Genomic DNA, 115,343 nt, shown 5'->3' with positions numbered 1-115,343 from the left:
CGCCCAGGACCCCACCGCCCTAGGCCGGACCGCCGCCAAGGTGCTGTTCGACCGGCTGCTCGGCGACGCCGCCCCGGCCCGCCGGATCGAGATCCCCACCCGCCTGATCGTCCGGGGATCCGCAGAGAGCGCCCCGCCACCCGTACGGTGACCAGGGAGGGGCCGCCGCACGCGCCCGGGGGCGTTCGGCGAGTTCAAAGCCCCAGGACCTGTCAGGATGTTCACTTGCGCACGCCGACCTGCCCAGTCCGACGGAGGGGAACACCATGCAGCACCGGGTGACGATCCGGGACGTCGCCGCCCGCGCCGGGGTCTCGGCGGGGGCCGTGTCGCTGGCCCTCAACGGCCGGCCCGGCGTCTCGGAGGCGACCCGTCGCCGGATCGCCGAGGCCGCCCGCGATCTCGGCTGGTCGCCGAACCTCGCGGCCCGTTCGCTGGCCCGTAGCCCGGGCGTGCACACGATCGGCATGGCGATCAGCCGCGAAGCCGTGGCCGAGGGCCTGGACGCCCTGCACATGGCCCTGATCGGCGGTATCGAGAGCGTGCTGTCGGAGCGGCCCTGCTCGCTGCTGCTGCGCCTCACCGCCGGCCTGGAGTCGGAGATCGCCCTCTACAAGCAGTGGTGGCAGTCCGGCCGGGTCAACGGCGCGGTGCTGACCGGCGTGGTCGCCGAAGATCCCCGCATCCAGCCCGTCCACCGCCTCGGCATGCCCGTGGTCGTCGTCGCCCACCCTGACCACAGCGGCCCGTTCCCCGCGGTGTGGAGCGACGACGCGGCGGCGACCGCCGAGGCGGTGCGCTACCTCGCCGTACTCGGCCACCGCCGGATCGCCCACGTCGCGGGCCCGGCGAGGCTCGGCAGCTCACTGGTGCGTTCGCGGGCCTTCGAAGAGGTCGCAGTCGAGCTGTCGCTCGACGACCACCGCAGTGTGCCGACCGACCTGTCCGCGCACGAGGGGGCGAGGGTGACCCGTGCGCTGCTCGTCGGCGCGGACCGGCCCACCGCGATCCTCTACGACAACGACATCATGGCGGTGGCCGGCCTCGCCGTCGCCGCCGAGCTCGGCCTGCGCGTGCCCGAGGACGTGTCCCTGGTCGCCTGGGACGACTCCGACCTGTGCCGGATAACCAGGCCCGCGCTGTCCGCCCTCAGCCACGACCCGTTCGCGTTCGGCTCCGAGGTCGCCCACTGCCTGCTGGAGCTCCTGGACACGGGGAAGGCCGAGTCCCGCATCTCCGGCACCCCCGTGCTGGTCCCGCGCGGCACCACGGGACTGCCGCCGCGGCGTCCGTGAGCCGTTCCTGATCCGTCCCGTCCGTACGGCCACGCCTGCGGTACGGCCGTCAGGACGGCGGCGGCGCCGTGCTGCCGCGGGGCGTCAGCTGCGGCGCCGAGTCCTGGTAGCCGTCCACCTGCTGACCGGAGATCAGAGACAGCAGGGTACGGGCGGCGTTCGCCCCGTAGGCGTGGATGTCCCGGGTCAGCGCGGTGAGCGGCGGCCGCACCACCTGGACCAGCGGGGAGTCGTCCCAGGCCACGATCGACAGGTCCCTCGGTACCTGGAGACCCATCTCCTGGGCGACCGACAGCCCGGCGACCGCCGTCATGTCGTTGTCGTAGAGGATCGCGGTGGGCCGGCCGGGGGAGAGCAGCAGGCGCCGGGTCGCCCGCGCCCCCTCCTCGCCGGTGTAGTCGGTGTGGACGACGGGCGCCGCCTCCAGACCCAGGTCGCCGCACACGTCGGTGAAGGCCCGGTCGCGCAGTGAGGTGTGGACGAGCCCGACGAGTCCGGCGATCCGGCCTACCCGGCGGTGGCCGAGTGCGGCGAGGTACTCCAGGGCCTCGCGGATCGCCGCGGTGTCGTCGGACCACACCGGTGTCAGCCGGCCCGACCCGGACGGGTGGCCGATGACGACCGTCGGCAACGCCATCTCCTCCAGAGCCGGCACCCGGGCGTCGTCCTCGCGCAGGTCGACCAGGATCGCGCCGTCGATCTGCCGCTCGCCCCACCAGCGCCGGTAGGCCTCCAGACCGCGTTCGTGGTCGGAGACCACCTGGAGCGCCAGCGAGTAGGAGGCGTCGGACAGGACGTTCTCGATGCCCCCGATGAGCTCCATGAAGAACGGCTCGGTCCCCAGCATCCGTGCCGGGCGGGCGAGGGCCAGGCCCACCGCCGAGGACTTCGCCCCGCTCAGCGCCCGGGCGGCGCTGTTACGGACGAACCCGACCTCCTCCGCGACGGCCATGATCCTGGCCCGGGTCGCCTCCGACACCCCGGGCTGGCCGTTGAGCGCGTTGGACACCGACACCTTGGACACCCCGACGATCTTGGCGATGTCCGCGATCGTGGGCCGCCGTGCGGCAGGACTCTTCTGCTGGGACACCTGATCCACGAGGACCCTTCTGAACCGACGAGGCACACCTTCCCACCCAAGCTACTACGGGCCGAACCACCGACGGCACCGAGCCCGACAGGCTGGACAGTAACCGGTTAACAATGTATTGACAGGCGAGGAGAGCCGCCAATAGCGTACTGCTGAATTAATCGGTTAATGCCAGAGTGGTCGAGCTGGCGGCGGGGGTGACCCTGCTGGCGTCCACGGCCCCGGTGCGCCCACCCTCGCGCGGCCGGTCGAGAACCCGCACATCGGCAGTGCCCGGGACGACCCCGTGCGGCGCTGCGCAGTTCCGCCGTCGCCCATACTGCTCGATCCGGCCCGACCGCACCATGTCCCGGGCGGATGCACCCCCCGGTTTCCTTCCATGCCGCAGTCCCCACTTCGGCCCCGGCGTCGCCACGCCGACCGGCGCTCCCGCGCGGCGACGGTTCCCGAATCCGGCACCCGGCCTTCGGGCCCACGCTCACGGAGCGTGGGCCCGGCCCCCGGTGCCGCAACCCGGTACCCCACAAGCGCCAGCCCGGCTCCACAGGGTGCGCTTTTTCGGCGCTCCCGAACGATCAGTGCGAAGGATGAGCGAACATGCGCAGAGGATGGGTGGCCACGGCGGCCGCGACCACGATGCTGCTCACGGCGTGCAGCAGCGAGGACGGCGGAGGCACACCCGCCCCGGGCGGCGACAGCCGCATCGCGGGCGAGATCACGGTGCTGACGAACCGTACCGACCAGATCGCCGACGGCACGCTGAAGAAGTACGCCGCCAAGTTCAGGAAGCTCCACCCGGACGTCAAGGTGAACTTCGAGGGGCTCACCGACTACGAGGGCGAGACCAGGGTCCGGATGCACACCGACACCTACGGTGACGTCCTGCTGATCCCGAACGACCTGGCGGTCAATCAGTACCCGACGTACTTCGCGCCGCTGGGCACCGCCGACGACCTGCAGCCGAGGTTCGACTTCACCGAGTACGCCACCGTCGCCAACCAGGTCTACGGCCTCGCGAACGTCGGCATCGGCACCGGCTTCGTGTACAACAAGGTGGTCTGGGAGCAGGCCGGCGTCACCGAGTGGCCGACCACGCCCCAGCAGTTCATCGACGACCTGAAGGCCATCAGGGCGAAGACGCAGGCCACCCCGTACTACACCAACTACCGCGACGGCTGGCCACTGCGGCAGTGGACCGACCACATCGGCGGCCCGAACTGCGAGAACTCGGCCAAGGACGCACTGGCCACCACGTCCGACCCGTGGGCCGCCGGCAGGGACCTCAACACCATCGACGGGCTGCTCTACAGCGTCGTCCACGAGAAGCTGACCGAGGCCGACCCGACCACCACGGACTGGGAGAGTTCCAAGACCCTGCTGGGCAGCGGGAAGATCGGCGCGATGTTCCTCGGCTCCTGGGCCGTCCCGCAGATCGAGAGGGCCGCCGAGGCCGCCGGACACAACCCCGACGACATCGGGTACATGCCCTTCCCCGCCCTGCACAACGGTCACCTCTGCACCGTTGTCCAGCCCGACTACAAGTACGCCGTCAACACGCACTCCAGGAACAAGGCGGCGGCCCGCGCCTGGATCGACTGGTACCTCACCAAATCCGGCAGCGCCCAGGCCGAGCAGGCCATCTCCACACTCAAGGGCACCCCGCTGCCGCCCGCTCTGAAGACCTTCGACGAGCGGGGCGTGCGGATCATGGTCGAGACCCAGGACAAGGCGGCAGTCGTCAGCCGGATCGACAAGGGCGCACAGATCGGCCTCGACACGCCTGACTACCGCCGGAAGCTGGTCGACATCGCCCGCGGCGCCGCCCCCGGCGACCGGGACGGCTACTTCGCCGAACTCAACACGAAGTGGTCCGTGTCCCGGAAGAGGATCGGCGGATGACGCTGCCGGCCGGTTCGCCGCCGACGGCAGCGGTGAACCGGCCGGCATTCAGCTGGCTGCGGCGGCGTGCAGATCCTGGTGGACGCCTCCGTTGCCGAGGAGTTCGTCGTGACCGATCCCGGCCAGCCGGCCGACCTGGAGCACGGCGATGCGGTCGGCCGCGCGGATGCTGGAGAGCCGGTGCGCCACCACGAAGACCGTGCGGCCCCGGACCAGACCGGCCATGGCCTGCTGGACGAGGTCCTCCGAGCGGGGGTCGAGGGCGGAGGTGCGAGGGCGTTCGCGTCGCGCAGCGCGGCCCGCGGGGTCTCCAGAGGTACTTCGCGCATCCCGTAGGCGACGTTCTCGCGGGTACTGCCCTCGAAGAGGACGGGCTCCTGCGGGACGACCGACAGGAAGCGCCGGTAACTGCGCAGGTCGAGGGACAGGACACGCGCCGGAACCCGATCCGGCCCCGGACCCCGGCGACCTCGGCCTTGCCGGCGTTCTCGTCCAGGCTGCCCTCCGGGACTATGCCCGAGAGGGAGCGAACCGGTAAAGCCAAAATCGACTCGTCGGGTCTCGATTGACCTTGGCAGGCGGGTCGGAAGGGCCGATATACACCATCTTGAGGCGAATCTGACGTCCCAGATGGAGGTCGGCTGGGGTCACATAACCGGTTTATGGACAGGTGCGCCCCTGCGGGTTACGGTTGCTCGCGCCCACCCCACCACCGGCCAGCGACAGGAGCCGCACCATGAAGGACGCCACCCCACTCGACGAGGGCTGGAACCTGCACCACGAGGGATCGCTGCTGCCCGCCCAGGTCCCGGGCTGCGTCCACGTCGACCTGCTGAACGCCGCACTGATCCCCGACCCGTACATCGGCGCCAACGAGCACGCGGTGGCCTGGATCGGCCGCCGGGACTGGACCTACACCACACAGGTCGACGCGACCGGCTCCCACGAGCGCACCGACCTCGTCTTCGACGGCCTCGACACCGCGGCCCGGATCACCCTGGCCGGCACCGAGTTGGGCCGCACCCGCAACATGCACCGCAGCTACCGGTTCGACGTCACCGGCCTCGCGGGCGAGCTGAGCGTCCACTTCACCAGCGCCTACCAGGAGGCCGCCGAGGTCCGGGCGATCACCGGCGAGCGCCCGAACGTCTACCCGGAGCCGTTCCAGTACATCCGCAAGATGGCCAGCAGCTTCGGCTGGGACTGGGGCCCCACCCTGCCCACCGCCGGCATCTGGCGCCCCGCCCGCCTGGAGCACTGGTCCACCGCCCGGCTCGCCCAGGTCCGCCCGCTGGTCACCGTCGAGAACGGCACCGGCCGCGTCGAACTGCGGGTGACCGCCGAGCGCACCGCCGCCGGCGACGGCCGGCCGCTGATCGTCCGCGCGACCGTGGCCGGGGTCACCGCCGAGACCGCCTTCGACGGCGACGCGGCGGTCCTGGTCGTCGAGGTGCCCGACGCGGACCTCTGGTGGCCCCGCGGCTACGGCGACCAGCCGCTGTACGACCTCGACGTCACCCTCGCGCACGAAGGCGCCCCGCTCGACACCTGGCACCGGCGGATCGGCTTCCGCACCGTCGAGCTCGACCGGTCCGCGGACGAGCACGGCACCGGCTTCACCCTGGTCGTCAACGGCGAACGCCTCTTCGTCCGCGGCGTCAACTGGATCCCCGACGACACCCTGGTCTCCCGGGTCACCCCCGAGCGCTACCGCACCCGTCTCACCCAGGCCACCGAGGCCAACATCGACCTGATCCGGATCTGGGGCGGCGGCATCTACGAGGACGAGGCCTTCTACGACACCTGCGACGAACTCGGCCTGCTGGTCTGGCAGGACTTCCTGTTCGCCTGCTCCGCCTACCCCGAGGAGCAGCCGCTGCGCGGCGAGGTCGAGGCCGAGGCCCGCGAGAACGTCGTCCGCCTGATGCCGCACCCCAGCCTGGTGCTCTGGAACGGCAACAACGAGAACCTCTGGGGCTTCCGCGACTGGGGCTGGGAGCCCGAACTCGCCGGCGAATCCTGGGGCGAGGGCTACTACCTCGGCCTCCTGCCGCGCATCGTCGCCGAACTCGACCCCACCCGCGCCTACTCGGCCGGCAGCCCCTGGTCCGGCTCCTGGGACCACCACCCCAACGACCCCGACCACGGCACCCACCACTCCTGGGAGGTCTGGAACCGCCAGGACTACACCGAGTACCGCGCGAACGTCCCCCGCTTCGTCTCCGAGTTCGGCTGGCAGGCACCACCCGCCCACGCCACCCTGCTGCGCGCCCTGCCCGGCGAGGACCTCGCCCCCGACTCGCCCGGCATGCTGCACCACCAGAAGGCCGAGGACGGCAACGGCAAGCTGAACCGCGGCATCGAGCGCCACTTCGCCCCGCCCCACGACTTCGACCGCTGGCACTACCTCACCCAGGTCGTCCAGGCCCGCGCGATCGCCACCGGCATCGAGCACTGGCGCTCCAACTGGCCGCGCTGCGCCGGCACCGTGGTCTGGCAGCTCAACGACTGCTGGCCGGTCTCCTCCTGGGCCGCCATCGACGGCGACGGCCGCCTCAAGCCCCTCCACCACGAGCTGCGCCGCCTCTACGCCGACCGCCTGCTCACCCTCCAGCCACCTGGCGTGACCGGAGCGCCCGAGGCCGCCCTGGTCAACCAGGCCGCGGAGCCCTGGCAGACCGTCCTCACGCTGCGCAGGGTGTCCGCGGACGGCGCCGTCACGGCCGAGTCCGAGGTGCCGGTCACGGTCGGGGCCCGGTCGGTGGTGCGGCTGGCCGTGCCGCAGGCCCTGCGGCCGGTCGAGGGCTCCGCCAAGGAGTTCCTGGTGGCCGACGCCGACGGGCTGCGCGCGGTGCACTTCCCGGTGCCCGACAAGGCCTTCGACCACCAGCAGCCCGAGTTCGACGTGACCGTCGAGCCGGTCGCCGACAGCCAGGGCGCCGACGGCCGGGGGGCCGTCGACGTCGTGGTCACCGCGCACACGCTCCTCCGCGACCTGCTGCTGCAGGCCGACCGCATCGCCCCCGACGCCGCCGCCGACCGCGGCCTGGTGACCCTGCTGGCGGGCGAGCAGACCCGGATCCGGGTCACCGGGGCCGGCACCGCCGACGCCGACGCCGTCCGCGCCGCCCTCTACTGCGTGGAACCCGCGTAGCGGCGATCGGGCGGGACGGCTGACACACAGCCGCCCGGCCCTTGCACCCCGTACGGCCCTGACGGCATCACGCTGTCAGGGCCGTACGGTCCGTGAGGCCCGGCCGATGTGTGCCGACGAGCTCGATTCCACGCGCCTGGGGTGGCAGGCCCCTCCGCGTTCTTCGCGAACGCCGCCTGTGGCGCCGCGGGACGTGGTCGCCCAGCGCCACGTCGCGGAGATCGGCGAGCGCCGCCGACCGGCTGCGCTCCATCCCCTGATCCTGTGCAGCGGGCGGGTACCTGACGTTACGGCAGCCGTGTCCGTTCGGGGTTCGACCGCGCCGCTGCGGTCCCGGACGGCCGGGGCCGGCGACGGGGTTTCGCCTTCTTCGCCGCCGGCCGGCTGCCGGCTTTCGCGGCTCCGAGGCAGGCTCAGCGGTGGTGCAGGCGGAAGAACTGCCACATCAGATCGTTGGCGTCGATCTCGCGGTTGGTGGTGCCGTTGCCCGCGGACTCGTACGGGGAGCCGGGCCAGGTGTGGCCGCCGTCGGCGACGGTGCAGAGCGCGGTGTCGGCTCCGTGGCGGCAGCCGCGGTAGGCGGTCAGGGTGACGTGTTCGGTGACCGGGGTGGTGGCCGGGACGGGGCGGCATCCGTTGAGTTCGGCCCAGCGAGCGAGTGCGGCCGGTACGGGGTAGCGCCAGGCGGCGGCGCCGCCGCCGTCGTACGGGTTGGTGTGGTCCTGCTGCCCGTGGAAGGCGAGGACGGGCACCGGTTTCGCGGGGCGGCAGGAGGTCGGGTCGGGTGTGCGGTCGTCGGCGGGGTCGGGCCGGCCGGCGCGCAGGCCGGCGACCGGGGCGACGGCGGCGAGCCGGTCGGGGATCGCGCAGGCGAGGGCCGAGGCCATCCGGCCGCCCCCGGAGTACCCGGTGGCGTAGACGCGGGCCGGGTCGGCGCACAGGGTGCCGGTCAGGGTGTCGATGACCTGGCTCAGGTAGGCGACGTCGTCGCGGGTGCCGGTGGGGGTGACCTGGGGGACGTTCCAGATGTAGCCGCTGCCGCTCGCCACGGCGCCCTGGGGGGCGGCGACGATGAAGCCGTTGGCGTCCGCGGTGCGGGTGACGCCGGTGTAGTCGAGCTGTCCCTGGCCGGTGTTCTGGCTGCCGTGCAACGTCAGCACGAGGGGGAGCCGGCCGGTGGCCCGCGTGCGGAAGGGGATGTGGACGCGCACGGCGTAGGAGGTGCCGTCGAACGGCACCTGCACGGTGGTGTCGCGCGCCGCGGCCGGGGCGCATGAGGAGCGCGGCGCCGCGGCGGCAGGGGCGGAGGAGACAGTCGCGGCGGTGGCCGGTGCGGCGGAGGCGAGCGCGGTGGTGGCGAGGGTGCTGCGGAGGACGGCGGTCGTCCGGGCACGCCTGGACTCGGCCCGCTGATTACTCATGGTGATGTCTCCAGGTGATGTGTCCGGTGGAGTGGCCACCGCGTATAGGGCTCGTCGGGGCTCGCGTCGGGTCGAGTGTGGACCGGGGAAGACAACGATGTCCAGGCTTTGGTCATCACGCATGCGAAACGATCAGCCGAAGAGTTTCGGTTAAGTAAAGTTTTAGTTTGTCAGCGCATCGCTGTTATCAAAGCGAATGAAAGACTTGCTTGACCGCTCTATGGACATGGCGCTGCTGTGACGTCTACGTTAAGCGTCCACCGGCCTCTTGGCCCCAGCCGCCAGTGCGGCTCACCCCCTTTGCGATCACTGCACGATCACCGTGCGATCGACCACCCACAGCACCAAGGAGTGACCAGGTATGCGAAGAGGATGGCTGGCTGTCGCCGCCGCGACGATGACCGCCCTCACTGCCTGTAGCAGCAGCGGCGGCAGTGCAACCTCGGCCGACGCGCCGGGCGACCCGGCGAAGGTCTCCGGTGACATCACCGTCCTGACCAACCGGACCGACCTCGTCCAGGACGGCACGCTCAAGAAGTACGCGGCCGAGTTCAACAAGCTCTACCCCGGCGTCAAGGTGAACTTCGAGGGGCTCACCGACTACGAGGGTGAGACCAAGATCCGCATGAACACCGAGAACTACGGTGACGTCCTGCTGATCCCGAACTCCCTCTCCGTCGGCCAGTACCCGACGTTCTTCGCCCCCCTCGGAGACACCTCGCTGGCCAAGACGTTCGACTACACCGACCACGCCACCGTCAAGGACAAGGTCTACGGCCTCGCCAACATCGGCGTCGCCAACGGCTTCGTCTACAACAAGGCCGTCTGGGCGCAGGCCGGCATCACCGAATGGCCGACCACCCCCGAGCAGTTCATCGACGACCTCAAGGCGGTCAAGGCCAGGACCGGCGCCATCCCGTACTACACCAACTACAAGGACGGCTGGCCGCTCACCAACTGGACCAACGCCCTGGGCTCGCCCAGCTGCGACGAGGGTGCCCGCGACACGCTCGCCACCACCGCCGACCCGTGGACGGCCGGCAAGGACCTCCACACCGCCGACAAGCTGCTCTTCGACATCGTCCACGAGAAGCTCGCCGAGCCCGACCCGACCACCAGCAACTGGGAGAACTCCAAGACGCTCATCGGCTCCGGCAAGGTCGGCTCGATGTGGCTGGGCTCCTGGGCGGTCTCCCAGATGCAGGCTGCCGCCAAGGCCGCCGGCCAGGACCCGTCGACGATCGGCTTCATGCCCTTCCCCGCCCAGAGCGGCGGACAGTTCTGCTCGGTGCTGCGCCCCGACTACCAGTACGGCGTCAACGTGCACTCCAAGCACAAGGACGCGGCCCGCGCCTGGATCGACTGGTTCATCACCAAGTCCGGCAGCGCCGCGGCCGAGGCCTCGATCTCCTCGGTCAAGGGAGCCGCACTGCCCGACAGCCTCAAGCCCTTCCAGGACAAGAACGTCCGCTTCATCCAGGAGAGCCAGAACAAGATCGACGTCGTCAACAAGATCGACAAGGCGTCCGAGATCGGCATCACCTCGCAGGACTACCGCCAGCGCCTGGTGGACGTCGCCCGCGGCAGCGCCGCCGGCGACGCCGACAGCTTCTTCAAGGACCTGAACAAGAAGTGGTCCGACAGCCAGCGCACCATAGCCGGCTGACTCCACACGGCCGGAACAGCTCCGGCCGAACAGCGCAGCCCGGGGGCGGCGGCACCCGCCGCCCCGGTCTGCGTCCCGACGCCGGCACGGGCCGGCCCACCACGCACCAAGGAGAAACCGCATGACAGTCCGCACGCCGATCACCGACGGCTGGACACTGCGACTGGACACCGCCCGGTACACCCCCGAGCAGGCGCCGCCCGCCCTGTACTCGGACGCCGTGCCCGCCCAGGTCCCCGGCTGCGTGCACACCGACCTGCTCGCCGCCGGCCTGATCCCCGATCCCCACCTCGGCCTCAACGAGCAGGCCGTCGCCTGGATCGGCCACGCCGACTGGACGTACGCGACGGCCCTGCCCGCCCGCGACCACACCTTCGAGCGGGCCGACCTCGTCTTCGACGGCCTGGACACCGTCGCCGAGGTCACCCTCGCCGGCCGCCTCCTCGGCACCACCCGCAACATGCACCGCGGCTACCGCTTCGACGCCACCGAACTCCTCGGCGCCGGAGCCGACCTGACCGTCCGCCTCACCTCCGCCTACACCGAGGCCGAAGCCGTCCGCGCCGGCCTCGGAGAGCGGCCGAACTCGTACCCGGAGCCGAGCAACTACATCCGCAAGATGGCCAGCAGCTTCGGCTGGGACTGGGGCCCGACCCTCGTCACCGCAGGCATCTGGCGCCAGGCCCGGATCGAGCAGTGGTCCACCGCCCGCCTCGCCCGCGTCCGCCCCCGCACCACCACCGACATCACCGGCGGCACCGGCACCGTCGAACTCCACCTCGACATCGAACGCACGGTCACCGGCGCGGGCCGCGAACTCACCGCCACCGCCACCGTCGACGGCCACACCGCCACCGTCACCGTGGCACCCGGCGAGGACACCGCCGTCCTGGTCCTGCGCGTGCCCGACCCCGCACTCTGGTGGCCCCGCGGCTACGGCGACCAGCCCCTGTACGACCTGCACCTCACCCTCGCCGCCGACGACGCGCCCCTCGACACCTGGCACCGGCGGATCGGCTTCCGAACCGTCGAACTCGACACGTCCGCCGACGAGCACGGCACCGGCTTCACCCTGGTCGTCAACGGCGTGCGGATCTTCACCCGGGGCGTCAACTGGATCCCCGACGACACCCTGATCACCCGCGTCACACCCGAGCGCTACCGCGAACGACTCCAGCAGGCCGCCGACGCCAACGTCGACCTCGTCCGCGTCTGGGGCGGCGGCATCTACGAGAGCGAGGCCTTCTACGACGTCTGCGACGAACTGGGTCTGCTCGTCTGGCAGGACTTCCTGTTCGCCTGCGCCGCCTACCCCGAGGAGCAGCCGCTGCGCGGCGAGGTCGAGGCCGAGGCCCGCGAGAACGTCGCCCGCCTGATGCCCCACCCCTCACTCGTCCTGTGGAACGGCAACAACGAGAACCTCTGGGGCTTCGCGGAGTGGGGCTGGGAGCAGGAGCTCGCCGGCGACTCCTGGGGCGAGGGCTACTACCTCGGCCTGCTGCCCCGCGTCGTCGCCCAGACCGACCCCACCCGCCCCTACTGGGCCGGCAGCCCCTGGTCCGGCTCCTGGGACCACACCCCCAACCACCCCGACCACGGCACCGTCCACTCCTGGGAGGTGTGGAACCGCCGCGACTACACCGACTACCTCGCCACCGTCCCCCGGTTCGTCGCCGAGTTCGGCTGGCAGGCACCACCCGCCCACGCCACCCTGCTGCGCGCCCTGCCCGGCGAGGTGCTCGCCGCCGACTCGCCCGGCATGCTGCACCACCAGAAGGCCGAGGACGGCAACGGCAAGCTGGACCGCGGCCTCGCCCACCACTTCGAGGCCCCCGCGGACTTCGACGAGTGGCACTACCTGACCCAGGTCGTCCAGGCCCGCGCCATCGCCACCGGCGTCGAACACTGGCGCTCCCACTGGCCCGTCTGCGCCGGCACCATCCTGTGGCAGCTCAACGACTGCTGGCCGGTCACCTCCTGGGCCGCCATCGACGGCGACGGCCGGCTCAAGCCGCTCCACCACGAGCTGCGCCGCCTCTACGCCGACCGGCTGCTGACCTTCCAACAGCGCGACGGCCGGCTGGTCGTCGCCGCGATCAACCAGAGTGCGACGCCGTGGACCGGCACCGTCACCGTGCAACGCCACTCCACCGACGGCACCACCCTCGCCGCCGCAGAACTCGCGTTCACCGCAGCACCCCGCACGGTCACCCTCCTGGACGTACCGGCGGCCGTCGCCGATGCCGCGGACACCGCGAAGGAACTCTGGACGGCCGACGCCGACACCCTGCGTGCCTGGCACTTCGCCACCACCGACGCCCAGTTCGCTTACCCCGATGCCGAATTCGACGCCGTCGTCACCCCGCACGGCCCGGGCGCCACCATCACCGTCACCGCCCGCACCCTGCTGCGCGACCTGCTGCTCCAGGCCGACCGCCTGCACCCCGACGCCCGCACCGACCGCGGCCTCACCACCCTGCTGCCCGGTGAGAGCACCGTCTTCCAGGTGGACAACTGGACCGGAGCCGACCCCGGTGCCGACCTCACCACCGCCCTGCGCTGCGTCAACTCCCCCCGCACGAAGCGGCACCGGTAACCCACCGTCCCTGACACCCCGGCGCCGCGCCACCACGGATACGTCACGGCGCGGGCCGGGGCTCCGCCGGAGCCCGACACCGGCCGCCGAACCGGTGCCTCCCGGGACGGCACGTAACCACACCGGCGCCGGCGAAACCCGGCCGGCGGCCCGGCCGGGGCGCCGAGCCGCTCGCCGGCACCGTCGGCGCCCCCGACCTGGTGGGCCCCGCCCGCCCGCGTTCCGGCCCACGCCTCCGCAGGATCCCCTCCCCGGTGTCGAGGGCGTCCCGGAAGAGCGGCCCCGCTCCCACGGCGCCGACCACCCGCCCCATCGTTCACGCGACGGGTGACGGCGTGTTCGGCTGCGGCCCGCCGGCCGCCCGGAGCCTGCTCAACGCCATCAACCAGGAGACGACCGGCCCGGAGCGGTGCCCGCGCTCCGGACCCGCCGCCGACAGCCTGCCCGCCGCAGCGTGCCGCACCGTCCCGCCTCCCGAACCAGCCCGTGCCCGGGGCTCCACCGTGCGAGCGGACCCCGCCGAACCCACCACCCCCGAGAGGTACACCCATGCCCGGAACCGCCCGCCGCACCACGACGGCCGCCACCCTAGCGGCGGCCTGCCTCGCCGTCGCCGCCACCACCGCCCCGGCCGGCGCCCGGCCTCCGGCAGCGGCCGCCGACGCCTTCGTCACCCGCGACGGCACTCACCTCGCCCTCCAGGGCGACCCCTTCCGCTTCGGCGGCACCAATCTCTACTGGCTCGGCCTCGACGAGAACGTCGGCGGCGTCGACTACCCCACCACCTTCCGCATCGACGACGCCCTCAAGACCGCGCGCGCCATGAACGCCACCGTCGTCCGCTCCCACACCCTCGGCACCTCCCTCGGCTGCGCCAAGTGCATCCAGCCCGCCCTCGGGCAGTACAACGACGCCGCGTTCGCCAGCATCGACTACGCGATCTCCCGCTCGCGCGCCCTGGGCCTTCGCCTGGTCGTGCCACTCACCGATCAGTGGACGTACTACTCCGGCGGCTACACCAACATCACCGGGTGGCTCGGCCTCGAACCCAAGGCGTTCTACACCGACGCCCGCGCCATCGCCGCGTACAAGGACTACATCGCCCACGTCCTGAACCACGTCAACCCCTACACCGGGCTGGCACTGAAGGACGACCCCACCGTCATGTCCTGGTCGCTCGGCAACGAACTCAACGACATGACCACCACCTGGGCGGACCAGATCGGCGCGTACGTCCACAAGCTGGCGCCCCGGCAACTGGTCGCGGCCGGCCGCCAGCAGGGCGTCGACGCGGCCGCGCTCGCCTCCGCCCAGGTCGACATCGTCGACGTCCACTACTACCCGAGCAGCGCCACCACCGAAGCCGCCGACGCCAAGGCCATCACCGCCAAGGGCAAGGTCTACCTCGCCGGCGAACACGGCAGCACCAGCGTCACCGCCGCCGACGCGCTCGCGCTCGCCGACGACCCGAACGTCACCGGAGCGCTCTCCTGGTCACTGTTCGGCCATGCCGACGACCACGGCTACGTCCAGCACGACGACACCTTCACCCTGCACCACCCGGGGGACAACGCCGCGATGCACGCCACCGTCCTCGCCGAGTCCGCCTTCGCGCTGACCGTCACGGGTGACCGGCCGCGCCCCGCCGTGGCCACCACGCCGCCCCTGGTCACGTCCGTCACCAAGAGCGCCGGCATCAATCAGATCGCCTGGCGCGGCACCGCCGGCGCAGACGGCTACCGCATCGAACGCGCCACCGCGGGCGCCGACGGGCCCTACAGCACCGTCGCCACCGGACTCTCCGACAACGACGCGCCCTACCTCGACCCCGCCACCCCGGCCACCCCGGCCTGGTACCGCGCCGTCGCCCTCGACCGCGCCGGCCGCCCGCTCGCCACCTCCCCGGCGCTCGCCGCCGCCCCCGGCCAGGACAGCGCCGCCGACCCCCTGCAGAGCTTCATCCTCACCTCCTCGCACAGCGACACCCTCACCACCACCCCCGACGGCGACGGCGTCCGCGTCGCCCCGGCCCCCCGGAAGGCCGGGCAGATCACCTGGAGCCGGCCGGGCCTCACCAGCTTCCAGGCCGACTTCGCCACCCTCGACCGCTCCGCCCTGCCCACCGTCCGGACCTCCGCGGACGGCGTCACCTGGGTGAACGCCACCCCCACCCTGCAACGCCGCGGCGACCACACCCTGCTGACCCTCGACAACCTGCGCGCCACCGGCCACGTCCGGCTCGACTGGAGGGCGGACGCCCACCCCGCGCCGCTCACCGGCGCCACCTGGAGGGCGGCCACCGCGTCCCCGGCCACCGGCAAGCCCGGAGCCTTCCAGCAGACCCCGGCCGCCGGCGCGACCGGCGTGGACACCCGCACCCCCTTCACCTGGACCGCCGCCCCCGGCGCCGCCTATTACACCCTCACCCTCTCGAAGAACGCCGACCTCTCCGCCCCCGTCCTCCAGGCCACGAGCATCCGCGGCACCACCTACGCACCGGCCGCCAACCTCCAGCCCAACACCACCTACCACTACACCGTCGCCGCCGTGAACGCCGCCGGCTCCACCCCCGCCGGCAACGCACCCGCCACCTTCACCACCGGCGACCTCATCGTCGACGACTTCGAGAGCTACCCCACCGACAGCGCCCTCGCCACGGCCTATCCCCGCAACACCGGCGGCGGAGCCGTCACCACCACCCTCGACACCGCCCACGCCGACGGCACCGGCCACAGCCTGCGCGCCGCCTACGACCACGGAGCCCCCGGCTACGCCGGCATCATCCGCACCCTCCCCACCCCGCAGGACTGGGGCAGTGCCACCGCCCTGCGCCTGTGGGCCCGCTCCGACGGTGGCCCCGACCAGGCCCTGACCATCCAGTTCGTCGCCAGCGGCACCTACTGGGAGACCACCGTCCCCCTCACCGACACCACCGGCAGCAACCTCACCATCCCGCTCAACACCTTCAAGAACCCCTCCTGGGCCACCCCCGGCACCCTCGACACCAGCAAGGTCACCCAGCTCTCCTTCTACTTCAACGGCCAGGCCGCCACCGGAACCGCCTGGATCGACACCGTCACCGCCACCCGCTGACACCCGAACCCCCGGCTGCGCCGCACGGCCCTGTGCGGGTGCGGCGCCTGCCGGACCCGGGCCGGCCCCAGGGGCCGGCGCCCGGCCCCTCCGCCCCCATCCGTGGTGATCCACCTCGGGTGGGGGCGGAGGAGCACCGACGCGGGCCGGCTCCTGGGATGCCCGGTGCAGACCGGGACGGACACCGCACGGACACCGGGCTGTCAGAGCCGGCCTGCCGGTACCGGCAGGCCCGTCCCGACCGATGCGGGCGAGGGCCGGAACTCCCGGGCACCGGGCTCCACGAGGCGGGTATGCTCGCGGTGCGCCCGTCCGGAGGAGGCTCATGCCGCGCCAGCCCACCATGGCCGACATCGCCCGGCAGGCCGGGGTTTCCCGGGTGACCGTCTCCTACGCGTTGAACGGCCGCCCCGGCGTCTCCGAGCAGATGCGCGAGCGGATCCTCGGCATCGCCAGGGACCTCGGCTTCAACCCCAACACCTCCGCGCAGGCTCTGCAGGGCACAGTCGCCCGTCCGGTCGGGATGACCCTGCGCAGGCCCGCCTCCGACGCGCACACCGTCGAGGTGTTCCGCCGCGAACTGATCAGCGGCATCCAGACCGAGCTGAGCGCCCGCGACCTCGGCCTCGCCCTCCAGTACGTCGGCGACGCCGCCGAGGAGACGGCCGTCTACCGGCGCTGGCACGCCGAACGGCGGGTCGGCGGCGTCCTGGTGTGCGACCTGGAGTCCGACGACCCGCGCATCGGGCCGCTCGCCGCGCTCGGGCTGCCCGCCGTCGTGGTGGGCGGGCCCGTCCCCGGGGGCGCGCTGACCGGCATCTGGAACGACGACGAGGCCGCGGTCGACGCCGCCGTCCGGCACCTGGCCGGCCTCGGCCACCGCCGCATCACCAGGGTGAGCGGCCCGGCCGGGATGCTGCACACCGCCGTCCGGGACGCCGCGTTCACCGCGGCCTGCCGGCGTGCGGGCGCGGCGGCGGCGATCGTCGGCGCCGACTACACCGCGCACACGGGCGGCCTCGTGACGCGGCGGATCCTGAGCTCGCCGAACCGGCCGACGGCCGTCGTCTACGACAACGACGTGATGGCGGTGGCCGGCCTCGCCGTCGCCCGCGAGATGGGCGTACGGGTACCGGCCGACCTGTCACTCGTCGCCTTCGACGACTCGCCGCTCTGCCAGGCCGTGCGCCCCGCGCTGACCGTCCTTCGCCGGGACATCGTCGCGTACGGCGCGCACGCCGTACGGCTGCTGTTCGAGGTGATCGGGGGGCGGCCGCCGGCCGCCGTGCTGGACCACACCGCGACCCTGGTCGTCCGGGACAGCAGCGGCCCCGCCCCGCAGCCGGCCTGACCTGCCGGCACCCGCCGGGGCGTCAGGACCATGGGTGCGCGAGGCGGGTGGTCAGGCCGGCGGCCGGGCGTTCGCCGGGCCGGCGGTGCTCGCACGCGGTGTCAGGTGGGCGGCCTCGACCGATACACCGGTAGCTTCCCGGCCGTCGAGCGACGCCAGCAGCAGCTGCGCCGCCTGCCGGCCGTACGCCGCGATGTCCCTGGTCAGCGCGGTGAGTGCCGGGTGGACGATCCGGCAGACGGGGGAGTCGTCCCAGGCCACGACCGAGAGGTCCCCGGGCACCGTCAGCCCCATCTCCTGAGCGACCGCCAGCCCCGCGACCGCCATGATGTCGTTGTCGTAGACCAGTGCGGTGGGCGGGTCGGCCGCCCCGAGGAGCAGGCGCGTGGCGCGGGCGCCGTCCGGGCCGGTGTAGTCGGTGTACTCCGTCGGCGCGCACTCCAGCCGGAGCTTGCGGGCGAGGTTCGCGAACGCGGCGCAGCGGATCCGGGTATGGGCGAGGTCGGGGATGCCCGCCACGCGGCCGATGCGGCGATGGCCCAGCGCCACAAGGTACTCCACCGCCTCCTGGAGGGAAACGGCGTCGTCCGACCAGACGCTGGAGACCCGGCCGCCGGCCGGAAACGGGCCGATCACCACCGCGGGCAGCCCCAGCTCCCGCAGCACGGGCAGGCGCGGGTCGTCGTCCAGGACATCGCAGACCAGCACCCCGTCGACGGCGTGGTCGTGCCCCCACCGCCGGTACACCGCCGTCTCCTGCTCACGGTCGGCGACCATGTGCAGCAGCAGGGCGTAGGAGCGGAGGGACAGTTCGGCCTCCAGGCCGCTGATCAGTTCCATGAAGAACGGTTCGACGCCGAGCGTCCTGGCGGGCCGGTACAGAGTCAGGCCGACCGTCTTCGCCGGTGCCCCCGCCAACGCTCTCGCCGCCCGGTCGGCGTGGAAGCCCAGCGCGTCGGCGGCGGCCAGGATGCGTCGACGCGTCGCCTCCGACACGCCCGGCCGCCCGTTGAGGGCGTACGACACCGCTCCCTTCGACACGCCGGCGGCACGCGCCACGTCACTGATGGTCGGGCGTGTCACCAGGTGCTCCCTTCCATCCCACTGCGGATCGGGCCGCCGTCCGGCCGGCCACGGCAACTTTCTCGGTTCACCAATGCTATCCGCGATGCCTCCCTGCGCCTAGGCGCCGTCCTGGCGATCGGACGACGAGTGCTGCTGCGGTGACGGTGCCGAGGTAGAGGGAGTGCCCGGCCCGACGGGACGATGCCCTGGGCGGTCCGGGCGTAGCGGTCCGGGTGGGGAGGCGATGGGTCATCATGGGTGTGACCACGGCGGCGGGTGCCGCCCGCCGCCGGGTCCGGGCGCCGGAGGAGGGGGCGGCTGATGGGTCTGGCCGGCCGCGCACGCATGCCGATCGACGGCCGCGCCGTCGCGCGCAGCCGCCGCCCCCGGACGCTGGCGCAGGAGCTCTTCCGCGGGTGTTTCACGGCGGAGGAGGGGATCGTCCGGGAGCTGCTGCAGGAGTTGCCGGACGACGCCCGGTACGTCTCGTTCAACAGCCACCGCGGCAGGGCCACCGGCGCCGACCTGCTCTGGTGGTGGGTGGAGCCCGGTGGGCGGGGGTTCGGCTGCCTCGTCCAGACGCGGAGCCTCACCTGCCACGCCGGTCTGTGGCGGATCGGCTCGGACCGGCGGGCCCACCCGGACTCCCAGCTCACCCGCCTGCTGTACACCGCCCAGCACCTGGAGGTCCCGGCGGCCCTGCTGCTCCACACCGGGCCAGAGGACGCCGCGGCCGCCGCGACCCCCGCTCCCGACGCCGTCACCGCCGCCGTGGCCCTGCTGCCCGCCCTGGCCGTCCGCGCCACCCTCCGCCACCGCGCGGCCGAGGCGGAGGCCGCCGGTCTCCGGTTCGGTGGTCTCGACGGGCCCGGGCTGCTGGCCGGCGCCGTGCACTTCGCCCCGCTCCTGGCCCGCGGCGTCGGGCCGTGCCCGCCCGTCACGACCGACGCCGAGCTCGCCGGTCAGGGGGTGCCCCGTCCGCTGCGCGGGTTACTGACCGCACCGCAGTCCGGCGCGGGCGCGGTCGCCCGGAGCCTGCACGACGCCCTGTACGGGTACCGTCCGTGTGCCGGCCGGGCCGCCGACGGCGTCACCCTGATCGACGGGCCCGGGACGATGGCGCGGTTCCACCACACCGCCCACCTCCGCCACGTCGCCGTCGGGCTGCGGCCCGTGGTGCCCGGCTACGTCCACCAGGCGCTCGCCGGGCACGGTCCGGCGCGGCTCGCCCGCTACGTCGCGGGCCTGGTCGTCGTCCCCGTGTGACACGTCACGCCACCGCCCGCACCGGCCGTTGCCCACCCGTAGGTACGGCAACCGCCATTCCCGCTCGGCGTCCGGCAGATCACCGCGTTCTCCGCGCCCCGTGCCTGGAACATCGCGCGGATCAGGCGCAGCCACGTGATCGGCCGGACAGCTCCTGGCTGTCAGTCATGTCCGACGTCGACCGACTGCCTGAAGTCCCGTGCGCTCATGTGCCGCACCCTCGCCTGAAAAACGCTCGATGCCTGAAACCAAACGGAATTGAGACCGCCCGAGGATGCGCAACCTGTTGACGGCGCCCCGACCCAGCCGTATGTTCATCCCGCTTACTCGGTTCATCTCAGGTCAGTGCTCCGGCAGTTGCATGAACGCCGGACAGAGTGCGTGGCAGTATCCGGCACCCTGTACCACCTGACGCCCGTGGCGCTGCGCCCCCGGAAGACCCCACACCACCTGGGCGGGACACCCACTCCCGTACCCGTACGTGGCGACCCACCCGGTGCCCCCACGGACACCTCTGACATCCCCCCACTCCTCCACCAGAGAGCCGACCACCATGCGTCAAGCCCTCACCCGGCTGTCCACCCGCGGCGCCGCGCTCGCCGCCGCGGCCGTCGCCGCACTGCTCATGACCACACTGCCGGCTCCGGACGCCCAGGCCTTCCCCGCCACCCCCAAGGCCAACGTCCTGACCTACCTGCAGTCCGTCACCGGCAACCACATCGTCTCCGGCCAGCACAACAAGGAGCCCGCCTCCGCCCCCGCCCAGTACACCCAGCAGGTCAAGAACATCACCGGCCAGTACCCGGGCCTGTGGGGCGGCGACCTCATGTTCAACCCCGCCGACGTCGCCAACCGGCAGAACGTCATCAACCAGGCCAAGACCGAGTGGGCCAACGGTTCGCTGGTCGCGCTCACCTGGCACGTCTGCCCGCCCACCCAGGGCAGCGGCTGCAACTTCGACGGCGGCGTCAAGTCGAGCATCACCAATGACCAGTTCACCCAGATCGTCACCGACGGCACCGCCCTCAACACCGCCTGGAAGAAGCGCCTCGACGAGGCCGTCCCCTACTTCCAGCAGCTCAAGGACGCCGGCGTCCCGGTGCTCTTCCGCCCGCTGCACGAGATGAACGAGACCTGGAACTGGTGGGGCAACCGCCCCGGTAGCAACGGCGGCGCCAAGCTCTACCAGATCACCCACGACTACCTCGCCAACACCAAGGGCCTGTCCAACCTCATCTGGGTCTGGAACGTGCAGGACAACCCGGCCGGCGGCTGGGCCGACTACTACCCCGGCAACGCGTACGTCGACGTCGTCTCCCTCGACGCCTGGTACAAGACCTACCCGAGCGCCGCGGACTACCAGCAGATGCTCGCCATCGCCGGCAGCAAGCCGATCGCGATCGCCGAACTCGGCAGGATCCCCACCGCAGCCCTGCTCGACAGCCAGCCGAAGTGGTCCTACTTCATGCTGTGGTCCGAGCAGCTGACCGGGAACAACACCAACGCCGAGATCCAGACCGGCTACTTCCTGCCGCGGGTCGTCAACCAGGGTGAGATCACCCTGCCCACCGGTGGCACCGGTGGCACCGGCGGCGGGACGGGGGCCATCACCGGCCTCGGCGGCAAGTGCGTCGACGCCCGGGCCGCCGGCACCGCCAACGGCACCGCCGTTCAGCTGTACACCTGCGCGTCCGGCACCGCCCAGACCTGGACGGTCGCCGGTGACGGCACCATCCGCAACCCGCAGTCCGGTCGCTGCCTGGACATCACCGTCGCCGGCACCGCCAACGGCAGCAAGATCCAGCTCTACGACTGCAACGGCGGCACGCAGCAGCAGTGGCAGGCCCAGGCATCCGGCCAGTTGAAGAACCCGCAGTCCGGTCGCTGCCTGGACGTCCCCGGCGGCAGCAGCGCCGACGGCACCCAGTTGCAGATCTGGGACTGCAACACCAACGCCTGGCAGAAGTGGACCCTGCCGAGCTGACCCCGAGAAGGTGCCCCGGCCGACCCGGCCGGGGCACCTTGGCGCTGATACGGGCGGCGCCGGCGGGGGCGGCTCGGCGGTGGCCGGGTTCTCCCCTGCGGCGAAGCGCAGGCCGCGACCGGCCCGAGAGCGGCCGACACCGGGGTGCGGCAGTGCGGGGCGGGTCAGCGGCCGGCCGTTGACATTCAGCTCGCCGTTCCGCCGACAGCGAAGAATACGTGCCGCGCCGGTCGGGATCATCATGGCTTCTGAGGAGGACTGGAAAGGTCCTGGCGACGACGGGCCGATCTCGGTTCCGGTTCTGCCGCCGGCCCGGATGGGCTCCGTCGCCGGCGTCGCGGCGGCCGGTTCGTTTCGGCCGTCGGGGCCGTCCGGCCAGTGTTGTTGCCCGCTTCCGTCCCGCCACAGGGCATTCGACCCCTGCGCCGTCCTACGGCTGCCTCCGGGCCTTCCCAGCAGCCGGTGTGAATGCTCCGGAAGGGTGGTCTTCACCCGATCAGGCGCCGGCGCCAGTCCAGGGGGGTGATGGTGATGGCCTGGCCGGGGTCGTGGTCCCAGTCGGTGCGGAGGCCGGCTGCTGTCAGGGCCGCTACGACTTCATGGCCGACGGCCACGGTGGTGGCGGGCGAGCCGTCGAAGCCGCCGTAGTGGAGCGTCAGCCCGTGGCCGGCCGCAGCGGAGTCCGTGGACTGGGTGTGGAAGTAGACGAAGCCGCGGGCGTCGGGGCCGCCTTCGCCGCCGATCTCGGCCTGGCCGCAACCGTGGCAGCAGGTGAAGTGCTCGCGGGCGGTGATACCGGCCTCCCTGAGCGCCGTGAAGGCGCGGGTGAGCCGCTCGGGGTCCGTCTCGCCCTGCCAGTCGGCCTGCTCCGCCAGGCGTTCCAGCCACATCCGGTCGGCCAGCATCTGCGCCTGGGCGCGGGACACGGGCCGACGCTCCGCGGTGACCAGGTAGTCCTCGGCGAGTTCCGCCAGAGAGGCGCGGGTGACGTAGCCGCCCGCCAGCGATACGCGGATGCGCTGTTCCAGCACCGTGCGGTCGTCCTCGTCCAGGTCGAGCGGCGGGACCTCGGGGGCGGGGCCCAGGTCCAGCGGCGACCAGGCAAGGGTGGTGTCCCAGCCGGGCGTGCGGGCGGCCCATCCGGTCATCGCCGCGGTCACCGTATCGGGATCGTCGACCAGTACCTGGAAGTGCTCACCGGTGGGGCCGGTGCGGTGCTGCAGTGTGTAGTCCCCGCCGGCCTCGTGCCAGACCTGGGTGAAGACGTCGGGCAGATCGGGTATCCGCTGGACCACCAGGAACCGGTCCCCGTCACCGCCGATCCGCTGGACCAGCCCGGCCAGTTCCTCGGCAGGCACACCCACGTGCCGCTCGCCGTTCTCGGTCTCCACCACGATCTTCAGCATCCGCAGACTCTGACACATCCCCCTGACGGGGTGCGAGCGGGTACGGCCACCCCGTTCCCACACCCTCCGAGGGCCGTCCCCGGCCGGGAAGGCCCGCCCCGGGACGCCATCGGTCCGCTGTACTGCCACGATGGACCCCGGGGCGTCGAACGCCTGGGTCTTGCCGGTGGTCGCTCATTGGTTTGCACGCGTCGATCGTGTTCGTCACTGCCTGGCCGGTGGTTCATCAGATGGTGCGAACCCGTGCTTGTCGGCTGCTCGGGTCCGAGGGGCGTGGATACGCTCGGTCATGTCGTCCGAAGGGGGCGGCACCCGTTGCGTGCTGCCCCTGCCAGGCCGTCCCGCGGTCCAGCGCCGGCGCGGAGCACGCCCGGGCAGTTCCCATGGGAGTGGCATGAGTTCACTAGGTCGTAGGAGTGTCGCGGTGATGGCGGCGGCTCTGGCGTCGCTGGGAGTGGGGAGCGGTGTCACCGCGTCCGCGACCACCCCGGCGGACGCGTCGTGCAGCGGGGCGGAGTGCCCCAGCCTGAAGCCGACCAGACTCACCACCAGCCAGGCGAGCCTGAACGTCACCCAGATGCAACTGGAGAACATCCACGCGATGGCGTCCGACGCGGTGACCGGGCAGCCCATCCGCGGTGCCAGGATCGTGTTCGCCACGGTCGGTGGCCGGACCCTGGGGGCGGCCTACACCGACTACGACGGCATCGCCGCGATCACCGCCCCGGAGAATCTGGGGCCTGGAATCCTGCAGGAACTGCTGGGCGGTTACGAAGCCGCGTTGGTCGGTGACGGCGTCCACGCCCCGGCCGGGGCCCACGGAGCGATCACCATCGGCACGGACCAGGGCCCCGGGGTGCCGGGGAGCCCGTGCGCTGTCTGCAGCGACCGCGGGCTCAAGCAGGACGTGGTTCCGGTCGACTGGAGCCGCTGAGGATGCGGATCTTCCACCGGCGGTCCCGGCCGGCCGGCCCGGTCCCCGCCGACCGTCGGGCGGGCGGGCGGCAGAACGGCTCGGCGGCCCAGGTCGGTGCGGTCGACGGCTACGTCGGTGCGGTCAACGGCTACACGGTCCTGGAGACCGTGGCCGCGCTGCCCGTCAGTACCTGGCGCTACCTCTGGGAGCCCGAGGACGTCCGCCACCTGGGGCCGATGGCCCAGGACTGGCACGCCGCGTTCCGCCTCAACCCGGACGACACCGTGATCCCGGTCGTCGACGGCCTCGGCGTGGCCCTGGTCTGTGTCCAGGCGCTGCACCGCCGGGTGGAGGAACTCACCGCCGAAGTGGGCCGTCTGAGAGACGCCGCCGGCGCGCGCGAACCGGTGGCCGCGGCCGCTGCGGCACCCATCGTGATCCAGGAAGCAGGGCACCATGACAGGGCAGGACACCGTGACGGGACCGTCCGGGGCAATGGATCAGCGCTCGCCGGTGTCCAAGGACGCGATCTGGCGGCTACCGGTGACGGTCTGTCGCATCACCCAGTTCCTGGGTGACCGGACTGCCGGCGCCCTGCTGGAGCGTGCGATCGCCTCCACCGGCGACATGTTGAAGCCGTCCATGATCCGCGACCGGGAGGTGGACCTCGACTTCCGCCGGTCTCGCTCGTACCAGGGCTTTGCGGCGCCCGAGCTGATGGCAGCCATCGACGACGTCCTGGAGGTGGTCGAGCACACCCTGGGGGTCTCCTGCCGGCACGCCGAACCCAGCTACGGCCTCAACGTCCACAACGACGGCGACTTCTACCGGGCGCACCAGGACACCAGCGCCGAGTTCGCTCCCCGCCGCCTGCTCACCTTCGTGTACTACCTGCACCGCTCGCCCCGGCCTTTCGTCGGGGGCGAGCTGCGGGTGTTCGACGCCGCCCTGCCGCTGCACACCGGGACCGCCGGCAAATGGGACGAGCGCACCTGGCGGGACTGGGAACCCGAGCACGACAGCATCGTCTTCTTCCGCCCCACCGCCTGGCACGAGGTACGGCCGGTCGGCTGTCCGAGCAGGCGGCACGCGGACAGCCGCTTTGCCGTCAACGGCTGGCTGTGCAGCCCGGACCCCACGACACGAAGGGTGGGCTGAGAAGGCGTCGATCGCTCCCCGTCGCGGTCCGACGGTCACGCGCCGGTTCGGGTGCCGGCTGTCCGCGGTCCGTCCTCCCCGGTGCCCGCCGGATCGGGCGGTGGTGCCCGATCCGGCGGCCGGCGGCCCCGCGGCGGAGTCCTCCGGTCAGGAGCGGTCCATGAGGAACCGGGACAGCGGATCCGTCCGCTCGGCCCTCCCTCGTCAGGCGTTGAGCGTGGTGATGTTCCACCAGCGTTCGCCACCGAGGTCGAGGGTGATCGGCACGGGGGCCGCCTTGCCGCGGTGCAGCACGGCCGGGTAACTGCTGTCGGGCAGTGGCCTGGTGGTCCACGGCCGGCCGTCGTGCCCGTTGTCGGGCACCGAGGGGATCGTGATCTCGACGGCGTTCGCCAGATCGTCCGCGGTAACGCCGTCGGGTACCTGCCGGAGGGTGAGGATCTGCTCGAAGTGGGGGCGCTGCACCAGGCGGTGGGCGATGTGGGCCTCCTCGCCCCGACCGTAGAGCAGGTAGGTGAGGTGCGCGGGGAAGGGCTCCTCACCGAACCGGCGGAAGTTCAGGACCCGCTTGATCCGCACGGTGAAGCCGCCCGAGACGGCCTCCCAGACCCGGTCCTCGCCGTTGCCGGTCTGGGTGACCCGGTCGAGCCTGGCCGGGTACTCGGTGACCGAGCCGTCGCCGATCGGGGGCAGCACCATGTCCTCGGTGTTGCGCACGGCGTGCCAGCTGGCCGGGCGGTCCGCCTGGTCCTTGAGGTAGATGTCGAGGATGTCGGTGGGCAGGTCGTACTCGACCACGACCTGGTAGCGGTGCTCGGCCATGCCGAACATCGCCAGGTGGTAGCCGAAGACCGTGTCCCGGCCGGAGAGGATGAAGGAGTGGACCGAAGGGTCCTCGTGCTCGTGGTCGTGACGGGTGGTCATGCGAACTCCTTGCGGGTGCTGTGCTGTGGTGCGGAGGGATGCGGCAGGGACGTGTGCCGGCGCTGCCAGAAGAGCCGGCCGCTCCAGCGGCTCTCCAGGCCGTACACCGCGTGGTGGTTGCGCCGGTAGGCGGTGAGGACCGCTGCCACCTGGGTGCGGTAGGACCCCAGCGCCTCGCCGTCCCCGTCGAGGTGGGCGGCCAGGGCCGAGGCTCCGGTCATGCCGGTGTGCAGGGCCGTGAGGATCCCCTGGGACGAGATCGGGTCGAAGGCGGTGGCCGCGTCGCCGACCGCGATCCAGCCGTCGCCGGTGGGAGTGTCGAGGTGGGAGGAGTGGGCGGGGGCCCGCCTGACGGTCGCGTCGGTGGGCGGCGGGTGGGCGTCGGCCCGGACGGCGACGTGCCGGGTCCGCCGAAGCAGACGGTCGAAGTCCGAGCGGGTGCGCGGTGCGGGCGGGGCGAGGTCGGCATCGGTGAAGTAGGCCACCAGGCGGCGGCCGCTGGGCAGCAGCGCGGTGTACCACCAGCCGTCCGCGGCGGATTCGACCAGCGAGCAGGTCTCACCCGCTCGGCCCGAGGGGTCGGGTGCCAGGTCCAGACAGACGGCGACCAGGGCGTCGGTGCGGCGAGTGGCGGCCCGGCCGGCGGAGGCCACCGCCCGCCGGCGGCCGCTGGCGTCCACGAGCCAGTTGCACCGGACCATCCTCAGCTCCGCCGGTCCCCGCAGGGCGACGGTCCAACGTCCCTCCAGTTGACGGGACTTCAGGCGGACTGTGGTGCGCTCCGCTACTTCGGCGCCGGCCGAGCGGGCCGCCTCGCGCAGGCGTTGGTCGAACCGGGCCCGGTCCAGATGCCAGCCGGGACCGTTCGGGTCGTTGATGAAGTCCGTGCGGCCCAGGGCGTGCGACCCCCAGGACGAGAGGTTGGCGTAGCAGGTCAGGTGACCGGCCGCGACGGGTCGTTGACCGGTGCCCAGGTCGTTCAGCAGGACCTTGGCCACCGAGGGCAGGGCCTCGCCGACCTTGGGCGGCCCGGTCCTGGCGTCCGCGAGCAGCACGGTCCGCCCCGCACGCGCCAGGGTCAGGGCCGCGGCCGCGCCGGCCGGGCCGCCGCCGACGACCACCACGTCGTACTGCTCGCCCGTGGTGGTGAGCCGACCGGTCATCAGGTGTTGTCGCGGAAGGGCGCGACCTTGTCGATGAAGCCGGCCGTCACCTCTTCGGCGGTGTAGCCGCTGACCGCGATCGCCTGGTTGATCGCCTCCGACGCGAGGGCCACGTCCGCGGCCTGGGGCACGTGCAGCGTCACCAGGTTCTGGGTGAGCGGAACGCCTTCGAGGTCGATGGAGGGCCTGGACTCCACCTGGATCCGGTCGGGGAAGTCCTTGGCGCCCTCGCGCACCTCGACGATGCCGAGCCGGTACCAGTCGTCGATCATCTGGTTGAGCTGTTCGGTGTTCTGCCCGCGCAGCCCGCGCAGCCACACGGCGCGCCGCTCGAACGCCTCGGTGCGCTCCGCCAGCGGCCGGGTCTCGTCCACGACCACCTGGTAGTCGTCCTCGGTGAGGACGTGGTTGGGGACCCGGGCCGGCCAGAACGTCGGCAGGTACGGGTCGTGACGCGGACCCAGGGACAGCTCGTAGCCGGAGCGGCAGCTGGCCGTGTCGCTCTGCCACGGGACGGCCATCCACCGGGAGAGGTCACCCGGCGCCTGGGCGTACAGCGGTCCGTTGACCGACAGCGCGGTCTCGGGGGTGAGGACCGTGCCGTACGAGGGTTCGGGCCGGCCGGCCGGGCGGTGGCGGATCCGGAAAGGCGCCATGTACATGGAGGGGTGCCGGATCGGCCAGGTGACCTCGCAGCCGGGGTGGAAGGCGTCGGCGAGGCAGAAGTCCAGTGCGGCGCGGTCGAGCGCGGCGGGCTGCTCGGCGAGGGGCACCTCGGCGAGCGTCCGGGGCGGCGGGGTGGCCCCGAGGGTGCCCCAGTCGTCCTCGAAGTCGCCGTCGGCCCAGCACTGGAACATCCGGTACTGGGTCGGGGAGAACGCCATGTGGTGCAGTGGCGAGCGCGGCGGGATGGCCATCGCGTCCCCGTACAGCCACGGCCAGGGGACCGGCGAGGTGCCGTCGCGCCCGAAGTCGCGCAGCGCGTTGAACACCTGCCGGCGCAGCGCGCGCCGGGTGGGGGCCTTGCTGCTGAGCCGCGCCAGCATCTGCGGGGTGGTGAACTGGCCGAGGCCGTCGTGCCCGTAGTAGCCGGCGAAGCCGTGGTTGACCCACTGGTGGTCGGTGAAGCGCTGGAGCACCGGTGCGATGTGGCGGGTGAAGGAGACCCTGTCCGGGAACGGCAGCGATCCGTCGCAGACGAACACGTCGTACAGCAGGTCGTAGAGAGTGCGGATGCCCTTCAGCGCGGGAGCGTAGTTGGGCGGGGCGACCAGGACCCAGGCGGGGTCGACCGGCAGGACGCGGCCGCCGACGGTGACGGCCGCGGTGACCGGGCCGTCGCCGATGTCGTCGTGCCAGCCGTCGTTGTTGGCGTAGGTGGTGATCGGCTTGCCGTTGTGGGAGGCCGACTCGCCGAATCCGCCGAACACCAGCAGGCGCCCGTCCTCGTCGGTGCGGAGTTCCCCGAGATAGACCTCCTTCCCCATGAACTTGCCGTCGCGGAAGTGGAAGTCGGGCCCTGAGACGTTCCTCCCGGTGATGCCGATCGGGCCCGGATCGATGATCAGGCCCTTGCGGAGGTCGCCGGTGATCTCCTTGTTGCGCAGCCCCGACGGATTGGCGCTCGCCGCCTCGGGAATGTCGAGCGCGAGCTGGAACTGGTACCAGGCAGCCTTCTTGTTCGCCAGGTGCGCACTCCAGCGGATGTCCGCGTTGTCCGCCGTCAGCTCGGCCACCACCTCGCCCAGGGCGTTGTACCCGTAGACCCGAAAGCGTGCCGCCTCGCGTTTGATCGCTCCGGCGGAGTCCTTGTAGAAGCCCGGGTCCTGCGGTGCGGGGTCGGGCACCTCGGGTGCGGTGCAGTACTCCTCGAGGGAGTTTCCGACTCTGGCGATTCCGATGGCGGGGTGGATCGCGGCGCGGACGATCTCGTCGGTCATCTGGCTCGTGCCTCCAATTTCGGGGTCCGGCTTCGAGCTGAAGGTTCGTTGACGGAACACTATGGGGGGAGGCTCCGCTCCGATCGGATGGACACGAACGATCACTCGCAAGAGTGAGGCGGGCACCCATGCCGGGGCTGTCGGGGGAGCCTGCACCCGCTCGACATCCTCCGGCCGGCCGGCATTCACGATTCGGCTTCCCCCGCGCGGGGGAAGCCGGATGGCCCGTGGGACGGATGTGATCAGGGCGGGCGGCGCGGCATCGTGGAGCGTCGGCAATCCGGACAGACGGGGGTCACGGTGGTTGTTCCTGCGAACACGGAGGCAGGTGGCGTTCCTGAGCCGCCGATCGCAAGCCCGGGGCGGGCGTTGTGGAGGCGGCGCCGGCCTGTGTGGGTGCCCGTGGTCGCGGCGGTGTGGGGCGTGTTGTACGCCACCGTCGAGGTCACCTGGGCGGCGACGGGCACCACCGTGCAATGGAAGGAGCACTCCGCGTACGCGCCGGAGGTCCAGCTCTTCCTGGCGGCCCTCGCCCTCCTGGCCGGCGGCGCCTGCCTGGCCGGCACCCGGACTCTCGCCGGGCCCGGCCGGGTTGCGGTGGCGACGGCGCTGATCGTGGCGCTCCCGGTGTTCGTCGTGGGGATGAACGGGCTGCCGATCTATTTCGTGACCATGGTGGCGCTCTCGGGGGTCGAGAGCGCCACCGGGCTGGCCCAGGTGCTGCTGAACACGGCCGGTGCCGCCCTCCTGCTCCTCGCCGGTTTGTCGTACCGCCGGCGGCTGCGCGGAGACTGCCCGCGATGCGGGCGGTCGCACAGCGGCGCAGCCGACGGCCCCCTTGTCCACCCGGCCGCCTCCCGGGCCCCGGGGCGGACCCGCGTCGCGGTGTACCTGCTCATGGGCGGACTTCTGCCGTGGGCGGGAGCCAAGACCGTCTGGACGCTGGGAGGAGACGCGCTCGGCGTCGCGGGCGACGACTGGCGGAGGGCGACGAGCGTCGGCGCGTCGGGGCCGTCGAGGGCGGCCGCGGCGGCCGGGATGGACGTGACCGTCCTGGCGGCGATGGTCGGGGTCTTCCTGCTGCTGGGGTTGCTGTACTCGTGGGGGCAGGTGTTCCCCCGCTGGACGCTGTTCCTGTCCGGACGACGGGTCCCGCGCCTGCTGCCCTTGATCCCGGCCTGGCTGACGGGCATCCCTCTGGCGATGTACGGGGCCGTCCTCATCGTCATGGCCCCACTCATGGCTGTCGGCGTGCTGCCCACGATCGAGCCGTCCCCGCCGTTCACCGCCGGTTCGGGGATCACGTGGATGGTCGAGTTCGGCGGTCTGGCATTCGCCGGTCTGGGCGGCGGCCTCGTGGTGGCCGCCCGCTCCTACACGGCCCGCACCCGCCCCGTCTGCGCCGGCGCCACGGCAACGGAGAGGCTCAAGTAGCCGGGTGCCGGAGTGTCAGCTGCGCCCTGGCGGTCATTGCAGCGGGGTGCGCGCCTGCTCGGGGGCGACGCGTTCGGGCGGACCGGCCCTACCGGGCGTGCCGGGCAAGGCCGAACAGAGCAGGGGTGGGATCGCGCAGGACCGCGTCCGCGTCGGCGTCCTGGCGCACTTCGGTCGCATCGAGCCGTCGGGCCGTGCTCGGCGTCGGCATCGGGGCCGTTGTCGGCGAAGGTGACCATCTGGCCGGTCGGTGATCAGTCCGCTCCTCGCACGATGTGCTCCGGCGGCCCGGCCGCCAGCAGGTCGCCGGCGGTGCGGGTGTTCGAGGGGTCGGCTGCGGTGGCCATCAGTTCGGCGGCCGCTGCTTCGTCGGTGTCCGGAGGGATCACCAGCAGGTCCAGGCGAAGCGGGGTGTAGGAGCGAATCATGATCTCGTCGGGGTCCTGCTCCTGCCGGAACCAGCCGGCATGGACGACGTGTCCGGCCACCGGGATCCGCGGGGGGATGACGGGCCAGTGCGCGGGATTGAGGGTGACGCGGGTCACCCGTCCCCAGCGCCCGTCCAGTTCCTTGGCGAGGGAGGGCAGTTCGGCGAGAAGGTCGTACGACCGGGGCCACCAGGCACCGTCCAGCCGGCCTGCGGTGGCGTCGTCGGGCGTGAGCGTCAGACGCAGTGGTGCTGCGGGCGTCCGTGGGGTGTTCACACGGTCGAAGGTCACGGTCATGTCCCGGACCTGTCCCCGGGTCCATTCACATGGGCCCGGCATTGTCGGTCTCCGGAGACGAAGCCGGATCGGGGTCCGGCCTGCGATGTGCCTTCGGTAGCTCCCAGGCTACTCCGGTGCGGCGCCCGACCCACCACGCTGCCAGGGTCCGTCCTGCGACCGGGGCCGGAGAGTGTCGCTCAGAGGCCGGCGGCCGCGCGGACGGTCCGTGCGGTGTCAGCGGGATCCGGATCGGTGACGGCCGGGCGGGCACAGGGCGAGGGACATTCCAGATCGGGCCGGCTTTCCGGCAGTGCGCCCGTGACCACCCGATGGGCCCTGCGGCAGGTCGTCCGGGACATCCGCCTACTGCCATCCGCGTCCCGCCCCGGCCGCGAGCCCGCGCCGTCCCGGCGGGATGGCGCCCGTCGCAACCCCGAGGCGGATCGCTGTTGCTCAAGGCCGGCCCCGCCGGGCCCCTGACTCGGCTGCGCTGCCCACCCGAGCGTGGAGCGGGCCTGGAGCAGGGCGGCGCGCCGCCCTGCTGGGCCGTTCGGGGGTCGCCGCCTGCCCGAACGGACGAGTGGTGCGAGCCGTTTGTCCCGGAACGGGCCGTGGCCGAGGAGTGTTGTCCGTCGGATCCGGCGCGCGACCGATGACGGGAGAGATCAGTGAGCTCAGCTGTGGATCAGGGCCGGTGGGCCGTGCCGCCGGTCCTGCGGGGGCAGAAGGCCCTGGTGACGGGGGCGAACTCCGGCATCGGCAAGGCGACCGCGATCGCTCTCGGCCGGGCCGGTGCCGACGTGGTGGTGAACTACGTCTTCGGGCCGGAGGCCGCCGAGGAGGTGGTCGAGGAGATCAAGTCGTTCGGTGTGCGGGCCTACGCCCACGAGGCGGACGTCTCCCAGGAGGACCAGGTCGTCGCGATGGTCGACCGGATGGTCCAGGATTTCGGCACCATCGACATCATGGTGGCCAACGCAGGCCTGCAGCGGGACGCCGCCGTCACCGAGATGACCGTCGCCCAGTGGCAGAAGGTGCTGGACGTCAACCTCACAGGTCAGTTCCTGTGCGCCCGGGAGGCGGCGAAGGAGTTCGTCCGCCGTGGCGTCGTGCCGGAGGTCTCCCGCTCGGCCGGGAAGATCGTCTGCATGAGCTCGGTGCACCAGATCATCCCCTGGGCGGGCCACGTGAACTACGCCTCGTCCAAGGGCGGCGTCCTGATGATGATGCAGACACTGGCGCAGGAGCTGGCCCCGAAGGGGATCCGGGTCAACGCGGTGGCGCCCGGTGCCATCCGCACCCCGATCAACACGTCCGCCTGGGACACCCCGGAGGCCGAGGCGGACCTGCTGCGGCTGATCCCGTACCGCCGGGTCGGCGACCCCGCGGACATCGCCAACGCCGTGACCGTGCTGGCGTCCGACCTGATGGACTACGTCGTCGGCACCACCCTCTACGTCGACGGCGGGATGACCCTCTTCCCCGGCTTCGCCACCGGAGGCTGACCGCACCGTGGACGACACGTGACGCTTCGCCGGGTGCCGACTCCCGGCGGGGGCTTCGCCGGCCTCCTCGCGGCTCGGGCCCCGCGCGGCGCTCCGGTCGCGGCCACGTCGGTCGAGCGCTGCGCGCACCCGGGCAGCGCGGCCCGCACCTCGTGCGGGAAGGCCGTCGTGAGGACGGGGCACCTCCACGCCCAGGGGCCGATCGACCGGCCGGAGCCGGCAGTTCGTCCGGACGGTCCTCCTCACCGGATTCCGCAGCAGGGCCGGCGCGCTGCCCAGCCGGTGCCGGTCCTCGCCTCCGGTCGCGCCGTGAGCGCGCCTTCGCCGCGACGGTCCCGCACACCGCTGCCGCGCAGACCTCGTCCCCGGCCGGTTCGCCGGCCCTTCCCGTCACCCGATCCGAGCCATCGAGGCCCGCATGAGCACCGCAGCACACCTGTTGGCCGACACCCCCGCACAGCTGCTCCCCGCCCGGGAGCTGATGGCGTTCACCCTGGCGTCCCACATCATGCTGGTGCCCTTCGGTGTGGCCCTGCCGTTCATCACACTGCTCATGCACCACCGCGGTCTGCGGAGGGCCGACCCGACCGCCATGCTGCTGGCCCGTCGGTGGTCGGCCGTGATGGCCGTGCAGTTCGCCGTCGGCATCGTCACCGGCACGGTGCTCTCGTTGGAGTTCGGCCTGCTGTGGCCCGGCATGATGGGCCGCTGGGGTGACGTCTTCGGCCTCGGCTTCGGGGTCGAGGGGTGGGCGTTCTTCCTGGAGGCGATCCTGATCGCCATCTACCTCTACGGCTGGCGCAGGCTGAAGCCCTGGACGCACTTCTGGCTGGGCGTGCCGCTGCCGCTCACGGCGCTGATGGGCGCGTTCGGCATCATCGCCGCCAACTCCTGGATGAACACCCCGCAGGGCTTCACCCTCGACTCCTCCGGCAGGCCGGTGGACGTCAGCGTGCAACAGGCGATCTTCACCCCCATGTTCGGCCCGCAGTACTGGCACTTCGTGGTGGCGATGTTCCTCACCGCCGGCTACGTGGTGGCCGGCGTCTACGCGGTCGGCTGGCTGCGCGGCCGCCGTGACCGCTACCACCGCCTCGGCTTCACCGTGCCGTTCACCGTCGCGGCGATCCTCACCCCCGTGCAGTTCGTGCTCGGTGACAACATCGCGCGGCAGATCTTCCACAAACAGCCGATCAAGTTCGCGGCAGCCGAGCTGGTCTGGGACACCGACACCCACGTGCCGGAGTACCTGTTCGGGCGCCTGCAGGAGGACGGTACTGTCAAGGGCGGCCTCAAGATCCCCCAACTCGACTCCATCCTCGCCGGGTTCACGCCGGACACACAGGTCACCGGGCTGAGTTCGGTGGCCGCCGCCGACCGCCCCACGGCCACCCAGGCGACCATCACCCACTGGGCCTTCGACATCATGGCGACCATCGGGAGCGTCCTGATCCTGCTGGCGCTCTGGTACGCCTGGTGCTGGTGGCGCCGCCGCGACCTGCCGAAGTCCCGGTGGTTCTTCCGCTGCGCCGCCGTAGCCGGCGTCGCCAGCGTGATCACGGTGGAATGCGGCTGGATCACCACCGAGGTCGGCCGCCAGCCCTGGATCGTCTACCAGAACATGCGCGTCTCCGAGGCCGTCACCCCCACCGGCGCCGCCTCCCTGTGGACCATGTTCGGCATCGTCGTCACGGTCTACGTGCTCGTCCTCGGTTCCTTCCTCGCGGTGCTCCTCAAGATGCGCACCCGCTGGCGCCTCGCCGACGCGGGCTCCGCCCGGGCCCAGGCCGAGGGCCCGGAGACGGACACCCCCTACGGCCCACGTCCGGAACCGGCCGCCACCGCCGGCCCGGGCGAGCACCGAGCACCCGGGAGCGACCTGTGACCGCCACCGTCGTCGCCTGGATCCTGCTGCTCGCGGTCGCCGCCTACGCCTGCGGCGGCGGCGTCGACTACGGCGCCGGGTTCTGGGACCTCCTCGCCGGCGGCGCCGAGCGCGGAAAGCGCCCGCGCTGGCTGGTCGACCACGCCATGGCCCCCGTCTGGGAGGTCAACAACGTCTGGCTGATCTTCACCCTGGTCGTCATGTGGACCGGCTTCCCGCTCTTCTTCCAGACCGTCTTCACCGCGCTCTGGCTCCCGCTCGCGCTCGCGGCCGTCGGCATGGTGCTGCGCGGCGCGGGTTTCGCGCTGCGCAAACCCACCAGGCGCCTCGCGGCACGCCGGATCTACGGCGCCGTGTTCGCCGTCTCGTCGCTGCTCACCCCGTTCTTCCTGGGCACGGTCATCGGCGGGGTGGCCTCCGGACGGGTCTCGCCCGGCACCACCGCCTCGGCCGACGCCTGGGCCAACACCACGTCGATCATGGCCGGCCTGATCACCGTCGCCGCCACCGCCTTCCTGGGCGCGGTCTTCCTCACGGTGGACGCCCGCCGTTTCGAGGCCCACGACCTCGTCGGCTACTTCCGGCTCCGCGCCTGGATCGCGGCCGCCGTGCTGCTGGCCCTGGGGGTGATCGGCCTGGTCGTGACCGACCCGCACGCGAGCTACGTCCATCACGGGCTCACCCACGGCGCCGGACTGGCTCTCGTCATCGCCGCCGTGGTGGCCCTCGCGCTTTCGGCGTGGCTGGTCGCCGGCCCGGCCGCCGGCTGGGCGCGGTACAGCTCGGTGGCCGTCGTGGCACTGCTGGTCGCCGCCTGGGGCTTCGCCCAGCGGCCCTACCTGGTACCCACCTCGCTGACCGTCCAGCAGGGCGCGGGGGCTGACGCACCGCTCCAGTGGATGCTCGTCGTCGCCGCCGTCGCCCTCGTGTTCATCGGCCCGGCCCTCGTCGTCCTCTACCGCCTCGACACCCATGGCGTGCTGGAGCCCCTCACCGACGAGGACGTGGCCGAATGACCGCCGACCACGGCGAGCGGCGAGCATGGTTCCCGAGCTTCTGCTGATCGGCGGCACCCCCTCTACCGCCGTGCCGGCGTCCAAGATCGCCCGCGGTGCCGGCCTGACCGCCTACGGCGTGCACCGCCGCCGCCGTATCGGTCGCCCACCCGCCCGGGTCGCCCGGGCCGGACGGTGTGTCCCCGTCCGGACCGCCGCGGGCCTCGCCGTCCTGCTCCAGCCCTGTTCGTGTCCCTCCGGCCGGACAGCCGGAGCATCTGCCAACCCGTCACCCAGGACGGCCTCGACGAAGGGAAGGCCATGACATCGAGTCAGATCCTGCTCGGCACCTCGCTGATCGTGGCCCTGGCCGTCGGGTCCCAGCTGGTGGCGAGCCTGCTGCGGGTCCCGGCGATCCTCCTCCTGCTGCCGGCCGGTTTCGTCGCCGGTACGCTGACCGACGTCGTCAATCCCGAGAAGCTGCTGGGCCCCGCGTTCTCCCCCCTGGTCTCCCTCGCCGTCGCGGTCATCCTCTACGACGCGGGACTCGGACTCGACCTTCGCCACCTCAAGGGCCACACCCGCAGGGTCGTGGTCCGGCTGATCTGGCTCGGGGCGCTGGTCACCTGGGTGTCGGCGGCCCTGCTCGCCGTCCCCGTCGTCGGCATGTCGCTGAGCGCCGCCGTGATGCTGGGCGCGATCCTCGTCGTCAGCGGACCGACCGTCGTCGGGCCGCTGCTCGGATTCGTCCGTCCGACCGAACGACTGCAACGAGTCCTCGTCTGGGAGGGGTCCCTGATCGACCCGATCGGCGGCATCCTCGGGGCCCTCGTCTTCCACGGCGTCCTGGCCGGCGGACAGCACGGCTTCGCCGGCCAGCTCGGCAAGTTCTGCGGCAGCGCGGCCGTCGGGCTGGCCGGCGGCGCCGTCGGGGCGGCACTCCTCTGGCTGCTGCTGCGCCGCCTCACCCTCGACGAGGTCCTCGGCACCACGGTCCAACTCGCCTCCGTGGTCGCGGTGGCAGGAGTCTGTGACGCCTTCCGGGACGACACCGGGCTGATCGCCGCCGTCGTCATGGGGATGGCCCTGGCCAACCTTCCGGGGCTGGACATCCCGGCCCGCCGGCCCTTCTTCGAGACGCTGGTCTCGCTGATCATCGGCCTGCTGTTCATCTCCATCTCGGCCACCGTCACCCCGCAGTCCCTGCGTCACGTGGCACTGCCCGCCCTGGTCCTGGTCGCCGCCCTCGTCCTGGTGGTCAGGCCCCTGGTGGCGCTGCTCTCCACCGCCCGGACCGACGTCCCCTTCCGGGAACGCTGGTTCATCGGCTGGATGGCGCCGCGCGGCATCGTCGCCGCGGCCACCGCCTCCACCTTCTCCGTCTCCCTCGTCCAGGCCGGCATCGGCGGCGCGCAGAAGATCCTTCCGGCCACCTTCGTGGTGATCGTCGCCACCGTGATGGTGTACGGCCTGACGGCGCTCCCGGTCGCCCGGCGTCTGGGGGTGCGCCGCTCGGCGCGCTCGCGCCCGCTGCTGGTCGGCGGCGACCCCTGGGTGGTCGAGCTGGGCCGCGCCCTGCGCTCGGCGGGCCTGGACGTCCTCATGTGGGCCGGCCTCGACCGCCAGCGACGCAGCATCACCGACGCCGGTCTGGCCCTGGCTCCCGGCGAACTGCTCGCCGCCGCCAGCGGTGCGGGCGCCGAACTGGAGGGCATCACGGATGTCCTGCTGCTCACGGACGAGGACGATTTCAACGCCCTCGCCTTCATGACGCTCAAGGAGACGGTGGAAGGGCCCGTCCACCGCCTGGCGCCTCCCACCCGCAGCCACGGCGTGGTCGCCCCCTACACGGGCAGCGAGGCGCTGTTCGGCCAGGGTCTCAACCGGCCCGAACTGGCCCACCGGTACGCCCACGGAGCCCGCATCGTCACCCACCGGGTCGACGGGGGCATCCCGGCCGGACACGAGGTGCTGTTCGTGGTACGGCCGGACGGACAGCTCACCGCGGCCACCGAGACCGGCGCGCCGACGGCCGGCGCCGGCGACACCGCCATCCTGCTGACGCCCTCGGCCGGTTCCCTGGAGTAGCCCTTGCCGACGCGTGGGCGGCTCGGGCCGAATCCGCTCAGCGGAGGCGTTCGGCGATGTGGTCGCCGACGCGCATGGCGTTGGCGATCGCGGTGAGGGACGGGTTCACGGCGCCGATGCTCGGGAAGAAGCTGGTGTCCACGACGTAGAGGTTGTCGAGGTCGTGGGCCTTGCAGTGGACGTCGAGGGCCGAGGTCCGCGGGTCGGTGCCGAAGCGGACGGTGCCGGCCTGGTGGGCGGTGGCGCCGATCGGCATGCCCTTGTGCAGGTAGAGACTGTGCGGCAGCAGGTGGTGCGGGTGCATGCCGAGCTTGCCGAGCATGCCCCGCAGCTTGTGCTGCAGCCGCTTCAGCCCCTCGATGTTGTTCTTCTCGTCCAGCGCCAGGTGGATGTCGCCGTTGTCGTCGAGCGTGACGCGGTTGCCCGGCTGGGGGAGGTCCTCGCCGCAGAGCCAGAAGTCGACGGCGTGGTGGGCGAGGACCTCGAACGGCATGTCGGGGGAGGCGAGTCCGGCCCAGCGGGGTGCCTCGCCCTTGATCTGGTCGGAGTCCGACTTGCCGAGCATCTGGATGCCGCCGAGCGGGAACTCCCAGTCGTCCGCCCCGAGGTACCAGTCGTTCAGCGCCAGGGTCTTCTGGAACTGGGTGTCGTTCGGCTCCTCGGACACCGCCATCAGCGCCAGGTTGTTGTGCCGCATGTAGTTGCGGCCGACCGTGTCGGAGCTGTTGGCCAGCCCGCGGGGGTGCTGCTCGTTCGCCGAACGCAGCAGCAGTGCGGCGGAGTTGACCGCACCGCAGGCGACCACGACGACATCACCGCGGAAGCGTGCCGCGGAGCCGTCCTCCAGCTCGGCGACCACCGCGGTCACGGTGCGGCCACCGTCGTCCGTCTCCAGCTTCCGGACGTTGGCGCCGGTGACCATGCTGACGTTGTCGTGCTCCAACGCCGGCTCGACGCAGATCACCTGGGAATCGGACTTCGCACGGACGAGACAGGGGAATCCGTCGACCCGGTTGCAGCGGATGCAGACGCTCTCGTGGGTCGCACCGCCCTTGGCGTCCTGGGTGAGATTGACGCCGATCGGCAGGTGGAACGGGTGCAGGCCGTGCTTCTCCAGGTCGTCGCTGAGCTGTTGGATCCGTGGCTCGTGCTGGACGGGCGGGTACGCGTACTGGGCGCTGACCGGGCCCTCGCCCGGGTCCTCGCCGTGGTGTCCGTGGACGAGGTAGAGGTGCTCGGCCTGGGTGTAGTAGGGCTCCAGGTCCTCGTAGCGGATCGGCCAGGCGGGGGAGAGACCGCCGTGGTGGCGGATCTCGCCGAAGTCCTCGGGGCGCAGGCGGAAGAGCGCGGCTCCGTAGAACTTGGTGTTCCCGCCGACGTAGTAGTTGACCTCCGGCGGGAACCGGTCGCCGTGCTTGTCGTACCAGAATTCCGGGGCGCGGTACTTGCCCTTGACGAAGACCGCGGTGGACTCCCAGTTGTCGCGCTCCCGGGGGAGGTAGCCGCCGCGTTCCAGGATCAGGATCCGCTTGCCGGTGGGCGCGAGCCGGTGCGCGAGAGTGCCGCCGCCCGCGCCGGTGCCGATGATGATGACGTCGTAGTGCTGGTCGTCGGCCATGTCGGCCACCTCGATGTCGTCGGAGATGTCGTCGGATGGGGGTTCTGGCGGTGGCTCGTCGGGTCAGAGGACCGCGATCGGGTTGACGGGAGATCCGGTCGCGCGGGGGAGTCGCAGCGGGGCGATCACGCACAGGAACGACCACCGGCCCTCCCGTTCGCAGAGCGGTGCCAGGTCCTCGAACTGGAGGTAGTCGAGGAGGTGGAGGCCGAGCGCGTGGATCGCCAGGACGTGAACCGGGAAGTCCACGCCGTCGGTGACGGTGGGGGCGGTGTCGTTGTTGCCGTCGCCGCCGAGGACCGCGACGCGGCGCTCGGCGAGGAACTCCACGGCGGTGGGGTGCAGTCCGGCCCTGCTGTGCGCCGCGTCCCACGGGCCCTTCTCGATCCGCCTGCGCCGGTGGCCGACCCGGACGAACAGCAGGTCGCCCTCGCCGGCCCGGACGTCCTGCGCCGCCTCGGCGGCGAGCAGGTCCTCGGCGGTCACGTGGTCACCGGGCTCCAGCCAGGGCACGCCGCGCAGGCGCGGGATGTCGAGCAGGACGCCCCGGCCCACGATCCCGTCGCGCGCCACCTCCACCGAGAGCGCGGTGGCGCCTTCCGGGGTGACGGTGGTGGCGGGGACGCCGCCGTACAGGGTGCCGTCGTAGACCACGTGGCACAGGGCGTCCAGGTGGCTGTCGGCGTCGCCGTGCACGTTCATGCCGAAGCGGTCCGTGGCGAAGTGCAGCCCGTGGGCATGCTCCTCGTCCTCGGGCGGCCCGGTCGGCGTGTGGGCGGCAGGCTGCGGATTGTCGGCCGCGCGCGCGGTCTCGACCGCCGCGGCCATCGTCACCGTCAGGCCGAGGCGCACTTCGCGCGCCGCGGCCCGGACGTGTTCCGGGGTGATGGTGTCCAACGCGCCCCGGGCGCCGCCGACGGAGGCGTGCCGCAACTGCCGGTACAGGGCCGTGAACTCGTCATGGCTCTGGCGTAAGGGGCGGCCCCGTTGATGGTGCGCTCGCATGAACAGCTCCTCGGGCCGGGTCAGCCGGACTGCCGGTCCAGCGCCTCGTCGAGGGTGCTGGCGGCCATGATGAGCGACAGGTGGGTGAACGCCTGCGGGAAGTTGCCCAGTTGCTCGCCGCTCGGGCCGACCTCCTCGGCGAAGAGGCCGACGTGGTTGGCGTAGGTGTGCATCTTCTCGAAGGTGTAGCGGGCCGGGCGCAGGCGCCCGGCGCGGGCCAGGGCGTCGACGTAGAGGAAGGTGCAGAGGGAGAACGTGCCCTCGGAGCCGCGCAGTCCGTCGGGGGAGGCGGCCGGGTCGTACCGGTAGACCAGGCTGTCGGAGACCAGGGTGCGGTCCATGGCGTCCAGGGTGGACAGCCAGGACGGGTCCCGGGGGGCGACGAAGCCGACCCGGGGCATCAGCAGCAGTGAGGCGTCCAGGACGGGGTCCCCGCCGTAGTGCTGGACGTAGGCCTGCTTGTCCTCGCTCCATCCGCGGTCCATGACCTGCAGCAGGACGGTGTCGCGGGCCTTCTTCCAGCGGTCGGTGTCGGCGGGCCGGCGGAAGTCCTCGGCCAGCCTCAGCCCGCGGTCGAAGGCGGCCCAGCACATGACCCGGCTGTAGGTGAAGTCCTGGCGGCCGCCGCGGGTCTCCCAGATGCCCTCGTCGGGGCGGTCCCAGGAGTCGGCCAGCCAGTCCAGGGTCCGGGAGAGCACCTTCCACCCCCGGAAGCCGGCCTGGCTGGCGATCTCGCGGCCTTCGGACAGCGCGTAGAGGGCCTCGCCGTAGATGTCCAGCTGCAACTGGTCGGCGGCCGCGTTGCCCAGCCGCACGGGCGCGGAACCCCGGTACCCCTCCAGGTGGCCGAGGATCTCCTCGGTCAACAGCGGTTCGCCGTCGACCCGGTACATGATCTGCAGGGGTTCGCCGTCCTTGCCGGCGGACTCGCGCAGCCGGCCCCCGAGCCAGTGGGTGAAGTCGGTCGCCTCCTCGACGAAACCGAGGTCGAGCAGGGCACGGACGGAGAGCGAGCCGTCACGCACCCAGGTGTAGCGGTAGTCCCAGTTGCGCTCGCCGCCGACCTGCTCGGGCAGGCCCATGGTCGCCGCGGCCACCGGCGCGCCGGTGGGGGCGTAGGTGAGGAGCTTGAGGGTGATGGCGGAGCGGTTGACCATGTCGGGCCAGCGGCCGCGGTAGTTGGAGCCGCGGACCCACTTCTGCCAGAAGTCGGCGGCCTCCCAGAGCTGTCGGGTGATGCCGTCGACGGTGGGCGGCGGCGGGGCCTCGCCGTCGGGGTCGCAGACGGTGAGGACGACCGCCGCCTCTTCCCCGATGTTCAGCGTGACGGAGCCGCGCAGGTCGTCGCCGTCCCGCTCGACCGGGAAAGTGCTCCGGAGGTACGCGCGGACACCCGGCGCCTGGAAGACGGCGACATCGGGGCGCAGGTCGAGTGTGTGGGCCGCCCGGCCGTAGTCGAACCGGGGCCGGCACTCCAGGTCGAAGCGGACGGTGCCGCGAACGGTGCGGACCGTCCGGAGCAGGGTGTGCCGGTCGGTCGGGGTGCGGCTGGTGTCGGGCGGCATCCAGTCGATGACCTCGCCCACCCCGTCGGGTGACATGAAGCGGGTGACCAGCAGGGCGGTGTCGGGGTAGTACAGCTGCTTGCAGCTGGCCTCGGGGTCCGCCGACGCGATCCGGAAGTAGCCGCCCCGGTCGTGGTCGAGCAGGGCGGCGAAGATGCTGGGGGAGTCGAAGCGGGGCGCGGCGAACCAGTCGACGACGCCCCGCGAGGTCACCAGGGCGGCGGTCTGGAGGTCGCCTATGAGGCCGTGCTCGGCGATGGGCGGGTAGCGATCCATGAGCGTCCCAGGGTCGGAGCGATCCTTCGATTTCACTATCGGCCAGGGGAGGCGGACGCGCCTGTTGCGACCGTTGACCGGCGAACCGTGGGTGCGCGCTCCTCGGACGACGCCGAGGAGAGCCGGCCACGTGGCGTCGCGCTGAGGGAACGGCGTGCATCAGCGATCCTGCAGGGACCGGCAGCCGTCGGGACGACGGAAGACACGGAGGTTCAGGATTGGACATGATCCATGTCCGCGCGGTGAGCCCGCCGGATCTCACCGGACGGGTCGTCGGCTTCCTCGCAGGCGAACCGTCGGTCCTGAACCTCATCGTGCAGCCCGGTGCGGCGCGCAACCCGGACGGTGACGCCGTCGTCTGCGACGTGCTGACCGGGGCGGCGAACGACGTCCTGCGGGCTCTGCGCGCGCTGCACCTGGACAGCCGCGGCTCGATCGTCATCGAGCCCGTCGACATGGCGTTCGTCGGTGGGGGAGCCGAGGCCGGCGCACGCAGGCTCGGGGCGCTCACCCGCGCACCCGTCTGGGAGCAGGTCGAGGCCCGGATCCGGGCCGAGGGGACCTACGCGCCGAGTTTCTACCTCTACCTCGTCATCGCCGGGCTCATCGGCGCGGTCGGGATCGTCACCAACTCGCAGATCCTGATCGTCGCGGCCATGGTCGTCGGCCCCGAGTACGGGGCGATCGTCAGCGTCGCACTCGGGATCGACCGGCGTGACGGACAACGGATCCGCGAGGGGCTGCGAGCGTTGCTCGCGGGCTTCCTCCTGGCCGTCGTCGCCACCTTTCTCTTCGCGCTGCTGATCCGCGCGTGCGGCTTCGAGTCGAAGGCGTTCAGGCTCGGCGTGCGGCCGGTCTCGCAACTGATCGACTCCCCCGATTTCTTCTCCTTCGCCGTCGCGGGTCTGGCCGGCGTCGTCGGCGTGGTCTCACTCACCGAGGCGAGGACGAGCGCACTGCTGGGGGTGTTCATCTCCGTCACGACCATCCCGGCCGCCGCGGACATCTCGGTCTCCCTAGCCTTCTCCAGCTGGAGCAAGGCCTGGGGTTCACTCGGCCAGCTCCTGGTCAACATCGTCGTACTGATCGTCGTGGGCACCGGCACGCTCCGCTGCCAGCGGGCGATCTGGCGCCGGGTCGGTGCCCGGCGCGCACCCGCTGTCGGGCCGTAGGAGGGCCCCTCCCACGTTCGGCGCCGCGTTGCCGCCGTCGCCCGGCCGACCAGCAGGACGGTGCGCTCGGCCGGCGCGGTGCCGGGGCCGTCCTGCCGGACCACGCGGTCCTGCGCCCGGACGAAGCCGGGCACGCCGCGCGGCCCCGCAGGTCCGGTCCGGCCCGGGCCGACCCTGGGCCGTCCGGGCGATTCCGGTCGGCCCGCGCGGCGGCGGACGGTCCGGGTCCGCCCGCGGTGCGTGAAGGTGCTGAGGGGGGCCGCCCCCGGGTGAGGACCACGAGGAGCAGGATGGGGACATCGGTGCCGGCGCCGACGGTCGTGGTGGTGATGGGTGTCGCCGCCTCCGGCAAGAGCACCGTGGGGCGGCTGCTCGCGCGCCGCCGGGGCGTGCCGTTCGTGGAGGGCGACGAGCTCCATCCTGCCGAGAACGTCGCGCGGATGGCGGGCGGCGAGTCGCTCGACGACGAGGACCGCAGGCCCTGGCTGCAGGCCCTCGCCGCCCGGATCCGCACCGCGACGCAGGACGGGACGGGCGCGGTGATCTCGTGCTCCGCCCTCAGGTACGCCTACCGGCAGCTCTTTCGCGAGGCCGGGTCCGGTGTGTGGTTCCTCCACCTCGACCTGGACCCCGAGGTCGCGCGGGCCAGGATCGACCGGAGGACCGGGCACTTCATGCCGGCGGCCCTCCTGGGCTCCCAGTTCGACGCGCTGGAACCGCTGCGGCCCGGGGAACCGGGGCTGACGGTCGACGCCGCCGCCGGCCCCGAGGCGGTCCTGGAGACGGCCGAGGCCGCCCTCGCGGACTTCGAGGCCCGGGGCCGGCGCTGAGCCCTGAAGACCTGGAAGCTCCGCACGACCGTCGCCTTCGGGGTGACGGCGCCCACCGCACCTCCTGGCCGGCCCGGGCTGCCTCTGCACCGGCACGCTGGAGGACGACCGCCCGGAGCGCCGCCCGCCCGGTGCAGGCGGACCGGCTCCGGGTCTGCCCACCAAGCTGACAGCCGGGGCCCGCCGCCGTCGTGTCTCCGCTCAGATCTCGGCGCATCCCACCGAGTCGGCCAGTTCCTCGGCGGGGACCGGCCCCGGACACGCCTCGCGGATCAACTCGCGGGCCGCCAGGGCGGTTCTGCGCTGCGCCCCCCGTGAGCGATCTCCGTTTCGGTGTCGTCCTGGGCGGTGCGGGGTGGGGCGGTGCGGGGTTGCCTGCTCGGCCTGGTCGGCGGCGACGTTCCGCCGCAGCTCGGCGGCACCCTGGCAGAGCCCCGGCTGCCGGCCTCCGTCCGCTTGCGGTGCCGCCGGCCGCCCCGGTAGGAGCCGGAGAATACCTCGCCCACGGGAACCGAAAAATCTGTTCTGGCGGGAGTAGACATTGCGCCGTGTCGTGGTTAGTGTTTCTCTCGTAGACGCGGTCCGGCGATGCCCACCGGAGACGATCCGGCGGGCGTGGTCACCGAAGACCGCACAGCGGCACGGTTGTGGGGTTCTGAAGCCAGGCAGGTGCAGGACGGCGACAGGACCGGCGGCCGGGCCAGGTGGCCCGCACTGATCAGGGGTCGCCACCTCGGCGGTACCGCGCTGCACGAAGGTGCGGTACCTGCAGGTGAAGCCGAGTCGAGCGATATCAGCAGTCGCGGGACGCGGTGTCCCGGTGAAGGCGTCGGGCTGCGGCGCGCGTGCCGGGAGGTCCGGGCAGTGGGGTTCCAAGCCAGGGAAAGTGCAGGACGGGCGACGGGGCTGGCTGCCGGACGGGTGACCCCTGTGGGTCGCCGAAGCAGGAAATCGCAGTTCAGCGGTACCCGTGTTGAGAAGAACCAGCAACACCCAGCAGTTCGAAGTCCGGACAGTGCAGACAGAGGATGAACGGAGGGGACAGAGCACCATCAGGATCGCCCGGCCCGTGAGGCATGTTCGTCCGGGCGGACACCGCAGACCCCCCAAGCACGAAGGACGGTGGTTTCCGGTCACGCATACGCGATCCCCGCACGCCCCCTCCCCCGGGGCAGTGCGGACCTGAGGAAGCCGGCTCCGGCCGGCAGATGGTGATGTAACCCTTCGGGGCCCCGGAGCCGCAACGGCTTCGGGGCCCCTCGACGCGTCCCCGAACCAACACAGAAGAGGTGCAGTGACCACGGCAACCAACCGGCCCCACAACCCCGGCTCCAACCCCGACCCAAGCTCGAACTCCCTCGACGACGACGACTACCCCGCCTACACCATGGGCCGCGCCGCCGAGATGACCGGCACCACCGCCGGCTTCCTGCGCGCCCTGGGCGAGCACCGCCTCATCACCCCACTGCGCTCCGACGGCGGCCACCGCCGCTACTCCCGCTACCAACTACGGATCGCGATGCGCGCCCGCGACCTGGTCGACCAGGGCACTCCCATCGAGGCCGCCTGCCGCATCGTCATCCTCGAGGACCAACTCGAAGAGGCCCTGCGCCTCAACGAGCAACTGCGCCGACCGCCGGCCGACGCGCCGCCGCCCGCCGACACCTGACCCCGTTGCCCGGCGGTACCGGTCCGTGGTGCGCCGGGCCTGCGGTCGCTACGGTGGGTTTCAGCCCCGCCGTCGGGCCGTCGGGCCGGCCTCCCGTCCCGCGGGCGCTCCCCCGACCGCCGAGACCCGCAGACGCAAGGAGCACCCGGTGGCCGCTTCGACAGAGCTCGACCCGCCCGTCCTCGACGTCCGCCTCCGGCCGGGAGGCGACGACCTCGTGCTCGACGTGGCCGGCGACCTCGTGCAGGGCACCGGCCCGCTGCTGCACGCCGCCGTCTCGGGCGCCCTCGACGCACACCCCTCCCCGAGGGAGCTGGTGATGGACCTGTCCGAACTCAGGTTCTGCGACTCCGGGGGCCTCAACGCCCTCGTCCGCGCCCACCACCACGCCCGCGCGGCGGGCACCGAACTGCACCTGCTGAACCCGACCACGCCCGTCGCGTTCCTGCTGCACCTCACCGGCGTGGCCCAGGTGCTGCGCGTGAGTCCGAACCCCGCCGCGGCCACCCGGGCGGCGGCGAATGCCCCGTAAGGGGTGAGGCCGCACCGGGGCCCGGAGTCATCGCCCGGGGGCGGGCGCTCCGGTGCTCGACGGGCGTGAGGCGTCGGCGAGGTCGGCGCCGGTGGCGGCGTCGCGCGGGGGGCGGTCGACGCCGTGCCAGTCCAGGCACATGATGGTCGCGTCGTCGTCCAGGTGACCCTGACCGGCGTCGACGATCGCTCCGACGAGGGTGCGGGCGGCCTCGCGGGGATGCAGGGCGCGGGTGCGCACGATCAGGTCCGGCAGGTCGAGACTCTGGGCGTTGCGCTCCAGCATGCCGTCGGTGAGCATCACCAGCCGGTCCCCGGGCCGCAGATCCAGCGACTGGAGCCGGTAGGTGTTGGCGTGGACGCCGAGCCCGAACGGCAGGTCGATCTCCGGAACGATCTCCCGCACCTGCCCGTCCCGCATCCTCAGCGGCCAGGGGTGTCCGGCGTTGACGAACTCGGTCCGGCCGTCGAGGAGACTGATGCGCAGCAGTTGGCCGGTGACGTAGCCCCGGCGGCCGTGTTCCCGTACCGCCTGGTCGGCCTGGCGGGCCTGTTCGGTGAGTCCGGCCCCCGCCCGGCGGGCCCGCCGCAGCGCTCCCACCAGGAGGGTGGCCAGCAGTGCGGCGTCCACGTCGTGGCCCATGGCGTCCGTCACGGAGAGCTGGACGGTGTCCCGGTCGACCACGTAGTCGAAGGTGTCGCCCCCGACGTGGTCGGCGGGCTCCAACGCCCCGGCGACCGCGAACTGTGCCGCCTCGCAGGCCAGCGACGCCGGGAGCAGCCGGTGCTGGATCTCCGCGGCCAGGCTCAGCGGGGTGGTGCGCCGGCCCCACTGGTACACGTCGGTGAAGGACCGGTTCGCGATGACGATGTACGCCAGCGCGTGCGCGGTCTCGCTGATCTCCCGCATCACCTGCGCGCCCGGCGCCGCGGGGAGGAACAGTTCGAGGAGCCCGATGGCGTCCCCGCGGTTGGTCACCGGGGCGAGGACCCGCACGAGCCCGTTCCCGGTGCCGTCCTGCACCTTCGGCTGCTGGGTGCGGATCACGTCGTCGTACAGGGTGCCGCGCAGTGAGATGCGCGGGGCCGGTTCACCGGTCTCGACGCTGCCGGCAGTGCCCAGGCGTACGACCGAGCCGCCGGTGAAGTCGGTGATCAGGAACGAGACGGACGCTGCCCCCAGGTGCTCCCTGAGCATGCGGGCGACCACGTCGAGCGATTCCACGGGCGGTGCGGCCTCCGCGGCCTCCAGCGTCCCCGCGAGTGTCATCGCACTTTCCCGGGCACTTCCTCCGACGGGAGGAGAGGGGTGGTCGCCGTCGGACTCTCCTGCGCTCACTGCGACTCCTCGATGCTCGATGACGCTCGGACTCCGTCCCGGAGGGGGAGGGACCGCCGGGGCGGCACCGGACGCGGCTGCGGGATCCCCGGCCTCGCGGCCGGTCGCGCACCGACCGTCCTGGACAAGGTACGGCCAGGGTTCCGGGTCTCCTGCGCTTCGGCACCGCCGGCGTCCGGTCAGGTGGCTGCCAGGAGGACGGCCGTGTAGTGCGCGGTGAAGGCGGCGATGGTGAGGGCGTGGAAGACCTCGTGGAAGCCGAACCAGCGCGGTGACGGGTCGGGGCGCTTGAGTGCGTAGACGATGCCGCCCGCCGTGTAGAGCAGTCCGCCGGCGATGACGAGGGCGACGACCGTGGTGCCGCCGGTGCGCGCGAAGTCGGGCAGGTAGAGGACGGCTACCCAGCCCAGGGCGAGGTAGGCCGGCGTGTACAGCCATCGGGGAGCCCCCAAGCACAGGGTGCGGAAGGCGATGCCGGCCAGGGCGCCCGTCCACACCACGGCCAGCAGCACCTGCTGCCGGCGGGTGGGCAGCAGCACTACCGCCAGCGGGGTGTAGGTGCCCGCGATGATCAGGAAGATGCTCGCGTGGTCCAGCCGCCGCAGGACCGCCTCCCCGCGGGGGCTCCAGGTCCCGCGGTGGAAGACCGCACTGGTGGCGAACAGCAGGCAGGCCGACAGCGCGTACACCGAGCAGGCCGCTGCTGCCGCACCCGGGCGCGAGAGGCTGATCAGGACGATGCCGCCGGCCAGTGCGAAGGGGAACGTGCCGGCGTGCAGCCAGCCGCGCAGCCTCGGCTTCAGCGCCGCGGCCGCCGGCTCCACCCCGCCCCCCAGGATCCTCGCCTGTCCGGTCTTCAGCCGGCCGGTCGGGCCGGCAGGTGGATCGGCCGCGGGGGCGGCGGGGTTTGCGTCCCGGAGGGGCCGGTACTCCAGTCCCTGAGCCGATTGCTGGGCGTCTTCGGCGATCATGTTCCCACTGTAGGAAGCCGGCGTTCGACTGCGGGCGACGCCACACCCGAACCGCCGGCGCGGACCTCGTCGGCGCGAAGCGGCTGTTCCGGGGCCGATCCCTCGCCGATCGGTGGCGTTCCGCCCCGCTGCACGATTCCTTCGCAATTCACCTGTGCGTGGCCGGAGGGGTCGTCCGTCAACGTCCTGCTCACCGCGGCCCGCCGGGCAGCCGCGACCGGCGCCACCCTGACGGTGGGCCGACCTTCCCCGGAGATGGCGCGGTGGAGGGGGCGATCTGGTGGCGGTCGACACCGTGGCGGGCGCGGGCCGGGTCGGCATCGTGGGGGTTGTGCCGGCTCTCGCCGAAGGAGGCAGGGCGAGCGGCCGCGGATTGGTGGCCCGGTCGCCGGGTGTCCGGGGCCGGCGGTTCACCGCCCTCCGCCGGCCGGCACCACCGGAGCGAGCTGGGGGGGCCTCTATGGGGTCCGTCAAGGAAATGGGCTGCGTTCGTGCGGGCTGGCGGGCAGCATGGCTGGATGCCGGATCTGCTGTGGGATGACGTCAGGAACTTCTTCGACCCTGACCTGATGGGTGCTCTGCCGGATGTGTCCGTGGCCGACACCTCGGTCGATGACTGGCAGGCGGTGTTCGAGCTGGTCCGGTCGAGCGGATGGACATGGGAGTACTCCGAGGGCGGCGTTGCCGGACCGCTGCCCTCGGCGGCGGACGTGTTGGCGCGTCCGGCCGACGCCGAGACGGTCGATCTGCGGGTCTGGCCGGTCCCGGAGGTGTTGGCGATCTTCCGGCCCGGCTCGGCCGACGAGATCGACTTCGATGTCGACCTTCGGGAGTTGCAGGGCCAGGGAGGGGTGGACGTCCTGTGCGGCTTCCTGGGTGCGATCGGGCGCCGGCTGGGCAAGCCCGTGCGGATGGCAGCGGAGGGCGACTGGGGGAACCCGGTACTCGGGTTCGATCCAGCAGCGGACTGCGTAGTGTTGCTGGCAGATCCCCCCGGAGTTCAACTGCTGCCCGCTGCGGGCCGGGACTCGTAGAAGGTGCCGTCGCGGAGCATGGCGAACAGGACGTCGACCCGACGTCTGGCCAGGCAGAGGAGTGCTTGGGTGTGGCGCTTGCCCTGGTTGATCTTCTTGTCGTAATAGGCCCGGGAGGCCGGATCACTGAGCGAGGCGAACGCGGCCAGGAAGAACGCCCGTTTCAGCTGCTTGTTGCCCCGGTGGGACGTTTGTTCGCCGCGTATGGAGGGTCCGGAGCTGCGGGTGGCGGGGGCGAGGCCGGCGTAGGAGGCGAGGTGGGCGGCGGTCGGGAATGCGCTCGCGTCGCCGACGTCGATCAGGATCCGGGCGCCGGTCCTGGTGCCGATGCCGGGCATGGAGGTGAGGATCTTCGAGAGCAGGTGCTCGTCCAGCAGTTCCTGGATTCGCTTCTCCAGGAGCTTGCGCTGGTCCAGGAAGGCTCGCAGTGAGCCGGCCAGGTTCGGCACGATCAGCGCGGCCGCCTCGGTGCCCGGGACGATCACGGTCTGCTCGTCGAGTGCGGTGAGGAGGTCCTCGACCAGGCCCCGCTCGAACATGCGCGGGGCCAAGGGCCGGACGACGGCGATCAGGCGGCGGCGTCCGGCCTTGCGCAGTGCGGCAGGGGAACCGAAACGCTCCAGCAGGGCGAGGACCGCCGCATGGTCGAGGCGCGGTCCCAGCACACGTTCCAGGTGCGGGTGAATCTGGGTGAGGAGGCCGCGCAGCTGGTTGGCGATCCGGGTCGCCTCGCCGGCGAGGTCGTCGTCGAAGCCGACGATCATCTCCAGCTCGGCGATGGTCTCGTCGGTGAGCTCGATGCCATGCAGGGTGTGGGGCATGATGCGTGCGGCGTCGGCGATGACGAAGGCGTCGCGGGCGTCGGTCTTGGCCTCGCCGGGGGAGGTCGGCGATGCGGCGCATCGTCAGGCCGGGCGGGTAGGCAACGCGGCATCCGGCGTCCCGGGCAACCGCGAGCGGCAGGGCACCGATGGAGGCGGGCTGGTCGACCACGACCAGGACGGTGCCGTGCTTGGCGGTGAGCTTGTCCAGCATGGCCCGCATCTTGGGTTCGCTGTTCGGCAGCCGCTTGTCGAAGACCCGCTTGCCAGCCGGGGTCAGGGCGGTCCCGTGGTGCTCGCCTTTGCCGACGTCCAGGCCGAGGAAGACGTCCACATCTCCGGTGTCGATCACGCTGGTCCCTTACGAGGTCGTGCTGTCCCGGCCTCGTTGGCGTGGCACCAGTCGCCGGCATCCACGTTACGAAGAGCCTCCCAGCGAGCTGGTGGTCCTGCCTCTATCAACGGCCTACCGGTGCCTCCGGCCCGGTGACACCACCCCCCGGATCATGCGAACTACAGGGGGGAACAGTCATGCCGAGCCGGAGGCCGGGAGCCCCGTTGCGGGGCCACGAAATAGGTAACGGGGGTGAAGGCGTCCTCTGCGGGGTATGTCCGAGGCATGCTCACCCTCGGCGTGGAGGAGGAGTACCTCCTGCTGGACCCGGTGACCGGTATGCCGGTCGCCCGGGCGGCGCAGGTACGCCGAGCGGCGGATCTCCAGCCGGCGATGGACCAGGGTGAGGTCCAGCGCGAACTCCTCCAGGCACAGCTGGAGATCGCGACTCCGGTCTGCCATGAGCTGGAGGAGGTCGGCGGCCACCTCCTGCGGATGCGCCACGCCCTGGGCCGGGCCGCGGCCCAGGACGGCTGCCTGCTCGCCGCCTGTGCCAGCGCGCCGTTCACCGATCACCTCCCCGTCCCCGTGACGGACACCGCGCGCTACCGGGCCATGCGCAGTGACGCTCCCCGGCTCACCGACGAACAGCTGATCTGCGGCATGCACGTCCACCTCGGCCTCCCCGACCGTGCGACCGGCATCGCGCTGCTGAACGGGCTTCGGCCCTGGCTCCCGCTGCTGGTGGCGCTCGCCGCGAACTCGCCGCTGTCACAGGGCACCGACACCGGTTTCGCCAGCTGGCGCACGCTGGTCTTCGATCGCTGGCCCGTCAGCGGTCCGCCGCCCTCGTTCGAGGGCGCCGACGACTACGACCAACGGACCGGGGCCCTGGTGGAGGACGGGTTGATCCCCGACCTCGGCCAGATCTACTGGCACGTCAGGCTGTCCCGGCGCTTCCCCACCATCGAGATCCGCGCGATGGACGTGCAGCTGCGCCCGGACGAGGCGGTGATGCTCGCCGGCACCGTCCGTGCCCTCGCCACCCGCCTGCTCGGCGACGCGGCCGCCGGGCGTCCGGTGCCCGTGATCCGGCCCGAGACGCTTGACGCTGCCGTGTGGTACGGCGCGCGGCACGGCTGCGGCGGCGAGGTGTTCGACCCGCTCCACGGCGGGCTGCGTGCGCCGGGGGACGCGGCGGCGGCCCTCCAGGAGTTCACCGCCTCCGCGGCCGGGAAGGACGGGCGGCACATCACGCCCGTCCTGGAGCGGATCCTGCGCGAGGGCAACGGCGCGGCGCGTCAGCTGCGCGAACTGCGCCGCGGCGGCCGTGAAGGGCTTGTCCGCATGATCACCGACCAGACCACGGGTGCCTGAACGGGTGCCTCTGGAGCCCGGCGCCGATCACCCCCTCCCGAAGGCCGGCCCCGCACCTGAGGGTGAGTGCTGGGCGTGCGGGCGGCCTGCGCGAGGTGCAGAGTCGTTCGAAGGCCGGGCACCCGTCCCGGCCGTTGCCGAGGAGTCCGCCGTGACCGCTGGGTCGTTCTTCGTGACCGCTGGGTCGTCCTTCCGACCGTCCACCCTGCCGCCCTGGCCGGTGCGGCTGCCCCGCCAGCCCGATCCCCGTCGGGAGAGCACCCGGTGAGCACCGGCGCCGTGTCGGCCCGTCCGCCGACCGGCCGGGCCGAGTCCGTGAGCACCGGAGCCGACGCCGTGGAGCACCGTCGATCCGTGGCCCGGACGTTCACACGGATGGCGGCCTGCGGGGAGCTGGATCTCCCGCTGCCCGGCGGCGGCCTGACCCGCACCCGGTGGGAGGCACTCACCCGCTGGGCGCAGGCCGATCTTTCGTTGGCCCGGCTCGCCGAGGGACACGCGGACGCCGCGGCGATCCTCGCGGAACTCCGGGCGCTGCGCGTCCAGGGTGCGCAGGATCTGCCCTCGGGCGGGGAGGGGGCTCGCTGGGGCGTCTGGGCGGCGGAGCCCCCCGGCTACCGGCTGGAGGCGCGGCAGGTGCCGGGCGGGTGGCTGCTGTCCGGGGTGAAGCCGTTCTGCTCGGGTGCCCGGGTCTGCACGCACGCGCTGGTGACCGCGCGCGAAGGGGAGCGGCGACGCCTGTTCGCCGTGGAGGTCCGGCAGCGCGGCGTCGAACCGCTGCCGGACAGCTGGCCCGGAGCCGGTATGGCGGGCAGCGACACCCTGGACGTGACCTTCGACGACGTCCGGGCAACGCCGGCCGGCGGCCCGGGAGCCTATCCGGAGCGCCCGGGGTTCCACCACGGCGGTATCGGCGTCGCCGCGTGCTGGTACGGCGGCGCCCGCGCGGTGGCCCGCACGCTGCTGGCCGCCTCCCGGACGTGGGAGCTGGACCCGCACGCCCTGGCGCACCTGGGCGCCGTCGACGCCCGGCTGGCCACCGTCGAGGCACTGCTCGACAGCGCCGCCGCGGCCGTGGACGCCGACCCGCACGATCTCGACGGCGCCGCCGGCCTGCGGACGATGCGGGTGCGCGCCGCCGTCGAGCAGGCCGCCGGCGAGATCCTGACCCGGGTCGGCCGGGCCCTGGGCGCCACCCCCCTCGGTCACGACGCCGTCCATTCGCGCGCCGTGGCGGACCTGACCGTCTACCTGCGCCAGCACCATGCCGAACGCGACCTCGCGGCCCTCGGCAAGGCCGCTTCCGCCACCCGGCTTTCCTGGGAGGACAGATGACCGGCCGTCCGGCGCCCGCCCTGCCGGTCCCCGAGCCGCCGCTCCCACCCGCCGACCCGATCCAGGCACCCGGCACCCCGGAGAAGGAGTGGCTCGCCTGGCCCGGGCTGACGGGCCTGCCCGCGGTCGATCCGCTCGGCGCGCTGCCCACCGGGACTGCCCGCTCGCCCCGGGTGCTGATCGTGGCGGCCCATCCCGACGACGAGGTCCTCGGCCTCGGCGGCACGATCGCCCTGCTGGCGGCGTCCGGCGTCCGCCTGCGACTGGTGTCCGTCACCGCCGGGGAGGCCTCGCACCCCCGCAGCCGGGCGCCGTCGGCCCGTGATCTCGCTGCTGTCCGCTCCCGGGAACTGCACCAGGCCCTGGGCCGGTTGGGCGCCGACGTGCAGAGTGTGAGCCTTGGCGTGCCGGACGGGGCGGTCGCCCGCCACGAGCTCGACCTCACCGGACGGCTGGCCGGACTGCTGCGCGACTGCGACCTGTGCGCGGCACCGTTCAGCCGGGACCTGCACCCCGACCACGAGGCCGCCGGCCGCGCCGCCCTGCGCGCGGGCGCCGCCGCGGGCGTGCCGGTGTGGGAGTACCCGGTGTGGGCCTGGCACTGGGCCGTACCCGGCGACGTCCGCCTGCCCTGGCACCGCGCGGCGCGCATCGCGCTGCCGCCCACCGCCCGGGCCCGCAAGCAGGAGGCCTTGGAGTGCTTCCGCAGCCAGACCCAGCCGCTCGGCGACCGGCCGGAGGACGCGCCGATCCTGCCGCCGTCGGAACTCGCGCACTTCCGACGCGACTTCGAGGTGGTCTGGCGATGACCGCGCCCGGGATCAGGGCGACGGACGGGGCCGGCGCCGGGCGCGGGGGCGGGAGCACACCGGGGGAGTACTTCGCCCGGATGTACGCGGACCGGCCCGACCCGTGGCAGCTCGCCCGCCGCTGGTACGAACAACGCAAGTACGCCCTCACCCTGGCGGCCCTTCCCGCCCCGGAGTACCGCAGCGCGTTCGAGCCCGGCTGCTCGGTCGGCGTCCTGTCCGCCCTGCTCGCCGGCCGCTGCCGGGCAATGCTCTCCTGCGACCGGGAGGAACGCGCCCTCGCCCAGGCCCGCCCACGTCTCGCGCACCTGCCGCACGTGCGCATCGAGCACCGCGTGCTGCCCGCGGACTGGCCCGCGCCCGGCGAGCGCTTCGACCTCGTCGTCCTGTCCGAGCTGCTGTACTACTTCACCGCCGCCGAGGTGGCCGCCCTCCTCGACCTCGCGGTGCGTTCACTCGACCCGGGCGGAACCCTGCTGCTCGTCCACTGGCGCCACGAGGTCGCCGAGCACGCGTCGAGCGCCGACGCCGTCCACCGGCAGGCCCGCGCCCACCCGGCCCTGGTGCGGATCGCCGGCCACACCGAACCGGACTTCCTGCTCGACGTGTTCATCCGCCCCGAGCAGGCCGGCACACCCGCCGGACGCCTCTCGGTAGCCGCCCGCGAGGGGCTGACGTGATCCGGTCCCTGGCCGTGGTGGTACCGGCCCGGGACGAGGAGGAGCTGCTCGGGGACTGCCTCGACGCCCTGCGCCGGGCCGCCGCGCATCCACGCGTCCGAGCCCTGCCGGTCCGGGTGGTCGTCGTCGCCGACGCCTGCGTGGACGGCACCGCTGCCGTCGCCCTTCGGCACGGTACGGATCTCCTGGAGCTGAGCGCCGGCAGCGTGGGCGCGGCCCGCGCGGCCGGCAGCCGCCACGCGGTCGGCCTCGCCCTGGCGGCCCGGCCCGGCCTGACGGGCCGCCAGGTGTGGCTGGCCCACACCGACGCGGACTCCCTGGTCCCACCGGGCTGGCTCGCGCAGCAACTGGCCCACGCGGCCGCCGGCTGGCACGCGGTGGTGGGAACCGTCCGGGTCACCGACTGGAGCGGCCACCCGGACGGAACCGCCGACGCCTTCCACCGGCGCTACCGGCGGCACGGCCTCCCCACCGGGCATCCGCACGTCCACGGGGCCAACCTGGCCGTGCGGGCCGACGCGTACCACGCGGCCGGCGGCTTCGACCCGCTGACCGTCGGTGAGGACCGCAACCTGGTGGCCGCCCTGGAGGCCGCCGGCCACCGGGTGAAGCGCACCACCCGGAACCCGGTCACCACCTCCGCGCGGCGCGATCCCCGCGCTCGCGGAGGATTCGGCGACTTCCTCCTGGGCCTCGACAGCCTGCCGGGTTGATCGCCCGGGGGCGCCTTCCCGGCCGGCGTCCAAGCCGGCACCCGCTGCGCCGTCCGGCCCATCCCGGGCCGCACGGCCGCGGCGGAGCGGGCAGCGTGGGATCCATGGGAACTCTTCTCGCGCGCCTCACCGACGCCGCCGGTCAGGGCAGCCTCGGTACCCGGGTCCTCAAGGCCCTCGACGCCCTGGGGGACGCCGACGAGCTCGACGTGGTCGCCGAACCCCTGCAGCGTGCCGTCCAGGGACTGCCGCTGGGAAGGCTTCGCGGGGTGCTGCACGGCCGGCCGCTGGGCCACCCGCTGCACCCGGCCCTCGTCCAGGTGCCGGTCGGGGCCTGGTTGTCCGCGGCCGTCCTCGACGTCGTGCCCGGTTCGGAGCGCGCCGCGCACATCCTGGTCGGGGTGGGAGTGGTCAGCGCCGCCCCGGCTGCCTGGACCGGGTGGGTCGACTGGGCCGAGCAGCACGAGCAGCAGATGCGCACCGGCCTGCTGCACGCTGCCTCGGTGGCGACCGCGGTGGCTCTCTACGGCGCCTCCTGGGCGGCCCGTTCGCGTGGCCGCCACCGGCTGGGCCGCGTCCTGGGCTTCGCCGGACTGACGGCGGTCGGCGGCGCGGCGGCGGTCGGCGGGCACCTCGCCCACCGGCAGTCCGCCGGCGCCAACAAGGCGGAGCCGGTGGCGCACCTGGTCGAGCCCGGCTGGCACACGCTCGGGCACGCCGGGGAGTTCACCGTGGGCGAGGCGGCGCGGCGGACGATCGGCGAGGTGCCGGTGCTGGTGGTGCGGGAGGCCGACGAGGTCTTCCACGTCCTGGCCGACCGCTGCAGCCACGCCTCCGGCCCTCTCTCGCAGGGCGAGGTCGCCGACGGCTGCGTGATCTGCCCCTGGCACGGCAGCGTCTTCCGGCTGTCCGACGGCTGGAACGTCGACGGTCCGGCCACCGCCCCGCAGCCGCGCTTCGCCACCCGCACGGACACGGACGGCAACCTCCAGGCGCGCCTGCCGGGCGCGGGCTGAACCTGCCGACCGTTCCTGCCGGTGCTGCTGCTCCTGTCGGTGATACTGCGAACCGGTGGCCTCCGGAACGGCCGGGTGTGCCGTCCCGGGGTTCGGGGAAGGCGTGCCCGGACCGTCTTTCCCCCCAACCTTTCGGGAGCACACCGTGGCAGACGACTTCGTGATCGACGTGAGCCGGATCCGGGACGAGGCCCGGCAGAAGATGGCCGACGGCGCCGTGACCAGCACCTACGGTCTCGACACCGGGAAGGTGATCGCCGTCCTCAACGACGTGGTCGCCACCGAGGTGGTCTGCTGGCTCCGCTACACGCGGCACGCCATCTCCGCCGTGGGCATCGACCGCGCCCAGGTGGTGGCGGAGTTCACCGAGCACGCGGCCGAGGAGATGCAGCACGCCCTGCGGGCGGCCGAGCGGATCGCCCAGCTCGGCGGCGAGCCCGACTTCGACCCCGCGACCCTCGCCCAGCGCGCCCACACCGACTACACCACGCCGGACGAGAAGGACCTCAAGGCCATGCTGGAGCACAACCTGCTGGCCGAACGCATCGTGATCTCCACCTACCAGGAGATCGCCCGCTGGCTGGGGGACCACGACCCGACCACCCGCCGCCTCATCGAATCCATCCTCGAGGAGGAGGAAGAGCACGCCGACGACCTCACCGACCTCCTCGCGGTCTGACCCCGGCAGGCGGCTGCCGGCCGATTGAGCCGGCCGGATTCCGGACAGACGCGCGGCAGCCGCTCGGCGCGGGCGGCCCGGCCCACGAGGGAGGTCGCCATGGTCAGGATCCTGTACAAGCCCCTCGGGCTGCTGTTCGGCGCCCTCGGCGGGATCGTCGCGGGCGCCGTTTTCAAGCGCCTGTGGGCCCTTCTCGGTCATGAGGACGAAGCGCCCCGGGCCACCGACCAGGACAGGACCTGGAAGGAGGTGCTGGCCGCCGCCGCCCTGCAAGGTGCGGTGTTCGCTCTGGTGAAGGCCGCGATCGACCGCGGCGGCGCGGTCGGCACCCGCCGCCTGACCGGCACCTGGCCCGACTGAGGCCGCACCTCGTCGGTGAACCGCCGACGGCCGCCGTCAGCGGCCCGGGAGGCAGTCATGGAGGAGTTCGACCGCGAGCTCGCCCACCGCAACGCCACCAACGTGATCAAGCTCGTGGCGCGTCCGGGAGGCGGAGGCAGCCGGCCGTCCGCGTCGCCGGTTCACGGCCGCGCGGTCGACCCGGTCGGCGCCCGCGTCGAGGATGTCCGTGCGCAGCGAGGTGGAGGAGCCGACTCCGCCTCGCTGGCGGCACAACGTCGACCCGCGCGAGGGCACCGACGGTGAGGAGGTGGGAAAGAGGAGTCTGCGGATCAGACGCCGGCCGGGCGAGGAACGTCCCGCCGCCGACCGGCACCACCGGACACGTGGACGGACGGTCCGTGAGTCGGGTCTCAGCCGCTGACGTCGAGTGCCGTCCCGTAAAGCCGGGACACCTTCAGACGGATGACCACCCGGCGCTCGGCGACCAGTTGCGTCAGGAACGCATCCTCGTCCTGCGGCCTCGCGGCCGCCGGCACCATGGCGAGCAGTTCCCGCCCGACCGTGTCCCCCGGCGTGGTGGTGACGGCGGAGACATCGGCCTCGCCCTCGGCCACCGCGAACGACCACACATCGTCACCTTGCACATGCACGGCCGCGCGTGGGTCGCGCCGGAGCTGTTTGACCTTGATGCGGTCGGCGGTGGTGGAGAACCGGACGATGCGTGCTGCGGCGTCCCAGCTGTAGAGCATGGTGGTGAGATGAGGATGGCCACTGCTCTTGTTGGTGGCGAGGATCGCGAACTGCTGGGTGCTCAGCAGTTCGGAGAGGGCATCGTCGGAGAGCGCGCGAGGTGCTGGGCCTTGAGTCATGACGTGCTGAACTCCCCTGCAGCCCTGTGCATTCCGGCTGCCGTCCGGTGCGCGGCCACCGGCCTGTGTGCTTCGGTACCCGTGCCTTCGGCCCGGTCGACGCCGAGGGCGCCTCCAGCCCGGTGCGGGTGCGCCGGCCGGCCGGCTCGGCTGCCTGTTCACGGACGGTGGAGCTGCTCGGGTGGGACGGTTCGTTGCCCGTACTGTCCGACCGCGACCTGTGCCAGGTTCCGTAGCAGGCGGCGGTTGCGCAGGTTCAGGACCAGTTCGCTCGGCGGTCCCTGGAGACGGGCGCCGGGGCCGGTCAGGGGGTGCTCGTCGAGCAGTACCAGGGTGTTGTCGCCCCAGGGGATGAGGGTGAACGCGATGCGCGCGGCGCCGAACGGGCTGGCCTCGGCCTCGAGTTCCAGCCGAGTACCGGGTTCGCAGATCCGCACGGTGCAGCTGTCACGGAAGGTGAGCGGGCCCAGTCCCACGGCGTAGCGCAACTCGGCGCCGACAGCCGGCCACGCCGGATCGACGTGTTCGATGTCCCGGGTGGCGACGACCCACTCGGCATAGCTGTGCCCGTCCGCGAGGACGGCCCAGACCCGCTCCGGCGGGCATTCGATGAACTGTTGACGCCGTGCCATGCGACTCCTCCTCGGTGCTGCCCGCCGGGCGACCCACGGGGCGGGCGTGATGCGGTGACGGATCAGTGGTGACCTCGCGGTCCGGCGAGCAGCCGTTGGGCGGCGGCGAGGCCGGGGGAGAGGATCCGGCCGGCCGGCAGTCGGTGCGAGCGGATGGCGGCCCGGGCCGCGTTGGCACCGCAAGCGCCGTGGACGCCGCCACCGGGGTGTGCGGAGGACGAGGCGAGGTAGAGCCGGGAGACGGGTGTCTCGGGGCGCCCGGTGCCCGGCACCGGGCGGAAGACGAACTGCTGGTGCAGGGCGGTGGTACCGCCGTTGATCGCGCCCCCGACCAGGCTGGCGTTCATCGACTGCAGGACCGGAGGGGTGAGGACGCGCCGGGCGGTGATCCTGTCCCGGAAGCCCGGCGCGAAGCGCTCCACCTGCTGCTCCACGCGCTCCGCCATCGCGTGGGCCTCGCGCTCGTCCCAGCGCCCGGTGATCGCGTCGGGGCCCAGGTCGTCCTTGATCGTCTGCGGGACGTGGGTGTACGCCCAGGCCGACTCGGTGCCGGGCGGGGAGCGGGTGGGGTCGGCGGTGGTCATCTGCCCGAGCATGGCGAACGGCAGGCGCGGAAGCCGACCGGTGGACAACTGGAGGGCGTAGTCGCTCAGTTCGTCCATGTCGGCGCCCAGATGGACGGTGCCGGCCGCGCGGGCCCCGTCCGCCGTCCAAGGGACGGGGCCGTCCAGCGCCCAGTCGACCTTGACGGTGGAGAAGTCCCACTGGAAGTGCCGAAGGTCGGCGCGCAGACGGGGCGGGAGGTGCTCCCAGCCGACCAGCCCCCCGTACAGCGCGGGGGCCGGGACGTCGGCGAGGACGGCACGGTGTGCCCGGAGTGCGGTGCCGTCGGCGGTGCGCACGCCCAGGGCGCGCCCCTCGCGCACGACCACCTCGACGACCGGGGAGTCGCAGGAGACCCGCCCGCCGAGGGATTCGAGCCGGCGGACCAACGCCCGGGTCAGTGCCGAGGCGCCACCGACGGGGACCGGCCAGCCGACCTGCTGGCCGAGCATCGCCATCAACCAGCCGAAGGCCGCGCTTCCCACCGCTTCGGGCATCAGGTCCGCGTGCAGGGCGCAGCCCGCGAGGAGCAGCCCCGCACCGGGTTCGGCGAACTCCTCCTGCGCCAGGCGGCGCACCGGCAGGGTGAGAAAGCGTAACGCCCGCAGGCCGCCCGCCCCCGGAAGGCGTGCCGCCATCCCCGCACCGGCCCTGACCGGCGGGAACGGGGTGAAGAGCGTTCGGAGCAGATGGGGATCCAGTCGCTCCCAGAGCTCGGAGAGATGCTGCCACGCCGTGGCGTCCGCCGCGCCGAACCCCTGCTCCATCGCGGCGCACGTTCCGGCGGCGCTCCTGTGCAGGGTCGCGCATCGTCCGTCCGGCATCGGGTGGGCGGCGACGACAGGCGCGTTGCTCCAGCGCAGGCCGTGCTCCTCAAGGGCGAGCGCCCCGACGGCCGGAGAGGCGACGGCGAGCGGGTAGAAGGAGCTGAAGACGTCGTGGACGTAGGCGGGGTCGAGGCCTCGGTCGCTGCGCACGGCGCCACCGGGCTCCGGCTGGGCCTCCAGGACCTCGACCTGCCAGCCCGCGTCGGCCAGGATGTTGGCGGCCACCAGCCCGTTGGGGCCCGCGCCGATGACGATGGCATCAGGCATGAGACTCCTCGAACGGTTCGTCCCCGGGACAGAACGCTACTCGCGGGGGTGCCCCTGCGCCGCTCGGGCGTTCCCGGGCTGACGGGCGCACGGCCGCCCGACCGCCCGCGGGACGGGCGGGGGGTGCGCTCACGGGTTGCGGGGGTGCGCCAGCTCGGTGGGCGGGCCGAGCCCGAAGAAGTGGGAAAGTGCGGGCGGTGCACTCTCGGGCTCACGTGGCCGGGCCTCGTAGCAGGTCCAGCTGCAGAACCCGACCGGGTTCCAGTCGGTCAGCCGTCTGCACTCGCCGCACGTCATGACTTCCGTTGCCTCGTGCTGGGTCTGAACCATTGCGGTCACCTGCTCCACGCGCGCGGCCTGCCCGCGCCTGCCACGGCCCCGGGTAGTGCGTATACCCCGTAATGATGCCGGCCACACGTCTCCGAGCGCGGGTCCTGCCGCGTCCAGGGGCGCAGGCCGGTCCGTGGCGGCCGACAGGGGAGCGCGGGCCGCGACGGGGGCCCCGCTCGGCACCCGTCACGAAGCGGCCCTACCCGCTCGCAGCCGCCTCGCCTCGACGAGATCCGGCCCCGGCCGCAGGCGCGGATGATCGTCCTCCAGGCCGGGTTCGCCCCTCGGCAGCGCGTCGAGGACACCGTGGCGCATGAGCTGTTCGTGGACGGCGTCGGCCTTGACGTGCTCCGATGCCCAGAACCTCGCCCCCTCCCGGAGGTGCTCGCGGGCCAGGCCCGACACCAGCGGATCGGTGTCGCCCTGCGCGCGGTGGACAGCAGGAGGTTTCAACAGCCCTGTACCGCGCGTTCGCCCCTGTCTGCACCGCTGATCTTTGCACCGCCGACACGCTGCCGCCCGGCACGGGAACGGGGTCGGCCTCCCGAGCGCACCTGCCCGGTACGACCGCGGTCCTGATCCCCGGTCGTCAGGGTGCTTGGGTGTCGGCGGCGGGCGGCTCCGGTTCAGCGTCCTCAGCCTTGGCCCGGACGTCCTTCGGCGTGGGCGCCACGACGTTCCGTTCCTCCGCCGATCGCTCCCGCCGCGTCGCGTCCTCGGGACCTGCCTTGTCGTCCTTCTCCGGGGTGCTCATGTGCATCACCTGTTCGTCGAGGAACCGGGCCGTTCGGTCCAGTGCCTTCGGTGCCGCCACTGCGGGGAATCGCAGGCGCACGATCGTCACCTACCCCGAACCCGGGCCCCGACACGACAGGGGCCGACGCCGACCACCACGGCGCCTCCGCCGCTGCTGGTGGGTCAGGGCGGTCTGATCGCGGAGGGCTCGATGACCGATGTCGGTCCCGTCGGGGGCGACACCGTCGGCCTGCCGCTGGACGCCCCGCTGCCGACGACCGCCCGGCGGCTGCACCGCGAGGCGCCCTGGGACGAGACCTGACCGGCGCAGACCGGGCGCGGGCTGCCGGGCGCACCATCCGTCAGCCTCCGATCGCCCGCAGAATCGGCTGACCGAGTGCGCCGAGCCAGCCGGCGAGCGCGCCGAGCGGCCCGATCAGCGCGGTGCCGGCCGTGACCAGTGCGCCTGCCGAGGAAAGCAACCGGGTGATCCGGCCGAGCCGGCCCGCCACCGCCTCCCGGTCCGGCTCCGGCCCGGCGACCTCCGCCTCCAGCGAGTCCAGCTCGGCCCGCACCTCGGGCTCGATCGCCGGTGGCAGCGCCGTTCGCTCGATCGACTCCCGCAGTCGGCGGACCAGGCCGCGCACGTCCTGCCCGCCGGTCGTGAACACGGCCGACTGGCCACCGTGGACACTCTGGTTCCCGGCGACGTTGTTGACCACGCCGCCCTGCTGGCTGCCGATGTTGAAAACCATGGCTTCCAATCTCCTCACCGCTGCCGCCTGGACGCCTGCCGCTCGGCCTCCTCGAAGCGACGGCGCCGGGACGTCGTCACGATGTGCAGCACGATCCCGATGACCATGAGGACGGTCCCGATCGCCGCCGTCGCGAACCCGACCGCCCCGACCGGCACCCCGGCCACCTTCGGTCCGAGCAGCTCCGGAGAGGAGTCGAAGTTCGAACTCCCCGACGAGAGATCGTCGTTGGTCCGGGTTATGAATCGAATGATCGCCCAGCCGTAGACCCCGCCCCCTACCAGGAAGAGCAGGAAGCCGACCACGATCAGATGCCTGGCCCGGGTGCGGGTCGCGGCGATCTCCTTGAGGAAACTCTCACGCTGCGCCTGCTGGACGTAGTTGAACTGGTCCCCGGCGACGTTGCTCAGCCAATCGGCCCGCTGCCCCCCGACGTCGAACCGCCGCTCGCCGTCGGGCGGCGAAAGGGGGACTTCGCGCGGTGGCGGGCCGGGTGGTGGTGGGCCGGGTGGTGGTGGGCCGGGTGGTGGTGGGCCGGGTGGCGGCGGCGCTGCGGCGGCAGCGCCGTGCGGCGTGGGCCCGGGCCCGGGGCCCGGCGTGGTGTCCGAGGCATCGCCCGGGGCACGGCCGGCTCCGAGCCCCGGGGCCTGGACGGTCCGGTCGTCGGGGGGTGGCTCTTCGTAGTGCACCTCGAACGGTCCAAAATCCAGAACGTCGCCCGAGTGCAGCACCTGCTGCCCCAGCACCGTGTGACCGTTCAACATGGTGCCGTTGGTGGAGGCGAGATCCTCCACCGTGGTCCGGCCCGAGGCCCGCCACACCACCGCGTGCCGTCGGCTGACGCCCGGATCGCCCACCTGGATCTGGCAGTCGCCGTCCCGCCCGACGAGCATCGGCTGGTCGTCGAGGACGAACACCCGGCCGCGCAGCCGGTCCGGGCGGTTGACCACGAAGTGCGGTGCGGCGCGCTCTCGCAGAGGTGGTTCCATGGTGCGACCTCCTGCCGGCGAAGCATCCCGGCGGTTGTGGCGCGGCTCGGTGTCGATCCGTGGCGGCGGGTCGCCGAACCGTTCGGGTACACGTCGTCCGCGGCGGGAGGTTGCAGCCGGCCGGCTCGGGTCGGAGGCAGAAGAGAGATCGTCCCTGACGATCTTGCTCTGGTTGCCCTGCCGTCCTCCTGCCAGTTTCTTACCGGTCTCCCGCTCTGCAAAGAGGCAGGACAACCCCGGGACCCCGTAGGCAGAAATACCCCGAGGCGGGGTCGCTCCGGGGGAGCGCCCCGTGCCGGGCGAGCAGAGCCGGACGCCCGTCAGCAGCGCGCCGGACGGCGTCTCCCCGGAGCGCAGGCCCGCACCGCGCCGGCCGTAGCGCGGTGGCGCCGGCGGCGAGGTGCAGGCCGCCGCGAGGGCCGCCGCCGAGGTCGGTCGCGTCGGCGGCGTTCGCACCGGCGCCGGTGTCCTCGACGGTCCGGCCGGGCGCGTCACCCATGCGCCGTGGGGGTTGACCCGTGAGGTGGTCTGCGTCCGGTCGCCGGAGGCGCCGGACTCGCCGAGGGCGGCGTCGATCCGGCCCGTCGGGTCGAGCTGCCAGGTGGTGCGGTCGGCGGCTTCCGGGGAGGGCCCCTGTGCACCGACTTCTCGCCTCGTGTCGAGCGGTGGCCCTGGAGGCGCCGGGGCCGGGCGGCTGCCCGGCGGACAGGCCCTGCACGTCATGCGTTGAAGCCGGGCCGAATGGATCAAACAGAAAGCAACATGCGTCTTGCAAGGAGCTGGACGGGCTGGGCATGGTTCGCATTCGTCCGGCGAAGTCGCTGGTAGCCCATGGCGCGAAGGCCTCGTAACGGGCCGGTCTCGAACTGCGCGGGGGTTGCCGGGGCTCTTGACGGGCACGTGAACGGCGCGTTTCCTAGTGCTAGAACGTTGGAACCAGTTGAGTTTTGAGTTCTTATATGAGGCCTTTTGTTTCTTTGGCTGGTCCGGCGTCGACATCGCCCCAGGGAGCCTCCATGCACCGATCACGAAGCCGGCCCACCGCCGCGCCGGCTCTTGAGCCGGCCGTCGTCCTCCCCACCCGTCGCACCGGAGAGGACCCGGGAATGTCCGGCTCGGACCCGGCGGCCAAGGCCGGAGGGAGGATCCCGAGCAGCTCCCTGACCAGGCACGGCGACCAGGAGCACTTCGTCGGCGAGGCCGCAGGCGCCAAGGCCAAGGCCAAGGCCAAGGCCAAGGTCAAGGCCAAGGCCAAGGCCAAGGTCAAGGCCAAGGCCAAGGCCAAGGCCAAGGCCAAGGCCAAGGCCAAGGCCAAGGCCAAGGCCAAAACCAAGGCCAAGGCCGACGAGCCGGGGATCGACCTCAACGCCGTGAACCTCGGCATCGACGCGGACCGGACGGTCAGCGAGGTCCGGTCCGCGATCGCCCGCCGGGCCGACGGCCTGGACGTCGCGGTACCCGACCGGGCCGCGGGGGAGTCCACGAAGGCGTGCCGGGACCAGGAGACCGCCGGATCCTGTCCGCGTGGAAGCCCGATGTGACGGTCTGTACGGACCGGGTGAACGCCGCACAGGACGCCTTCCTCCACGCCGCCGGAGCATCCGTCCGGAAGATCGACGAGGCCACCGGCGACACCCGGACGGGGCTCAGGACAAGGGCGCCGCGGCGGTCACCGCGAACCCGCACGTCAGGCAGTGGATCGTCATCGGCCGCGCCCACAGGGACTGGAGCGGCACCAAGCGGCCGGCACCACGCGACCTCCCCCGAGCCCACGAGTGCGCAGTCCTACCTCGTCCCTGCCCCGCGTGCGGGGCAGCGCCGCCCCCCACCGCGCTGCACACAGGAGCCCGGTGGGGACGACCGGGCCCGCCACGGACACCGCGACACCGTGCAAGGGCACCCGGCCGGTGTCCCCCGGCCACAGGCCCGACGGGGCGGCACAGCCGACCTGGACCGCGCCACCCTGCCGCCTCCGCCCACCCCTGAAAGGCCGCGCCTCCCCGGCGCTCCGGCCCGCACCACCGACTTCCGGCAGCGACACCGCCGGGACCCCCACCCACAGCACCACAGGAGAAGCGATGCGCAGAACCGGTCACAGGGCGATCCCCGCCCTGCTGGTCAGTGCGGCCCTGGCACTCGGCGGACTCGCCGGCACCATGCCCGCCCAGGCCGCGCCGGCCGCCGCCCCCGCGGCGACCCCCACTCCCCACACCGTCACCTGGGACGACTACTCCCTGAAGATCGACGACAAGCCCACCTACATCTTCGGCGGGGAGTTCCACTACTTCCGTCAGCCCAGTCCCGACCTGTGGCGCGACACCCTGCAGAAGATGAAGGCCGGCGGCTTCAACACCGTCTCCCTCTACTTCGACTGGGCCTACCACTCGCCGAAGAAGGGCGTCTACGACTTCACCGGGGTCCGCGACGTCGACAAGCTCCTCGACATCGCCAACGAGGTCGGCATCTACGTCATCGCCCGACCCGGCCCCTACATCCAGGCCGAGGTCGACGGCGGCGGCTACCCGGCCTGGCTCAACGTGACACCCGGCCACGAGAAGTCCCTCGACCCGGACCACGTCGCCAGCATCGACGAGTGGCTCGACCACATCAACCCGATCATCGCCCGCCACCAGCTCACCACCGGCCAGGGCACGGTCATCGCCTACCAGCTCGAGAACGAGTTCGCCAAAACCGCGCCCGCCGACATCGACTACGTGGCGCACCTCAAGCAGAAGGCCCGCGACGCCGGCCTCGACGTGCCCCTCACCGGCAACCACTGGGACCACTACAACTTCACCAACAGCCCGGTCGACATCGACGGCTTCGACGACTACCCGCTCCTGTTCACCTGCGCCGACCCCACCTGGAAGCCGGTGTCGGACTACTCCAGCAAGAAGCCCGCCGGAAAGCCGCTCTTCCTCCCGGAGTTCCAGGGCGGCTCCATCAACTACTGGGGCGGCTCGGACGGCGACAAGTGCCGCGAGAAGATGGGCGCCGACTTCGCCTCGGTGTTCTACAAGAACAACATCGCCTCCGGCGTGACCATGCAGAGCCTCTACATGCTGTACGGCGGCACCAACTGGGGCCGGCAGGCCGTGAGCGGCACCTACACCTCGTACGACTACGGCGGAGCCATCACCGAGGCCCGGCAGCTCACCGACAAGTTGCAGCAGGACAAGCTGATCGGCTACTTCCTGCAGAGCGTCACCCCCATCACCAGGACCGACAAGGTGACGGCCCCCGCGCTCACCAACCCGACCGCGATCACCGACACCGCCCGCCGCAACCCCGGCACCGGCACCCAGTTCCACACCCTGCGCCACAAGGACTCCACGTCCACGAGCACCGACTCCACGGGCATGGCGCTGACCGTGGGCGGCAACCACTCCGGTTACACGTTCGACGACACCGCCGGCCAGGTCCAGTACACCGGCACCTGGACGCACGCCGACCAGAGCGCCAGCTACACCGCCGGCGAGTACCAGCGCACCGAGTCCTGGTCCAACAAGACCAACGACAGCCTCACCGTGCCGTTCAACGGCACCGGTGTCCGCTGGATCGGCTCCAAGGCCGCCAACCACGGTCTCGCCGACGTCTACGTCGACGGTGTGAAGGTCGACACCGTCGACAGCTACGGCGCCGGCGCCGAGGTCAAGGACCAGGTGATCTTCAGCAAGGACGGCCTGGCAGCAGGCAACCACACCCTGAAGATCGTCGTCACCGGGCAGAAGAACCCCGCCTCCCTCGCCACCTTCGTCTCCGTCGACGCGATCGACGCCGTCGACGCGACGAAGACCCGCGCCTACCCGGCCGTTCCGCAGAAGGCCGGCACCGCGATCACCTTCGCCGGCCGCGACTCCAAGATCCTCGTCGCCGACTACAGGCTCGGCGCCACCCAGCTGCAGTACTCCACCTCCGAGATCATGACGCACGCCCAGATCGGCGACCGCGACGTCGCCGTCCTCTACGGCCGCAGCGGCCAGGCGGGCGAAACCGTCCTCAACTACGCCCAGCAGCCGACCGTTCAGGTCCTGGCCGGCACCGTCGACCAGACCTGGGACCCCGCCACCGGCGATCTGCGCCTCAACTACACCCACAACGGCCTCGCCCGCGTCCTGATCAGCGGCCCCGGCGCCACCCGCCCGCTCCTGCTGCTGCTCGGCGACGACCAGAACGCCAAGAAGTTCTGGCGCACCGACACCGCGAACGGCCCCGTCCTCGTCCACGGCGGCGACCTGCTGCGCACCGCGACCGCCGCCTCCGGCCGCCTCGACCTGACCGGCGACAGCTCCTCGCAGCAGAGCGTGGAGGTGTTCGCGAAGGGCACCGACCCGATCACCTGGAACGGCGCGGCCCTGGCCACCCAGAGCGGTGTCGGCGGATCCGCCGCGGCCGTTCTCGCCGGGCCCTCCCCGGTCGTGCTGCCCGCCCTCACGGACTGGAAGCACGCCGCGGAGTCCCCCGAGGCGCAGCCCGGGTTCGACGACTCCTCGTGGAAGTTCGCGGACAGGACCAGCTCGAACAGCATCACCGTGCCGGGCACCCTGCCGGTGCTGTTCGCGGACGACTACGGCTACCACTACGGCGACGTGTGGTACCGCGGCCACTTCAACGGTGCGAGCGGCGCAACGGGTGTCAACCTGTCGTCGATGACCGGGGGCCCCGGCATCCTCTCGGTGTGGGTGAACGGCACCTTCGCCGGCACCTACAGCGGCGGGAGCTCCAGCAACGTCACGTTCCCGGCGGGTGTGTTCAAGCCCGGCGTGGACAACGAGGTGTCGGTCCTGGTCGAGAACCTGGGCCACAGCCAGAACCCGGGCACCGACGACTCGAACAAGGCGGCCCGCGGTCTGACCGGCGCGTTCCTCACCGGCGCTCCGCTGTCGGCGATCACCTGGCGGATCCAGGGCGCCCTCGGCGGTGAGGACCTGGTCGACACCGCGCGCGGTCCGATGAACACCGGCGGCCTGTACGGCGAGCGGTCCGGCTGGACCCTGCCCGACTTCCCCGACAGCTCCTGGACCGGCACCACCCTGACCACCCGCGACAACACCCCCGGCGTCTCGTGGTACCGCACCAAGGCCACGCTCAACGTGCCCGCCGGGCAGGACACCTCGATCGGCCTGAAGATCGCCGACGACCCGAACCGCAAGTACCGGGCCCTGATCTACGTCAACGGCTGGCTGCTCGGCACCTACATCAACAACGTCGGCCCGCAGCACGTCTTCCCGCTCCCCAACGGCATCCTCAACCCCCGCGGCGACAACAGCATCGCCGTCGCCCTGTGGAACGAGGGCGCCACCAACGGCGGCCTGGGCACCGTGACCCTGGAGAACCTCGGCACCACCGCCTCCCCGCTCAACCCCGCGCCGGTCACCGGACCCGGCTACGCTCCCGCCACCTACACCACCCCGGCCCACAACGCCGCGCTCACCCTGAACGCGCCCGACAACGTCACCACGGCCGGAACCTACCCCCTCTCCGCGGCCTTCGCCGTCCCCAACGGACAGCCCGACGCCTCGAACGTCGGCCTCGCCCTCAACCTGCCCACCGGCTGGAGCGCGCAGCCCACCGGCCCCACCACCGCGGCCACCGTCACGGCCGGCTCCTCCTTCACCGCCACCTGGAACGTCACCGCCCCCACCGGCACCCTCACCGCCATCACCCCCCTCACCACCACCGCCGCCTACACCCAGCAGAACACCGCCCAGCAGCTCACCGACACCCGCACCGTCCGCTCCGTGACCGCACCCACCAGCACCACGGACGTCGGCAAGCTGCCGTTCCTGGCATCCGTCAACGGCTGGAACGGGGCGGTCAAGATCGACAAGAGCAACGACAACAACTCCATCAAGATCGCCGGCGCGACCTACACCCTGGGCATCGGCACCAACGCCAGGAGCAGCTTCGCCGTCTACGTCGGCGGTCACTGCAACCGCTTCACCGCCACCGTCGGCGTCGACGACGAGGTCGGCAACAACGGCTCGGTGACCTACAGCGTCCGCGCCGACGGCACCACCCTGACCACCACCCCGGTCCTGCGCGGCAGCGACACCGCCGCCACCACCATCGACATCGCCGTCCCCGCCGGGACCACCGTTCTCGAACTCGCCGCAGGAGACGGCGGGGACGGCAACGGCAACGACCACGCCGACTGGGCGAACCCCAAGGTGTACTGCTCCTGACACCTGAACAGCACGACCGCCGGCCGGGAGGCGACCGCCCTCCCGGCCGGCGGCCGTGCGCCCCCGCGCCATCCCCCGAACACGAGGTCGGACCGCACCCGCACTCCCGACGGCCAGCAGGATCTCAGAACCCGCGCCGGCGAACGTGTCCCCTCCGCAAGGCACGTACCGGCCCGACCGGAGCAGCGGCCCCGCTCCTTCGCCGCGCGCCACCCGACGGACGTACGTCCCGGGCGCCGGGCCCGTCGACGGTGGCCGGGCCGAACCGTCGAACTCGGCGACCGGCCTACGGCACAGCATCGCGACGGGCCGGGTCCTTCGGTGTTCTTCGTGGCGCGTCCGGGGCGGGTGCCGCTCAACCGGTCAGGTCACCGGGGCGGATGCGGTAGACCTGCAGACTGAGGCCGTAGTACTTGGTGGTCTCGCCGACCCACTCCATGCCGAGGCGCCTCGCCATGGCGATGGCGCGGACGTTGTTCGGCCGCGCCACCGCGAAGAGTTCCTCGGCGTCCTGGGTGAAGGCCCAGGCGATGAGCGCGCGGCCGCCCTCGGTGGCATAACCCTGCCCCCAGGCCTCGGGGGCCACCTGCCAGCTCATCTCCAGGTCGTCCTCGTACGGTGGCAACAGCCGGATGCCGAGGCCACCCACCACCGCGCCGTCCTCCCGGCGCTGCACGGCCCACCGGCCCCGAGGCGCCGGCAGATTCGGCTGCGCCTCCTGCCAGGCCTGCAACACCGAGCGCATCGCCGCCACGTCACCGACGCGTTCCATCGCCGGAGTGAGCCAACGCGCGACATCCGGCGAACCGTAGATCGCCAGGGCATCCTCGGCATCGTCGACGGACCAGTCCCGAATGACGAGCCGGTCGGTGACCAACGCGACGTCCATCGCCCGGACCTCCTCAGTCTTCCTGTTGCCCATGATGCTCCCGCCTCCCCGCGGCCGCACGGCTGGATCGTGGAGGGGAGCAACCCGGCGGCGATCGGTTCACCCGGCGGGCCGGCCGGCGGCTACCGGCACCGGCCCTGACCGGTCCGCCGGTCGTCGACCAGCCAGGCCAAGCGGGTCGACGCCGTGGTCAGGGCTTCCCTGGGCCGGCGGGAGCGCCCTCGATCCCGGACGGTGCAAGGCGATGACGCGGGCCCCGTCCCGCCCGTACCGTGCTGTGGGTGCCGTTCGTACCGCAGGCGCGGACGTGCCCACGGCGGCGGGGGAGGGGTGGGACGGTGGCGGATCACGTGTTCAGCCGGGGAAAGGGCCAGGGGCGGGCACGGCTGGAGTTCCCGAAGCCCGAGCGCGCGGTGCTGCTCGCCGTCCGCAAGCAGCGCGGGGCGCTGATGGACCTCTTCACCGTGCGCCCCACCGGCCGCCGCGGCCACTTCGTCCGACGGTTCGACGCCGAGGACTCCGAGGCGCTGGTGCTGCTCCCCCGGGACCGACAGGGGCGGCACCAGAGGTTGTGGGTGGAGACCGAGGGCCACTGGTCGCTGCGGGTACGCGAGGTTCCCACCGCGCGGACCTTCACCCGCGAGGTCGAGGGAGCGGGCCCGGAGGTGCTGGACTACCGGGGACCGGCCGGGTGGGCGACGATCACCCACCGCGCCACCCGCGAGCGGTTCGTCCTGGCGGCCCACCCCGACGGCCCTGACCGGGCCCGGGTCGACCTGAAGTCGGTGCCGCACGGGCTGGAGAGCTCCGGCCCCGCGGCCGGAACGGACACCGGGGCGCGGTCGACCTGGCGCTTCGTCGTCCCGCTGGACGGGCCGACGCTGCTCGCGGTGGAGCAGGGGCAGGACTGGTCGATCAGCGTCACGCCCGTCGACGCGCCGGATCCGCACTCGCCCGTGCGGCGCTGGGCCGGCACCGCGACGACGCTGTTCGAACGGCCACGCGCGGACGGCCCCGTCCTGCTCGACTTCCATTACGAGGGGCGGGGACGCCAGCTGGCCCCCAGCCTGGAGGTGCTGGACGACGACGGGCTGCGGCGCGAGTACCTGCCCGGCCTCGGCTACAGCCCCGACCACCGCTTCCTCCTCGGGGCCGACGAGCGGACGGCGGGCCTGCGCAGTCTGCGGATCCGGGTCGACGGGCCGGACCGGGAGTGGGAGCTGCGGCTCACCGAGGTCGAGCACGCCCGGTCGCTGCGGTCTGCGGCCGCGGGCAACGGCGCCGAGGTGCTGCGCTACGAGGGCCCGCCCGCCGTGCTGTCCGTCGCGCACGTCGGGGAGTCCAACGTCGCCGAGGTGACGGGCTGGGGCCCGGGCCGCTACGACTGGCGGCTGAAGACGGGCACGCGCGGCCGCAGTTGTCACGGTGCCCTGATCGGCGCCGGCACGGCGCCCGAGCTGATCCGCGTCCTCGCCTGGGGGCAGTGGCGGCTGCAGGTCACCCCGCTCGACTCCGTGCGCTCCTTCGCCCCTCGGCGGGAGAGCACGGGCAGCACCCTGGTGCGCTGGAGCGGGCCCGCGGCCGCCCTGCGGCTGACCCATCTCGCCGGACACCCGCTGCCCATCACCGTCGACGTGCTCTCCGAGGAGCTGCGCAGCGTCGGCCGGCTGACGGCCGAGCCGCCGGCCACCCCGGCCGACGCCCTCCCGGTGCGGCCGGGCGCCCTGCTGGCGGTGTCCGACCCTTACAACGCCGGTTGGGTGCTGGAGGGCCGGTGAGGGACGTGCGGCCCGGGCGGCCGGCCGCCGCGAACAGGGATCAACGGTCAGCGCGGGCCGGTCGGCTCCGGCACGCCGAACGCACGCTCGGCCGTCGTGGTCACCCACATCGGAAGCTGCGCGACCGCGATGGCAGGGGAGGCGGGGTGGTCCGGGCTGACCGACCCCTTCGGGAAGAACGCCACCCGGCACCGTCGGCACAGCCACGACGCCTGCCAGACCTGGTGGCGCCGCTCCTGGACCGCGTGCCTCGCCCTGGTAGCGTCCTCGGCCGCCCGGACCCGGCGCCGCCGCGTCGCCACCTGCACGACCAGCCCGATCAGCGCCAAGGGCACGGAGAGGATCAGCGGGCCGACGAGGTAGCCCAGACGGTAGGAAGCGTCGGCGACCTCCGGGTCCGGGACGCCCTTGGCCACGTTCATCAGCCACAGGACGGTGATCACGCCCGCCACCGTGTGGAGCACGACGGCGGGTGTGCTGCGTGCGACCGCCACCGGTGCCGCCGGCGGCGGCGGCAGGAGCAGGCCGCGCTCCGGCTCCCCGAGCGGGTGGGCGACATCGGTCAAGGTGTGCGGCACGCTCACGGTCTGGTCGGACTCGGCGCATCGGGGGCATGCAGCGTTCATCGGCCGGTACTGCTCCCGGTTCTGGGGGTGCACTCGCAGGGTGTGCGCGGACGGCGTGACAGCGCATTAGAACACAAGTGCCAGAAGCTCGGTCGCATGATGTCGGCAAGCGGACCAGCTCGGAGCCGAGGCCGAAGGCGGCGGTTCGGGTGGGGCGGCCCGGTCGGCCGGGAGCAGGGCGGGAGGCCACCACCTGGTGGCCGGGCGCATGGGCCGGCGCCCTGTCCGTCGCGTCCGCCCCCGGGGCAGGGCTCGACGTTGCGACTGGGGCGCGCTCGTGCAATCGGGGCAGCGGGCGCTGCGCCCGCTGCCCCACCCTGCTGTCGCACCCTTCCCGGCGACGTCCCCCCAGCTCCAGGACCACCGGCCGGCCCCACCGCGCGGCCCCACCGCCGACCACCGGCCGCCAGGGCTGGCCACGGTGCAAACGGGGCGGGGGGGGGTGTCGCGCCCAGGTGGGTGGACCGGTCAGCAGCCGCCCGTGGGTGAGCAGGAGTCCTGCGGAGCGGCGCCGAGGGTGATGAGCTGCGGCGCGGCGGGCGTCGAGCAGCAGCCACCGGTGTCCGTCTGCCCGGTGTCGGCCGGGGCGGTGCCCGGCTGGTCGAACAGGCCGGCGCCGCCGCACACGCCGGTCTCCGGCAGGGTCAGTTCGACGCGGGCGGCGGCCGCGTGGTCGCCGGCCAGGGCGGCGGCGACGGAGCGGACCTGCTCGTAGCCTGTCATGGCCAGGAACGTGGGCGCGCGGCCGTAGGACTTCATGCCGACCAGGTAGACGTCGCTCTCGGGGTGGGAGAGTTCGGCCGCGCCGTGCGGGTAGACGGTGCCGCAGGAGTGCTGGTTGGGGTCGACCAGCGGCGCGAGCGCCAGGGGAGCCTGGAGGCGTTCGTCGAGGCCGAGGCGGACCTCGGAGAGGAACGACAGGTCCGGGCGCAGGCCGGTCAGGACGACGACCTCGTCCAGCGGATCGCTGCGCCGCCCGTCCTCCGAGAGCAGGACCAGCCGGCCGTCGGCCTCTTCGACGCCGGCGGTGCGGAACCCGGTGAGGGCGCTCGCGTGACCTGCCTCGACGGCCGCCTTGGCGCGGAGGCCGAGCGCACCGCGGGCGGGGAGCTGGTCGGCGTCGCCGCCGCCGTAGGTCGAGCCGCCGAGGCCGCGCCGGAGCACCCAGACCGCGTGCGTGCCGGGCTCCTCCTTCGCCAGGTCGGCGAGGGATGCGAGGGCGGTGAACGCGGAGGCGCCGGTGCCGACGACGGCGGTGCGCCTGCCCGCGTACCGGGCACGGACGGCAGCGTCCTTCAGGTCGGGGACGCGGTAGGAGATCCGGGCGCCGTGGGTGCGTTCGCCGAGGGCGGGCAGGCCGTCGGCGCCGAGCGGGTTGGGGGTGGACCAGGTGCCGGAGGCGTCGACGACGGCGCGGGCGGTGATGCGCTCCTCGCTCCCGTCGGCCGCGGTGAGGTGGACGGTGAACGGCTGCTCGGCGCGCCCGGAATCGACGATCCGGTCGCGTCCGGCGCGCGCGACGCCGGTGACCCGGGCGCCGTAGCGGACGCGACCGCCGAGGACGTCGGCGAGCGGCTGCAGGTAGAGCTCGGCCCAGTCGGCGCCGGACGGGTAGGAGGCGCCGTCGGGGCGGACCCAGCCGGTGGGGGCGAGGAGCTTCTCGGCGGCCGGGTCGACGACCTCGGCCCAGGGCGAGAAAAGCCGGACGTGGGCCCACTCGCGCACCGCCGTGCCGGCGCCGGGCCCGGCCTCCAGGACGAGGGGCTCGATGTTCCGCCCGATCAGGTGGGCGGCGGCGGCCAGGCCGACCGGGCCGGCGCCGATCACGACGACGGGCAGCTGATCGGTGGGGGTGTTCTCGCTCATGTCAGGGTCTCCGGGAGGATGCGGCGGTGCGGGGGGCGGGGGACGGGTCAGCAGCAGCCGGCACCGGCTGCGACGGCCTCACGCCTGGCGGCCGGGTCGCAGCAGGCCTCGGAGCCGGCGTGCTCGGCGGTCCCGCAACAGGGGGCCGCGGCTGCGGTCACCTGCACGGCCGGGCGTTCGGTGGCGACCGGGCCGCAGCAGCCGGTGGAGCGGGTGGCGGTGTCCGGGGTGGCGTGCTCGCTCATGACGATCTCCTCGGCGAGGGGCAGGTACGGCTCGGCGGACCGGGAAAGCCGTCGGCCGCCTTGCTGATTCGACGTTTGTCGATGCACCTCCGAGCTTGCCGGTGGCTTCGATGGATGTCAACATAGACGTATGTCGAATCTGAAGTTGGTGGAGCTGCCGGTGGTCGAGCCCGAGGCCGTGCCCTGCTGCCCGCCCGTCACCTCGGCAGCCCTGTCCGAGGCGGATTCGGTGAGGATGGCCGCGATGTTCAAGGCGCTCGCGGACCCCGTGCGCCTGCGGCTGTTCTCCCGGGTCGCCTCCCACGAGGGCGGTGAGGCGTGCGTGTGCGACATCCAGGACGTCGGCGTCTCCCAGCCCACCGTCTCCCATCACCTCAAGAAGCTCCGCGAGGCCGGCCTGCTCACCAGCGAGCGGCGCGGCACCTGGGTCTACTACCGGGTCGCCCCCGAGGCGCTCGCCGCCATGGCCGGCCTGCTGTCGGCCGCTCGCTGACGGCCCGCCCCGGTCGGCGGGGCTTTTGCCGTGGCCTTTCATCGACTATCGTCGATTGTCGATGAATGAGATGCGTCCCATCCCCCTGATCGACGCGGAAGCCGCCGGGCGGTACGCGGCGTGGTTCAGGGCGCTGGCCGACCCGACCCGTGTCCGGCTGCTCCACCTGCTGGCCGTCGAGGGCCGCCCGATGGCCGTCGGTGAGATCGTCGAGCGGGCGAGCGTCGGCCAGTCCACCGTCTCGCACCACCTGAAGATCCTCGCCGAGGTGCGCTTCGTCCAGGCCGAGCGCCAGGGCACCTCCACCCGGTACGAGGTCAACCGGACCTGCCTGGCGGTCTTCCCGGCCGCGGTGCGGACGATTCTCGGCGAGGACTCCGCCGGGCAGGGGGCCGACCGTGGCCGCTGACTTCACCGTCGCCCCGATGGCCGCCGCCCATGCCACCCAGGTCCTGACGATCTACCAGGCCGGGATCGACGAAGGTGACGCCACCTTCGAGACCGCGGCTCCGACCTGGGAGGCCTTCGACGCCGGCAAGCTCCCGGCCCACCGCCACGTCGCCCTTGAGCCGGGAGGCCGGGTGCTCGGCTGGGTCGCCGCGAGCCGGGTCTCCGACCGCTGCGCCTACGCCGGTGTGGTCGAGCATTCCGTCTACGTCCACCCCGAGGCCCGTGGGCGCGGCGTCGCCCGTGCCCTGCTGGACGCCCTGATCCACTCCACGCAGGCAGCCGGCGTCTGGACGATCCAGTCCGGGATCTTCCCCGAGAACACCGCCAGCCTCGCCCTGCACCGGCGGGCGGGCTTCCGCGTCGTCGGCACCCGCGAGCGGATCGGCCGGCAGCACGGCGTCTGGCGCGACGTCGTGCTGGTCGAACGCCGAAGCCCGGTCGTCGAGTGAGCGGGAGACGATGAGCTGCCGCTGCCGCTGCCGCTGCCGCTGCCGCTGCCGCTGCCGCTGCCGTCGTGCCGGTACCGCGCCCGCATGGTCGGCCGGGGCCGGGAGTGCTCGGGAGCGGCGTCGAGGATCGTGAACCAGAGCCCGGAGCCGCAGGTGGAAGCCGGCTGGGCCTGCCGGCCGGCGGCGAGGGCCCGGGTGCGCCGGGCCTCGCTCACTTCGAACCGGCCGTGGCCGAGGTGCGGCGGCGGTGGTCGAAGACCAGTGCCACCAGGGCCAGGCCCACGACGCCGCCGACCAACTGCAGGCCGACGAAGCCCGGTACGGAGCCCGGGGCGATGCCCGCGAAGGTGTCGGTGAAGGCGCGCCCGATGGTGACGGCCGGGTTGGCGAAGGAGGTGGACGACGTGAACCAGTACGCGGCGCCGATGTAGGAGGCGACCGCGACCGGCGCGAACCGCAGGTGGTCGGTCCTCGCGAGTCCGAAGATCAGCAGAACCAGGCCCGCCGTGGCGACGACCTCGCCGAGCAGCAGGTGCCCGGCGGACCGCTCGTGCGTGGACCACTGCACCAGCGCCTTGCCGAACATCGCGTCGGCCAGGACCGCCCCGGCGATCGCGCCGACGATCTGCGCGGGGATGTAGGCGGCGACCTCGCGCGGGCCGAGGCCCTCGGGGTCCTTGCGGCCGGTCCACCACTCGGCCAGTGTGACGACCGGGTTGAAGTGCGCGCCGGAGACGGGGCCGAGCAGCAGGATCAGCACACCGAGGCCGAAGACGGTGGCCAGCGAGTTGGCGAGCAGTTGCAGGCCGACGTCCTTGCTGAGCTCGGTGGCCTGGATGCCGGAGCCGACCACGACGGCGACCAGCGCGGCGGTGCCGACCAGCTCGGCCGCGACGCGGTTGGCGAGCGGGACGGCGTGCCGGCGCCCCCGGCCGGAGGCCGGGGGAGGCTCGACCCTGGACGGGTCCGCGATGTCGGGTCCGGCCTCTATGGCGCTCAACGGGTACTCCTCGGACGGGGCGGGCTGGCCGCCGGGCGGGGGTGGGTGGTTCAGCAGGACCGCTTGCGACGGTTCGCGGCGGCCTCACGGGCGGTGGCGGCCAGCCCGGCGAACTCCGCCGTCACGGCCTCAAGGGCGTCGGGGCGCAGCGAGTAGTAGGTGAATCGACCGCAGGGCTCGGTGTCGACCAGTCCGGCGTCCCGGAGGATCCTGAGGTGGTTCGACAGGTTCGTCTGCCGGGCGCCGGTCTCCTCGACGAGGTGGGTCGTGCACAGCGCCTCCTCGGCGAGCAGCGTGAGGATCCGGATCCTCAGCGGGTCGGCCAGGGCCTTCAACACGTCACTGTCGACTGACATCACCATGGGCTGATACGTTAGCGGCCGCCGGGGGAAATCCCAAGCCGCACGGCCCCGCCCGGGCCGCAGACGCCTCGCACCCCGCCGCGGGTCTCGACGAAGGAACAGCCATGCCCACCACCGCCTCCGCGTCCGTGCTGTTCGTCTGCATCCACAACGCGGGCCGCTCCCAGATGGCGGCCGGCTTCCTGCGCCACCTCGCGGGCGACCGCATCGAGGTCCGCTCCGCCGGCTCCGTGCCCGGAGACCGGATCAACCCGTCGGCGGTCGCCGCGATGGCCGAGCTCGGCATCGACATCTCCGACCGGAAGCCCAAGGTGCTGACCACCGAAGCCGTCCAGGCCTCCGACTACGTCATCACCATGGGCTGCGGCGACGCCTGCCCGTACTTCCCCGGCAAGAAGTACCTGGACTGGAAGCTCGACGACCCGGCCGGCCAGGGTGTCGAGGCGGTCCGCCCCATCCGCGACGAGATCAAGCGCCTCGTCGAGGGCCTGATCGCCGAGATCGACGCCGGGCCGCAGCAGGGCTGAACGCCCAGGAGCGAGCACACCGAAGAGCGCCTTCGCGGCCGGCCGTACGGGTCACGCCCGGGCGGCCGGCCCGGTGGGGGGCCGCGGTGATACCTGCCGGGGCGTCGGCGGGCACCAGGCGCTGGACGGGCCGGACGTGGGCGAGTACGCCGGGGGTGGAGCGGCGGTTGGCGCCCGGCGCCGCGAAGCCGCCGTCACGGCTGTACCTGGCGAAGGCCACGGGCACGGTCGGCAGCGACACCGGTGGGTGTCCGCCTGCCGGCCGGTCCGGTCCTCGACGCCGCCTTCGGCCCGTGGTGCGCGGCAGCCGCTGTTGGGGTGACGGTGAGTGCGCCGGCCGGCGTCCTGCGGGGGTGGGGCGGCCGGCTCGCATAGCCTGGCGAGGCCGCTCGCCTGGCGGCCGGGGGCGTGTGGCGGCCGACGGGAGTGCAGGGTGGTGACCTCAGCTTCGGATGCTCGCGGTTCCTCGCCGTCGGCGCGGCAGCGGTTGCGGGCGTGGCTGCTGGAGGGCGCGGCGGACCGGGTCAAGCAGCACCCGGGCCCACACGCCGAAGCTCCCGCGGAGCACCGGCAGCGTTGGTGGCGGGTGATGTGCCTGACCGGTCTGGACTACTTCTCCACCCTGGGCTACCAACCCGGCATCGCGGCGCTGGCAGCCGGACTGCTGTCGCCGGTGGCGACCGTCGTGCTGGTGATCGTCACCCTGTGCGGGGCGCTGCCGGTGTACCGGAGGGTGGCCCAGGAGAGCCCGCACGGGCAGGGCTCGATCGCCATGCTGGAGCGACTGCTGTCGTTCTGGCAGGGCAAGCTGTTCGTCCTGGCGCTGCTCGGCTTCGCCGCGACCGACTTCGTGATCACCATCACCCTGTCCGCCGCCGACGCCACCGCGCACCTGGTGGAGAACCCGCACCTCACCGGCGCACTGCACGGCCGCCAGGTGCTGATCACGATGATCCTGGTGGCCCTGCTCGGGGCGGTGTTCCTCAAGGGCTTCAGCGAGGCGATCGGCGTCGCCGTGGTGCTGGTGGCGGTCTACCTCGCACTGAACGTGGTGGTGGTCGCGGTCGGGCTGTGGCACGTGCTGTCGGATCCCGACCTGGTCACGGACTGGACGCACGCGCTGACCGTCGAGCACGGCAACGTGGTGGCCATGGTCGGGGTGGCCGTGCTGGTCTTCCCGAAGCTGGCCCTGGGCCTGTCCGGGTTCGAGACCGGGGTCGCGGTGATGCCGCACATCGAGGGCGAGGAGGGCGACACCGAGGAGAAGCCGGTCGGGCGGATCCGCGGCACCCGAAAGCTCCTCACCACCGCCGCCGTGATCATGAGCGTGTTCCTGATCACCACCAGCTTCATCACGACCCTGCTGATCCCGCCCGCCGCCTTCGAGCCGGGCGGCGGGGCCAACGGCCGCGCCCTGGCCTACCTGGCCCACGAATACCTCGGCGGCGCCTTCGGCAGCGTCTACGACGTCTCCACCATCGCCATCCTCTGGTTCGCAGGGGCCTCCGCGATGGCCGGCCTGCTCAACCTGATGCCCCGCTACCTGCCGCGCTACGGCATGGCGCCGCACTGGGCGCGGGCCGTGCGGCCGATGGTGCTGGTGCTCACCGGGGTCGCCTTCCTGATCACCTGGATCTTCGACGCCAGCGTCGACGAGCAGGGCGGCGCCTACGCCACCGGTGTCCTGGTCCTGATCACCTCGGCCGCCATCGCCGTGACCATCGCCGCGCACCAGGCCGGCCAGCGCGGCTGGACCGTCGGCTTCGCGATCATCGCGGCGGTCTTCGTCTACACCACCGGCGACAACATTGCCGAGCGGCCCGACGGCGTGAAGATCGGGGCCTGCTTCATCGCCGCGATCGTGCTGGTCTCCCTCGCCTCCCGGCTGGCCCGTGCCTTCGAACTGCGGGTCACGGACGTCGTCCTCGACCAGGTCGCCGAGCGCTTCGTGCGGGACTGCTCGAACCGGACCATCCGGCTGATCGCCAACGAGCCCGACAACCGGGACCTCGCCGAGTACCGGGAGAAGCTCCAGCAGATCCGGACGGACAACGACATCCCGGTCGAGGACGACCTGGTGTTCGTGGAGGTCACCGTCCGGGACCCGTCGGACTTCGAGGCGGAGCTGACCGTCCGCGGCGAGGTGCTGCACGGGCGCTACCGCGTCCTGACCCTGGAGCACTCCAGCATCCCGAACGCGCTCGCCGCGCTGCTGCTGCACGTGCGGGACGCCACCGGGCAGCAGCCGCACATCTACTTCGAGTGGACCGAGGGCAACCCGTTCGCGCAGTTCCTGCGGTTCTTCCTGTTCGGACAGGGCGAGGTCGCCCCGGTCACCCGCGAAGTCCTGCGGGAGGCCGAGCCGGACCGCGCCCGCCGCCCCCGGGTCCACGTCGGCTGACCACCGCTCAGGTCCCGCCCGGCCGGTGCGGACCCGCCGGGTCGCGGTCCTCCCCAGCGGCGCGGACGGGGAGACCACGACCACCTGGCGGCGTGCGTGGGCGCGGCGGTTTCCGGCGACCGAGCCGTGCAGCGCCCGCTGGACCCTGCCGTGGTGGGCGCTGCCGATCACCGGCGGGCCGCCGGGACGACTCGCGACGGCCACCACGGCGCGACCGGGCGGTCGGCGGTCGTCGCCGGGGCTGCGGGGCGGGGAATCGGGCGCGGCGTGCCCGGGGCGCGGGAGGTTCGCGCCGTCCCGGGGCTCCGACCTCCCCCGTCAGGGACGCGTTCGGATCGCCACCGCGGCCGTCAGGAAGTCGTCAGGGAGCCTCCTCCCCTCATGCCGGCGGGCTTGGCTGGAGGCAGTCGAGTGAACGAGGAACGGAAATGACGGACCTGTACGGGGTCGGCCGCGACGAGCCGCGGCCCGGGCGGATCGTGGTCGGTGTGAGCGGATCGCTCGGCAGCCTGGCAGCGCTGCACCGGGCTGTCGCCGAGGGCCGCGCCACCGGCGCCGAGGTACTGGCCGTGCTCGCCTGGATCCCGCCGGGCGGTGAGCACGGCTACCGGCTCGCGCCCTGCCCGCCCCTCCTGGCGACCTGGCAGGAGGACGCGGCGGCCCGCCTGCGCGAGGCCCTCGACGAGGCGTTCGGCGGTGCGCCGACGGGGGTGCGGTTCTCCGCCCGGGTCATCCGCGGCGACAGCGGCCCGGCCTTGGTGCACACCGCGGACCGCGCGGCCGACCTGCTGGTGGTCGGGGCCGGCGGTGGCAGCCGGCTGCGCCGGGGACTTCGGCCATCCGTGACGGCGCACTGCGTCAGGCGCGCGGCCTGTCCGGTGCTCGCCGTGCCGAGGCCCACGCTCCACCGCGAGCTGGCGGCGTTCCACCGGCGCCACCTCCGGCACCTGCCGACCGCACCGGCTCCGAGCCACTGAAAGGGGCGCACGCCATGATGCTGTACCGCGCCCGCCCCGGCCGGCGCACCTTCCGGCCGGTGGTGGGCCGTCTCCCGGCGGGCATGTCGGGCACGGTCGCCTTCGGGGCCTTCGCCGCCCTCGTCGCCGCACTGGCCGTGGTCGGCGAGCTGCACGCCACCTGGTTCGCCCTGGGCGCCTTCGCCGCCCTCTGCGCCCTCCTGGGGGCGGTCTCACGCCCGGTGGCGGCCCCGCTCGTCGCCGGGACCGGCTGGCTGTTCTTCAACGGTTTCGTGGTCCACCGTCACGCCACCCTGGAGTGGGGCGGCGCGGGTGTCGAGGGCGCTCGCCTCGGGCTGTTCACCGCCGCAGCCCTGGTGCTGTCGCTGCCCGCCGCGCTGCCCCGGCGCAAGGTCCGCGTGCGGTTGCTCCCTGCACCGGACCATCCGCGGAGCGCCGGCGACTGACCGGGCGTCAAGGCCCCGTCAGAGATCCCTTCGGCACCGTCAGGGTCCCGTATGGACCGCCGGCCGCGATCCGGTGCACCGGCCAGGATCGGACCACATCCCGATCGACGGAGGTCCCACCCATGTTCGGTACCACCAAGGGGCGGCAACCCGCGCCGGCCCTGGACGCCGGCGAGGCCGAGCCCCCTGACACCGGCGCTGCGGGCGAGGGCCGGGACAAGCTCAGCGCCCTGGGGGGCCTCGCCGCACTGTCGCTGGACGCGATGGCCTCGGTGGCCTACGGGCCCGAGTCGATCGTGCTGGTGCTCGCCGCGGCCGGCGGCCACGGGCTCGGCTTCACCCTGCCGGTCACCGTCTCGATCGCCGTGCTGCTGGCCGTCCTGGTCGCCTCGTACCGGCAGGTCATCGCGGCCTTCCCGGACGGCGGCGGGTCCTACGCCGTCGCCAAGGCCCACCTGGGCAGACGGACGGCCCTGACGGCCGCCGCCTCCCTGGTGATCGACTACATCCTGAACGTCGCGGTGTCCGTCACGGCCGGGGTCGCCGCCCTGACCTCCGCCTTCCCCGGCCTGTACGAGCAGCGGGTCTGGCTCTGCCTGGCGGTTCTCGCCGTGGTCACCGCCGTCAATCTGCGGGGGATCGCGGAGTCCGCGCGCTGGTTCATGGCACCGACGGCCGTCTTCGTCCTCTCGATCATGGCGATCATCGTCGTCGGCCTGTTCCGGGACGCGCCCGCCTCCACCGGGGCCGCCGCCGGTCATGCCTCGGCGCCGGCCGGCAACGCCACCGCGGTCGGCGTGCTGCTGCTGCTCAAGGCGTTCGCCGCCGGTTGCTCGGCGCTGACCGGCGTGGAGGCCGTCGCGAACGCCGTCCCGTCCTTCCGGACGCCGCGCGTGAAGCGCGCCCGGCACACCGAGGTCGCGCTCGGCGGCCTGCTCGGCGTGATGCTGATCGGCCTGGCCGTCCTGATCGGCCGCTTCCACCTCCGGCCGGTGGAGGGGGTCACCGTCCTCGCTCAACTGGCGGACGCCTCTCTCGGCCACGGGTTCGGCTTCTACCTGGTGCAGTTCGCCACCGTGGTCCTGCTCGGGCTGGCGGCCAACACCTCCTTCGGCGGCCTGCCCGTCCTGCTGCGCCTGCTGGCCCGGGACAATCACCTGCCGCACGTCTTCGCGCTGCGCGCCGACCGCCAGGTGCACCGCCACGGCGTGCTCTTCCTCTCGATCGTGTCCGCCGCGCTGCTGGTCGCCTCCGGCGGGGACGTCAACAGCCTGGTCCCGCTCTTCGCGATCGGTGTCTTCGTCGGCTTCACGATCTGCCAGGTGGGCATGGTCAGGCACTGGAACCGGGAGCGTGGCCCGCGCTGGCAGGGCAAGGCGCTGCTCAACGGCTTCGGCGCCCTGCTCACCGGGGTCGCGACGATCGTCGTCACCGGCACCAAGTTCACCGAGGGCGCCTGGGGCATCTGCCTCGCGCTGCCCCTGCTCGTCCTGCTCCTCGAACTGATCCACCGCACCTATGCCCGGATCGGCGCCCGGCTGGAGCTGGGCCGGGTACCGGGCGCGGTCGAGCGGCAGCGTTCCCTGGTCGTCGTACCCGTCACCGCGATCACCCGCCTGACCCGGGACGCACTGAGCGCCGCGGTCTCGCTCGGCGACGAGGTGCTCGCCGTCACGGTCGTGCACACCGCGCCCGACGCCGAGGACCAGCAGGCCGCCGAGGCGCTGCGCCGCGACTGGGAGCTGTGGCGGCCGGGCGTCGCCCTGGTGGAGGTGGCCGACGCGCACCGCCGGCTCGGGCCGCCGATCGCCGCCTTCGTCAACGAACTCGCCGCCGAGCACGCCTACGACCGGGTCACCGTGCTGATCCCCGAGGTCGAGCCCGTCCAGCTGTGGCAGCGCGCGCTGCAGAACCGGCGCGGCGCCGTGATCGACCGGGCGCTGCGGCGGCACACCGACGCGGTGGTGTGCCGGCTGCGGATGAGGATGTAGACGGACCGATCCGACCGATGGGCTGAAATGGCTTGTATGTCCGATATGGCAGGCATATCTTGACGATCTCTTAACGGCACCCTCAACGCCCCCGGGCAGCCCGCCCCCTCGGCCGTGCCGGACTTCTCTGACCTGCGGAAACGGTCAGCTCGGAGAGGTCCTCGAAGGTTCGGCGGGCCGAATTCGGGCCCATTGCCCCAACGTCGCAGCCGCATACGCTCGCCCGTGTGTTCAATCTGCCCCAGGCGCTGAAGCGCCTTGTCATCGGCAGGGCCATGCGCAGCGAGGAACTGGGCGAGACCCTGCTCCCGAAGCGACTGGCGCTGCCGATCTTCGCGTCCGACCCGCTCTCCTCGGTGGCCTACGCCACCCAGGAGATCCTGCTGGTGCTCACCGTCGGCGGCACCGCCTTCCTGTACCTGACCCCGTGGGTCGCCGCGGGTGTGGTGGCGCTGATGGTGGTCGTGGTGGCCTCCTACCGTCAGGTCGTCCACGCCTACCCGAGCGGTGGCGGCTCGTACGAGGTGGTGTCACGCAACCTCGGGGCCAATTCCGGGCTCGTGGTGGCGGCCTCGCTGCTGGTCGACTACGTGATGACCGTCGCGGTGTCGGTGGCCTCGGGGGTGGACAACATCATTTCGGCGCTGCCGAGCCTCGCGGACCACCGCGTCCTGCTCGCCGTCGGCTTCGTGGCCCTGCTGACGGCGATGAACCTGCGAGGTGTCCGGGAGTCCGGCAACGCGTTCGCCGCGCCGACGTACCTGTTCATCGGGGCCATGCTGCTGATGATCGCCACCGGCCTGGTCCGGGTGGTGTTCGGGGACGCGCCGGTCGCCGAGAGCGCGGCGTTCGGGGTCGAGCCGGAGCACGGCAAGGACGCCCTGGCCGGTCTCGGCCTGCTGCTGCTCGGCCTGCGGGCCTTCGCCTCCGGCTGTACGGCGCTGACCGGCGTGGAGGCGATATCCAACGGCGTGCCCGCCTTCCGGGCGCCCAAGTCGCGCAACGCCGCGACCACCATGGCCGTCATGGGCATCACCGCGGTGGTGATGTTCGTCGGCGTCACCGCGCTCGCCCTGATCGCCAAGGTGCACTACGTCGACGACGCCTGTCAGCTCACCGGCATCGCGGGGGACTGCTCGGCCTACACCCAGCAGACCGTGATCGCCCAGCTGGCGGCCTCCGTCTTCGGTGGCAGCGACAGCCTCCTCTTCTACCTGATCCAGGCGGCGACCGCGCTGGTGCTGATCCTGGCGGCGAACACCGCCTTCAACGGGTTCCCGCTGCTGGCCTCGATCCTGGCCGAGCACCGCTACCTGCCCCGGCAGATGCACACCCGCGGCGACCGGCTGGCCTTCTCCAACGGCATCATCGCCCTCGCGGTGGTGGCCGGCGGCCTGCTCTGGCTCTACAAGGCGGACGTCACCAGCCTGATCCACCTCTACATCCTCGGCGTCTTCACCTCCTTCACGCTGTCCCAGATCGGTATGGTCCGGCACTGGAACCGGGCGCTGGCCACCGAGACCGACGCCCAGGTGCGCGGCGCCGCGCAGCGCTCGCGGATCATCAACGGCCTGGGCGCGGTCACCACCGCGCTGGTGCTGGTGATCGTGCTGCTGACCAAGTTCACCCAGGGCGCCTGGCTGGCGGTGGTGGCCGCGGTCGTGCTCTGGCTGATGATGCGCGGCATCCGCCGGCACTACGACACCGTCGCCGAGGAACTGGCCGTCGAGGACCCGCAGGCCGAGTCGGCCCGGCCGTCCCGGGTGCACGGCATCGTGCTGGTCTCCAAGCTGCACAAGCCCACCCTGCGGGCGATCGGCTACGCCGAGGCGTTCCGTCCGGACACCCTGGAGGCCGTCACGGTCGCGGTCGAGCAGGACTCCACCGACGAGCTGCGGGCTCAGTGGGACGAGTCCGGCATCCAAGTACCCCTGAAGGTGCTGGACTCGCCGTACCGCGAGATCACCAAGCCGGTCGTCGGGTACGTCCGCGGCGTCCGGCAGGGCAACCCGCGTGACGCCGTCGCCGTGTTCATCCCGGAGTACGTGGTCGGCCACTGGTGGGAGCACCTGCTGCACAACCAGTCCGCGCTCTGGCTGAAGAGCCGCCTGCTGTTCACGGCGGGTGTGATGGTGATCAGCGTGCCCTGGCAGCTCTCCTCGGCCCCCAGGGCCGACCGCCCGGCCCGCCGCGCCCCGGGTGCGGTCCGCCGTGGCGAGCCGGTCAGGACGAAGGCCGTCCCGGAGTCCGAGAAGGTCTGACGCTCCTCGATCACGGGCCCCGGGCAGCTCCTCCGCTGCCCGGGGCCCGACCATTTCCGGGCATCTCAGGTCTCCGGTGTGTGACGCCGGCATCAAGGACTCGTCAATGTCGCGGGGGTGCCCGTATGGAGCTCGTCAGGACGGCGCCCGGCGGCCTGACCGGCTGCTTCGCTGCTCTTGCCGGCCTGCCGCCGGCGCCGTCGCCGGCCTTCGGACCGGTACGGCCAGGCCCCTGAACCCTTGGGTGGAGCCCATGTCCGATCTCATCTTCGTCGGTGTCACGGTCGCCGTGTTCGCCGTCATCGCCCTGATCGCGCGAGGGGTGGAGAAGCTGTGAGCGCCGAGAACATCGCAGGTCTCCTCGTCGCCGCCGCGCTCGTCGGCTACCTCGTCCTGGCGTTGATCCACCCGGAGAAGTTCTGATCATGAGCTCCACACTCGCGGGCTGGCTGCAAGCTCTCGCCCTCGTCGGCGCGCTGGCCCTGTGCTACCGCCCCCTCGGCGACCACATCGCCGGACTCCTCACCACCGCCAAGCACCTCAAGGCCGAGCGCGGCATCTACCGCCTCATAGGCGTCGACGGTGACGCCGACCAGCGCTGGCCGGTCTACCTCCGCTCGGTCCTGGCCTTCTCGGCCGTCTCGATCCTCTTCCTCTACGGCCTGATCCGCCTCCAGACCTTCCTGCTGCTGAACCTCGGCGTCCCGCAGATGCCCGGCCACCAGGCCTGGAACACCGCGATCTCCTTCGTCACCAACACCAACTGGCAGTCCTACAGCGGCGAGTCCGCGATGGGCCACCTGGTGCAGATGGCCGGCCTGGCGGTGCAGAACTTCGTCTCCGCCGCCGTCGGCATCGCCGTCGTGGCGGCCCTGATCCGGGGCTTCACCCGCAACCGCACCGACCGGGTCGGCAACTTCTGGGTCGACCTGACCCGGATCGTGCTGCGCCTGCTGCTGCCGCTGGCGATCGTCTTCGCCCTGGTCCTGGTGGCGAACGGCGTGGTGCAGAACTTCCACGGCTTCCACGAGGTGGCGACGCTCGCCGGCGACCCGCAGTCGATCCCGGGCGGCCCGGTGGCCTCCCAGGAGGTCATCAAGGAGCTGGGCACCAACGGCGGCGGCTTCTACAACGCCAACTCCGCGCACCCGTTCGAGAACCCGACCGGCTTCACCAACGTGCTGGAGATCTTCCTGCTGCTGGTGATCCCGTTCGCGCTGCCCCGGGCCTTCGGCCGGATGGTCGGCGACAACCGCCAGGGCTACGCGATCGTCGCCGTGATGGGCCTGTTCTGGGTCGCCTCCGCGGCGCTGATCACCTTCGCCGAGGCGCAGCACGGCGGCACCGCCCTGAACGCGGCGGGCGCGGCGACGGAGGGCAAGGAGCAGCGGTTCGGCATCGCGGCCTCCGGCCTCTTCGCGGCCTCGACGACGCTGACCTCCACCGGCGCGGTGAACTCCTTCCACGACTCGTTCACACCGTTCGGCGGTGGCCTGACGATCTTCAACATGATGCTCGGCGAGATCGCGCCCGGCGGTACCGGCTCCGGCCTGTACGGGATGCTGATCCTGGCGATCGTCGCGGTCTTCGTGGCCGGTCTGATGGTCGGCCGCACCCCCGAGTACCTCGGCAAGAAGCTCGGCGGCCGCGAGATGAAGTTCGCGTCCCTCTACATCCTCACCACCCCGAGCATCGTGCTGATCGGCGCGGGCATCGCGACGGCGCTGCCCGGCGAGCGGGCCGGGATGCTGAACTCCGGTCCGCACGGCTTCTCCGAGGTGCTGTACGCCTTCACCTCGGCCGCCAACAACAACGGGTCGGCGTTCGCCGGCATCACCGTCAGCACTGACTGGTACGACACCGCACTGGGCCTCGCCATGGTGTTCGGCCGCTTCCTGCCGATGGTGTTCGTGCTGGCGCTGGCCGGCTCGCTCGCCCGGCAGCAGCCGGTTCCCGCCACCCCGGGCACCCTGCCCACCCACAAGCCGCTGTTCGTGGGCCTGCTGTCGGGCGTCGTCCTGATCGTCGTCGGCCTCACCTACTTCCCGGCCCTGGCTCTCGGGCCGATCGCGGAAGGTCTGCACTGATGTCGTCCACTCTCACCCCAGCACCGGCTGACACGACCGGGGCCCAGGCGCCCCACAGAGTCGCCAGCGGTCTCCTCGACCCGAAACTGCTCGTCGCCGCACTCCCCGACGCGGTGAAGAAGCTCGACCCGCGCGTCATGTACAAGAACCCGGTCATGTTCGTGGTCGAGGTCGGCTCGGTGGTCACCACCGTCTCCGCCGTCGCCGAGCCGAGCGTGTTCGCCTGGGCGATCACCGTGTGGCTCTGGCTGACCACGATCTTCGCCAACCTGGCCGAGGCCGTGGCCGAGGGCCGCGGCAAGGCCCAGGCGGAGACGCTGCGCCGGGCGAAGACCGAGGCGACGGCCCGCCGGCTCGTCGACTGGCCCGCCTCGCAGGCCGAGGAGGAGGTGGCGGGAACGGCCCTGCGGCTCGGTGACCACGTGGTGGTCGAGGCCGGGCAGACCGTCCCCGGCGACGGCGACGTCGTCGAGGGTGTCGCCTCGGTGGACGAGTCGGCGATCACCGGCGAGTCCGCCCCCGTGATCCGCGAGTCGGGCGGCGACCGCTCGGCCGTGACCGGCGGCACCAAGGTGCTGTCCGACCGGATCGTGGTGAAGATCGCCGCCGAGCCCGGCAAGTCCTTCATCGACCGGATGATCGCCCTGGTCGAGGGCGCCGCCCGGCAGAAGACGCCGAACGAGATCGCGCTCAACATCCTGCTGGCCTCGCTCACGATCGTGTTCCTGATCGCGGTCGTGACCCTGCAGCCGATGGCGACCTACGCCGGCGCCCCGCAGCCCATGGTCGTCCTGGTCGCCCTCATCGTGGCGCTCATCCCCACCACCATCGGCGCGCTGCTCTCCGCGATCGGCATCGCCGGCATGGACCGGCTGGTGCAGCGCAACGTCCTCGCGATGTCCGGTCGCGCCGTCGAGGCCGCCGGGGACGTCAACACCCTGCTGCTCGACAAGACCGGCACCATCACCCTCGGCAACCGGCAGGCCGCCGAGTTCCGGCCGGCCGCCGGGGTCACCGTCGAGGAGCTGGCGGACGCCGCGCAGCTGTCCAGCCTCGCGGACGAGACGCCCGAGGGACGCTCGGTCGTGGTGCTCGCCAAGACCGGGTACGGCCTGCGGGCCCGTGCCCAGGGTGAGTTGGAGCACGCCACCTGGGTGCCGTTCACCGCGCAGACCCGGATGTCGGGTGTCGACCTGGACGAGGGCGGGGTGGTGCAGTCGGTGCGCAAGGGCGCGGCCGGCTCGGTCACCAACTGGGTCACCGGGCAGGGCGGCACCGTCGGGAGCGACGTCGCGGAGCTGGTCGACGGGATCTCCGCCGCCGGCGGCACGCCGCTGCTGGTGGCATCGCGGACGGGGAACGGCACGCCGCGTGCCCTGGGCGTCATCCACCTCAAGGACGTCGTCAAGGAGGGCATGAAGGAGCGCTTCGACGAGCTCCGCCGGATGGGCATCCGCACCGTCATGATCACGGGCGACAACCCGCTGACCGCCAAGGCGATCGCGGACGAGGCCGGCGTGGACGACTTCCTCGCCGAGGCCACCCCCGAGGACAAGATGGCCCTGATCAAGAAGGAGCAGGAGGGCGGCAAGCTGGTCGCGATGACCGGCGACGGCACCAACGACGCCCCGGCCCTCGCCCAGGCCGACGTCGGCGTGGCGATGAACACCGGCACCATGGCGGCCAAGGAGGCCGGCAACATGGTGGACCTGGACTCCAATCCCACCAAACTGATCGAGATCGTCGAGATCGGCAAGCAACTCCTCATCACCCGAGGGGCGTTGACGACCTTCTCGATCGCCAACGACGTCGCGAAGTACTTCGCGATCATCCCGGCGATGTTCGCCGGCGTGTACCCGGGCCTGCGGCACCTGAACATCATGGGCCTGCACAGCCCCACGTCCGCCATCACCTCGGCGATCGTCTTCAACGCCCTGGTCATCATCGGCCTGATCCCGCTCGCCCTGCGCGGCGTCAAGTACCGCCCGTCCGACGCCGGATCCCTCCTGCGCCGCAACCTCGGGATCTACGGCCTCGGCGGACTCGTGGTGCCGTTCGTCGGCATCAAAGCCATCGACCTCATTGTCCAGTTCGTCCCCGGCCTGAGCTGAAACGGAGGAAACAGCAATCATGCCCAAGCCACTGCCCACCTCCGTCCGCACCCACTTCACCGCGCTGCGGATGCTGCTGGTGATGACCGTCGTCCTCGGTCTCGCCTACCCACTGCTGGTCACCGGCATCAGCCAGGTCGCCTTCAGCGACAAGGCCAACGGCTCGATCGTCAGCTCCCAGGGCAAGGAGATCGGCTCCAGCCTGCTCGGCCAGAACTACAACCTCCCGAAGACGGACCCTTCCGATTCAACAACGGGTGCCGAGCCGGACGAGGCGCCGGTTCCGGACCCCAAGTGGTTCCAGCCCCGGCCCTCCGCCTACGCCTACGACCCGAAGAGCTCCGGGGCCTCCAACCTCGGCCCCGACAGCGAGGACCTGCTGAAGGCCGTCGAGGAGCGCCGGGCCGCCGTCGCCGCCTTCGACGGAGTGGACCCGGCCAGCGTCCCGCCGGACGCGCTCACCGCCTCCGGGTCGAGTCTCGACCCGCAGATCTCCGTCGCCTACGCCAAGGAGCAGGTCGCCCGGGTCGCCAAGGCCCGCAACCTGCCCGCGGACAAGCTGAACGCGTTGGTCACCAAGTACACCGAGGGCCGCTCGCTCGGCTTCCTCGGCGCGGAGGGCGTCAACGTCGTCCTGCTCAACAGGGCTGTCAGCGAGCAGAACTGATGCCACATCCGCTGACGGAGTAAGCAGGCCGGCCCGGGTACGAAGAGCACGCCTCGTACCCGGGCCGGCCACCCGCACACGCGTTCCGCCCGGAGGAACAGTCCGCACCGCACCGGTGCTGCTCGTACAGATCGTCCCAAGGCCGCCCTCGTAGGAAAGAGCAGCGCGCATGCCCCGCGACCTCACGCCAGGCACCCTCACCCGCCGCGGCAGGCTGAGGGTCTACCTCGGTTCGGCGCCCGGAGTCGGCAAGACGTACCGGATGCTCGACGAGGCCCGCCGCAGACAGGAACGCGGGGCCGACGTGGTGGTCGGCTACATCGAGTGCCACGGCCGCCGGCACACCGAGAACATGCTCCAAGGCCTGGACGTCGTCCCGCGGCTGACCCGCACCTACCGGGACACCGAGTTCACCGAGATGGACACCGACGCGATCCTCGCCCGCAAGCCCTCGGTGGCACTGGTGGACGAACTCGCCCACACCAACATCCCCGGGGGGCGCAACGCCAAGCGCTGGCAGGACGTCGAGGAGCTGCTGGCCGCCGGCATCGACGTCGTCACCACCGTCAACATCCAGCACCTCGAATCCCTCAACGACGTCGTGCAGAAGATCACCGGCATCCCGCAGCGCGAGACCGTACCCGACGAGGTGGTCCGCCGGGCGGACCAGATCGAACTCGTCGACATGGCACCGCAGGCGCTGCGCCGCCGGATGGCCCACGGCAACGTCTACAAGGCGGAGAAGGTGGACGCCGCGCTCTCCCACTACTTCCGGGTCGGGAACCTCACCGCCCTGCGTGAACTCGCCCTGCTCTGGGTCGCCGGCCGGGTCGACGAGGGCCTGCGCGACTACCGCGCCAGCCACAACATCGACCGGGTCTGGGAGACGCGGGAGCGGGTCGTGGTCGCCCTCACCGGCGGCCCCGAGGGCGAGACGCTGATCCGCCGCGCCGCCCGCATCGCCGACCGCACCGCCGGCGGAGACCTGCTCGCCGTGCACATCACCCGCAGCGACGGCCTGGCCGGTGCCTCCCCCGGCAACCTCGCCGAACAGCGGCAGCTCGTCGAATCGCTGGGCGGCAGCTACCACGTCGTGGTCGGCGACGACATCCCCGACTCGCTGCTCACCTTCGCGCGTGCCCACGACGCCACCCAACTGGTGCTCGGCACCAGCCGGCGCGGCCGGATCAGCCGCTTCCTCACCGGCCCCGGCATCGGCGAGACCACCGTGGACGGCTCCGAGGACATCGACGTCCACATGGTCACCCACGAGTTCACCGGACGAGGGCGCCTGCCGTCCCTGGGCCGCCGCCACTCCAAGCGGCGTACCGTCGCCGGCTACGCCGCCGGCCTGGTGCTGCCCGTACTGCTGACAGCCGTCCTCTCGCAGGTGAACGGCCTGAACCTCACGACCGTCGCGCTGATCTTCCAACTCGGCGTCGTAGCGGTAGCGTTGCTCGGCGGCGCCACCTCCGCGCTGATGGCCTCCCTGGTCGCCTCGCTGCTGCTCAACTACTACTTCATCCCGCCCGTCCACACCTTCACCATCGCCGAGACCAACAACGTCATCGCGCTGGCCGTCTTCGCCGCCGTCGCCCTGACCGTCTCCACCGTCGTCGACCACGCCTCCAGGCTCACCAGCCGCGCCGCGCGCGCGACCGCCGAGGCCGAGACCCTCTCCACCCTCGCCGGCAGCGTGCTGCGCGGCGCCGACGCCCTGCCCGCCCTGCTGGAGAAGTCCCGGACCGCCTTCGGCATGGACTCCGTCGCCCTCCTGGACCGCACCGGCGGCGAGGTGCTGGCCCGATGGGGGTCCCCCCGGACTGAGTCCGGGGGAGACGCGACGGGCGATCCGGCGCCCGACCGTGAGATCACCGAAGTCCCGGTCGGAGAAGACGCGTTGCTCATCCTGGCCGGGCGCCGGCTGCCCGCCGCGGACCAACGCGTGCTGACCGCGTTCGCCGCCCACGTCGCCGCCGCGCTGGAACGCGACCGGCTCGCCACCGCAGCCGCCGAGGTCGAACCCATCAAGGCCGCCGACCGGATGCGCACCGCCCTGCTCGCCGCCGTCAGCCACGACCTGCGCACCCCACTCGCCGCCGCCCTCGCCTCGATCGGCTCGCTGCGCAGCCCCGACGTCGAGTTCTCCCCGGAGGACCAGAACGAACTCCTCGACCTCGCCGACGAATCCCTGGTCAAACTCACCCGGCTGGTCGACAACCTGCTCGACATGAGCCGGCTCCAGGCCGGTGCGCTCACCCTGCACCTGGCGCCCACCCACCTGGACGAGGTGCTGCCCCGCGCCATCGACTCGCTCTCCGACCCCGACGCGCCCGTCCAGTCGCTCGACCTCGACACCGCCCCACCCGTCCTCGCCGACCCGCCGCTGCTGGAGCGCGTCCTGGCCAACGTCATCACCAACGCCCTGCGCCACAACGCCCCGGGCGCGCCCGTCCTGGTCGCCGCGAGCCACCACGCGGGGCGGGTGGAGGTCCGGGTGGTCGACCGCGGCCCGGGCATCGCACCCGAGGACCGGGACCGGGTCTTCCTGCCCTTCCAGCGCCTCGGCGACACCGACAACACCACCGGCGTCGGCCTCGGCCTCGCCCTCTCCCGCGGCCTCGCCGAAGCCATGGGCGGCACCCTCGACGTCGAGGACACCCCCGGCGGAGGTACCACCATGCTGCTCACCCTGCCCGCCGCCGGGTCCGGGCCCGAGCCCGGCGATCCCGACGAGGTGACGGTGTGAACTACATCCTCATCGTCGACGACGAACCCCGGCTCCTGCGGGCCCTGAAGATCAATCTCCACGCCCGGCACTACTCCGTCTTCACAGCCGCCACCGGTGCCCAGGCCCTCGACCTCGCGGGTCACGACCTGCCGGGTGCGGTCCTGCTCGACCTCGGCCTGCCCGACCTCGACGGCATGGACGTCATCCGCGGCCTGCGCGCCTGGAGCGCCGTGCCGATCATCGTCGTCTCCGGGCGCGACAACCCCGCCGAGAAGATCAGGGCCCTCGACGCCGGCGCCGACGACTACCTGACCAAACCCTTCGTCATGGAGGAACTGATGGCCCGCCTCCGGGCGGTGCTGCGTCGCCCCCCGGGAGAGCCGGCGCCCACCCGGGCCGTGATCGGCGGGCACGAGATCGACGTCGCGGCGGCCACCGTGACCGGCCCCGACGGGCCCGTACGCCTCACCCCGACCGAGTGGAGGATCCTCACGATCCTGGTGGCCAGCCCCGGCCGGCTGGTGCCCGGCCGGCAGATCCTGCGCGAGATCTGGGGCCCCGCCCAGGAGGAGCGCGGCAACTACCTGCGGGTCCACCTGGCCGGCCTGCGCCGCAAACTCGAACCCGAGCCGGCCCGCCCCCGGCACCTGATCACGGAGCCCGGGATCGGCTACCGGTACCAACCATGAACACCCGGGCGCGATCGCCGTGGGCCGCGCCCGCGCCGTGGCCCACGGCGATCGACGCCGACGAGAGCCGCTACCTCAGCGACCCGGCCCACGCCACCGCCGACGAGCAGGGCTTCCTCGACAGGACCCAGGCCGTCGCCCGCCTGGACGGCGCCCCCTGAGCACCTCCGAAGCCAGGCCGGCGGCCGCCGATGCCCGCCGGACGACGTACCGCCGCGCGGGCCGGACGTGCCCGGGGGGGCGAGGGTGGCGATGTGCTCCGGGGGTTCCTGTGCGGTAGGGAGTCGGGACACAACACATCTGTTTGTATCTGATGCTTTCTGTTGTGTCGGTGGTCGCTCCGGATACCCCGGGGCGGCAGACTGCCCCCCGGTCGGTGCCGGCCCGGGGGCGTCACCTCGTGGCAGCCCCCGATGGGTGCGCTGGTGCACGGGGTGCTGGGAGTTGGCGAGCCGGTCGTGCCGGCCGAACGCGTCGGTCCGGTGGCAGGGCGAAACTCGGGAGTGGCATGTTGACTGTTCGACAGGACCGCTGTTCTATGTGACCCAAGGGTTTCACATTTGTTGGATTCTGGGCCGACTGGTTCAGTCCCCGCCGGTGTGGAGCCCCTCGGCGAGAGACCACCCACCGCGCCCACCCCTCGCGCTCGGATCACGACCCGCCGCCTGTCGCCGCCGCACCCGCAGGCAACGGCCCACCGCAAGGCCGGCGAGAGAGCAGCCCACCCGCGAATCCACCCGCGAACCCACCCCCCAAGGACCTCACATGCCCCACGCCGGCAGGCAGCCCTTCGCGCAAGTCCCCCGCAGAACGGCCGGCGCGCTGGCCGCCGCCTTCGCGCTGGCCATCGGCCCCCTTGCCGCTGTCTCCCCCCAACCGGCCGCCGCCGTGGACAGCGCGCCCGCGCCCACCGTCGTCGCCGCCGACGGCTCCAGCCCCGGGCGGACCTTCGACGGCATCGGCGCCCTCAGCGGCGGGGGCGGCAACACCCGCCTGCTGACCGACTACCCCGCCGCCCAGCAACAGCAGATCCTGGACTACCTGTTCAAGCCCGGCTACGGCGCGAACCTGCAGATCCTCAAGGTCGAGGCCGGCGGTGACACCAACTCCACCGACGGCTCCGAGTCCAGCCACATGCGCACCCCCACCACCGTCAACTGCAACACCGGGTACGAGTGGTGGCTGATGGAGCAGGCCAAGGCCCGCAATCCCGCCGTCAAGCTCGCCGCCCTCAGCTGGGGAGCGCCCGGCTGGGTCGGCGGCGGTGAGTTCTGGACCACCGACATGATCGACTACCTGACGAGCTGGCTGGGCTGCGCCAGGCAGCACGGACTGGCCGTGGACTACATCGGCGGCTGGAACGAGAACGCCTACAACGTGGGCTGGTTCAAGCAGCTGCGCACCGCCCTGGACGCGGCCGGCTACGACAAGGTGCAGACCGTGGTGTCGGACGACTGGGGGGCGGGTGCCTGGAAGGTCGCCACCGACGTGGCCGGCGATCCCGGGTTCGCCAAGGCCGTCTCGGTCATCAGCGCCCATTACCCCTGCGAGGGCGGAAACGGCGGCACGGCCCTCACCTGCCCCACCGACGCGACCGCCCGGGCGACGGGCAAGGCCATGTGGGCGGGCGAGAACGGATCGCAGGACCTCTTCTCCGGTGCGGCCCCGCTGATCCGCACCTTCACCCGCGGGTACGTCGACGGCAGGCTGACCGCTCACCTGAACTGGCCGGCGGTGGCCGCCGTCTACCCCAGCCAGCCGTACAACACGGTCGGCCTGGTGCTGGCCAACCAGCCGGCGTCGGGAACCTACACCGTCGGCAAGAGCGCCTGGGCGACCGCGCAGATCACCCAGTTCGTCTCGCCCGGCTGGAAGTTCCTGGACAAGGGTTCCGGCTACCTGGGCGGCGTCGAGAGCAACGGCACCTTCGTGACGCTCAAGTCGCCGAACGACGCCGACTACTCCACGATCATCGAGACGACCACGGCCACCACCGCCCGGACGGTCAGGATAGACGTCTCGAACGGCCTGTCCGCCGGCCCCGTCCATGTGTGGGCCACCGACGTCAACGACTCGAACTCCGCCACCAGCCTCTCCCGCCAGCCCGACATCACCCCCGTGAACGGCTCCTACGCCCTGACGGTCCGGCCCGGCCACATCTACTCGCTGACCACCACCGCGGGCCAGGGGAGGGGCACGGCCACCGGCCCCAGGCCGGGCGCCGTCCGCTTGCCGTACGCCGACGACTTCGACAGCACCCCGGTCGACCAGCAACCCCGCTACCTCGCCCAGCAGCAGGGCGCCTTCGAGGCCACCGCCTGCGCCGGCGGCCGCACCGGCCGCTGCCTCACCCAGCGGGCACCGGCCACGCCGATCCCCTGGGACGACCGCCACGACGTCGACCACCCCTACACCATGGGCGGCGACCTCGGCTGGACCAACTACACCGTCGCCGCCGACACCCTGCTCCAGCATCCCGGAGCCGTGCAGCTGATGGCCCGCACCGGTGTCCAGGGCTGGCACCCGTCCCTGTTCGACGCCTACTACCTGGAGGTGTCCGACACCGGCGCCTGGTCCATCGTCCGCTCCAGCAGGGAGGACGACGGCACGGCCGCTGACGGCAACACCACCGTCCTGAAGAGCGGCCGCGTTCCCGCTCTCGGCACCGGTACCTGGCACCACCTGGCACTGACCGCCGACGGTCCGACCCTCACCGCCGCCGTCGACGACGTCACCGTCGGCTCGGCCACCGACACCGCCCTCAGCACCGGGATGGTCGGCCTGGGCGGCGACGGCTACCGCGACGACCAGTTCGACAACCTGTCGGTCACCCCGGCCGGCCCGCCCGCCGCCGCCACCACCGGACCCGTCAGGAACACCGACTGGGGCAACGAGGTGGTGGGCTGCCTGGACGGCAACGGACCCACCGGCCCCGAAGGGACCGTGGTCCGCACCTGGGCCTGCGACGGCAGCGCCGCCCAGCGATGGACCGTCGGCACCGACGGCACGGTCCGCGTCAACGGCAAGTGCCTGGACGTCTACCGTGGAGGAGCCGGCGACGGCTCCAAGGTGGTGCTGTGGGACTGCCACGGCGGCTCGAACCAGGAGTGGATCGCCCAGGTCGGCACCCTGTACAACCCGCTCTCCGGGCGCTGCCTGCACGTGCCGACCAGGACGAAGCCCGGGGACGCCGACTTCGCGATCCCCGCCGGCACCCAGCTGACCATCTCGCACTGCGAACGAAGTGACCCGCGTCAGCGGTGGAGCCGGTAGGCGGTCCGCACGGCCGGAGCCGTCGCCACCGCGCCTGTCCGTCGGTCCGGAAGGAACGGCGGACAGGCCCGGCCGGCCGGCTCGGACGCGGTGGCCCTGCTGTCGCGGACCGGGCCCTCGGGACGCGGGACGTGAGCCGTGCGGCGACGAGCCGGCGGTCAGGGCGTGAAGCCGCCCCCACAGACGTCAGGACCTTCGCCGGAGCCCTCGGGGTTCCGGCGTCGCAGGCGGTTGTACCGCTCGTCGAGCAGATCCACCGCCGGCCGAAGGCCCGTTCCGACCCGGCACGCCGGAGTCGTGCCCTCGGATCACCGAGGTCCTGCCGTAGTGCGCCGCGCTCCGCGCGAACCTTGGTGAGTTCACGCCGGATCGCTTCAAGATCGCCAACTGGGATGACCACAGTCCGTCAGGGGAGGGGCGACCTCACGGGGTTCGCTGCGGGCTTCCGTCCGCCGCCTGCTCGGTCGCCGTCCCGGTCGCCGCCCCGCCCGCGGTCTCCTGGCCGGCGAGGGCGAGGGCGTGGGACCGCATCTCGGCGGCCCGGGGGTTCCCGATCGCGCCGAGCAGGTCGGCGGCCCGCTGCCAGCTCTCGCGTGCTGCTCGGGCATCGCCCAAGTCCCTCTGGGCCAGCGCCAGATGGTCGAGCACCTCGGCCTGGTTGTACCGGTCCAGCACCTCTTCGTAGAGCGCCAGGGAGATCTCGAAGTGACCTACGGCTTCGTGCAGTTCGCCCAGGTGGTAGAGCGCGTAGCCGATACTGTCCCGGGTCGCGGCCTCACTGAAGCGGTTGCCGGTCTCCTGGAGCAGCGGCAGGGCCTCCCGGCAGGAGGCCACCGCCTCCCGGTGCCGTCCCAGCAGGGCCAGGTACCAGCCCACGGCGTTGAGTTCACGGGCGACGAGGTTGGGGCTCGACAAGGTCCGGTAGACGTCCAGCGCCCTGCGGGCGTGGTCCAGCGCCTCCTCGTACCGCTGCTGCCGGCCACGGACCCAGCCGATGGAGCGCAGGGCGTCCGCCCGGCCGAGCGGCGGGAGCCGGTCGAGTTGGTGCCCGACCAGGCCGAGCAGCCAGTCGGCCTCCTCGCCCTGCCCGGTCTCGGCGAGGGCGCGGGCCAGGGCGGCCGCGGCGGAACCGACGCCGGCCGGGTCGTCGAGCAGGAGCGCGGCGTCCAGACCCAGCCGCTGCATCGCGATCTCGTTCGCCCACTGCCCCTGGGCGGAGAAGTAGGGCATGCAGTCGCGGGCGAGCTCCAGCCGGAAGTGCAGCAGCCGGGGGTCGTCGGTCCTGCGCAGCGCGGCGAGCACGGTGCGCACCTCCTGCTCGAACCAGGCGTTGGCCTGTTCCCGGCTGTCGAAGGGGACGAGGACGACGCCGGGCGTCGGAGGCTGCTCCAACTCCAGGACGGGACGGGTCTCCAGGGCCCGGACCGCGCCGCGGGCGTTGTGCCGGAGGTAGTCGAGCAGGCGCAGTTCCGCGGCGAACCGGTCGTCCCGCTCCCGGTCGAGCAGGTCGCGGCCGTGCTCCCGGACCAGGTCGTGCAGGACGAAGTGGCCGCCGGCGCCCCGGGCGAGGAGGCTGGCGCTGGACAGAAGCCGCAGCAGCCGGCGGGCCGTCGCCATCGGCTCGCCGGCCGTCGAGGCCGCCGACTCGGCCGAGAACGCCGGGCCGGGGAGGACGGTCAGGTGCCGGAAGAACCTGGCGGCCGCCGGTTCGAGCGCCTCGTACGACCAGGAGAAGGCGGCGCGGACGTCCGTGTGCGGGTCGTCCGTGCTCAGGACGTCCAACCGCGAACGGGAGCGCGCCAGTTCGTCGGCGGCGACGCCCAGGGCCAGGGCGGGCTGGGCGGCGAGGTGGGCGGCGGTGATGGCCACCGCCAGCGGCAGGCGCCCGCAGAGGGCCACCAGCGCGGCGGCGCCGGCCGGCTCGGCCGCCACCCGCTCGGGGCCGATCCGGGCGGCGAGGGCGTCCAGGGCCTCGGCGTCCGTCCACAGGTCGAGGTCGACGAGGTGGGCCTCGTCGGCGGCCGCGAGCGCCGTCAGGTGGGTGCGGGAGGTGACGACGGTGAGGCAACCGGGAGCGTGCGGCAGCAACTGCCGCACCTGCTGGGAGTCCCGGGCGTTGTCGAGCAGCACGATCATGCGCAGCCCCGCGAGCCGCGCCCGGAACAGCGCGGCGCGCTGCTCCGTCCCGTCGGGCACCGACCCGCCGGGGACCCCGAGCGCGGCGAGGAACCCGGCGAGCGCCTCGCCCGGATCGACCGCGGTGCCCGAGGGGTCGAAGCCGCGCAGGTTCACGTAGAGCTGTCCGTCCGGGAACCGGTCGGCGACCTGGTGCGCCCAGTGGACGGCCAGGCTGGTCTTGCCGACCCCGGCCATCCCGCCCACCGCGGCGACCAGCGCGTGTCCCGACCGTTCGCCGATCCCGTCGGTGAGCCGGCGGACAGCCGCCAGCGCGTCCGTCCGACCACGGAACGTCCGCAGGTCCGGCGGCAGTTGCCGGGGGACCTGCCGGGCCGGCCGGGGACTCTCGGGCCGGGCGGCGGCCGCCAGCGCGCGGCGCTCGCCCTCGTCGAGCGCCAAGGCGTCCAGCAGTTCGTTGAGGGTGCTGCGCCGGGGGAGGCTGCGCCCGCGTTCCATGTCGCCGATCGCCCGCACACTGACACCGGACGCCGCGGCGAGGCCCTCCAGCGTCAACTGCGCCTGCTCGCGCGCGGCGCGCAGCAACCCGCCGAAAGTCCGTCGCTCCACCGGCCACCCCTGATCCTCGACCCCGGTGAAGATCATCGCACTGCCGCGACGGTGCTGTCCCGCCCGTGCACCGGCGGCCGGCGGCCGTTCTGCCCGCCAAGCTGCCTCCGAACTGCCTGGTCCGCGGGTGGCCGCGGAGGAGAGGGTGGAGCCCGAAGAACGCTCGCACACCCCGGGGCCGGCGACAACGGCCACCGGGGCGTCCCGGACGCGTCCCGCAGGCGACCCCCGCGGGCCTGCGCGGGCAGCGCCGGCAGAGCCGGCCCGTTGGGCCGCCCCGGACGAGCAGGGGCGCGTCGAGGCAGCAGGTCGACACCCAGGAGCACCGGTGGGAGCCGGTCCGTCCGGGGGAAGGGAGCAGCAGGACCGTGGAGCCTTTCGTCACGCCCGTCGTGGGCCGGGAGACGGAACAGTCGATCCTCTCCTCGTTCGTCACCTCGGCCGAGGGCCGGGCCCTCGTCCTCAGGGGCGAGACCGGTGTGGGCAAGAGCGCCCTGCTCGGGCACGTCGCCGAGCAGGCCAGGAGCGCGGGGTACCGGGTGATCAGGGCGACCGGTGTCGAGGCGGAGTCGAACCTGCCCTTCGCCGGTCTGCACCAGTTGCTCTACCCGCTGCTCCCGCACGTCGAGCGGCTGGACGCCGTCCACCGGGTGGCCTTCGACGTGGTCTTCGGGCGTGGCCACCAGGGGGCCCCGTCCGTCATGGCGCTCGGGATCGCCGTCCTCGACCTGGTCACGACGGCGGCCCCGCCCGAGGGCCTGCTGCTGATGCTCGACGACGGGCAGTGGCTCGATCCGGCCAGCACCGAGATCTGCGGCTTCGTCGGCCGCCGGCTCGCCGGCAACGCCGTGAAGCTCGTCGTCGCCCTGCGCCCCGAGGGTTCCTCGGGGTTCGACTCCGCCGCCCTCCCCGAGCTGCCGGTACCGCCGCTCGCCGGGCCCGCCGCCGCGCGGCTGCTCGACGAGCGCCATCCGCTACTGGACCCGGAGGTCCGCCGGCGGGTCCTCGACGAGGCGCAGGGCAACCCGCTCGCCCTGATGGAACTGCCGCCCTACCTCAGCGGTCAGGCCGGTGAGCGCGCCGCCCGCGAGCCGTCCGGCCACGGCGTCGTTCCGCTGCCCGACCGGTTCCGGCAGGTCTTCGGGGCGCGGATCGCGCCGCTGGGGCCCGACCAGCGGGCCGAACTCCTGCGCGGCGCCCTCGACGGTGTCCACGCCGGAGCCGCTACCGGTCTCGCGCGCGCCGCGCGCTACCGGATGCAGGGCGTCGAGGAGGCCGCCGCCGCCGGGCTGCTGGACCTGGACCCGGCCGGCGGGGAGTTCGTCTTCCGCCACCCGCTCGTGCGGTCGACGGTCGTGCTGTCCGCGACCCCCAACGAGCGGCGCTCCGCCCACGCGGCCCTGGCGCGGGTGCACCGGGACGACGTGGAGCGCCGCGCCATGCACCTGGCGGCCGCCACCGTCGATCCGGACGAGGAGGTGGCCGCCGCGCTGGAGGAGGCCGCCGCCTCGGCGACCCGGCGCGGCGGCGCGGCCGCGGCGGTGACCTGGCTGACCCGGGCGGCGGAGCTGAGCGAGACGTCGGGGGACCGGTCCCGCCGGCTCGGGGACGCGGCCTTCGTCGCCGGGCAGGCCGGCCTGCTCGACCAGGTCCAGCGGCTGGTGGACGCCGACCGGGCGCCGAGCGGCCCCGATTCGGCGGCCTCGGTCCTGGTCTCCGCGTACGCGGCGCTCTACGAGGACGGCGACGTGCGCTCCTCGCACCGCCAGGTGGCGGCGGCCGTCGAACGGCTGCGGGACGGCGACGCCGCGGCGCCGGGCGAGGAACTGACGCGGCTGGTCAACCTCCTGCTGGCGATCAGCCAGTACGCCGGCGCCGACGCGTGGGCGCGCACCCATCCGCTCCTGGACTCCCTGGGCGAGCTGCTCCCCGCGAAGTCCCGGATCTACCAGGACGCCTGGAGCGACGTGGTGCGCCGGGGTGCCGGGGTCCACGAGCGGGTCGCGCAGGCCTACGCCGCCTTCCCGAACCTGGACCCGTGGGACATCACCCGGCTGGGCGTCGCCGCCTACCACGTCGACACCCTCGGCCAGTACCGGTCCCACCTCCTGCGCAGGGTGGAGCGCGAGCTGCGGACCGGGGCCGTGATGAACGGCATGACCATGCTGCACCTGATCATGCTGGACCAGACGGCCTCCGGGGACTGGGCGGCGGCCGAGCGGACCGGGCAGCGCGTACTGGAGCTGACGACGGCTCACGGCAACACGCTCTTCGCCCACCAGAGCCGGGCCTACCTCGCCCTCCTCGCCGCGCTCCGCGGGGACCTCGGCCGGGCCCGGGAGCTGCAGGCGGTCGTGGACCGCTGGGCGCGCCCGCGCCGGATCGGCTTCCTCGTCCAGATCGCGGACGCGGCCGGGACCGCCGCCGCCCTCAGCGAGGGCGACTACGAGGCCGCGTACCTCTGCGCGATCGGCATCACCGCGCCCGGCACCTTCGAACCCGGCGCGCACCAGGCCGCGCGTACCGTGCTCGACCTGGTGGAGGCCGCCCTGCACACCGGCCGGGCCCAGCAGGCCCGCCGGCACGCCCTGGCGGCGCAGGAGGCCGGCCTGCCCGAGGTCTCGCCCCGCCTCGCCCTGATCACCTTCGGGGCGCTCGCCATGACGGCCGGGGACGACGAGGCGGAGGGGCTGTTCCGGCGGGCCGAGACGCATCCGGGCGCCGCCGACTTCCCCTTCGAGCTGGCCCGGATCCGCCTCGCCCACGGCATCCGGCTGCGGCAGGGCCGGGGGCCGCGGGCCGCGCGCGAGGTCCTGCGGCAGGCCGCCGAAGCCTTCGCGGAGCTCGGTACCGAGGCATGGGCCGAGCGGGCGCGCACCGAACTGCGCGCCTGCGGAGCGCCCGCGCCGCACTCCGCCGCCAACCCGGCGGCGCTGACCTGGCAGGAGCAGCGGATCGCCGAACTCGCGGCCGGCGGCCTGACCAACAAGGAGATCGGGGAGCGGACGCACCTGTCGCCGCGCACCGTCAGCTCCCACCTCTACCGGGTGTTCCCCAAGCTGGGCGTCACCTCCCGGGCGGCACTGCGCGACGCGCTCGCCGCGGTGCCGTCGGCCCCCGGTCCGGGCGGCGCCGCCTGAAGCGGCCGCCGCCGGTGCCAGGGTCCACCGTTCGGGTGGTTCTCCGGCGCTGGGTCGAACGTGGTGTGAAGGATCGGGCCTTGCGGTTTCCGCCGGCCCGGGCGCCGGTACGGAGGCTGGTACGCGCCGCCACGACACACGGGAGACCCTGGGATGAGTACTTCGGAGCGCTACGTACGCGCGTGGGAGGGCTTCTGGGCCGAGAACACGGGCGAGCCGGGCGAGCCGTTCTGGGACGCGGACCCGTCGCTGACGGCGGCCCCGCACACCGCGCTGCTCGCCGCCCACGCCGACCGGACGCTGCCGATCGTCGACCTCGGCTGCGGCAACGGCACCCAGACCCGCTACCTGGCCGGGCACTTCCCGCGAGCGGTGGGCGTCGACCTCTCCCCCTCGGCCGTGGCGCACGCCCGTCGGGCGGACCGCGACGCGGTGGCCGAGTTCGAGCAGCTCGACCTCACCGACCTGGTGGGGGTGCGGCGACTCGGCGACCGGCTCGGCGAGGCCAACGTCTACCTGCGGGCGGTGCTCCACCAGAGCGACCCGGCCGACCGGGCGCCGGTCGCGGCCTCGGTCGCCCTGCTGCTCGGCCGGCGCGGCCGGGGTTTCGTGGTCGAGCCGACCGCCGAGGCCAGGACGGTGATCCAGCAGGCCGCCGAACGGCCCGGTGGCCCGTCGGACAAGCTCCGCCAGGTCCGCAAGCACCAGCTGCGCCCGGCCGAAGTCGCCCCGGGGGAGGTGCCCGAGCTGCTGCGCGGCGCCGGGCTGGAGATCCTCGACCAGGGCGGGACCGACCTCGCGATGAGCGAGCGTCACCCGGACGGGACCGGGGTGGCCCTGCCGGCCCAGTGGTTCGTGGTCGCCGCTGCGCAGGACGGCGGATCGGGCGGCTGAGCGCCCGCCGGAGCCGGCCGCGTTCCGGAGCGCGGGCCCCGGAACGCCCGACCGGTGAACGTCAGCGCCGTGGCCTGTCGCATGTCGGTCGCCCTTCAGGCCACCTCCACCTTCATCGCCCCCGGCGTCGTGGTCCAGGCGGTGCTCGGCACGATGGCGGTCCTCGCCGGCGTGCTCATCGCCTACCGGCTCCGCTGGATCCGGGTCACCCGCAGGTTCGCCGGCTTCGCGGCGGCGGCCGCCACCGGACTCCTGCTGCTGCTGGCGGCCGACCTGCTGTTCTCGGCCTTCGGGGCGGAATCCCTCGGGTTCGGCAGCGGAGGACTCGGGGCGGCCTTCGGCGTCGCGGGCGTCCTGATCGGCGGGGCCTTCCTGGCCCTGGACTTCCAGCAGGTGGAGGACGGCATCGCCCAGGGGGCTCCCCGGGAGGACGCGTGGTTCGCGGCCTTCGGTCTCACCACCACCCTGGTGTGGATCTACCTGGAGGTGCTCCAGGTGCTGACCGTCCTGCGCGGCGAGGACTGACCGGCCCGCCGGGCGCACCGCCCCCAAGGGCCTTGGCCCTTGGGGGCGGTGCGCCTCCATCGGTGCCGAGCCCCCGACGCCGAGGCCACCGCCCGAGGGTGCACGAGGGTGTCGAGGGCCAGGCCGAAGGCGTCGGTCCCGTCCTCGTGCCGGACCACCCTTCCCCCGGCCACGGCCAAGGGCTTCGCCCGGACGGATTGCGGGGCCTCGCCGTCCCCCTGGTGTTGCCCGGCCAGGGCCAGGCTGCCCGGCGGGTTCCCGCTGCCGGCGGCGGTTCTCCTCCAGGTCCGACGCGGCCTGTTCGGCGTACCGCGATCGGAGCGTCGCGGTCGACGGGCTGGTCACAGCCGGTCACTCCTCCGTGAGGGGTGTCGTCGCTGCGGATGACACCTGTGCCGCGAGCGCGGGCCCCTGGAGGTGGGTGACGCGGTGGGTGTGCTCAGGCAGGTGTGCTCAGGCAGGTGTTCACCGCGAGGCCGGGTGAGGGGACAATCCCATCACTCTTCCGAGGGGTGACGAAATTCGGGCACGGATCGCTGCCCCGGAAGGGCACATGTGCGGCCGGCTCCGAGGCACCCGGTGCCACATGCCGAGGTCGTCCGGCGCCACATGCCGCAGTCGTCGGCGTCGTGGGCCGGCGGCGGAACATCGTCCGCGGGAGCGGCGAGATGCTCCGCCGGGCCCGCGTCCGTGCGGCAGCACCTGCAACGACAGGCCCGGGCAGCCTCAGCGGCCGCGACCATCTCGCCCCGCCGAGTCCCGGGCGGGGGCATGGCGGTCATCCGGCCGGGTGAGGGATCCCGGCCCGCGCGGGCGGTGTCGCGCTCGGCGCGGGCCGGGGCCGGGCGGCGTTCAGGCCTCCGGTGCTCCCGCCTCCTCCAGCGAGCCGTCCGCCAGCCGCAGCCACCGGTCCACCCCGATCGCGGTGAGGAACCGCTCGTCGTGGCTGACCACGACGAAGGCCCCCTGGTAGGAGTTGAGGGCGCTTTCGAGCTGGCCGACGCTGACCAGGTCGAGGTTGTTCGTCGGTTCGTCGAGCAGCAGCAGCTGCGGGGCGGGCACGGCGCACAGTACGCAGACCAGGGTGGCGCGCAGCCGCTCGCCGCCGGAGAGCACCCGGACCGGCAGGTGGGCCCGGGCGCCGCGGAAGAGGAACCGGGCGAGCAGGTTCATCCGCTCGGCCTCCGGCAGCTCGGGCGCCGCGGCGGTGAAGTTCTCCGCCACGGTGCGGTCCTCGTCCAGCAGGTCCAGCCGCTGGGAGAGGTAGGCGACGCGCCCGTCCGCGCGCTTGATCCGCCCGCTGTCCGGGGCGAGGTCCCCGACGAGCATCCGCAGCAGGGTGGTCTTGCCGGCGCCGTTCGGGCCGACGAGGGCGATCCGTTCGGGGCCCCGGACGGTCAGGCCGGCGCCGTCGCCGGCGAAGAGGGGGCGGCCGTCGCGCCGCACCTGGAGGTCCTCGCCGATGAAGAGGTCGCGGCCGGCGGGCACCCGGGTGCCGGCCAGGTCCAGGGTCAGGCGCTGCTCGTCGCGCAGTCCGCGCTCGGCCTCGTCGAGCCGGGCCTTGGCCTCGCCGACGCGGGCCGCGTGCAACTGGCCGGAGCGTCCGGCCGACTCCTGGGCGCCGCGCTTCATGGTTCCGGCGAAGATCCGCGGCAGTCCGGCGCTCTTCAGGTTGCGGGCGGCGTTGCCCGCTCGGCGCTCGGCGCGCTCGCGGGCCTGCTGCAGCTCCCGCTTCTCCCGCTTGAGCTCCTGCTCGGCGTTGCGGATGTTCTTCTCCGCAACTTCCCGGCCGGCCTGCACGGCCTGCTCGTAGGAGGTGAAGTCACCGCCGTACAGACGCAGTTCGTGGGAGTCGAGTTCGGCGATCCGGTCCATCCGGTCGAGCAGGGCGCGGTCGTGGCTGACCAGCAGCAGGCAGCCGGAGAAGCCCTCCAGCACCTCGTGGAGCCGGCGGCGGGCCGGCAGGTCGAGGTTGTTGGTGGGCTCGTCGAGCAGCAGCACGTCCGGCCGCTTGAGCAGCTGCGCCGCGAGGCCGAGCTGCACGATCTGGCCGCCGCTGAGGGCGTCCAGCCGCCGGTCGAGCCGCACGCCGGCCAGGCCGAGGCGTTCGAGCTGGGCCAGGGAGCGCTCCTCGACGTCCCAGTCGTCGCCGATGGTGGTGAAGTGCTCCTCGGCCACGTCGCCGGACTCGACCGCGTCGATGGCGCGGATCACCGCGGCGACACCGAGGACCTCGGCGACCGTGAGATCGGCGGTCAGGGGCAGGTCCTGCGGCAGGTAAGCGGTCGTGCCGCTGACCGTCAACGCCCCCGCGGTGGGGGTGAGTCGGCCCGCGATCAGTTTGAGCAGGGTGCTCTTGCCCGAGCCGTTGGGGGCGACGAGGCCGGTCCGGCCGGCGCCGAGGGCGAAGGAGAGCTCCTGGAAGACGGGGGTGTCGTCGGGCCAGGAGAAGGACAGCTGGGAGCAGACGACGGAGTTCTGGGACATCAGGACAACCCGGGGGGTGAGAGCGGGGCGGAGACACCTCCGCCCCGGGCAGACAGGGGGACGGGTACGACGAACCGGGCCGTCGCGTCGGGTGCCCAGCACCCGCGAACGGCCTCAGGGGCGGATCTCACCCGGAGATGTCGTCGTCACTCGCCATGTCTGCATCCACGCTTCCGTCGATGGTCTTACCGGTCGCCAGCCTAGCAGCCCCGGCCGGCGTCCCCCGGGTATTTCGGGTGTCGGGGCGGCGCCCCCGAAGTGTTCGGCGGGGCGGTCGAGGTGTCTTGACGGAGCGGGGAGCAGATGCCACCATCATAACCGTTCAGAACAGTTACTCAATTGCCCGCCGCACCTTCGGCACACATGTGCCACGGCCGAGGTGTGCCGGCGAGGGTGTTCCGGCGCGACCGTGCGATCCCGGCGGCGCGGGCCGGAGGAGGGGTGTCACATGAGGGAAGAACGCGACCGGCGGGGCCACGGAGCTCCGGTGGGACGGCGGATGCTGCTGGGCACCCTGGCGGCGGGCGTCGCCGGGATCGCCGCTGCGCCGTACCTGCAGCGCGGCTGGGAGGGCGCCCTCGGAGCCGCCTCGCAGCACGACCCCACCGGTCTCACCGGCCTGCTGCCGGACCCCGGCGGGTTCCGCTACTACAGCGTCGTCGGCTCCGTGCCGCGCAAGGACGAGAGCGACTACACCCTGCGCGTCGACGGTCTCGTCGACCGGCCGCGCACCTACACCCTGCCCGACCTGCGCGCCCTCCCGCAGACCCGCGTCGTCCACGACGTGCTCTGCACCGACGGCTGGCGGGTGGACGACACCCCCTTCCAGGGCGTGCGGCTCGCCGACCTGCTGGACGCCGCCGGCGTGCGCGCCGAGGGCGCCGCCATCCGCTTCACCTGCTTCGACGGCGCCTACAGCGAGAGCCTCACGCTGGAACAGGCCCGCCGCCCCGACGTGCTGGTGGCGCTGCGGATGCAGGACAAGCCGATCGGCCACGCGCACGGCGGACCGGTCCGCCTGTACGTGGCGCCGATGTACTTCTACAAGTCGGCGAAGTGGCTCGCCGGCATCACCGTCACCGACCGGGTGATCCCCGGCTACTGGGAGGACTACGGATATGACGTCGACGGCTGGCTCCCCGGCGCCGACCGCGGCGCCGACGCAGCCTGAGGCGGGCGGCCGGATCCGGCGGTTCAGCCGCGCCGAGCGGCTGGTCCACCGGAGCACCGGGCTGCTGATGCTCCTCTGCCTGGCCACCGCGGCCTGCCTGTACATCGGCCCGATCGCCCAACTCGTCGGACGCCGAAGGCTCATGATCACCGTTCATGAGTGGTCCGGCCTGCTGCTGCCGCTGCCCCTGCTGCTCGGCCTGCTCTCCCGCGAGCTGCGCGCCGACCTGCGCCGCCTGAACCGCTTCGCCGCCTACGACCGGCAGTGGCTGCGGGCCGCGCGGCGCCGCCTCACCCGGCCGCAGGACCGGCCGGCCGGCAAGTTCAACGCGGGCCAGAAGCTCTGGGCGGGCTGGATCGCCGGCGCCGTCCTGGTGATGACGGCCACCGGGCTGCTCATGTGGTTCACGGGGCTGCTGCCGTTCGTCTCCCGCACCAGCGCGATCTTCGTCCACGACTGCCTCGCCTGGGCCGTGGCCGTCGTCCTGGCCGGGCACGTCCGCCGGGCCCTGCGGGACCCGGAGGCCCGGCGGGGGATGCGCACCGGCCACGTCGGCCGCCGCTGGGCGCAGCGCCACCACCCCCGGTGGCTGACCGAGGACCCGCACGGCACCCGGACCGTCGAATGACCTGGCCGCCCGGCCGGACGCCCGCCGGTGACCGTGGCCGGCCCGAGGCCCCGACCTGCGGCGCAGCCGTGCCACCGGCGGTCCGCCGCGGCCGCCGCGGGACCGCCGGAGCAGTACCGCCGACGGGCGTGATCCGCCGTCAACTGACGGATGCACCGCTCCACCGCGCCGGGCCACTGTTGGTCCCGTCGGCCCCGGAGGAAGCGGGTGCCCTCCCGAGCGGGCACCCGACCACGGCCGACGGCCGGCCCACCGCCGTGCGCGGACCCCCTGCCCGTCCCGAACACCCACGCCCGCCGTGGTGCGCCCGGGTGCCGACTGCGACAGCTCACAACCATGAACGGAACCCGATGAAACGACTTGTGACCGTACTCGCGGCCGCGGTGCCCTGGCCGCCGCGCTGTACGTACCGGCCGCCTCGGCGGCCGCGGAGAACACCACCGCCCGGTACAGCTGCACCGCCCCCGTGCTGGACGCGCCGGCCGGTACCCGGGTGGAGGGCGTCACCGCGGTGGCGCACGCCGCGGGCACCGTCGACGTACCGGCGGTCTTCCCGCTGGGGGAGAACCACGTCCCCGACGTACCGGCGTTCTGCGACGTCACGGTGACGCTCACCCACCCCGGCCAGGGCGACCACGCCCACGTCCGGGTCTGGCTGCCGCAGGAGAACTGGAACGGCCGGCTGCAGTCGGTGGGCGGCAGCGCCTACGCGGCCGGCGACTACGGCAGCGACCTGGCCGGGGCGGTCAAGGGCGGCTACGCCGCCGCGACCACGGACGCGGGCGTCGGCTCGTACCTCGACACGAGCTGGGCCCTCGACGCCGGCGGCAAGGTCGACACCGGGCTGCTGGAGAACTTCGCCTCGCGTTCCGAGCACGAGGCGGCGGTCCTTGCCAAGCAGGTCGTCGCCGGCGTCTACGGTCGCGCCGCCTCCTACGCGTACTTCACCGGCTGCTCGACCGGCGGGCGGCAGGGCTACGCGGAGGCCCAGAAGTACCCGGAGGACTACGACGGCATCCTCGCCAACGCCCCGGCCGTCGACTGGGACGAGTTCGAGGTCGCCACGCTGTGGCCGCAGGTGGTGATGAACGAGCAGAAGACCTACCCGACCGGCTGCGAGTTCAAGGCCTTCACCGACGCGGCCGTCCAGGCCTGCGACCCGGACGACGGCGCCGTGGACGGCCTGCTGGCCGACCCGGGTGCCTGCGGCTACGACCCGCGCCGGCTGATCGGCAGCGCCGTCGAGTGCGACGGCCGGCAGCTCACGATCACCGCGGCCGACGCCGAGGTGGTCCGCCGGATCTGGGACGGGCCGCGCACCCCGTCGGGGCAGAAGCTGTGGGCCGGCGTCCCGGTCGGCGCGGATCTGGGCGCGCTCGCGGGCACCACGGTCGACGCCGGCGGGCAGCGGGTGGGCGCGCCCTTCCCGGTCCCGGCCGGATGGGTGTCCTCCTGGGTGCAGAAGCAGCCCGTCCCCAACGTCCCGGCCATCACCTACGACCGGTTCGCCGAGCTGTTCAAGCAGTCCCAGGCCGAGTACGACAAGATCATCGGTACCGACGACCCCGACCTGACCGGCTTCCGCGAGGCCGGCGGCAAGCTCCTCACCTGGCACGGCACCGCCGACCAGTACATCCCCGCCGAGGGCACCGTCCAGTACCGTCAGCAGGTCGAGCGGCGGATGGGCGGTGCGAAGAAGACCGACGACTTCTACCGCCTCTTCCTCGCGCCCGGCGGCATCCACTGCGGCCTGACCGGCACCGACGACCTCGCCGCGCTGACCGCCTGGGTCGAGCACGGCCGGGCACCCCGGACGCTGGCCGCCACCGTGACCGACGCCGCCGGCCAGGCGGTCACCCGCAACCTCTGCCCGTACCCCTCCGTCGCCCGCTACCAGGGCCACGGCGACACCACCGACGCGGCCGCCTTCCGCTGCGCCCCCCGCCGGCCGGCACTGACCCGCCGGACACCGGCCCGCGCCGCGGCCCGCGCACCCCGGTCGGGGCGCGCGGGCCGCGGCGCCGTCGCGTCCGGAGCGCGCCGGCAGCCCGGCCGTAGGGCGCCTGGCCGACCGCGAGCAGTCCCTGCGACCGAGGGCACTCCCCGGGGTCTTACGGTGACGACCGTCGGAGGCCGGCGGCTGTCAGGGCTCTGCTGCGTGACTACGAGTGGCATGGGACCGCGACACCCCTGCGTTACCTGCCCGGATGGTGACGGGGGAACCGGGCGAGGTCATCCATTCCGCAATTCATCCGGAGGGGTCATCGGAGGAGTGGGCATTGTGCATTTGCCCGTAACTTGTCAAAATGGTGACGTGATGCATGCCTTTCCCTGCGGGACCCTGCCCCTCGACTTCGTCGGGACCCTCCGTGCGCGGCGCAACGCCGTGCCGACGGAGAAGCTGGCGACCCCGGGCCTGCTCGACGCCTGGTTCGTCGAGGCTGGCATGTTCGACGCCGCGCCCGGTGCCGACGAGACCGACCTCGACATCGCCGTGGACCTGCGCGAGTCGATCTACTCGCTGGTCGCCGCCCGCCTCGCCGGCGAGCCGCTGCCGCCGCGGGCCGTCGCCGAGGTGAACCGGCACGCCGCGGGACTGCCCGTGACGCTGCGCCTGCACGCCGACGGTGCCAGCAGGACCGGAGTCGTGGCCCAGGGGCTCGCGGCCCTCGCACGCGAGACCGTCGAGATCATCGGCGGCGACGAGGCGGCCCTCCTGCGGGAGTGCGCCCGGCCCGGGTGCGCCCAGGTCTACCTCGACCGCTCGCGCGGCCACCGGCGTGAATGGTGCGCCATGAAGACCTGCGGGAACCGGGTCAAGGCCGCCACCTACCGCGCCCGCCAGCACAGCGGGGCGGGCTCGTGAGCGCGCCCCTGGAGCCGGTCCACCACTGGGACGTACGGGGTGGGGAGCCGGGCGCGTCGCATTCGCCCTGCGGGCACATGTTCCGCCCGACCGTCCGGACGCAAGGACGCACACCTGGGTGTCACACGTGTGCCGGTGGCGTCCAGAGTCTGGGCATGACCTACCGCAAGGGCCTCGTGCTCGACTTCGGCGGGGTGCTGACCACGCCGCTCGTCCCCGCCGCGCTCGCCTTCGAGGGGCGGGCCGGGCTTCCGGAGGGCGCCCTGCTCAACGCCCTCCACCTGGACGAGCAGATGATCCGCCGGACCGAGGAGCTGGAGCGCGGCACGATCACCCAGGCCGGCTGGAACGCCGAGGCCGCCCGGCGGCTCGGCATCGCGGACGACAACCTGATGGGGCGCATCTTCGCCGATCTGCGGCCGCAGGAGTCGATGATCGCGGCGGCCGCCGCCGCACGGCGGGCCGGGGTGAAGGTCGGCATCCTCTCCAACTCCGTCGGCCGGACGCCGTGGGACCTCTACGCAGGCTACGACCTGGACTACGACGCGGTGGTGATCTCCGAGGACCACGGCGTGCGCAAGCCGGAGCCCGAGATCTTCCGGCTCGTCCTCGACGCCCTCGGGCTGCCCGCCGAGCAGTGCGTGTTCGTCGACGACACCGAGCGGTACCTGCCGCCGGCCGCCGCCCTGGGTTTCGCCACCGTGCACGCCAAGGAGGCGGCCCGGACGATCGCCGAACTGGAGGACCTGCTCGGGCTGGACCTGTCGGGCCCGCACTCCTGACCCGGAGGGCAGCCCCGGTCCGGGCGTCCCTGCCGGCGGCATCGACGTGCCGGCCGTCGCCCGGAGCGACAAGCCGCGCCGGCTCGCCGACGGTGGCCGGGCTCCGCTGCCCGACCGGGCCGGCGCGGTCGGGGCCGGATGCCCGGACGCGCCTGAGTCCCTGCCCGCCGTCGGGACGGCGGGCAGGGACTCAGGTCCGGGGTGCGATGGCCGGCACCGGTACCGGCCATCGCACCCGGCCGGTGCCGCGGCCACCCTGCCGGGGCACTGCGCCGGGGCGCCTCGGCCGCGGCTGCGGCCGGGCCCCGGGTCTACCGTGGGCGGAAGCCCGCGGGTACGGTCCGCCCGGACCGGTCGGACCGTCACGGCCCGGGCGGAGGCTCAGGAGCGGGTCAGCCGGCCAGCGCGACGGCGTTGACGGTGACCGGGATGTTCCCGCGGGTCGCCTTGGAGTAGGGGCAGAGCTGGTGGGCCGCCTCGCCCAGCTCCACGGCCGTCTCCTGGTCCACGCCGCCGAGTTCGAGGCCGAGGACCGCACCCAGGCCGAACTCGCCGTCCTCGCCGTGAGTCAGCGTGACCTCGACCGTGATGGCGGTGCTCGTCAGCCGGACCTTCCGCTCGGCCGCGGCCCGGCGTACCGCCCCGAGGAAGCAGGCGCCCCAGCCGGCGGCGAACAGCTGCTCCGGGTTGGTGGCGCCGCCGGCGCCGCCCAGCTCCTTCGGGATGGCGAGCGGGGCGACGAGGAGTCCGTCGCTCGCGGCGACCTGCCCCCCGTTGCGACCTTCTCCCGTCACGGTGACCACTCCGGTGTAGCTGGCTGCCATGGCTCTGTCTCCTCATGAGTAGGGGCTTGAATCGCCCTGAAGTAACTGGTCTGACTGGTGACGATTATTGCCAGGCTTTCCGTGGGGCGTCAACCCTGCATTCGGCCTGCGGTCGAGATCGGAGGCCACTATCGGCCTGCAATCGGCTTGTTCTCTTGGTGTTGGTCGAGCGGGGCGGGATGCTTCGCCGGGGTCGAAGTTCACTGTCGGACAAATAGGTAACTGTCTTGACAGGTTACTAAGGCAGGCTGCAGGCTGGTCGGGCGTCAAGAAGTGCCAAGAGACGCCGACGATCCGAGGAGCGGACGATGAACGACGAGGGCATCACCCCCGGGGCCGGTGCGGTCCGCGAGCGCACCCCCGGTGGCACCTTCGACCCGGAGGTCCTCTGGAGCACCTGGGCCACCGTCGACCCGTTGCTGGCGCTGAGCCTCGGCCCGAGTCTGGACCCGCGACTCGGACGATGGTCCCGGGGTGGTGACGAACGTCCTTGAGCCACCAGGGATGTGCCCGTTCGTCGTCGGGCGGGTGTGCCCCGACGAACGGAATTCTCGTCCGCCGCGACCCTCGGCGTCCTGCGTCGTCCGACGGTGTTCGCCGTGACACGTGTGCCGCCGGTCCGGTGCGTCATTCGACGGATGCGCGCGGGCGAA

88 protein-coding genes and 3 pseudogenes (1 of these 91 only partly in view) are annotated in these 115,343 nt (G+C 72.8%); 59 read left to right on the top strand and 32 right to left on the bottom strand.

The window, feature by feature from the left end:
• Positions 1-151: the final stretch of a LacI family DNA-binding transcriptional regulator gene (locus tag J2S46_RS06375; RefSeq protein ID WP_191294033.1), read on the top strand. Its footprint begins 875 nt before the window's first position; only the last 151 of its 1,026 coding nucleotides appear in the window; its start codon lies beyond the left edge, outside the window; the stop codon is at positions 149-151.
• A 115-nt stretch (positions 152-266) separates the two neighbouring features.
• The gene (locus J2S46_RS06370) at positions 267-1,295 is read left to right on the top strand and encodes a LacI family DNA-binding transcriptional regulator (RefSeq protein WP_191294034.1); all 1,029 of its coding nucleotides are present in this window, start codon (positions 267-269) and stop codon (positions 1,293-1,295) included.
• A 49-nt stretch (positions 1,296-1,344) separates the two neighbouring features.
• Here the strand turns inward: J2S46_RS06370 and J2S46_RS06365 are convergent, their stop codons facing one another.
• On the bottom strand, positions 1,345-2,385 hold the full coding sequence (locus tag J2S46_RS06365; protein WP_191294054.1) for a LacI family DNA-binding transcriptional regulator: 1,041 nt from the start codon (positions 2,383-2,385) through the stop codon (positions 1,345-1,347).
• Between the two features lie 597 nt (positions 2,386-2,982).
• On the opposite strand from J2S46_RS06365, the gene J2S46_RS06360 reads away from it, so the two are divergent.
• Positions 2,983-4,284, top strand: coding sequence for an ABC transporter substrate-binding protein (locus J2S46_RS06360; RefSeq protein WP_191294035.1), 1,302 nt, complete (start codon positions 2,983-2,985; stop codon positions 4,282-4,284).
• 48 nt (positions 4,285-4,332) lie between these two features.
• Here J2S46_RS06360 and J2S46_RS06355 read toward each other — a convergent pair.
• A pseudogene (locus J2S46_RS06355) lies at positions 4,333-4,709 on the bottom strand (ABC transporter ATP-binding protein); the annotation flags it as partial.
• A 311-nt stretch (positions 4,710-5,020) separates the two neighbouring features.
• Here J2S46_RS06355 and J2S46_RS06350 point away from each other — a divergent pair.
• A complete protein-coding gene (locus J2S46_RS06350) occupies positions 5,021-7,438 on the top strand; it encodes a glycoside hydrolase family 2 protein (RefSeq protein WP_191294037.1) in 2,418 nt (805 codons plus the stop codon).
• A gap of 413 nt (positions 7,439-7,851) precedes the next feature.
• Here the strand turns inward: J2S46_RS06350 and J2S46_RS06345 are convergent, their stop codons facing one another.
• Positions 7,852-8,859 carry an extracellular catalytic domain type 1 short-chain-length polyhydroxyalkanoate depolymerase gene (locus J2S46_RS06345; RefSeq protein WP_229913326.1) on the bottom strand — a complete coding sequence of 336 codons (1,008 nt, stop codon included), beginning with the start codon at positions 8,857-8,859 and terminating at the stop codon, positions 7,852-7,854.
• 361 nt (positions 8,860-9,220) lie between these two features.
• Here J2S46_RS06345 and J2S46_RS06340 point away from each other — a divergent pair, with 361 nt between their 5' ends.
• The 4 genes from J2S46_RS06340 (at position 9,221) to J2S46_RS06325 (ending at position 17,565) form a co-directional block, all read left to right on the top strand.
• Positions 9,221-10,525, top strand: coding sequence for an ABC transporter substrate-binding protein (locus J2S46_RS06340; protein ID WP_191294039.1), 1,305 nt, complete (start codon positions 9,221-9,223; stop codon positions 10,523-10,525).
• A 121-nt stretch (positions 10,526-10,646) separates the two neighbouring features.
• Positions 10,647-13,121 carry a glycoside hydrolase family 2 protein gene (locus J2S46_RS06335; RefSeq protein WP_191294040.1) on the top strand — a complete coding sequence of 825 codons (2,475 nt, stop codon included), beginning with the start codon at positions 10,647-10,649 and terminating at the stop codon, positions 13,119-13,121.
• Between the two features lie 549 nt (positions 13,122-13,670).
• Positions 13,671-16,214 carry a carbohydrate binding domain-containing protein gene (locus J2S46_RS06330; RefSeq protein ID WP_191294041.1) on the top strand — a complete coding sequence of 848 codons (2,544 nt, stop codon included), beginning with the start codon at positions 13,671-13,673 and terminating at the stop codon, positions 16,212-16,214.
• 325 nt (positions 16,215-16,539) lie between these two features.
• Entirely contained in the window at positions 16,540-17,565 is a 1,026-nt protein-coding gene (locus J2S46_RS06325; RefSeq protein ID WP_191294042.1) for a LacI family DNA-binding transcriptional regulator, read from the top strand.
• Between the two features lie 51 nt (positions 17,566-17,616).
• On the opposite strand, the gene J2S46_RS06320 is transcribed toward J2S46_RS06325, so the two are convergent.
• Complete coding sequence (locus tag J2S46_RS06320; protein ID WP_191294043.1) at positions 17,617-18,648, bottom strand: LacI family DNA-binding transcriptional regulator; 1,032 nt, start codon at positions 18,646-18,648, stop codon at positions 17,617-17,619.
• 303 nt (positions 18,649-18,951) lie between these two features.
• Between J2S46_RS06320 and J2S46_RS06315 the strand changes: the two genes are divergently transcribed.
• Positions 18,952-19,896 (top strand): hypothetical protein, encoded by a 945-nt coding sequence (locus J2S46_RS06315; RefSeq protein ID WP_191294044.1) that lies wholly within the window; start codon positions 18,952-18,954, stop codon positions 19,894-19,896.
• Positions 19,897-20,449: 553 nt separating this feature from the next.
• Positions 20,450-21,880 (top strand): glycosyl hydrolase, encoded by a 1,431-nt coding sequence (locus J2S46_RS06310; RefSeq protein WP_229913327.1) that lies wholly within the window; start codon positions 20,450-20,452, stop codon positions 21,878-21,880.
• Positions 21,881-22,368: 488 nt separating this feature from the next.
• Here the strand turns inward: J2S46_RS06310 and J2S46_RS06305 are convergent, their stop codons facing one another.
• The gene (locus J2S46_RS06305) at positions 22,369-23,286 is read right to left on the bottom strand and encodes a DUF6891 domain-containing protein (RefSeq protein ID WP_191294045.1); all 918 of its coding nucleotides are present in this window, start codon (positions 23,284-23,286) and stop codon (positions 22,369-22,371) included.
• A gap of 427 nt (positions 23,287-23,713) precedes the next feature.
• Here J2S46_RS06305 and J2S46_RS06300 point away from each other — a divergent pair, with 427 nt between their 5' ends.
• The 3 genes from J2S46_RS06300 to J2S46_RS06290 are packed head-to-tail and all read left to right on the top strand — an operon-like array spanning position 23,714 to position 25,360.
• On the top strand, positions 23,714-24,220 hold the full coding sequence (locus tag J2S46_RS06300; RefSeq protein WP_229913328.1) for a hypothetical protein: 507 nt from the start codon (positions 23,714-23,716) through the stop codon (positions 24,218-24,220).
• A 2-nt stretch (positions 24,221-24,222) separates the two neighbouring features.
• Entirely contained in the window at positions 24,223-24,780 is a 558-nt protein-coding gene (locus tag J2S46_RS06295; RefSeq protein ID WP_229913329.1) for a tail fiber domain-containing protein, read from the top strand.
• Complete coding sequence (locus J2S46_RS06290; protein ID WP_191294047.1) at positions 24,698-25,360, top strand: 2OG-Fe(II) oxygenase; 663 nt, start codon at positions 24,698-24,700, stop codon at positions 25,358-25,360. The genes J2S46_RS06295 and J2S46_RS06290 overlap by 83 nt, the downstream gene beginning before the upstream one ends.
• Before the next feature lie 204 nt (positions 25,361-25,564).
• Here the strand turns inward: J2S46_RS06290 and J2S46_RS06285 are convergent, their stop codons facing one another.
• Genes J2S46_RS06285 through J2S46_RS06275 form a run of 3 tightly spaced genes read right to left on the bottom strand, consistent with a single transcriptional unit; the run spans position 25,565 to position 29,387 of the window.
• Complete coding sequence (locus J2S46_RS06285) at positions 25,565-26,284, bottom strand: hypothetical protein (protein WP_191294048.1); 720 nt, start codon at positions 26,282-26,284, stop codon at positions 25,565-25,567.
• Positions 26,281-27,447 (bottom strand): NAD(P)/FAD-dependent oxidoreductase, encoded by a 1,167-nt coding sequence (locus J2S46_RS06280; RefSeq protein ID WP_191294049.1) that lies wholly within the window; start codon positions 27,445-27,447, stop codon positions 26,281-26,283. Before J2S46_RS06280 ends, J2S46_RS06285 begins: the two co-directional genes overlap by 4 nt.
• Positions 27,447-29,387 carry a LodA/GoxA family CTQ-dependent oxidase gene (locus tag J2S46_RS06275; RefSeq protein ID WP_191294050.1) on the bottom strand — a complete coding sequence of 647 codons (1,941 nt, stop codon included), beginning with the start codon at positions 29,385-29,387 and terminating at the stop codon, positions 27,447-27,449. Before J2S46_RS06275 ends, J2S46_RS06280 begins: the two co-directional genes overlap by 1 nt.
• A 423-nt stretch (positions 29,388-29,810) precedes the next feature.
• Between J2S46_RS06275 and J2S46_RS06270 the strand changes: the two genes are divergently transcribed.
• Positions 29,811-30,821 (top strand): hypothetical protein, encoded by a 1,011-nt coding sequence (locus J2S46_RS06270; RefSeq protein WP_191294051.1) that lies wholly within the window; start codon positions 29,811-29,813, stop codon positions 30,819-30,821.
• A gap of 254 nt (positions 30,822-31,075) precedes the next feature.
• Here the strand turns inward: J2S46_RS06270 and J2S46_RS06265 are convergent, their stop codons facing one another.
• A complete protein-coding gene (locus J2S46_RS06265; protein WP_370882168.1) occupies positions 31,076-31,540 on the bottom strand; it encodes a DUF5994 family protein in 465 nt (154 codons plus the stop codon).
• Between the two features lie 656 nt (positions 31,541-32,196).
• Between J2S46_RS06265 and J2S46_RS06260 the strand changes: the two genes are divergently transcribed.
• The 4 genes from J2S46_RS06260 to J2S46_RS06245 all read left to right on the top strand — a co-directional run bounded on the left by J2S46_RS06260 (position 32,197) and on the right by J2S46_RS06245 (position 38,001).
• Complete coding sequence (locus J2S46_RS06260) at positions 32,197-33,033, top strand: SDR family oxidoreductase (RefSeq protein ID WP_191294702.1); 837 nt, start codon at positions 32,197-32,199, stop codon at positions 33,031-33,033.
• Positions 33,034-33,451: 418 nt separating this feature from the next.
• Entirely contained in the window at positions 33,452-34,918 is a 1,467-nt protein-coding gene (locus J2S46_RS06255) for a cytochrome ubiquinol oxidase subunit I (RefSeq protein WP_191294703.1), read from the top strand.
• Positions 34,915-35,934, top strand: a complete 1,020-nt coding sequence (locus J2S46_RS06250; protein WP_191294704.1) for a cytochrome d ubiquinol oxidase subunit II — start codon at positions 34,915-34,917, stop codon at positions 35,932-35,934. Before J2S46_RS06255 ends, J2S46_RS06250 begins: the two co-directional genes overlap by 4 nt.
• Before the next feature lie 300 nt (positions 35,935-36,234).
• Positions 36,235-38,001, top strand: a complete 1,767-nt coding sequence (locus J2S46_RS06245) for a cation:proton antiporter (RefSeq protein WP_191294705.1) — start codon at positions 36,235-36,237, stop codon at positions 37,999-38,001.
• Between the two features lie 37 nt (positions 38,002-38,038).
• Here the strand turns inward: J2S46_RS06245 and J2S46_RS06240 are convergent, their stop codons facing one another.
• From J2S46_RS06240 to J2S46_RS06230, 3 genes are all read right to left on the bottom strand, one after another.
• Positions 38,039-39,619 carry a GMC oxidoreductase gene (locus J2S46_RS06240; RefSeq protein WP_191294706.1) on the bottom strand — a complete coding sequence of 527 codons (1,581 nt, stop codon included), beginning with the start codon at positions 39,617-39,619 and terminating at the stop codon, positions 38,039-38,041.
• A 63-nt stretch (positions 39,620-39,682) separates the two neighbouring features.
• Positions 39,683-40,624: a cyclase family protein gene (locus tag J2S46_RS06235; RefSeq protein ID WP_191294707.1), complete on the bottom strand. Its 942-nt coding sequence runs from the start codon at positions 40,622-40,624 to the stop codon at positions 39,683-39,685.
• Positions 40,625-40,644: 20 nt separating this feature from the next.
• A complete protein-coding gene (locus J2S46_RS06230; protein WP_307348993.1) occupies positions 40,645-42,465 on the bottom strand; it encodes a glycoside hydrolase family 15 protein in 1,821 nt (606 codons plus the stop codon).
• A gap of 218 nt (positions 42,466-42,683) precedes the next feature.
• Between J2S46_RS06230 and J2S46_RS06225 the strand changes: the two genes are divergently transcribed.
• The 4 genes from J2S46_RS06225 (at position 42,684) to J2S46_RS06210 (ending at position 46,668) form a co-directional block, all read left to right on the top strand.
• Positions 42,684-43,637, top strand: coding sequence for a DUF389 domain-containing protein (locus J2S46_RS06225; RefSeq protein ID WP_191294709.1), 954 nt, complete (start codon positions 42,684-42,686; stop codon positions 43,635-43,637).
• 290 nt (positions 43,638-43,927) lie between these two features.
• Positions 43,928-44,467: a gluconokinase gene (locus tag J2S46_RS06220; protein WP_191294710.1), complete on the top strand. Its 540-nt coding sequence runs from the start codon at positions 43,928-43,930 to the stop codon at positions 44,465-44,467.
• A gap of 1,387 nt (positions 44,468-45,854) precedes the next feature.
• A complete protein-coding gene (locus J2S46_RS06215) occupies positions 45,855-46,136 on the top strand; it encodes a MerR family transcriptional regulator (protein WP_079198414.1) in 282 nt (93 codons plus the stop codon).
• Between the two features lie 148 nt (positions 46,137-46,284).
• Positions 46,285-46,668, top strand: coding sequence for an STAS domain-containing protein (locus J2S46_RS06210; RefSeq protein ID WP_307348990.1), 384 nt, complete (start codon positions 46,285-46,287; stop codon positions 46,666-46,668).
• Positions 46,669-46,695: 27 nt separating this feature from the next.
• Here the strand turns inward: J2S46_RS06210 and J2S46_RS06205 are convergent, their stop codons facing one another.
• A complete protein-coding gene (locus J2S46_RS06205; protein WP_191294271.1) occupies positions 46,696-47,937 on the bottom strand; it encodes a PP2C family protein-serine/threonine phosphatase in 1,242 nt (413 codons plus the stop codon).
• Positions 47,938-48,185: 248 nt separating this feature from the next.
• Positions 48,186-48,977 (bottom strand): PAQR family membrane homeostasis protein TrhA, encoded by a 792-nt coding sequence (gene trhA / locus J2S46_RS06200; RefSeq protein ID WP_191294272.1) that lies wholly within the window; start codon positions 48,975-48,977, stop codon positions 48,186-48,188.
• 518 nt (positions 48,978-49,495) lie between these two features.
• Between trhA and J2S46_RS06195 the strand changes: the two genes are divergently transcribed.
• Positions 49,496-50,011, top strand: coding sequence for a hypothetical protein (locus tag J2S46_RS06195; RefSeq protein WP_191294273.1), 516 nt, complete (start codon positions 49,496-49,498; stop codon positions 50,009-50,011).
• On the opposite strand, the pseudogene J2S46_RS06190 reads toward J2S46_RS06195, so the two are convergent.
• Positions 49,978-51,184: pseudogene (locus tag J2S46_RS06190) on the bottom strand (IS110 family RNA-guided transposase). The gene J2S46_RS06195 and the pseudogene J2S46_RS06190 sit on opposite strands and share 34 nt — an antisense overlap.
• Positions 51,185-51,451: 267 nt before the next feature.
• Between J2S46_RS06190 and J2S46_RS06185 the strand changes: the two are divergent.
• The 8 genes from J2S46_RS06185 to J2S46_RS06150 all read left to right on the top strand — a co-directional run bounded on the left by J2S46_RS06185 (position 51,452) and on the right by J2S46_RS06150 (position 58,135).
• Entirely contained in the window at positions 51,452-52,543 is a 1,092-nt protein-coding gene (locus J2S46_RS06185) for a carboxylate-amine ligase (RefSeq protein ID WP_191294274.1), read from the top strand.
• A gap of 264 nt (positions 52,544-52,807) precedes the next feature.
• Positions 52,808-53,878: an acyl-CoA dehydrogenase family protein gene (locus J2S46_RS06180; RefSeq protein WP_229913360.1), complete on the top strand. Its 1,071-nt coding sequence runs from the start codon at positions 52,808-52,810 to the stop codon at positions 53,876-53,878.
• Positions 53,875-54,687 carry a PIG-L deacetylase family protein gene (locus tag J2S46_RS06175; protein ID WP_191294275.1) on the top strand — a complete coding sequence of 271 codons (813 nt, stop codon included), beginning with the start codon at positions 53,875-53,877 and terminating at the stop codon, positions 54,685-54,687. The genes J2S46_RS06180 and J2S46_RS06175 overlap by 4 nt, the downstream gene beginning before the upstream one ends.
• Positions 54,684-55,367, top strand: a complete 684-nt coding sequence (locus tag J2S46_RS06170; RefSeq protein ID WP_229913361.1) for a class I SAM-dependent DNA methyltransferase — start codon at positions 54,684-54,686, stop codon at positions 55,365-55,367. The genes J2S46_RS06175 and J2S46_RS06170 overlap by 4 nt, the downstream gene beginning before the upstream one ends.
• On the top strand, positions 55,364-56,080 hold the full coding sequence (locus J2S46_RS06165) for a glycosyltransferase (protein WP_191294276.1): 717 nt from the start codon (positions 55,364-55,366) through the stop codon (positions 56,078-56,080). The genes J2S46_RS06170 and J2S46_RS06165 overlap by 4 nt, the downstream gene beginning before the upstream one ends.
• 104 nt (positions 56,081-56,184) lie before the next feature.
• A complete protein-coding gene (locus J2S46_RS06160; protein WP_191294277.1) occupies positions 56,185-57,096 on the top strand; it encodes a Rieske (2Fe-2S) protein in 912 nt (303 codons plus the stop codon).
• 145 nt (positions 57,097-57,241) lie between these two features.
• On the top strand, positions 57,242-57,775 hold the full coding sequence (locus tag J2S46_RS06155) for a ferritin-like domain-containing protein (RefSeq protein WP_073928171.1): 534 nt from the start codon (positions 57,242-57,244) through the stop codon (positions 57,773-57,775).
• Between the two features lie 99 nt (positions 57,776-57,874).
• The gene (locus tag J2S46_RS06150) at positions 57,875-58,135 is read left to right on the top strand and encodes a DUF4235 domain-containing protein (protein WP_191294278.1); all 261 of its coding nucleotides are present in this window, start codon (positions 57,875-57,877) and stop codon (positions 58,133-58,135) included.
• A 392-nt stretch (positions 58,136-58,527) separates the two neighbouring features.
• Here the strand turns inward: J2S46_RS06150 and J2S46_RS06145 are convergent, their stop codons facing one another.
• The 8 genes from J2S46_RS06145 to J2S46_RS06110 all read right to left on the bottom strand — a co-directional run bounded on the left by J2S46_RS06145 (position 58,528) and on the right by J2S46_RS06110 (position 64,124).
• Positions 58,528-58,986 carry a TIGR03618 family F420-dependent PPOX class oxidoreductase gene (locus J2S46_RS06145; protein ID WP_191294280.1) on the bottom strand — a complete coding sequence of 153 codons (459 nt, stop codon included), beginning with the start codon at positions 58,984-58,986 and terminating at the stop codon, positions 58,528-58,530.
• A gap of 158 nt (positions 58,987-59,144) precedes the next feature.
• Positions 59,145-59,618 (bottom strand): SRPBCC family protein, encoded by a 474-nt coding sequence (locus tag J2S46_RS06140; RefSeq protein ID WP_191294281.1) that lies wholly within the window; start codon positions 59,616-59,618, stop codon positions 59,145-59,147.
• A gap of 62 nt (positions 59,619-59,680) precedes the next feature.
• A complete protein-coding gene (locus J2S46_RS06135; RefSeq protein ID WP_191294282.1) occupies positions 59,681-61,315 on the bottom strand; it encodes a phytoene desaturase family protein in 1,635 nt (544 codons plus the stop codon).
• A gap of 129 nt (positions 61,316-61,444) precedes the next feature.
• Entirely contained in the window at positions 61,445-61,645 is a 201-nt protein-coding gene (locus J2S46_RS06130; RefSeq protein ID WP_191294283.1) for a hypothetical protein, read from the bottom strand.
• 186 nt (positions 61,646-61,831) lie between these two features.
• The gene (locus J2S46_RS06125; protein WP_191294284.1) at positions 61,832-62,098 is read right to left on the bottom strand and encodes a heme oxygenase-like domain-containing protein; all 267 of its coding nucleotides are present in this window, start codon (positions 62,096-62,098) and stop codon (positions 61,832-61,834) included.
• 136 nt (positions 62,099-62,234) lie between these two features.
• On the bottom strand, positions 62,235-62,489 hold the full coding sequence (locus J2S46_RS06120) for a hypothetical protein (protein WP_307348977.1): 255 nt from the start codon (positions 62,487-62,489) through the stop codon (positions 62,235-62,237).
• 253 nt (positions 62,490-62,742) lie between these two features.
• Positions 62,743-63,135 (bottom strand): hypothetical protein, encoded by a 393-nt coding sequence (locus J2S46_RS06115; RefSeq protein ID WP_191294286.1) that lies wholly within the window; start codon positions 63,133-63,135, stop codon positions 62,743-62,745.
• Between the two features lie 14 nt (positions 63,136-63,149).
• Complete coding sequence (locus tag J2S46_RS06110) at positions 63,150-64,124, bottom strand: FHA domain-containing protein (RefSeq protein ID WP_191294287.1); 975 nt, start codon at positions 64,122-64,124, stop codon at positions 63,150-63,152.
• A 1,106-nt stretch (positions 64,125-65,230) separates the two neighbouring features.
• Here J2S46_RS06110 and J2S46_RS06105 point away from each other — a divergent pair.
• Both J2S46_RS06105 and J2S46_RS06100 read left to right on the top strand, forming a co-directional pair.
• Complete coding sequence (locus J2S46_RS06105; RefSeq protein ID WP_191294288.1) at positions 65,231-65,665, top strand: hypothetical protein; 435 nt, start codon at positions 65,231-65,233, stop codon at positions 65,663-65,665.
• Between the two features lie 537 nt (positions 65,666-66,202).
• Entirely contained in the window at positions 66,203-70,309 is a 4,107-nt protein-coding gene (locus tag J2S46_RS06100; protein ID WP_191294289.1) for a beta-galactosidase, read from the top strand.
• 355 nt (positions 70,310-70,664) lie between these two features.
• Here J2S46_RS06100 and J2S46_RS06095 read toward each other — a convergent pair whose 3' ends face one another.
• Positions 70,665-71,198: a GNAT family N-acetyltransferase gene (locus tag J2S46_RS06095; RefSeq protein ID WP_191294290.1), complete on the bottom strand. Its 534-nt coding sequence runs from the start codon at positions 71,196-71,198 to the stop codon at positions 70,665-70,667.
• Positions 71,199-71,548: 350 nt separating this feature from the next.
• Between J2S46_RS06095 and J2S46_RS06090 the strand changes: the two genes are divergently transcribed.
• Positions 71,549-72,976 carry a hypothetical protein gene (locus tag J2S46_RS06090; protein WP_191294291.1) on the top strand — a complete coding sequence of 476 codons (1,428 nt, stop codon included), beginning with the start codon at positions 71,549-71,551 and terminating at the stop codon, positions 72,974-72,976.
• A 47-nt stretch (positions 72,977-73,023) separates the two neighbouring features.
• Here the strand turns inward: J2S46_RS06090 and J2S46_RS06085 are convergent, their stop codons facing one another.
• From J2S46_RS06085 to J2S46_RS06075, 3 genes are all read right to left on the bottom strand, one after another.
• Positions 73,024-73,554, bottom strand: coding sequence for a hypothetical protein (locus tag J2S46_RS06085; RefSeq protein WP_191294292.1), 531 nt, complete (start codon positions 73,552-73,554; stop codon positions 73,024-73,026).
• A gap of 516 nt (positions 73,555-74,070) precedes the next feature.
• Positions 74,071-75,468 carry an NAD(P)-binding domain-containing protein gene (locus J2S46_RS06080; protein WP_191294293.1) on the bottom strand — a complete coding sequence of 466 codons (1,398 nt, stop codon included), beginning with the start codon at positions 75,466-75,468 and terminating at the stop codon, positions 74,071-74,073.
• A 47-nt stretch (positions 75,469-75,515) separates the two neighbouring features.
• Complete coding sequence (locus tag J2S46_RS06075) at positions 75,516-75,713, bottom strand: hypothetical protein (protein ID WP_191294294.1); 198 nt, start codon at positions 75,711-75,713, stop codon at positions 75,516-75,518.
• 130 nt (positions 75,714-75,843) lie between these two features.
• Between J2S46_RS06075 and J2S46_RS06070 the strand changes: the two genes are divergently transcribed.
• The 3 genes from J2S46_RS06070 to J2S46_RS06060 all read left to right on the top strand — a co-directional run bounded on the left by J2S46_RS06070 (position 75,844) and on the right by J2S46_RS06060 (position 77,105).
• On the top strand, positions 75,844-76,206 hold the full coding sequence (locus tag J2S46_RS06070; protein WP_191294295.1) for an ArsR/SmtB family transcription factor: 363 nt from the start codon (positions 75,844-75,846) through the stop codon (positions 76,204-76,206).
• 70 nt (positions 76,207-76,276) lie between these two features.
• Entirely contained in the window at positions 76,277-76,615 is a 339-nt protein-coding gene (locus J2S46_RS06065) for an ArsR/SmtB family transcription factor (RefSeq protein ID WP_229913362.1), read from the top strand.
• Between the two features lie 16 nt (positions 76,616-76,631).
• Positions 76,632-77,105 (top strand): GNAT family N-acetyltransferase, encoded by a 474-nt coding sequence (locus J2S46_RS06060; RefSeq protein ID WP_191294304.1) that lies wholly within the window; start codon positions 76,632-76,634, stop codon positions 77,103-77,105.
• 211 nt (positions 77,106-77,316) lie between these two features.
• On the opposite strand, the gene J2S46_RS06055 is transcribed toward J2S46_RS06060, so the two are convergent.
• Together J2S46_RS06055 and J2S46_RS06050 are read right to left on the bottom strand one after the other, a co-directional pair.
• Positions 77,317-78,105, bottom strand: a complete 789-nt coding sequence (locus J2S46_RS06055) for an aquaporin (protein ID WP_229913363.1) — start codon at positions 78,103-78,105, stop codon at positions 77,317-77,319.
• Between the two features lie 50 nt (positions 78,106-78,155).
• Positions 78,156-78,467: an ArsR/SmtB family transcription factor gene (locus J2S46_RS06050; RefSeq protein ID WP_191294297.1), complete on the bottom strand. Its 312-nt coding sequence runs from the start codon at positions 78,465-78,467 to the stop codon at positions 78,156-78,158.
• Between the two features lie 104 nt (positions 78,468-78,571).
• On the opposite strand from J2S46_RS06050, the gene J2S46_RS06045 reads away from it, so the two are divergent.
• The 14 genes from J2S46_RS06045 (at position 78,572) to J2S46_RS05980 (ending at position 98,628) form a co-directional block, all read left to right on the top strand.
• Positions 78,572-78,994: an arsenate reductase ArsC gene (locus J2S46_RS06045; protein ID WP_191294298.1), complete on the top strand. Its 423-nt coding sequence runs from the start codon at positions 78,572-78,574 to the stop codon at positions 78,992-78,994.
• Between the two features lie 589 nt (positions 78,995-79,583).
• Complete coding sequence (locus J2S46_RS06040) at positions 79,584-81,395, top strand: APC family permease (RefSeq protein WP_229913364.1); 1,812 nt, start codon at positions 79,584-79,586, stop codon at positions 81,393-81,395.
• 428 nt (positions 81,396-81,823) lie between these two features.
• A complete protein-coding gene (locus J2S46_RS06035) occupies positions 81,824-82,372 on the top strand; it encodes a universal stress protein (protein WP_191294300.1) in 549 nt (182 codons plus the stop codon).
• Between the two features lie 14 nt (positions 82,373-82,386).
• The gene (locus J2S46_RS06030; RefSeq protein ID WP_191294301.1) at positions 82,387-82,818 is read left to right on the top strand and encodes a hypothetical protein; all 432 of its coding nucleotides are present in this window, start codon (positions 82,387-82,389) and stop codon (positions 82,816-82,818) included.
• 122 nt (positions 82,819-82,940) lie between these two features.
• A complete protein-coding gene (locus J2S46_RS06025; protein WP_191294302.1) occupies positions 82,941-84,809 on the top strand; it encodes an APC family permease in 1,869 nt (622 codons plus the stop codon).
• Between the two features lie 275 nt (positions 84,810-85,084).
• Entirely contained in the window at positions 85,085-87,070 is a 1,986-nt protein-coding gene (locus J2S46_RS06020; protein ID WP_307352728.1) for an APC family permease, read from the top strand.
• A gap of 333 nt (positions 87,071-87,403) precedes the next feature.
• Positions 87,404-87,493, top strand: a complete 90-nt coding sequence (gene kdpF / locus J2S46_RS06015; RefSeq protein ID WP_191294550.1) for a K(+)-transporting ATPase subunit F — start codon at positions 87,404-87,406, stop codon at positions 87,491-87,493.
• A 2-nt stretch (positions 87,494-87,495) separates the two neighbouring features.
• Positions 87,496-89,157 carry a potassium-transporting ATPase subunit KdpA gene (gene kdpA / locus J2S46_RS06010; protein ID WP_191294549.1) on the top strand — a complete coding sequence of 554 codons (1,662 nt, stop codon included), beginning with the start codon at positions 87,496-87,498 and terminating at the stop codon, positions 89,155-89,157.
• Positions 89,157-91,268, top strand: coding sequence for a potassium-transporting ATPase subunit KdpB (kdpB, locus tag J2S46_RS06005; protein WP_191294548.1), 2,112 nt, complete (start codon positions 89,157-89,159; stop codon positions 91,266-91,268). Before kdpA ends, kdpB begins: the two co-directional genes overlap by 1 nt.
• 19 nt (positions 91,269-91,287) lie before the next feature.
• On the top strand, positions 91,288-91,935 hold the full coding sequence (locus J2S46_RS06000) for a potassium-transporting ATPase subunit C (RefSeq protein ID WP_191294547.1): 648 nt from the start codon (positions 91,288-91,290) through the stop codon (positions 91,933-91,935).
• A 169-nt stretch (positions 91,936-92,104) separates the two neighbouring features.
• The gene (locus tag J2S46_RS05995) at positions 92,105-94,684 is read left to right on the top strand and encodes an ATP-binding protein (RefSeq protein WP_191294546.1); all 2,580 of its coding nucleotides are present in this window, start codon (positions 92,105-92,107) and stop codon (positions 94,682-94,684) included.
• A complete protein-coding gene (locus J2S46_RS05990) occupies positions 94,681-95,355 on the top strand; it encodes a response regulator (protein WP_191294545.1) in 675 nt (224 codons plus the stop codon). Before J2S46_RS05995 ends, J2S46_RS05990 begins: the two co-directional genes overlap by 4 nt.
• Positions 95,352-95,516 carry a hypothetical protein gene (locus J2S46_RS05985; protein ID WP_191294544.1) on the top strand — a complete coding sequence of 55 codons (165 nt, stop codon included), beginning with the start codon at positions 95,352-95,354 and terminating at the stop codon, positions 95,514-95,516. Before J2S46_RS05990 ends, J2S46_RS05985 begins: the two co-directional genes overlap by 4 nt.
• 604 nt (positions 95,517-96,120) lie before the next feature.
• Entirely contained in the window at positions 96,121-98,628 is a 2,508-nt protein-coding gene (locus J2S46_RS05980; RefSeq protein WP_191294543.1) for a ricin-type beta-trefoil lectin domain protein, read from the top strand.
• A 423-nt stretch (positions 98,629-99,051) separates the two neighbouring features.
• Here the strand turns inward: J2S46_RS05980 and J2S46_RS05975 are convergent, their stop codons facing one another.
• Positions 99,052-101,373: an ATP-binding protein gene (locus J2S46_RS05975; RefSeq protein WP_191294542.1), complete on the bottom strand. Its 2,322-nt coding sequence runs from the start codon at positions 101,371-101,373 to the stop codon at positions 99,052-99,054.
• Between the two features lie 368 nt (positions 101,374-101,741).
• Here J2S46_RS05975 and J2S46_RS05970 point away from each other — a divergent pair, with 368 nt between their 5' ends.
• The 3 genes and pseudogenes from J2S46_RS05970 to J2S46_RS05960 form a co-directional block, all read left to right on the top strand.
• Positions 101,742-104,513 (top strand): AAA family ATPase, encoded by a 2,772-nt coding sequence (locus tag J2S46_RS05970; RefSeq protein WP_191294541.1) that lies wholly within the window; start codon positions 101,742-101,744, stop codon positions 104,511-104,513.
• A 153-nt stretch (positions 104,514-104,666) separates the two neighbouring features.
• Entirely contained in the window at positions 104,667-105,407 is a 741-nt protein-coding gene (locus tag J2S46_RS05965; protein ID WP_191294540.1) for a class I SAM-dependent methyltransferase, read from the top strand.
• A gap of 93 nt (positions 105,408-105,500) precedes the next feature.
• A pseudogene (locus J2S46_RS05960) lies at positions 105,501-105,932 on the top strand (Bax inhibitor-1/YccA family membrane protein); the annotation flags it as partial.
• Between the two features lie 852 nt (positions 105,933-106,784).
• On the opposite strand, the gene J2S46_RS05955 reads toward J2S46_RS05960, so the two are convergent.
• Positions 106,785-108,419 carry an ABC-F family ATP-binding cassette domain-containing protein gene (locus J2S46_RS05955; RefSeq protein ID WP_191294539.1) on the bottom strand — a complete coding sequence of 545 codons (1,635 nt, stop codon included), beginning with the start codon at positions 108,417-108,419 and terminating at the stop codon, positions 106,785-106,787.
• A 448-nt stretch (positions 108,420-108,867) separates the two neighbouring features.
• Between J2S46_RS05955 and J2S46_RS05950 the strand changes: the two genes are divergently transcribed.
• The 4 genes from J2S46_RS05950 (at position 108,868) to J2S46_RS05935 (ending at position 113,866) form a co-directional block, all read left to right on the top strand.
• Positions 108,868-109,590, top strand: coding sequence for a molybdopterin-dependent oxidoreductase (locus J2S46_RS05950; protein WP_191294538.1), 723 nt, complete (start codon positions 108,868-108,870; stop codon positions 109,588-109,590).
• Positions 109,538-110,218, top strand: coding sequence for a cytochrome b/b6 domain-containing protein (locus J2S46_RS05945; protein ID WP_191294537.1), 681 nt, complete (start codon positions 109,538-109,540; stop codon positions 110,216-110,218). The genes J2S46_RS05950 and J2S46_RS05945 overlap by 53 nt, the downstream gene beginning before the upstream one ends.
• A gap of 466 nt (positions 110,219-110,684) precedes the next feature.
• Complete coding sequence (locus tag J2S46_RS05940; protein ID WP_307348950.1) at positions 110,685-113,084, top strand: DUF6351 family protein; 2,400 nt, start codon at positions 110,685-110,687, stop codon at positions 113,082-113,084.
• A gap of 155 nt (positions 113,085-113,239) precedes the next feature.
• Positions 113,240-113,866, top strand: coding sequence for an HAD family hydrolase (locus J2S46_RS05935; protein ID WP_191292750.1), 627 nt, complete (start codon positions 113,240-113,242; stop codon positions 113,864-113,866).
• Positions 113,867-114,258: 392 nt separating this feature from the next.
• Here J2S46_RS05935 and J2S46_RS05930 read toward each other — a convergent pair whose 3' ends face one another.
• Positions 114,259-114,690: an Ohr family peroxiredoxin gene (locus J2S46_RS05930; RefSeq protein WP_191292749.1), complete on the bottom strand. Its 432-nt coding sequence runs from the start codon at positions 114,688-114,690 to the stop codon at positions 114,259-114,261.
• A 308-nt stretch (positions 114,691-114,998) separates the two neighbouring features.
• On the opposite strand from J2S46_RS05930, the gene J2S46_RS05925 reads away from it, so the two are divergent.
• Positions 114,999-115,184, top strand: a complete 186-nt coding sequence (locus tag J2S46_RS05925; protein ID WP_191292748.1) for a hypothetical protein — start codon at positions 114,999-115,001, stop codon at positions 115,182-115,184.
• Positions 115,185-115,343 lie beyond the last annotated feature (159 nt).

This window comes from Kitasatospora herbaricolor (genome assembly GCF_030813695.1).
Lineage (GTDB): Bacteria > Actinomycetota > Actinomycetes > Streptomycetales > Streptomycetaceae > Kitasatospora > Kitasatospora herbaricolor.
This window is presented reverse-complemented; position numbering and strand designations above follow the sequence as displayed.

What these genes read in the sequence shown, in the direction of transcription:
- J2S46_RS06370 (WP_191294034.1), top strand. Translation starts at nt 267, where the DNA reads ATGCAGCACCGGGTGACGATCCGGGACGTCGCCGCCCGCGCCGGGGTC.
- J2S46_RS06360 (WP_191294035.1), top strand. Translation starts at nt 2,983, where the DNA reads ATGCGCAGAGGATGGGTGGCCACGGCGGCCGCGACCACGATGCTGCTC.
- J2S46_RS06350 (WP_191294037.1), top strand. Translation starts at nt 5,021, where the DNA reads ATGAAGGACGCCACCCCACTCGACGAGGGCTGGAACCTGCACCACGAG.
- J2S46_RS06345 (WP_229913326.1), bottom strand. Translation starts at nt 8,859, where the DNA reads ATGAGTAATCAGCGGGCCGAGTCCAGGCGTGCCCGGACGACCGCCGTC.
- J2S46_RS06340 (WP_191294039.1), top strand. Translation starts at nt 9,221, where the DNA reads ATGCGAAGAGGATGGCTGGCTGTCGCCGCCGCGACGATGACCGCCCTC.
- J2S46_RS06335 (WP_191294040.1), top strand. Translation starts at nt 10,647, where the DNA reads ATGACAGTCCGCACGCCGATCACCGACGGCTGGACACTGCGACTGGAC.
- J2S46_RS06330 (WP_191294041.1), top strand. Translation starts at nt 13,671, where the DNA reads ATGCCCGGAACCGCCCGCCGCACCACGACGGCCGCCACCCTAGCGGCG.
- J2S46_RS06325 (WP_191294042.1), top strand. Translation starts at nt 16,540, where the DNA reads ATGCCGCGCCAGCCCACCATGGCCGACATCGCCCGGCAGGCCGGGGTT.
- J2S46_RS06315 (WP_191294044.1), top strand. Translation starts at nt 18,952, where the DNA reads ATGGGTCTGGCCGGCCGCGCACGCATGCCGATCGACGGCCGCGCCGTC.
- J2S46_RS06310 (WP_229913327.1), top strand. Translation starts at nt 20,450, where the DNA reads ATGCGTCAAGCCCTCACCCGGCTGTCCACCCGCGGCGCCGCGCTCGCC.
- J2S46_RS06305 (WP_191294045.1), bottom strand. Translation starts at nt 23,286, where the DNA reads ATGCTGAAGATCGTGGTGGAGACCGAGAACGGCGAGCGGCACGTGGGT.
- J2S46_RS06300 (WP_229913328.1), top strand. Translation starts at nt 23,714, where the DNA reads ATGGCGGCGGCTCTGGCGTCGCTGGGAGTGGGGAGCGGTGTCACCGCG.
- J2S46_RS06295 (WP_229913329.1), top strand. Translation starts at nt 24,223, where the DNA reads ATGCGGATCTTCCACCGGCGGTCCCGGCCGGCCGGCCCGGTCCCCGCC.
- J2S46_RS06290 (WP_191294047.1), top strand. Translation starts at nt 24,698, where the DNA reads ATGGATCAGCGCTCGCCGGTGTCCAAGGACGCGATCTGGCGGCTACCG.
- J2S46_RS06285 (WP_191294048.1), bottom strand. Translation starts at nt 26,284, where the DNA reads ATGACCACCCGTCACGACCACGAGCACGAGGACCCTTCGGTCCACTCC.
- J2S46_RS06280 (WP_191294049.1), bottom strand. Translation starts at nt 27,447, where the DNA reads ATGACCGGTCGGCTCACCACCACGGGCGAGCAGTACGACGTGGTGGTC.
- J2S46_RS06275 (WP_191294050.1), bottom strand. Translation starts at nt 29,387, where the DNA reads ATGACCGACGAGATCGTCCGCGCCGCGATCCACCCCGCCATCGGAATC.
- J2S46_RS06255 (WP_191294703.1), top strand. Translation starts at nt 33,452, where the DNA reads ATGAGCACCGCAGCACACCTGTTGGCCGACACCCCCGCACAGCTGCTC.
- J2S46_RS06245 (WP_191294705.1), top strand. Translation starts at nt 36,235, where the DNA reads ATGACATCGAGTCAGATCCTGCTCGGCACCTCGCTGATCGTGGCCCTG.
- J2S46_RS06240 (WP_191294706.1), bottom strand. Translation starts at nt 39,619, where the DNA reads ATGGCCGACGACCAGCACTACGACGTCATCATCATCGGCACCGGCGCG.
- J2S46_RS06235 (WP_191294707.1), bottom strand. Translation starts at nt 40,624, where the DNA reads ATGCGAGCGCACCATCAACGGGGCCGCCCCTTACGCCAGAGCCATGAC.
- J2S46_RS06230 (WP_307348993.1), bottom strand. Translation starts at nt 42,465, where the DNA reads ATGGATCGCTACCCGCCCATCGCCGAGCACGGCCTCATAGGCGACCTC.
- J2S46_RS06220 (WP_191294710.1), top strand. Translation starts at nt 43,928, where the DNA reads ATGGGGACATCGGTGCCGGCGCCGACGGTCGTGGTGGTGATGGGTGTC.
- J2S46_RS06215 (WP_079198414.1), top strand. Translation starts at nt 45,855, where the DNA reads ATGGGCCGCGCCGCCGAGATGACCGGCACCACCGCCGGCTTCCTGCGC.
- J2S46_RS06205 (WP_191294271.1), bottom strand. Translation starts at nt 47,937, where the DNA reads ATGACACTCGCGGGGACGCTGGAGGCCGCGGAGGCCGCACCGCCCGTG.
- trhA (WP_191294272.1), bottom strand. Translation starts at nt 48,977, where the DNA reads ATGATCGCCGAAGACGCCCAGCAATCGGCTCAGGGACTGGAGTACCGG.
- J2S46_RS06195 (WP_191294273.1), top strand. Translation starts at nt 49,496, where the DNA reads ATGCCGGATCTGCTGTGGGATGACGTCAGGAACTTCTTCGACCCTGAC.
- J2S46_RS06185 (WP_191294274.1), top strand. Translation starts at nt 51,452, where the DNA reads ATGCTCACCCTCGGCGTGGAGGAGGAGTACCTCCTGCTGGACCCGGTG.
- J2S46_RS06175 (WP_191294275.1), top strand. Translation starts at nt 53,875, where the DNA reads ATGACCGGCCGTCCGGCGCCCGCCCTGCCGGTCCCCGAGCCGCCGCTC.
- J2S46_RS06170 (WP_229913361.1), top strand. Translation starts at nt 54,684, where the DNA reads ATGACCGCGCCCGGGATCAGGGCGACGGACGGGGCCGGCGCCGGGCGC.
- J2S46_RS06160 (WP_191294277.1), top strand. Translation starts at nt 56,185, where the DNA reads ATGGGAACTCTTCTCGCGCGCCTCACCGACGCCGCCGGTCAGGGCAGC.
- J2S46_RS06150 (WP_191294278.1), top strand. Translation starts at nt 57,875, where the DNA reads ATGGTCAGGATCCTGTACAAGCCCCTCGGGCTGCTGTTCGGCGCCCTC.
- J2S46_RS06145 (WP_191294280.1), bottom strand. Translation starts at nt 58,986, where the DNA reads ATGACTCAAGGCCCAGCACCTCGCGCGCTCTCCGACGATGCCCTCTCC.
- J2S46_RS06140 (WP_191294281.1), bottom strand. Translation starts at nt 59,618, where the DNA reads ATGGCACGGCGTCAACAGTTCATCGAATGCCCGCCGGAGCGGGTCTGG.
- J2S46_RS06135 (WP_191294282.1), bottom strand. Translation starts at nt 61,315, where the DNA reads ATGCCTGATGCCATCGTCATCGGCGCGGGCCCCAACGGGCTGGTGGCC.
- J2S46_RS06130 (WP_191294283.1), bottom strand. Translation starts at nt 61,645, where the DNA reads ATGGTTCAGACCCAGCACGAGGCAACGGAAGTCATGACGTGCGGCGAG.
- J2S46_RS06115 (WP_191294286.1), bottom strand. Translation starts at nt 63,135, where the DNA reads ATGGTTTTCAACATCGGCAGCCAGCAGGGCGGCGTGGTCAACAACGTC.
- J2S46_RS06110 (WP_191294287.1), bottom strand. Translation starts at nt 64,124, where the DNA reads ATGGAACCACCTCTGCGAGAGCGCGCCGCACCGCACTTCGTGGTCAAC.
- J2S46_RS06105 (WP_191294288.1), top strand. Translation starts at nt 65,231, where the DNA reads ATGTCCGGCTCGGACCCGGCGGCCAAGGCCGGAGGGAGGATCCCGAGC.
- J2S46_RS06100 (WP_191294289.1), top strand. Translation starts at nt 66,203, where the DNA reads ATGCGCAGAACCGGTCACAGGGCGATCCCCGCCCTGCTGGTCAGTGCG.
- J2S46_RS06095 (WP_191294290.1), bottom strand. Translation starts at nt 71,198, where the DNA reads ATGGACGTCGCGTTGGTCACCGACCGGCTCGTCATTCGGGACTGGTCC.
- J2S46_RS06080 (WP_191294293.1), bottom strand. Translation starts at nt 75,468, where the DNA reads ATGAGCGAGAACACCCCCACCGATCAGCTGCCCGTCGTCGTGATCGGC.
- J2S46_RS06075 (WP_191294294.1), bottom strand. Translation starts at nt 75,713, where the DNA reads ATGAGCGAGCACGCCACCCCGGACACCGCCACCCGCTCCACCGGCTGC.
- J2S46_RS06070 (WP_191294295.1), top strand. Translation starts at nt 75,844, where the DNA reads ATGTCGAATCTGAAGTTGGTGGAGCTGCCGGTGGTCGAGCCCGAGGCC.
- J2S46_RS06065 (WP_229913362.1), top strand. Translation starts at nt 76,277, where the DNA reads ATGCGTCCCATCCCCCTGATCGACGCGGAAGCCGCCGGGCGGTACGCG.
- J2S46_RS06060 (WP_191294304.1), top strand. Translation starts at nt 76,632, where the DNA reads ATGGCCGCCGCCCATGCCACCCAGGTCCTGACGATCTACCAGGCCGGG.
- J2S46_RS06050 (WP_191294297.1), bottom strand. Translation starts at nt 78,467, where the DNA reads ATGGTGATGTCAGTCGACAGTGACGTGTTGAAGGCCCTGGCCGACCCG.
- J2S46_RS06045 (WP_191294298.1), top strand. Translation starts at nt 78,572, where the DNA reads ATGCCCACCACCGCCTCCGCGTCCGTGCTGTTCGTCTGCATCCACAAC.
- J2S46_RS06040 (WP_229913364.1), top strand. Translation starts at nt 79,584, where the DNA reads ATGTGCCTGACCGGTCTGGACTACTTCTCCACCCTGGGCTACCAACCC.
- J2S46_RS06035 (WP_191294300.1), top strand. Translation starts at nt 81,824, where the DNA reads ATGACGGACCTGTACGGGGTCGGCCGCGACGAGCCGCGGCCCGGGCGG.
- J2S46_RS06030 (WP_191294301.1), top strand. Translation starts at nt 82,387, where the DNA reads ATGATGCTGTACCGCGCCCGCCCCGGCCGGCGCACCTTCCGGCCGGTG.
- J2S46_RS06025 (WP_191294302.1), top strand. Translation starts at nt 82,941, where the DNA reads ATGTTCGGTACCACCAAGGGGCGGCAACCCGCGCCGGCCCTGGACGCC.
- J2S46_RS06020 (WP_307352728.1), top strand. Translation starts at nt 85,085, where the DNA reads ATGCGCAGCGAGGAACTGGGCGAGACCCTGCTCCCGAAGCGACTGGCG.
- kdpA (WP_191294549.1), top strand. Translation starts at nt 87,496, where the DNA reads ATGAGCTCCACACTCGCGGGCTGGCTGCAAGCTCTCGCCCTCGTCGGC.
- kdpB (WP_191294548.1), top strand. Translation starts at nt 89,157, where the DNA reads ATGTCGTCCACTCTCACCCCAGCACCGGCTGACACGACCGGGGCCCAG.
- J2S46_RS06000 (WP_191294547.1), top strand. Translation starts at nt 91,288, where the DNA reads ATGCCCAAGCCACTGCCCACCTCCGTCCGCACCCACTTCACCGCGCTG.
- J2S46_RS05995 (WP_191294546.1), top strand. Translation starts at nt 92,105, where the DNA reads ATGCCCCGCGACCTCACGCCAGGCACCCTCACCCGCCGCGGCAGGCTG.
- J2S46_RS05985 (WP_191294544.1), top strand. Translation starts at nt 95,352, where the DNA reads ATGAACACCCGGGCGCGATCGCCGTGGGCCGCGCCCGCGCCGTGGCCC.
- J2S46_RS05980 (WP_191294543.1), top strand. Translation starts at nt 96,121, where the DNA reads ATGCCCCACGCCGGCAGGCAGCCCTTCGCGCAAGTCCCCCGCAGAACG.
- J2S46_RS05965 (WP_191294540.1), top strand. Translation starts at nt 104,667, where the DNA reads ATGAGTACTTCGGAGCGCTACGTACGCGCGTGGGAGGGCTTCTGGGCC.
- J2S46_RS05955 (WP_191294539.1), bottom strand. Translation starts at nt 108,419, where the DNA reads ATGTCCCAGAACTCCGTCGTCTGCTCCCAGCTGTCCTTCTCCTGGCCC.
- J2S46_RS05950 (WP_191294538.1), top strand. Translation starts at nt 108,868, where the DNA reads ATGAGGGAAGAACGCGACCGGCGGGGCCACGGAGCTCCGGTGGGACGG.
- J2S46_RS05945 (WP_191294537.1), top strand. Translation starts at nt 109,538, where the DNA reads ATGACGTCGACGGCTGGCTCCCCGGCGCCGACCGCGGCGCCGACGCAG.
- J2S46_RS05935 (WP_191292750.1), top strand. Translation starts at nt 113,240, where the DNA reads ATGACCTACCGCAAGGGCCTCGTGCTCGACTTCGGCGGGGTGCTGACC.
- J2S46_RS05930 (WP_191292749.1), bottom strand. Translation starts at nt 114,690, where the DNA reads ATGGCAGCCAGCTACACCGGAGTGGTCACCGTGACGGGAGAAGGTCGC.
- J2S46_RS05925 (WP_191292748.1), top strand. Translation starts at nt 114,999, where the DNA reads ATGAACGACGAGGGCATCACCCCCGGGGCCGGTGCGGTCCGCGAGCGC.